Origin of the sequence: Roseinatronobacter alkalisoli (genome assembly GCF_028745735.1) — a bacterium.
In the GTDB taxonomy this organism is placed as follows: domain Bacteria; phylum Pseudomonadota; class Alphaproteobacteria; order Rhodobacterales; family Rhodobacteraceae; genus Roseinatronobacter; species Roseinatronobacter alkalisoli.
The window spans coordinates 57,154-169,253 of sequence record NZ_JAQZSM010000004.1; the positions used below are offsets into that span (position 1 = coordinate 57,154).

Annotated in this window: 109 protein-coding genes and 2 tRNA genes (2 of these 111 only partly in view); 48 read left to right on the plus strand and 63 right to left on the minus strand. The window is 60.6% G+C overall.

Annotation, left to right across the window (positions count from 1 at the left end):
- From phnN to phnG, 7 genes are all read right to left on the minus strand, one after another.
- Positions 1 to 286, minus strand: the 5' portion of a protein-coding gene (gene phnN, locus PUT78_RS06015) for a phosphonate metabolism protein/1,5-bisphosphokinase (PRPP-forming) PhnN (protein WP_274351337.1). It extends 272 nt beyond the left edge of the window; 286 of the gene's 558 nt are visible here — the first part of the coding sequence; its start codon is at positions 284 to 286; its stop codon lies beyond the left edge, outside the window.
- Entirely contained in the window at positions 283 to 972 is a 690-nt protein-coding gene (gene phnL / locus PUT78_RS06020; protein ID WP_274351338.1) for a phosphonate C-P lyase system protein PhnL, read from the minus strand. The genes phnN and phnL overlap by 4 nt, the downstream gene beginning before the upstream one ends.
- A 60-nt stretch (positions 973 to 1,032) precedes the next feature.
- Entirely contained in the window at positions 1,033 to 1,803 is a 771-nt protein-coding gene (phnK, locus tag PUT78_RS06025) for a phosphonate C-P lyase system protein PhnK (RefSeq protein WP_274351339.1), read from the minus strand.
- Positions 1,800 to 2,651 carry an alpha-D-ribose 1-methylphosphonate 5-phosphate C-P-lyase PhnJ gene (locus tag PUT78_RS06030; RefSeq protein WP_274351340.1) on the minus strand — a complete coding sequence of 284 codons (852 nt, stop codon included), beginning with the start codon at positions 2,649 to 2,651 and terminating at the stop codon, positions 1,800 to 1,802. The genes phnK and PUT78_RS06030 overlap by 4 nt, the downstream gene beginning before the upstream one ends.
- Before the next feature lie 76 nt (positions 2,652 to 2,727).
- Positions 2,728 to 3,822 (minus strand): carbon-phosphorus lyase complex subunit, encoded by a 1,095-nt coding sequence (locus PUT78_RS06035; RefSeq protein ID WP_274351341.1) that lies wholly within the window; start codon positions 3,820 to 3,822, stop codon positions 2,728 to 2,730.
- Positions 3,822 to 4,388, minus strand: a complete 567-nt coding sequence (gene phnH, locus PUT78_RS06040) for a phosphonate C-P lyase system protein PhnH (RefSeq protein ID WP_274351342.1) — start codon at positions 4,386 to 4,388, stop codon at positions 3,822 to 3,824. Before phnH ends, PUT78_RS06035 begins: the two co-directional genes overlap by 1 nt.
- Positions 4,385 to 4,825 (minus strand): phosphonate C-P lyase system protein PhnG, encoded by a 441-nt coding sequence (phnG, locus tag PUT78_RS06045; RefSeq protein WP_274351343.1) that lies wholly within the window; start codon positions 4,823 to 4,825, stop codon positions 4,385 to 4,387. The genes phnH and phnG overlap by 4 nt, the downstream gene beginning before the upstream one ends.
- Positions 4,826 to 4,914: 89 nt before the next feature.
- On the opposite strand from phnG, the gene phnF reads away from it, so the two are divergent.
- The 3 genes from phnF to PUT78_RS06060 are packed head-to-tail and all read left to right on the plus strand — an operon-like array spanning position 4,915 to position 7,441.
- The gene (gene phnF / locus PUT78_RS06050; RefSeq protein ID WP_274351344.1) at positions 4,915 to 5,649 is read left to right on the plus strand and encodes a phosphonate metabolism transcriptional regulator PhnF; all 735 of its coding nucleotides are present in this window, start codon (positions 4,915 to 4,917) and stop codon (positions 5,647 to 5,649) included.
- Between the two features lie 51 nt (positions 5,650 to 5,700).
- Positions 5,701 to 6,882, plus strand: a complete 1,182-nt coding sequence (locus PUT78_RS06055) for an alpha-D-ribose 1-methylphosphonate 5-triphosphate diphosphatase (protein WP_274351345.1) — start codon at positions 5,701 to 5,703, stop codon at positions 6,880 to 6,882.
- Positions 6,883 to 6,889: 7 nt separating this feature from the next.
- The gene (locus tag PUT78_RS06060) at positions 6,890 to 7,441 is read left to right on the plus strand and encodes an NUDIX domain-containing protein (RefSeq protein ID WP_274351346.1); all 552 of its coding nucleotides are present in this window, start codon (positions 6,890 to 6,892) and stop codon (positions 7,439 to 7,441) included.
- 15 nt (positions 7,442 to 7,456) lie between these two features.
- Here the strand turns inward: PUT78_RS06060 and PUT78_RS06065 are convergent, their stop codons facing one another.
- From PUT78_RS06065 to PUT78_RS06125, 13 genes are all read right to left on the minus strand, one after another.
- Positions 7,457 to 8,089, minus strand: a complete 633-nt coding sequence (locus PUT78_RS06065) for a DapH/DapD/GlmU-related protein (protein WP_274351347.1) — start codon at positions 8,087 to 8,089, stop codon at positions 7,457 to 7,459.
- Entirely contained in the window at positions 8,089 to 8,736 is a 648-nt protein-coding gene (locus tag PUT78_RS06070; protein ID WP_274351348.1) for an SDR family NAD(P)-dependent oxidoreductase, read from the minus strand. Before PUT78_RS06070 ends, PUT78_RS06065 begins: the two co-directional genes overlap by 1 nt.
- A 73-nt stretch (positions 8,737 to 8,809) precedes the next feature.
- A complete protein-coding gene (phnE, locus tag PUT78_RS06075; protein WP_274351349.1) occupies positions 8,810 to 9,667 on the minus strand; it encodes a phosphonate ABC transporter, permease protein PhnE in 858 nt (285 codons plus the stop codon).
- The gene (gene phnE, locus PUT78_RS06080) at positions 9,664 to 10,584 is read right to left on the minus strand and encodes a phosphonate ABC transporter, permease protein PhnE (RefSeq protein ID WP_274351350.1); all 921 of its coding nucleotides are present in this window, start codon (positions 10,582 to 10,584) and stop codon (positions 9,664 to 9,666) included. Before phnE (PUT78_RS06080) ends, phnE (PUT78_RS06075) begins: the two co-directional genes overlap by 4 nt.
- Before the next feature lies 1 nt (position 10,585).
- The gene (gene phnC / locus PUT78_RS06085; protein WP_274351351.1) at positions 10,586 to 11,410 is read right to left on the minus strand and encodes a phosphonate ABC transporter ATP-binding protein; all 825 of its coding nucleotides are present in this window, start codon (positions 11,408 to 11,410) and stop codon (positions 10,586 to 10,588) included.
- An 84-nt stretch (positions 11,411 to 11,494) separates the two neighbouring features.
- The gene (gene phnD / locus PUT78_RS06090) at positions 11,495 to 12,418 is read right to left on the minus strand and encodes a phosphonate ABC transporter substrate-binding protein (RefSeq protein WP_274351352.1); all 924 of its coding nucleotides are present in this window, start codon (positions 12,416 to 12,418) and stop codon (positions 11,495 to 11,497) included.
- A 102-nt stretch (positions 12,419 to 12,520) separates the two neighbouring features.
- Complete coding sequence (gene phnD, locus PUT78_RS06095; RefSeq protein ID WP_274351353.1) at positions 12,521 to 13,447, minus strand: phosphonate ABC transporter substrate-binding protein; 927 nt, start codon at positions 13,445 to 13,447, stop codon at positions 12,521 to 12,523.
- Positions 13,448 to 13,689: 242 nt separating this feature from the next.
- Positions 13,690 to 14,799, minus strand: a complete 1,110-nt coding sequence (gene modC, locus PUT78_RS06100) for a molybdenum ABC transporter ATP-binding protein (protein ID WP_274351354.1) — start codon at positions 14,797 to 14,799, stop codon at positions 13,690 to 13,692.
- Positions 14,796 to 15,464, minus strand: coding sequence for a molybdate ABC transporter permease subunit (modB, locus tag PUT78_RS06105; RefSeq protein ID WP_274351355.1), 669 nt, complete (start codon positions 15,462 to 15,464; stop codon positions 14,796 to 14,798). Before modB ends, modC begins: the two co-directional genes overlap by 4 nt.
- Before the next feature lie 3 nt (positions 15,465 to 15,467).
- Positions 15,468 to 16,259: a molybdate ABC transporter substrate-binding protein gene (modA, locus tag PUT78_RS06110; protein WP_274351356.1), complete on the minus strand. Its 792-nt coding sequence runs from the start codon at positions 16,257 to 16,259 to the stop codon at positions 15,468 to 15,470.
- A 65-nt stretch (positions 16,260 to 16,324) separates the two neighbouring features.
- Positions 16,325 to 16,738, minus strand: coding sequence for a winged helix-turn-helix domain-containing protein (locus PUT78_RS06115; protein WP_420793466.1), 414 nt, complete (start codon positions 16,736 to 16,738; stop codon positions 16,325 to 16,327).
- Positions 16,716 to 17,594, minus strand: a complete 879-nt coding sequence (locus tag PUT78_RS06120; protein ID WP_274351357.1) for a glutathione S-transferase family protein — start codon at positions 17,592 to 17,594, stop codon at positions 16,716 to 16,718. The genes PUT78_RS06115 and PUT78_RS06120 overlap by 23 nt, the downstream gene beginning before the upstream one ends.
- A gap of 4 nt (positions 17,595 to 17,598) precedes the next feature.
- A complete protein-coding gene (locus PUT78_RS06125; RefSeq protein WP_274351358.1) occupies positions 17,599 to 18,042 on the minus strand; it encodes a cupin domain-containing protein in 444 nt (147 codons plus the stop codon).
- Between the two features lie 66 nt (positions 18,043 to 18,108).
- Between PUT78_RS06125 and PUT78_RS06130 the strand changes: the two genes are divergently transcribed.
- The 7 genes from PUT78_RS06130 (at position 18,109) to PUT78_RS06160 (ending at position 25,832) form a co-directional block, all read left to right on the plus strand.
- A complete protein-coding gene (locus PUT78_RS06130) occupies positions 18,109 to 19,092 on the plus strand; it encodes a LysR family transcriptional regulator (protein ID WP_274351359.1) in 984 nt (327 codons plus the stop codon).
- Positions 19,093 to 19,234: 142 nt separating this feature from the next.
- A complete protein-coding gene (locus PUT78_RS06135; RefSeq protein WP_274351360.1) occupies positions 19,235 to 20,482 on the plus strand; it encodes a sarcosine oxidase subunit beta family protein in 1,248 nt (415 codons plus the stop codon).
- A gap of 384 nt (positions 20,483 to 20,866) precedes the next feature.
- Entirely contained in the window at positions 20,867 to 21,127 is a 261-nt protein-coding gene (locus PUT78_RS06140) for a hypothetical protein (RefSeq protein WP_274351361.1), read from the plus strand.
- A gap of 105 nt (positions 21,128 to 21,232) precedes the next feature.
- On the plus strand, positions 21,233 to 21,556 hold the full coding sequence (locus PUT78_RS06145) for a sarcosine oxidase subunit delta (RefSeq protein ID WP_274351362.1): 324 nt from the start codon (positions 21,233 to 21,235) through the stop codon (positions 21,554 to 21,556).
- A complete protein-coding gene (locus tag PUT78_RS06150) occupies positions 21,553 to 24,567 on the plus strand; it encodes a sarcosine oxidase subunit alpha family protein (RefSeq protein ID WP_274351363.1) in 3,015 nt (1,004 codons plus the stop codon). The genes PUT78_RS06145 and PUT78_RS06150 overlap by 4 nt, the downstream gene beginning before the upstream one ends.
- On the plus strand, positions 24,560 to 25,126 hold the full coding sequence (locus tag PUT78_RS06155; RefSeq protein WP_274351364.1) for a sarcosine oxidase subunit gamma: 567 nt from the start codon (positions 24,560 to 24,562) through the stop codon (positions 25,124 to 25,126). The genes PUT78_RS06150 and PUT78_RS06155 overlap by 8 nt, the downstream gene beginning before the upstream one ends.
- Before the next feature lie 106 nt (positions 25,127 to 25,232).
- On the plus strand, positions 25,233 to 25,832 hold the full coding sequence (locus PUT78_RS06160) for a superoxide dismutase (protein ID WP_274351365.1): 600 nt from the start codon (positions 25,233 to 25,235) through the stop codon (positions 25,830 to 25,832).
- Positions 25,833 to 26,119: 287 nt separating this feature from the next.
- On the opposite strand, the gene PUT78_RS06165 is transcribed toward PUT78_RS06160, so the two are convergent.
- The 8 genes from PUT78_RS06165 to PUT78_RS06200 form a co-directional block, all read right to left on the minus strand.
- Positions 26,120 to 27,049: an AEC family transporter gene (locus PUT78_RS06165; RefSeq protein WP_274351366.1), complete on the minus strand. Its 930-nt coding sequence runs from the start codon at positions 27,047 to 27,049 to the stop codon at positions 26,120 to 26,122.
- The gene (locus PUT78_RS06170; protein ID WP_274351367.1) at positions 27,049 to 27,849 is read right to left on the minus strand and encodes an MBL fold metallo-hydrolase; all 801 of its coding nucleotides are present in this window, start codon (positions 27,847 to 27,849) and stop codon (positions 27,049 to 27,051) included. The genes PUT78_RS06165 and PUT78_RS06170 overlap by 1 nt, the downstream gene beginning before the upstream one ends.
- Complete coding sequence (locus PUT78_RS06175) at positions 27,849 to 28,634, minus strand: TatD family hydrolase (protein ID WP_274351368.1); 786 nt, start codon at positions 28,632 to 28,634, stop codon at positions 27,849 to 27,851. Before PUT78_RS06175 ends, PUT78_RS06170 begins: the two co-directional genes overlap by 1 nt.
- A gap of 19 nt (positions 28,635 to 28,653) precedes the next feature.
- Positions 28,654 to 29,754 carry a DNA polymerase III subunit delta' gene (locus tag PUT78_RS06180; RefSeq protein WP_274351369.1) on the minus strand — a complete coding sequence of 367 codons (1,101 nt, stop codon included), beginning with the start codon at positions 29,752 to 29,754 and terminating at the stop codon, positions 28,654 to 28,656.
- Entirely contained in the window at positions 29,751 to 30,398 is a 648-nt protein-coding gene (tmk, locus tag PUT78_RS06185) for a dTMP kinase (protein ID WP_274351370.1), read from the minus strand. The genes PUT78_RS06180 and tmk overlap by 4 nt, the downstream gene beginning before the upstream one ends.
- Before the next feature lie 2 nt (positions 30,399 to 30,400).
- On the minus strand, positions 30,401 to 31,585 hold the full coding sequence (locus tag PUT78_RS06190) for a D-alanyl-D-alanine carboxypeptidase family protein (protein WP_420793472.1): 1,185 nt from the start codon (positions 31,583 to 31,585) through the stop codon (positions 30,401 to 30,403).
- 87 nt (positions 31,586 to 31,672) lie between these two features.
- Entirely contained in the window at positions 31,673 to 32,662 is a 990-nt protein-coding gene (locus PUT78_RS06195) for an SPOR domain-containing protein (RefSeq protein ID WP_274351372.1), read from the minus strand.
- A 499-nt stretch (positions 32,663 to 33,161) separates the two neighbouring features.
- Positions 33,162 to 34,820: an NAD+ synthase gene (locus PUT78_RS06200; RefSeq protein ID WP_274351373.1), complete on the minus strand. Its 1,659-nt coding sequence runs from the start codon at positions 34,818 to 34,820 to the stop codon at positions 33,162 to 33,164.
- A gap of 213 nt (positions 34,821 to 35,033) precedes the next feature.
- On the opposite strand from PUT78_RS06200, the gene PUT78_RS06205 reads away from it, so the two are divergent.
- Positions 35,034 to 36,377, plus strand: coding sequence for an MORN repeat-containing protein (locus tag PUT78_RS06205; protein WP_476453964.1), 1,344 nt, complete (start codon positions 35,034 to 35,036; stop codon positions 36,375 to 36,377).
- 278 nt (positions 36,378 to 36,655) lie between these two features.
- Here PUT78_RS06205 and PUT78_RS06210 read toward each other — a convergent pair.
- Positions 36,656 to 36,742 (minus strand) — tRNA-Leu (locus tag PUT78_RS06210).
- A 170-nt stretch (positions 36,743 to 36,912) separates the two neighbouring features.
- On the opposite strand from PUT78_RS06210, the gene PUT78_RS06215 reads away from it, so the two are divergent.
- Positions 36,913 to 37,905, plus strand: a complete 993-nt coding sequence (locus PUT78_RS06215; protein ID WP_274351375.1) for a complex I NDUFA9 subunit family protein — start codon at positions 36,913 to 36,915, stop codon at positions 37,903 to 37,905.
- Positions 37,906 to 37,968: 63 nt separating this feature from the next.
- Here PUT78_RS06215 and PUT78_RS06220 read toward each other — a convergent pair whose 3' ends face one another.
- The 7 genes from PUT78_RS06220 to PUT78_RS06250 all read right to left on the minus strand — a co-directional run bounded on the left by PUT78_RS06220 (position 37,969) and on the right by PUT78_RS06250 (position 42,241).
- Positions 37,969 to 38,526, minus strand: coding sequence for a fasciclin domain-containing protein (locus PUT78_RS06220; RefSeq protein WP_274351376.1), 558 nt, complete (start codon positions 38,524 to 38,526; stop codon positions 37,969 to 37,971).
- Between the two features lie 112 nt (positions 38,527 to 38,638).
- Entirely contained in the window at positions 38,639 to 39,304 is a 666-nt protein-coding gene (locus tag PUT78_RS06225) for an anti-sigma factor (protein ID WP_274351377.1), read from the minus strand.
- The gene (locus PUT78_RS06230) at positions 39,301 to 39,870 is read right to left on the minus strand and encodes a sigma-70 family RNA polymerase sigma factor (protein WP_274351378.1); all 570 of its coding nucleotides are present in this window, start codon (positions 39,868 to 39,870) and stop codon (positions 39,301 to 39,303) included. The genes PUT78_RS06225 and PUT78_RS06230 overlap by 4 nt, the downstream gene beginning before the upstream one ends.
- 72 nt (positions 39,871 to 39,942) lie before the next feature.
- Positions 39,943 to 40,383: a MarR family winged helix-turn-helix transcriptional regulator gene (locus PUT78_RS06235; RefSeq protein ID WP_274351379.1), complete on the minus strand. Its 441-nt coding sequence runs from the start codon at positions 40,381 to 40,383 to the stop codon at positions 39,943 to 39,945.
- A complete protein-coding gene (locus PUT78_RS06240; protein WP_274351559.1) occupies positions 40,380 to 41,219 on the minus strand; it encodes a carbon-nitrogen hydrolase family protein in 840 nt (279 codons plus the stop codon). Before PUT78_RS06240 ends, PUT78_RS06235 begins: the two co-directional genes overlap by 4 nt.
- Before the next feature lie 10 nt (positions 41,220 to 41,229).
- A complete protein-coding gene (gene grxC / locus PUT78_RS06245; RefSeq protein ID WP_274351380.1) occupies positions 41,230 to 41,487 on the minus strand; it encodes a glutaredoxin 3 in 258 nt (85 codons plus the stop codon).
- Between the two features lie 43 nt (positions 41,488 to 41,530).
- Entirely contained in the window at positions 41,531 to 42,241 is a 711-nt protein-coding gene (locus PUT78_RS06250; RefSeq protein WP_274351560.1) for a ComF family protein, read from the minus strand.
- A gap of 109 nt (positions 42,242 to 42,350) precedes the next feature.
- Between PUT78_RS06250 and PUT78_RS06255 the strand changes: the two genes are divergently transcribed.
- The gene (locus tag PUT78_RS06255; RefSeq protein WP_274351381.1) at positions 42,351 to 43,202 is read left to right on the plus strand and encodes a methyltransferase domain-containing protein; all 852 of its coding nucleotides are present in this window, start codon (positions 42,351 to 42,353) and stop codon (positions 43,200 to 43,202) included.
- A 57-nt stretch (positions 43,203 to 43,259) separates the two neighbouring features.
- Positions 43,260 to 44,360: a ferrochelatase gene (gene hemH, locus PUT78_RS06260; RefSeq protein WP_420793473.1), complete on the plus strand. Its 1,101-nt coding sequence runs from the start codon at positions 43,260 to 43,262 to the stop codon at positions 44,358 to 44,360.
- 167 nt (positions 44,361 to 44,527) lie between these two features.
- On the opposite strand, the gene PUT78_RS06265 is transcribed toward hemH, so the two are convergent.
- Positions 44,528 to 44,722, minus strand: coding sequence for a hypothetical protein (locus PUT78_RS06265; protein ID WP_274351382.1), 195 nt, complete (start codon positions 44,720 to 44,722; stop codon positions 44,528 to 44,530).
- 318 nt (positions 44,723 to 45,040) lie between these two features.
- On the opposite strand from PUT78_RS06265, the gene dalA reads away from it, so the two are divergent.
- Entirely contained in the window at positions 45,041 to 45,586 is a 546-nt protein-coding gene (gene dalA, locus PUT78_RS06270; protein WP_274351383.1) for a divisome-associated lipoprotein DalA, read from the plus strand.
- Between the two features lie 89 nt (positions 45,587 to 45,675).
- On the opposite strand, the gene trpA is transcribed toward dalA, so the two are convergent.
- From trpA to PUT78_RS06285, 3 genes are all read right to left on the minus strand, one after another.
- Positions 45,676 to 46,467, minus strand: a complete 792-nt coding sequence (trpA, locus tag PUT78_RS06275) for a tryptophan synthase subunit alpha (protein WP_274351384.1) — start codon at positions 46,465 to 46,467, stop codon at positions 45,676 to 45,678.
- Between the two features lie 104 nt (positions 46,468 to 46,571).
- Positions 46,572 to 50,018 (minus strand): pyruvate carboxylase, encoded by a 3,447-nt coding sequence (locus PUT78_RS06280; protein WP_274351385.1) that lies wholly within the window; start codon positions 50,016 to 50,018, stop codon positions 46,572 to 46,574.
- 87 nt (positions 50,019 to 50,105) lie between these two features.
- Complete coding sequence (locus PUT78_RS06285; protein WP_274351386.1) at positions 50,106 to 51,257, minus strand: alpha-hydroxy acid oxidase; 1,152 nt, start codon at positions 51,255 to 51,257, stop codon at positions 50,106 to 50,108.
- 143 nt (positions 51,258 to 51,400) lie between these two features.
- On the opposite strand from PUT78_RS06285, the gene PUT78_RS06290 reads away from it, so the two are divergent.
- Together PUT78_RS06290 and PUT78_RS06295 are read left to right on the plus strand one after the other, a co-directional pair.
- Positions 51,401 to 51,709: a hypothetical protein gene (locus tag PUT78_RS06290; protein ID WP_274351387.1), complete on the plus strand. Its 309-nt coding sequence runs from the start codon at positions 51,401 to 51,403 to the stop codon at positions 51,707 to 51,709.
- Between the two features lie 92 nt (positions 51,710 to 51,801).
- Complete coding sequence (locus PUT78_RS06295) at positions 51,802 to 54,228, plus strand: ATP-dependent helicase (RefSeq protein ID WP_274351388.1); 2,427 nt, start codon at positions 51,802 to 51,804, stop codon at positions 54,226 to 54,228.
- A gap of 344 nt (positions 54,229 to 54,572) precedes the next feature.
- On the opposite strand, the gene PUT78_RS06300 is transcribed toward PUT78_RS06295, so the two are convergent.
- A complete protein-coding gene (locus PUT78_RS06300) occupies positions 54,573 to 54,785 on the minus strand; it encodes a DUF1127 domain-containing protein (protein WP_274351389.1) in 213 nt (70 codons plus the stop codon).
- 217 nt (positions 54,786 to 55,002) lie between these two features.
- Positions 55,003 to 55,437, minus strand: a complete 435-nt coding sequence (locus PUT78_RS06305) for an HIT family protein (RefSeq protein WP_274351390.1) — start codon at positions 55,435 to 55,437, stop codon at positions 55,003 to 55,005.
- A gap of 134 nt (positions 55,438 to 55,571) precedes the next feature.
- Between PUT78_RS06305 and PUT78_RS06310 the strand changes: the two genes are divergently transcribed.
- From PUT78_RS06310 to mraY, 8 genes are all read left to right on the plus strand, one after another.
- Positions 55,572 to 56,642, plus strand: coding sequence for an Mrp/NBP35 family ATP-binding protein (locus PUT78_RS06310; protein ID WP_274351391.1), 1,071 nt, complete (start codon positions 55,572 to 55,574; stop codon positions 56,640 to 56,642).
- An 862-nt stretch (positions 56,643 to 57,504) separates the two neighbouring features.
- Positions 57,505 to 58,017: a division/cell wall cluster transcriptional repressor MraZ gene (mraZ, locus tag PUT78_RS06315; protein ID WP_274351392.1), complete on the plus strand. Its 513-nt coding sequence runs from the start codon at positions 57,505 to 57,507 to the stop codon at positions 58,015 to 58,017.
- Positions 58,014 to 59,003 (plus strand): 16S rRNA (cytosine(1402)-N(4))-methyltransferase RsmH, encoded by a 990-nt coding sequence (gene rsmH / locus PUT78_RS06320; protein WP_420793467.1) that lies wholly within the window; start codon positions 58,014 to 58,016, stop codon positions 59,001 to 59,003. The genes mraZ and rsmH overlap by 4 nt, the downstream gene beginning before the upstream one ends.
- A gap of 6 nt (positions 59,004 to 59,009) precedes the next feature.
- On the plus strand, positions 59,010 to 59,381 hold the full coding sequence (ftsL, locus tag PUT78_RS06325; RefSeq protein WP_274351393.1) for a cell division protein FtsL: 372 nt from the start codon (positions 59,010 to 59,012) through the stop codon (positions 59,379 to 59,381).
- Positions 59,378 to 61,174 (plus strand): peptidoglycan D,D-transpeptidase FtsI family protein, encoded by a 1,797-nt coding sequence (locus PUT78_RS06330; protein WP_274351394.1) that lies wholly within the window; start codon positions 59,378 to 59,380, stop codon positions 61,172 to 61,174. Before ftsL ends, PUT78_RS06330 begins: the two co-directional genes overlap by 4 nt.
- 57 nt (positions 61,175 to 61,231) lie before the next feature.
- The gene (locus tag PUT78_RS06335) at positions 61,232 to 62,716 is read left to right on the plus strand and encodes a UDP-N-acetylmuramoyl-L-alanyl-D-glutamate--2,6-diaminopimelate ligase (protein ID WP_274351395.1); all 1,485 of its coding nucleotides are present in this window, start codon (positions 61,232 to 61,234) and stop codon (positions 62,714 to 62,716) included.
- Entirely contained in the window at positions 62,713 to 64,152 is a 1,440-nt protein-coding gene (locus tag PUT78_RS06340; RefSeq protein WP_274351396.1) for a UDP-N-acetylmuramoyl-tripeptide--D-alanyl-D-alanine ligase, read from the plus strand. The genes PUT78_RS06335 and PUT78_RS06340 overlap by 4 nt, the downstream gene beginning before the upstream one ends.
- 10 nt (positions 64,153 to 64,162) lie before the next feature.
- Positions 64,163 to 65,248 carry a phospho-N-acetylmuramoyl-pentapeptide-transferase gene (gene mraY, locus PUT78_RS06345; protein WP_274351397.1) on the plus strand — a complete coding sequence of 362 codons (1,086 nt, stop codon included), beginning with the start codon at positions 64,163 to 64,165 and terminating at the stop codon, positions 65,246 to 65,248.
- A 370-nt stretch (positions 65,249 to 65,618) separates the two neighbouring features.
- Here mraY and PUT78_RS06350 read toward each other — a convergent pair whose 3' ends face one another.
- Positions 65,619 to 66,965 carry an NAD(P)-binding domain-containing protein gene (locus PUT78_RS06350; protein WP_274351398.1) on the minus strand — a complete coding sequence of 449 codons (1,347 nt, stop codon included), beginning with the start codon at positions 66,963 to 66,965 and terminating at the stop codon, positions 65,619 to 65,621.
- Between the two features lie 167 nt (positions 66,966 to 67,132).
- On the opposite strand from PUT78_RS06350, the gene PUT78_RS06355 reads away from it, so the two are divergent.
- Entirely contained in the window at positions 67,133 to 68,440 is a 1,308-nt protein-coding gene (locus PUT78_RS06355) for an ABC transporter substrate-binding protein (RefSeq protein WP_274351563.1), read from the plus strand.
- Between the two features lie 6 nt (positions 68,441 to 68,446).
- Here the strand turns inward: PUT78_RS06355 and PUT78_RS06360 are convergent, their stop codons facing one another.
- The 3 genes from PUT78_RS06360 to PUT78_RS06370 form a co-directional block, all read right to left on the minus strand.
- Positions 68,447 to 69,166 (minus strand): FadR/GntR family transcriptional regulator, encoded by a 720-nt coding sequence (locus tag PUT78_RS06360; protein WP_274351399.1) that lies wholly within the window; start codon positions 69,164 to 69,166, stop codon positions 68,447 to 68,449.
- 174 nt (positions 69,167 to 69,340) lie between these two features.
- Positions 69,341 to 70,711 carry an ammonium transporter gene (locus tag PUT78_RS06365; RefSeq protein ID WP_274351400.1) on the minus strand — a complete coding sequence of 457 codons (1,371 nt, stop codon included), beginning with the start codon at positions 70,709 to 70,711 and terminating at the stop codon, positions 69,341 to 69,343.
- 308 nt (positions 70,712 to 71,019) lie between these two features.
- Positions 71,020 to 71,223, minus strand: a complete 204-nt coding sequence (locus tag PUT78_RS06370; RefSeq protein ID WP_274351401.1) for a hypothetical protein — start codon at positions 71,221 to 71,223, stop codon at positions 71,020 to 71,022.
- 116 nt (positions 71,224 to 71,339) lie between these two features.
- On the opposite strand from PUT78_RS06370, the gene PUT78_RS06375 reads away from it, so the two are divergent.
- From PUT78_RS06375 to PUT78_RS06390, 4 genes are all read left to right on the plus strand, one after another.
- The gene (locus PUT78_RS06375; RefSeq protein WP_274351402.1) at positions 71,340 to 72,590 is read left to right on the plus strand and encodes a sarcosine oxidase subunit beta family protein; all 1,251 of its coding nucleotides are present in this window, start codon (positions 71,340 to 71,342) and stop codon (positions 72,588 to 72,590) included.
- 82 nt (positions 72,591 to 72,672) lie between these two features.
- Entirely contained in the window at positions 72,673 to 72,960 is a 288-nt protein-coding gene (locus tag PUT78_RS06380) for a sarcosine oxidase subunit delta (RefSeq protein ID WP_274351403.1), read from the plus strand.
- Positions 72,957 to 75,908 (plus strand): sarcosine oxidase subunit alpha family protein, encoded by a 2,952-nt coding sequence (locus PUT78_RS06385; RefSeq protein WP_274351404.1) that lies wholly within the window; start codon positions 72,957 to 72,959, stop codon positions 75,906 to 75,908. Before PUT78_RS06380 ends, PUT78_RS06385 begins: the two co-directional genes overlap by 4 nt.
- Complete coding sequence (locus tag PUT78_RS06390) at positions 75,901 to 76,461, plus strand: sarcosine oxidase subunit gamma (RefSeq protein WP_274351405.1); 561 nt, start codon at positions 75,901 to 75,903, stop codon at positions 76,459 to 76,461. The genes PUT78_RS06385 and PUT78_RS06390 overlap by 8 nt, the downstream gene beginning before the upstream one ends.
- A gap of 7 nt (positions 76,462 to 76,468) precedes the next feature.
- Here PUT78_RS06390 and PUT78_RS06395 read toward each other — a convergent pair whose 3' ends face one another.
- On the minus strand, positions 76,469 to 77,455 hold the full coding sequence (locus PUT78_RS06395; protein ID WP_274351406.1) for a GlxA family transcriptional regulator: 987 nt from the start codon (positions 77,453 to 77,455) through the stop codon (positions 76,469 to 76,471).
- Between the two features lie 109 nt (positions 77,456 to 77,564).
- Between PUT78_RS06395 and PUT78_RS06400 the strand changes: the two genes are divergently transcribed.
- A complete protein-coding gene (locus PUT78_RS06400) occupies positions 77,565 to 78,227 on the plus strand; it encodes a helix-turn-helix domain-containing protein (protein WP_274351407.1) in 663 nt (220 codons plus the stop codon).
- Between the two features lies 1 nt (position 78,228).
- Here the strand turns inward: PUT78_RS06400 and PUT78_RS06405 are convergent, their stop codons facing one another.
- The 4 genes from PUT78_RS06405 to PUT78_RS06420 form a co-directional block, all read right to left on the minus strand.
- Complete coding sequence (locus tag PUT78_RS06405; protein WP_274351408.1) at positions 78,229 to 79,296, minus strand: heme-dependent oxidative N-demethylase family protein; 1,068 nt, start codon at positions 79,294 to 79,296, stop codon at positions 78,229 to 78,231.
- A gap of 15 nt (positions 79,297 to 79,311) precedes the next feature.
- Complete coding sequence (locus PUT78_RS06410; protein WP_274351409.1) at positions 79,312 to 80,277, minus strand: PDR/VanB family oxidoreductase; 966 nt, start codon at positions 80,275 to 80,277, stop codon at positions 79,312 to 79,314.
- Entirely contained in the window at positions 80,274 to 80,882 is a 609-nt protein-coding gene (locus PUT78_RS06415) for a dimethylamine monooxygenase subunit DmmA family protein (protein ID WP_274351410.1), read from the minus strand. The genes PUT78_RS06410 and PUT78_RS06415 overlap by 4 nt, the downstream gene beginning before the upstream one ends.
- A 71-nt stretch (positions 80,883 to 80,953) precedes the next feature.
- Positions 80,954 to 82,090, minus strand: coding sequence for an aminomethyl transferase family protein (locus tag PUT78_RS06420; protein WP_274351411.1), 1,137 nt, complete (start codon positions 82,088 to 82,090; stop codon positions 80,954 to 80,956).
- Between the two features lie 415 nt (positions 82,091 to 82,505).
- On the opposite strand from PUT78_RS06420, the gene PUT78_RS06425 reads away from it, so the two are divergent.
- The 4 genes from PUT78_RS06425 to glnT all read left to right on the plus strand — a co-directional run bounded on the left by PUT78_RS06425 (position 82,506) and on the right by glnT (position 86,851).
- The gene (locus PUT78_RS06425) at positions 82,506 to 83,402 is read left to right on the plus strand and encodes a class II glutamine amidotransferase (RefSeq protein ID WP_274351412.1); all 897 of its coding nucleotides are present in this window, start codon (positions 82,506 to 82,508) and stop codon (positions 83,400 to 83,402) included.
- A gap of 2 nt (positions 83,403 to 83,404) precedes the next feature.
- Positions 83,405 to 84,088, plus strand: coding sequence for a GXGXG domain-containing protein (locus tag PUT78_RS06430; RefSeq protein WP_274351413.1), 684 nt, complete (start codon positions 83,405 to 83,407; stop codon positions 84,086 to 84,088).
- A gap of 5 nt (positions 84,089 to 84,093) precedes the next feature.
- Positions 84,094 to 85,443, plus strand: a complete 1,350-nt coding sequence (locus PUT78_RS06435; RefSeq protein WP_274351414.1) for an FMN-binding glutamate synthase family protein — start codon at positions 84,094 to 84,096, stop codon at positions 85,441 to 85,443.
- Positions 85,444 to 85,519: 76 nt separating this feature from the next.
- On the plus strand, positions 85,520 to 86,851 hold the full coding sequence (glnT, locus tag PUT78_RS06440; protein ID WP_274351415.1) for a type III glutamate--ammonia ligase: 1,332 nt from the start codon (positions 85,520 to 85,522) through the stop codon (positions 86,849 to 86,851).
- A gap of 308 nt (positions 86,852 to 87,159) precedes the next feature.
- Here the strand turns inward: glnT and PUT78_RS06445 are convergent, their stop codons facing one another.
- The 4 genes from PUT78_RS06445 to PUT78_RS06460 form a co-directional block, all read right to left on the minus strand.
- Positions 87,160 to 88,119, minus strand: a complete 960-nt coding sequence (locus PUT78_RS06445) for an acetyl-CoA carboxylase carboxyltransferase subunit alpha (protein WP_274351416.1) — start codon at positions 88,117 to 88,119, stop codon at positions 87,160 to 87,162.
- Between the two features lie 79 nt (positions 88,120 to 88,198).
- Positions 88,199 to 89,989 (minus strand): ABC transporter ATP-binding protein, encoded by a 1,791-nt coding sequence (locus tag PUT78_RS06450; protein ID WP_274351417.1) that lies wholly within the window; start codon positions 89,987 to 89,989, stop codon positions 88,199 to 88,201.
- 149 nt (positions 89,990 to 90,138) lie between these two features.
- Positions 90,139 to 90,858 carry a response regulator gene (locus PUT78_RS06455; RefSeq protein ID WP_274351418.1) on the minus strand — a complete coding sequence of 240 codons (720 nt, stop codon included), beginning with the start codon at positions 90,856 to 90,858 and terminating at the stop codon, positions 90,139 to 90,141.
- Entirely contained in the window at positions 90,855 to 91,364 is a 510-nt protein-coding gene (locus PUT78_RS06460) for a MarR family winged helix-turn-helix transcriptional regulator (RefSeq protein ID WP_274351419.1), read from the minus strand. The genes PUT78_RS06455 and PUT78_RS06460 overlap by 4 nt, the downstream gene beginning before the upstream one ends.
- A gap of 171 nt (positions 91,365 to 91,535) precedes the next feature.
- Between PUT78_RS06460 and PUT78_RS06465 the strand changes: the two genes are divergently transcribed.
- The 4 genes from PUT78_RS06465 to PUT78_RS06480 all read left to right on the plus strand — a co-directional run bounded on the left by PUT78_RS06465 (position 91,536) and on the right by PUT78_RS06480 (position 97,916).
- Positions 91,536 to 92,405: a branched-chain amino acid aminotransferase gene (locus PUT78_RS06465; RefSeq protein ID WP_274351420.1), complete on the plus strand. Its 870-nt coding sequence runs from the start codon at positions 91,536 to 91,538 to the stop codon at positions 92,403 to 92,405.
- Between the two features lie 276 nt (positions 92,406 to 92,681).
- The gene (locus tag PUT78_RS06470) at positions 92,682 to 94,313 is read left to right on the plus strand and encodes an alpha-D-glucose phosphate-specific phosphoglucomutase (RefSeq protein ID WP_274351421.1); all 1,632 of its coding nucleotides are present in this window, start codon (positions 92,682 to 92,684) and stop codon (positions 94,311 to 94,313) included.
- A 384-nt stretch (positions 94,314 to 94,697) separates the two neighbouring features.
- Positions 94,698 to 97,067, plus strand: coding sequence for a trimethylamine N-oxide demethylase (locus tag PUT78_RS06475; RefSeq protein WP_274351422.1), 2,370 nt, complete (start codon positions 94,698 to 94,700; stop codon positions 97,065 to 97,067).
- 291 nt (positions 97,068 to 97,358) lie between these two features.
- On the plus strand, positions 97,359 to 97,916 hold the full coding sequence (locus tag PUT78_RS06480; protein ID WP_274351423.1) for a YcbK family protein: 558 nt from the start codon (positions 97,359 to 97,361) through the stop codon (positions 97,914 to 97,916).
- Between the two features lie 399 nt (positions 97,917 to 98,315).
- Here PUT78_RS06480 and PUT78_RS06485 read toward each other — a convergent pair.
- Positions 98,316 to 98,391, minus strand: a tRNA-Val gene (locus PUT78_RS06485).
- Positions 98,392 to 98,503: 112 nt separating this feature from the next.
- Here PUT78_RS06485 and PUT78_RS06490 point away from each other — a divergent pair.
- Positions 98,504 to 98,797 carry a hypothetical protein gene (locus PUT78_RS06490; RefSeq protein WP_274351424.1) on the plus strand — a complete coding sequence of 98 codons (294 nt, stop codon included), beginning with the start codon at positions 98,504 to 98,506 and terminating at the stop codon, positions 98,795 to 98,797.
- A gap of 120 nt (positions 98,798 to 98,917) precedes the next feature.
- Positions 98,918 to 99,100 carry a CTP synthetase gene (locus tag PUT78_RS06495; RefSeq protein WP_274351425.1) on the plus strand — a complete coding sequence of 61 codons (183 nt, stop codon included), beginning with the start codon at positions 98,918 to 98,920 and terminating at the stop codon, positions 99,098 to 99,100.
- Here the strand turns inward: PUT78_RS06495 and PUT78_RS06500 are convergent, their stop codons facing one another.
- The gene (locus PUT78_RS06500; RefSeq protein WP_274351426.1) at positions 99,101 to 99,865 is read right to left on the minus strand and encodes an alpha/beta fold hydrolase; all 765 of its coding nucleotides are present in this window, start codon (positions 99,863 to 99,865) and stop codon (positions 99,101 to 99,103) included.
- 42 nt (positions 99,866 to 99,907) lie between these two features.
- Complete coding sequence (gene glyA / locus PUT78_RS06505) at positions 99,908 to 101,203, minus strand: serine hydroxymethyltransferase (RefSeq protein WP_274351427.1); 1,296 nt, start codon at positions 101,201 to 101,203, stop codon at positions 99,908 to 99,910.
- 218 nt (positions 101,204 to 101,421) lie between these two features.
- Between glyA and PUT78_RS06510 the strand changes: the two genes are divergently transcribed.
- The 5 genes from PUT78_RS06510 (at position 101,422) to PUT78_RS06530 (ending at position 105,291) form a co-directional block, all read left to right on the plus strand.
- Complete coding sequence (locus PUT78_RS06510; protein ID WP_274351428.1) at positions 101,422 to 102,183, plus strand: NAD kinase; 762 nt, start codon at positions 101,422 to 101,424, stop codon at positions 102,181 to 102,183.
- Between the two features lie 207 nt (positions 102,184 to 102,390).
- Positions 102,391 to 102,807: a thiosulfate oxidation carrier protein SoxY gene (locus PUT78_RS06515; RefSeq protein ID WP_274351429.1), complete on the plus strand. Its 417-nt coding sequence runs from the start codon at positions 102,391 to 102,393 to the stop codon at positions 102,805 to 102,807.
- 86 nt (positions 102,808 to 102,893) lie between these two features.
- Positions 102,894 to 103,226 carry a thiosulfate oxidation carrier complex protein SoxZ gene (gene soxZ, locus PUT78_RS06520; protein ID WP_274351430.1) on the plus strand — a complete coding sequence of 111 codons (333 nt, stop codon included), beginning with the start codon at positions 102,894 to 102,896 and terminating at the stop codon, positions 103,224 to 103,226.
- 33 nt (positions 103,227 to 103,259) lie between these two features.
- Positions 103,260 to 104,000 (plus strand): c-type cytochrome, encoded by a 741-nt coding sequence (locus PUT78_RS06525; RefSeq protein WP_420793474.1) that lies wholly within the window; start codon positions 103,260 to 103,262, stop codon positions 103,998 to 104,000.
- A gap of 25 nt (positions 104,001 to 104,025) precedes the next feature.
- The gene (locus PUT78_RS06530) at positions 104,026 to 105,291 is read left to right on the plus strand and encodes an NAD(P)/FAD-dependent oxidoreductase (protein WP_274351432.1); all 1,266 of its coding nucleotides are present in this window, start codon (positions 104,026 to 104,028) and stop codon (positions 105,289 to 105,291) included.
- A gap of 254 nt (positions 105,292 to 105,545) precedes the next feature.
- Here PUT78_RS06530 and PUT78_RS06535 read toward each other — a convergent pair whose 3' ends face one another.
- The 5 genes from PUT78_RS06535 to PUT78_RS06555 all read right to left on the minus strand — a co-directional run bounded on the left by PUT78_RS06535 (position 105,546) and on the right by PUT78_RS06555 (position 110,289).
- On the minus strand, positions 105,546 to 107,801 hold the full coding sequence (locus PUT78_RS06535) for a hypothetical protein (protein WP_274351433.1): 2,256 nt from the start codon (positions 107,799 to 107,801) through the stop codon (positions 105,546 to 105,548).
- Positions 107,802 to 107,804: 3 nt separating this feature from the next.
- Positions 107,805 to 108,674, minus strand: a complete 870-nt coding sequence (motA, locus tag PUT78_RS06540; protein ID WP_274351434.1) for a flagellar motor stator protein MotA — start codon at positions 108,672 to 108,674, stop codon at positions 107,805 to 107,807.
- 100 nt (positions 108,675 to 108,774) lie between these two features.
- Entirely contained in the window at positions 108,775 to 109,365 is a 591-nt protein-coding gene (locus PUT78_RS06545) for a MotE family protein (protein WP_274351435.1), read from the minus strand.
- Entirely contained in the window at positions 109,362 to 109,793 is a 432-nt protein-coding gene (locus PUT78_RS06550) for a hypothetical protein (RefSeq protein WP_274351436.1), read from the minus strand. The genes PUT78_RS06545 and PUT78_RS06550 overlap by 4 nt, the downstream gene beginning before the upstream one ends.
- 10 nt (positions 109,794 to 109,803) lie before the next feature.
- The gene (locus PUT78_RS06555) at positions 109,804 to 110,289 is read right to left on the minus strand and encodes a flagellar basal body-associated FliL family protein (RefSeq protein WP_274351437.1); all 486 of its coding nucleotides are present in this window, start codon (positions 110,287 to 110,289) and stop codon (positions 109,804 to 109,806) included.
- Between the two features lie 121 nt (positions 110,290 to 110,410).
- Here PUT78_RS06555 and fliF point away from each other — a divergent pair, with 121 nt between their 5' ends.
- Positions 110,411 to 112,012, plus strand: coding sequence for a flagellar basal-body MS-ring/collar protein FliF (gene fliF / locus PUT78_RS06560; protein ID WP_274351438.1), 1,602 nt, complete (start codon positions 110,411 to 110,413; stop codon positions 112,010 to 112,012).
- Positions 112,013 to 112,100, plus strand: the beginning of a protein-coding gene (locus tag PUT78_RS06565) for a FliH/SctL family protein (protein WP_274351439.1). It continues 503 nt past the right edge of the window; only the first 88 of its 591 coding nucleotides appear in the window; it begins with the start codon at positions 112,013 to 112,015; its stop codon lies beyond the right edge, outside the window.

The following is a 112,100-nucleotide window of genomic DNA, read 5'->3' on the forward strand; positions in this document are numbered from 1 at the left end:
CGCGCCCCTGCGCCAGTTCGGCATTGATGCTGGCGGGTATCGCGTAGCGCAGCCCGTGTGCCCCCCAGTGAAACGCGTAGCGCCCCATCGCCAGTTGCGCGTCAAACAGTGCCTCGGACACGGCCAGATGATCCTCGCCGCCCGCATCTGCGGCGCGGGTTATGATGCGCTGCGCAATCACGATATCGGGCCGCGCGCTGGCCAGCGCCGAAATCAGCGTGTCCTTGCCCACGCCGGATGGCCCGACCACTGCAACAAGCTGGCCGCTTTGCGGTTGCCCGGTCATGCCGCGCCCGCCGCCGCCGGGGTAAACTGTGCCATGTCCACTTCGCGGTCGCAGACAGCATCGCGCGCGGCGGCATCATGGAAAATGCCCAGAATTGCCGCTCCGTGGGTTTTTGCTTCCCGTATCAGGTCCAGCACAACCGCGCGATTGACCGCATCAAGACTTGCTGTCGGTTCATCCAGCAACATTACCGGCCAAGGATGGATGAAGCCGCGCGCGATATTGACACGCTGCTGTTCCCCCCCGGAAAATGTTGTTGGCGACAAGGCCCACAGCCGCTGTGGAATATTCAGCCGCGTCAGCAAAGCTGCCGCCTGTGCCCGCGCGTGGTCTTCGTCCACGCCCTGCACGACCAGCGGTTCTGCCACCACATTCAGCGCGGGCACACGCGGGATCACCCGCAGGAACTGGCTGACATAGCCCAGTCTGCTGCGCCGCAGGGCCAGAACGTCACGCGCCTGCGCGCCGCACAGTTCCACGCCCGCCACACGGATCGATCCTTGGTCGCAGCGGTAATTGCCCCAGATCATCCGCATCAGCGTGGATTTCCCGGCCCCCGATGCACCCACCAGCGCTACGCATTCGCCGGCGCGCACGTTCAGACAGGCGGCGTGCATCACATCCAGTATCGCGCCGCCCTGATTGTGCAACACGAAGCGTTTTCCCACATCTGCGATTTCGATCATCGCCTTATCCCTTCATCTTGCCGTAAATACGCAATCTATCGCCCGGAACCCGCACCGCGATCAGACCTGCAGCACCGAACTGACCAGCAATTGCGTATAGGCATGCTGCGGATCGTCCAGCACCTGATCGGTCAGCCCGTCTTCGACCACGCGCCCGTCCTTCATCACCATCAGCCTGTCCGCCAGTAGCCGCACCACAGCCAGATCATGCGTGACAATCACTGCCGACAGTCCCAGCCGCCGCACCAGCCCGCGCATCAGGTCCAGCAGCCGCGCCTGCACACTGACATCAAGCCCGCCGGTGGGTTCGTCCATGAACACCAGCCGCGGCCCGGTTACCAGATTGCGCGCAATCTGCAGGCGTTGCTGCATGCCGCCTGAAAATGCGCGCGGGCGGTCATCAATGCGGCCCGTGTCAATTTCCACCCGGTCCAGCCAGTCGGTCGCCTGGCTGCGGATATTGCCGTAATGGCGCGCGCCCACGGCCATCAGCCGCTCGCCGACATTGCCGCCCGCGCTGACATTCATGCGCAGCCCGTCGCGCGGGTTCTGATGGACAAAGGCCCAGTCGGTGCGCGCCAACCAGCGCCGTTCGGATTCGGCCATTGCCAATGTGTCGCGCAAGCCCTGTTCGCGTGTGTCAAACAGTACGCGGCCTGCATCCGGTGTCAGATGACCGGCCAGACAATTCAGCAGCGTCGATTTGCCCGACCCGCTTTCGCCAACGATGCCCATCACCTCGCCCGGCCACAGGGTGAAGCTGACATCCCCGCAGCCCAGAAAATTGCCGTAATGCTTGCTCAGACCCTCAACCTGCAAAAGGGGCGTCATGCTGCATCCTCCTGTGACTGGGCGGCAACGCGGCTTGCGCAATAATCGGTGTCCGAACACACGAACATCCGCCCGCCCGCATCATCGGTGATCACCTCGTCCAGATAGGAACTGGTTGATCCGCACAGCGCGCAGGCCTGCCCTGCCGCTTTGGTTGCCGTGAAAGGGTAATCCTCGAAATCCAGACTTTCGACACGGGTATAGGGTGGCAGCGCATAAATGCGCCCTTCGCGCCCGGCCCCGAAAAGCTGCAATGCGTGCGAATTATCCAGTTTCGGATTGTCGAATTTCGGAATGGGCGAGGGGTCCATGATATAGCGCCCCTCCACCCGCACCGGATAGGCATAGGCGCGCGCAATCTCGCCATGGCGGGCAATATCTTCATAAAGGCGCACCTGCATCAGCCCGTAATCTTCCAGCGCATGCATCACACGGGTTTCTGTCTCGCGTGGTTCCAGAAAACGCAGAGGTTCGGGAATGGGCACCTGAAACACCAGAATCTGCCCCTCGGTCAGTGGGGTTTCCGGGATCCGGTGGCGGGTCTGGATGATGCTGGCTTCCGCCGTCTGCCCGGTCACCGCCACATCCGCGACACGTTCAAAGAACTTGCGGATGGACACGGCGTTTGTGGTGTCATCCGCGCCCTGATCGATCACCTTCAGCGTGTCTTCGGGTACCAGACAGGCGGCTGTCACCTGCACACCGCCTGTGCCCCAGCCATAAGGCATGGGCATTTCACGGCTGGAAAACGGCACCTGATAGCCGGGAATGGCCACCGCCTTCAGAATGGCGCGGCGCAGCATGCGCTTGGTGGCTTCGTCAAGATAGGCGAAATTATAGGCTGACATCAGGGTTCTCCTGCGCGCCCGCGCAAGCGGGTGGGTGGGTGGGCGACGCGTGGGCGCGCGATGACAACGCCCGCGCTCATTCTGCGGCCTCCTGCATGGCGCAGGCCTCGCGGCGCAACTTGCGGATCAGTTCCAGTTCGGCCTGAAAATCCACGTAATGGGGCAGTTTGATATGCTCCAGAAAACCGCTCGACTGGATATTGTCGCAATGCGACAGCACGAATTCCGCGTCCTGCGCGGGCGCATCGCTCATATCCTCGCCCAGTTCCTGTGCCCGCAATGCCCGGTCCACCAGCGCCATGGAAATCGCCTTGCGTTCCGACTGGCCAAAAACCAGCCCGTATCCGCGCGTGAATTGTGCGGGCTGGGTTTTCGACCCCTGAAACTGGTTCACGCTTTCGCATTCAGTCACCTGGATTTCCGCGAATTCGACGTCAAATCCCAGTTCCGGCAGATGCGCTGCAACCCGCACATGCCCGATACGCAATTCCCCCACGAACGCATGATTGCGCCCATAGCCGCGCTGCGTGGAATAGGCCAGCGACAGCAGGAACCCTTCATCCCCGCGCGTCAACGCTTGCAGCCGCAAGGGGCGGGCGGCCGGGAATTCCAGCGGCGTGCGCGTCAGGTCCGGCACATCATCCGCGCCGCAAGCTTCGGGGGCGTGTTCGGGTTGCATCAGCCCTTCGGCCCCCAGATGCGACAGGATATGCGGCACGGCACTGTGACTGGCCGGTGCTTCGGGTGCTTGCGGCACAGTGTCCCCGTCCGCCAGTCCGAAATCCAGCAAGCGGTGTGTATAATCGAATGTCGGCCCCAGAATCTGCCCGCCCGGCGCATCCTTATAAGTGGCGGAAATCCGGCGGATGATCTGCATCTGGCCGGTATCAACCGGGTGGCTGGTTCCGAAGCGGGGCAATGTCGTGCGAAAGGCGCGGATCAGGAACACAGCTTCAATCGTGTCGCCGCGCGCCTGTTTCAGCGCCAATGCGGCCAGATCGGGGTCATACAGCGACCCTTCTGCCATTACCCGGTCCACCGCCAGTGCCAGTTGCTCGCGGATTTGCGCAAGGGCCAGATCGGGCACTGACGGATCACCGCGTCGCGCTTCCGCCAGCCAGTCATGGGCGTTTCCGATGGCGCGTTCGCCCCCTTTGACAGCGACATACATCAGCAGGCCCTCAATCTGGTTGAGCGGGGCAGGGCGGCAAGGCGATGCCCGCAGGTAAACAGGAAATCCAGCCCCAGCGGAAAACGCGCGGCATTGGCGGTCAATGCGGGCAAGTCGGGCAGGGAAAGCTGCGCTTCGGTTTCAATGCCGGGGCCGGTCAGTATTGCGCCCCCGGTCCGCAGATCGTCCAGTTCCACGATCAGCGTGGCCGAACGGTCGGGGTATTCCGCGTTGCCTTGCGCATAGGCCGACAATGGGCCAAGCGCGTCCCATGTTCCCAGCGCGAAGGTCGCCTCAGACGGGCCGACCAGCGGTGCGCCGGTATGGAACCCCACCCAGTCGCGCAGACCCGCACAATCATGCGCGCCCGCCAGATACAGCGGTGTTGTGCTGTCCACCAGTGTCAGCAGAATGGCGGCTGCCGCAGGCGATGCGGGCGCGGGGGCCTGAAGCCCGTCCAGCGTGGCAATCCGCCCCGGATGGGCCATCGCGTCCAGCACTTGCCGGAAGGCGCGGGCACCATCGCGGGCAGGGTCGGTGAAACCGGCTGTCAGTTGCGTACTCATGCGTCCCCCCGCACCAATGTAAAGAAGTCAACCTTCGTGGCGGCTGCGCGGCGGGCGCGCCCTTCTGCCCGGTCCTGTTCACCCTGTTGCAAGGGTGACAGCACCCGTTTCTGAAGCGCCGCGCCCGCTGCTGTCTGCAACAGCGCATCCAGAAGGGCTGCGCGTTCGGCCTTGCGGGGGCTGCGGCCCTGCACGAGGGCATGCCCCACTGTGCCGCATTCCAGCCGGACGGACGCGCGTGTCACGCTGACCTCGCCCAGGTTGAAGGGGGCACCCACCGCACCGGCGCGGCCCCGCACCATCATCGCCCCGGTTTCCGGCGCGCGCAGCCAGGTGAAGGCGGGTGGGTCATCCGGCCAGAATGCGTCAAGTTGCGACAGGGGCGCACGTGCGATCAGGCCCATCCAGTCACGGCGGGCAAGAGGTTCGGCGGTCATGGTCAGGGCTTCCAGATTGTTCTAGACAACTAGACAAATACAGGATTTACAGGTTTTATTCAAAGGGATTTTTATGAAAGTTTCACGACATGACCAAACCTGCCGCCTTGTGGCAAAATATTTACGAGATATTGCGCGCCGAAATCGCGCAGGGTGCATGGCGTGCAGGCGCGCGCCTGCCGACAGAGGCCGGACTGGCCCAGCGTTTTGATGTCAACCGCCACACCGTCAGGCGGGCATTGCAGGCGCTGGCCGATGACGGGCTGGTGCAGGCGCGTCGTGGTGCCGGTGTTTTCGTGCGCCCCGGTCCAGTTCCCTACAGGATCGGCACGCGCACGCGGTTTCGCCAGAACCTGCTGTCGGCCGGGCGCACCCCGTCGCGCAAAGTGCTGCATTTGGGCCGACAAGCCGCCTCTGTGCCCGAAGCGCAGGCGCTGGGTGTGTCCCCCGGCGCCCCGCTGCATGTGCTGGAATCCATAAGCTTTGCCGATGAATTGCCTATTTCGCTGGCCCGGTCGTGTTTTTGCGCAACGCGCTTCCCTGAAATGGGTGCGGCCCTGCGCGATCAGGGGTCGGTCACCGCGGCGCTGGCACATGTCGGCGTCGGTGATTACACGCGCAGATCCACCCGTCTGACCGGCCATAATGCCGACCCGGTTCAGGCGCGGCATCTGCAGATCAAGACAGGCGATGCGCTGATCCTGTCGGAATCGATCAATATCGACCCTATGGGCCAGCCTGTCGAATTCGGGCGCAGCTATTTTGTCGGCGCGCGGGTCGAACTGGTGCTGGACGGGTCAGAAACCGCGCCCTTTGTCATCTAAGTGCAACATCCCTGCGGTATCTGCCCGACAAAACGCGAAGGATCCCTGTCGATGCCACCACTGAACCTGCGCCTGACCGGCGCGCTTTGCCTGTTGAACAGCACGCTTGAAGATTGTGATCTGGTGATCAATGCCACCACATTCGGCCATGCCGATGGCGCCATGCATGAGATTGACCTGTCTGGCTACTGGCTTTTGCCCGGTATCGTCGATCTGCATGGTGACGGGTTTGAACGCCATATCCGCCCCCGCCCCACAGCCCCCTTTGACAAGCGCCAGGCGCTGCAGGCCGCCGATGCCGAACTGGCCGCGAATGGCGTGACAACCGCGTGGTTCGCGCAAAGCTGGTCATGGGAAGGTGGCTCGCGTTCTGCGGATGAAGCGGTTGCCCTGATGGCGGCCCGCCGCCAGATCGCGCATCGTCTGGGCACCGATATCCGCATTCAGTTGCGTTTTGAAACCCATATGCCGCGTGACCACGCAGCCCTTGTCGCGGTCGTGCGTGACTATCATCTGGATTATATCGTCTTCAACAACCACCTGCCCGAAGCGCTGGAAATGGCCGAAACCAAACCAGCGCGCTTTGCGACATGGGCGGCGCAGAACGGCCATGCGCCTGACGACCTGCTGGCCATCGTCATGGAAGCGAAACGCGCCGATCCGGAGATTCCGGCATTCCTGACCCGCGTGGCCGCAGACCTGCGCGCACTTGGCGTGAAACTTGGCTCGCATGATGACACCGACCCCGAAACCCGCGCCTTCTATCGCGGGATTGGCGCGCATATCTGCGAATTCCCGACCAGCATCGCCGCAGCCCGCGCTGCGCAACAGGCCGGTGAACCCGTGCTTATGGGCGCACCCAATATCGTGCGCGGGGGGTCGCAGGCCGGAAATATCGCAGCGATGGACCTTATCGAGGACGGGCATTGCTGCGCGCTGATCTCGGATTACTACATCCCTGCTCTGATGCAGGCGGCCTGGGTGATCGCCGATGCCCGCGTCCTGAGTTTCGCGCATGCCTGGGAAATGATCTCCACCCGGCCTGCTGAAATCATGGGCCTGACCGACCGTGGCAGGCTGGTGCCGGGGCAGCGCGCTGATCTGGTTGTCCTGAACCCCAATACCCGCCGCATAGAGGCAACGATCGCAGGTGGGCAGATCACCTATGCCAGCGCCAATGTCGCTTGCCGAATTCTGCAGGCGGGCCCCCGGCTGGCGATTGCGGCACAATGAGATAACAATGACCTATGCCCGCCTGATCGACGCAGAATTGCGCCCGATCCACCCTGTTGACCTGCTGGAGCATGACCATGTGCGCCGTGCGCGTGACTGGGTCGCGTCCGGCGTCGAACTTTGCCGCATCAAACCGCCCGCGACCCCGCCCATGCATCTGGTCAGCTATTTTCCCGTGATCGACAGTGGGCATATTCTGCTTGGTGATCACATTTCATCCGGGCTGTGGCTGCCACCGGGCGGGCATGTCGAAGCGGGCGAGCATCCGCGCGATACTGTCAGCCGCGAATGCCTGGAGGAATTGCGCATCACCGCGCGGTTCGCCTGCGCAGCCCCGCTGTTTCTGACCATCGCGCAGACAGTGGGCGCCAATCCGCATGACGACGTGTCGCTATGGTATGCCTTGCAGGGCGATCACGCGCGCATTCCGGATTATGACCCGCGCGAATATCGCGCCATGCGCTGGTTTCGTTTTGACGATGCCCCGTTCGACGATACCGATCCCAATCTGGAACGGTTTCTGGCCAAACTGTCGGGACAGCAACCAGCAAAGCCTTAGCGCCGCGCGCTTTCCTCAATGCAGCGTGACCTGATCATATTTCGCCAGAAACTCCCCGATTTCCAGATTGCGGAAATCGCTTAATGCCATGCGCAGGCGGTCATGGTCCCAGTCCCACCAGGCCAGCTCGGTCAGCCTGCGCGCAATCTGCTTGGGAAAACGCCTGCGCAGTTTTTCTGCGGGAACGCCCACGACAATTGTATAGGGGGCGACATCGCGTGTGACCACGGCACCCGCACCGACAACCGCACCATGGCCAATGCTCACATCCGGCCGGATAATCGCGCCATGCCCGATCCATACGTCATGACCAATGCGCACGCGCCGCGCGGCGCGGCGCTCAAAAAACGCCGCATCGGGTGTTTCGTCAGGCCAGTACATGTCTGACCGGTACAGAAAATGATGCAGGCTGGCGCGATCCATCGGGTGGTCTGTGGGACCAATGCGGACATTGGCAGCAATATTGACGAATTTGCCGATATCAGCATTGGCAATGTCGCAGCCCCGCGCGCAATAGCTATAGGCACCTATCGTGCTGTTCAGCATAACCGAACCCGCGCCGATCTCGGTATATGCCCCCAGCATGCTGTCGCGGATGTTGCAGCCCGGGTGGACCAGCGCCCCTTCGGGCGAAAGTTGTCGGCTCATCAGAAATCGCGCTCCTTGCCGCTCCAGTGCAGGAAACTGCCCGTCCGGGCCATGTCCAGCGTGTCTGCAATATCCAGTATGCCGCCCGCCACATCAGCGGGGTCTTCTTCAGCGTCATCTCCCCCCATGTCAGTGCGCACCCAGCCGGGATCGATCAGCGCCACGGCAATGCCGCGCGGGCGCAGGTCGGTGGCCAGCCCCTGCATCACCTTGTTCACGGCCGCCTTGGACGCGCGATAGGCAATTCGGTCCGATTTCGCATACCCCATCCAGGCCATCTGGCTGGATATCGTCAGTATACGCCCGCCCGCTGCCATCTGCGGCAGCACTGCCTGCGCGATGGCCAGTGGCGCCAGCGTGTTGACCAGCAATGTCTCGGCAAAGCCTTCGAAATCCATCTCCAGCGTCGATTGCTGTCGGGGGCCAATCACGCCCGCATTGTTGATCACGGCATCCAGCGCGCCCACCTGCGCCCCGATGGTGTGCAGGCTGCCCGGATGGCGCATATCGGCAAGTACTCCGCGCACGCCGTCAGGCGCTTCGCCCGCGCGCCGCACTGTGCCTGTCACACGCCAGCCGCGCGCGACGGCCTGCAAGGCCAGTTCACGCCCGATCCCGCGTCCGGCACCTGTAATCAGAATATGCATGCACCTGCTTTCATTCTGGTAAAAATATCCCCGCCGGAGGCACCGACGGGGAATGCGTTCATGCCGGTTGCGGTTAATGCCCGCGCTCGCCGATGAACCGCTTGCGGATCAGCCCGGACCCCCAGTCGATCACTGCGATCACCACCAGCACGTTCAGCACCACGAAGGCCACCTGATCAAACAGTCCCGCACGGAAGCGTTCAATGATGATCATGCCGATCCCGCCTGCACCCACAAGCCCCAGAATCGTCGCCGACCGGGTAGAGGATTCGAAAGAATACAGCGACAGCGAAATAAAGACCGGCAGGATCTGTGGCAGATAGCCGAAGCGGATGATCCGGCTGGTATCGGCCCCTGTTGCGCGTACGCCTTCCACCTGTTTGCGGTCGATATTCTCGATCGCTTCGGAATACAGCTTCGCCAGATTGCCCATGTCCGAAATCCAGATGGCCAGCACCCCGGCCAGCGGTCCCAGTCCGACGGCCCGCACGAATACCAGCCCCCAGACAACCTGATCAATGCCGCGGAATACATCCAGCATACGGCGCACCGCATGGCGGATTACCCCCACCGGCATGGTGTTGCGCGCTGCAAAAAACGCCAGACCCAGCGCAAAGATCGTGCCCAGAAGCGTGCCGACAAAGGCCATTGCAATGGTTTGGGCAATGCCCTTGTAGATGTTGTAATACTGCCATGTGGCCATGTCCTGCCAAACCACCATGCGTGTGATCAGCGCCCAGGCCCGGTCGGATGCGGACAGTAGTTTGCCGATCTCGAAAAAGCCCAGCGACCAGACCAGATAGACCGCGATGAAGGCCCAGCTTGCGGCTTTCAGCGTGGTGGCGAACGGATCGCCAAATGCTTTTGGGTGGCGTTTGCGCGTGGCTGCTATATCCACGTCAGAGATGGCAGCGTAGGTCAATGTGCTCATTTCAGGGACTCCTTGCCAATCAGCGTATGGCGCGCGCGTTCGGACAGCAGATCAATTGCCGTGACTGTCAGCACGACCAGCAACAAAACAGCCGTTACCCGGTCATCGGAATAGAAACTGATCGTATGGCTGAGTTCCGCCCCGATCCCGCCTGCACCAACAAACCCGACCACAGCGGAGGCCCGCACATTGATTTCGAACCGCCACAGCGCATAGGATGTGAAATTGGGCAGCACTTGTGGCAGAATGCCATAGCGCATCTGTTCAAACCATGACCCGCCCACGGCTTTTATCCCGTCAACCGGGCGCATGGATGCGTTTTCGTTCACTTCGGAAAACAGCTTGCCCAACGCGCCGGTGGCGTGAATGGTGATGGCCAGCACCCCGGCAAGGGGGCCGATGCCGACTGCAAACACAAGGATCAGCGCGAACAGGATTTCGGGAACACCCCGGCAGAATTCCAGAAAGCGCCGTGCGGCTGCGCCCATCCACGGATAGGGGGTGCAGTTGCGCGCCGCCAGAAACGACAGTGCGATCGCAAGCCCCGTGCCCAGCAGCGTGGCAGTCAGCGCCATCAGGATGGTTTCCCAGATCAGGCGCAGGTATTTCCAGAAATCATTGTACCAGTATCCGACAGAACCGGCGGGAAAGCGGCCTTCCGCGCTACGGCCTTCAAACAGCATGTCCCATTGCAATGATGGCATGACAGACCCGAAATATTCAAAGATCCGCGGAATGCCAGCGGCCAGCCGGTCGGGCGTGAAGCGCGAAATCCAGATTGACCATGCCAGAAAACCAAGAAACAGCACCGCCAGCGTGATATTGGCCAGCATCCGGTCGCGGATCATCCGGGTGCGGTGGGTTTCGAACAAGGATACCGGATCATGGTCCGGCCCGTTTGTGGTGATGCTGGCCATGTCAGTTCACCACGCGGGCTTCGGGTTGCGCGGGGGCTGACGCACCGGGCCGCAGCGCGGTCGATGTCATGGCTTCGGAGAATGCTTCTTCGGCTTCGGCACCATAGATTTCGCGCGCGGCACGGTCTGTCAGCTCCGTTGGTGTGCCGTCAAAGACGATGACACCATCCTGCATGCCGATGATGCGGTCGCAATACTGCCGTGCAGTGTCCAGCGTGTGCAGGTTGCAGATCACCGTCAGCCCGTCTTGCCTGTTGATCGCGCGCAGCGCGTCCATCACCACTTTGGCGTTTAACGGATCGAGGCTGGCGATGGGTTCATCGGCCAGCATGACGCGGGGTTCCTGCACCAGTGCGCGGGCAATGGCCACACGCTGCATCTGTCCGCCCGACAGCGTGTCGGTCTGTTGCAGCGCCACATGCGCCATGCCCAGCCGGTCCAGCGCGCGGATGGCAAATGCGCGTTCTCTGGCTGTGAATATTCCCAGCATGGAGGACGCGAAATCATGGTGGAACAGCCGTCCCGACATCACATTGGTCAGCACGTTCAGGCGGCCCACAAGGTTGAACTGCTGAAACACCATCGCGCATTCATTGCGCCACTCGCGCAGGGCGCGGCCCTTCAGCGCGGTAATGTCGCGCCCCTGAAACAGCATCTGCCCGCCGGATGGTTCATTCAGACGGTTGATCATGCGCAGCAGCGTGGATTTGCCCGCGCCCGACCGCCCGATAATGCCGACCATCTGGCCGTCGGGAATGGTGAATGTTGCGGGTTTGACGGCGATGGTGCTGTTGAACTGTTTGGTCAGGCCCTTGAATTCGAGCATGGGTTCTCTCCTGTCAGCGGCGGGGAGGGCCGCGAAAATGCACTGACCCCTGCGAAAACGCAGGGGCCAGATGGGGTGTAAGTTTCAGCGCGAGCCAGCGAGTTCAGCTTCGCGCATGGCGACGATGCCTTCGTAAAACGAATGATCGACTTCGGCGTAACCGTTGCCATCGCCGCCCACAGTGTCGGCGTAGCATTCGGGGTCCTGTTCCTTCAGACCCAGCATCGTGCTGACAGCCAGATCGCGGGCGTCTTCGGGCAGGTCATTGCGGAAGATGGTCGGACCGTTCGGGATCAGGTTTGATTCCCACACGATGCGGATGTCGTTCATGTCTAGCAGGCCGTTATCTACCATGCGGCGCAGGTTCCCGCGGGTGTAGCCATCAGATTCCTCGCCCATCAGCGAAGTCCAGGTGACGCCCGCGTCATACTGACCGTTCAGCACGGCGATGACCGCCTGTTCATGCCCGCCACCAAAGCCGGTGCGGCTGAAATAGGTCGTGTCGTCGATCCCGGCGGCGGCCAGTTCGGCGCGCGGAACAAGATAGCCAGAGGTGGAGTTCGGGTCGGCATAGGCCAGCGACATGCCTTCCAGATCGTCCAGGGTCCGGGCGTCGCTGTCGGCGCTGACATAGATGACGGCGTAATACCCAAGGCTGTCATCCACGTTCTTGGTGGTCAGCAGCGGTGAGACGGCTTCGGGGTCTTGCAGATATACGCCCGCATAGGCTGATGCCCCGACACCCGCCTGATGCAGTTGCCCGGCCAGCAGGCCCTGCATCACACCGGCGTAATCCGATGCGGGAAACAGCTCGACCGGGACACCAAGCGCGTCAGACATCAGGTCGGCGAAGCAGTCATAGCGGCGCAGGCGGTCGGCTTCATTCTCGCCGCCCAGAAGGCCGATATTGTAGGTGCCGAAATCCGCGCGCCAGTCAGCGGCGACAGGCATGACAGAGGTCATCAGAACAGCGAGCGTGGCAGCAACGCCAGTGAAGGTCTTGGTCATTGTGGTCTTCCTTTGCATGGATGATCGACAAGCCCCCGCCAAACTCCCCCCAGCGCAGGCAATAGAAAAAGGGCGGCCCGGAATGGGCCGCCCTTCAGAATTTCAGCGGGAACCTGCAAGCTCCTCGCGGCGCATTTCGACCACGCCTTCGAAGAAGCTGTGATCAACCGCGACCCAGCCCTGTCCTTCGCCGAAGGACACGTCGTAATAGCACTGCGGGTCTTGTTCCAGTTGGTTGGCCAGATAATCCTTCAGGATATCCTTGGCTTCCTGCGGAATGTCCTGACGGATCACAACGGGGCCGTTCGGGATGATCGGGCTTTCCCAGATGATGTTCAGATCGGCCATGTCCAGCAGATCATTGTCGATCATGCGGCGCAGGTTGCCACGGGTGTAGCCCTCAGAGGCTTCGCCCTGTCCGGAAGCCCAGGTCACGCCTGCGTCATACTGGCCTTGCAGCACGGCAATGACCGCCTGTTCGTGACCGCCACCAAAGCCGGTGCGGCTGAAATATTCGTCATCATCGATACCGGCGCGCTTCAATTCAAAGCGTGGCACAAGATAGCCCGAGGTGGAATTCGGGTCGGCATAAGCCAGCGATTTGCCTTCCAGTTCCTCCAGCGAGGTGATGCCGCTATCGGCGCGGGTATACATCACGGCGATATAACCGGTGGACCCGTCAGCTTCGGCCGACACGAAAATAGGCTCTACTGAATTGGGGCCTTGCAGGTAGATGCCCGCATAGGCAGATGCACCAAGGGCTGCATATTCCAGCTGGCCCGCCAGAAGCCCTTGCATCACGCCCGCATAATCCGGCGCAGGGAACATTTCGACCGGGACGCCCAGACGCTCTTCCAGGGCTACGCGCAGACAGTCATTGTTGCGCAGACGGTCGGCTTCATTCTCGCCGCCCAGAAGGCCGATGCGGAATGCAGGCATATCAGCGCGCCAATCTGCGCTGGCGGTCATGGGAAGGGTGCTCAGCGCAGTGGAAGCGACAAGCAATGTGGCAAGAGCCTTGGCATTCATATGTGTGATCTCCGGATCAGGTTGGCAGCTTTGGTCCCGTATTCGGGAGTGCCGCCCTGATCGCAGGGATTTGTAACGCCTGTATGAGGGAATTGTGAAATTTCAGGCAGGACTCGGGGATACGCGGGCGCAGCGATGCAGGTTGTGACACGCCGCTGTCATCTTTTGTCGTGGTGCTGTGGTGCTGGGGCGTGTGCTGACGGGCAGCGGAAAACCGGGCAATTGCTGCTTTCGGCCAAGCGTTATGCGCGCGGCGCGGTTTGCTGCGTGACCTGCGCCGGGGCAATATGGTCGCGCGCGACCGACATGGTTTTCAGGATCGCATGAACCGGGTCACCCGGTTGCAAGGCCATCTGGTCGGCGGCACGGCGGCTGATGCGGGCAAGGATTTCATGCGGGCCGACCATGACATGCACCATGACCCCCGGTCCGGCACCCGGCACAATCTGTGCCACATGCCCGGCAAGGATGTTCTGCGCCGACAATCCTTCGGGGCGCGCGCGCGACAGGATCACATCATGCGCCATGATGCGCACCTGCACACGCATGCCGGGCGGGCCGTCAATCATCGGCAGGTAAAGCGGGCCGGTCGCAGCGTCCAACTCGGTCAGGCCATCGGCAAGCTGTTCCCTGATGGTTGCGGGCAGCATTGCGGCCACATCGCGGATGCCCAATGCGCGCAGCGCGCCCGCATCTGCCATCACCTGTGCAGTGGTGCCGGAATGCACGACCTGCCCCTTTTCGATCACCACCATCCGGTCCGCAAGAAGCTGCGCCTCGTTCACGTCATGGGTGACCAGCACAACCGGCATTTTCAGATGGGCGCGCAGCGCGATGATTTCGCTATAAAGTTTCGTGCGGGTTTCCCGGTCCACGGCTGAAAAGGGTTCATCCAGCAGCAATGCCTGCGGTTGACGGGCCAACGCGCGGGCAACCGCCACGCGCTGTTGCTGGCCGCCCGAAAGCTGCGCGGGCCTGCGTCCGGCCAGCCCGTGCATATTCACCAGATCAAGGATGCGCGCGGCCTCGTGCCGGTCGGGCTGGTCCATCGCGGCCATGACATTCTGCATGGCGGTCATATGGGGGAAAAGCGCGTAATTCTGGAATACCAGACCAACACGGCGGCGATGCGGTGCAAGGTTCACCCGCGCGTCCGTATCCAGCCATGTCGTGCCGTTCACCCGCACCCGTGCCACATCCGGCCGCCACAGCCCTGCGATGGTGCGCAGCAGCGTGGTTTTGCCCGACCCGGAATGCCCCACCAGCGCCAGCAACTCGCCCGGGTTCACCCGGAAAGACACATCAAGCGGGATGGGCGTCGCAGCCTTTGCCATTACATCCAGTGCCATCATGACAACCTTCTGCCGATGCGCGACGACAGCCAGTATGTCACACTGATCGTGAACAGCGATATCGCCACAAGCACGGCTGACATGACCGCCGCGCCCCTGTCATCAAACCCTTGCACGCGGTCATAGATGGCGATGGCGATGGTTTTCGTTTCGCCGGGGATTGACCCGCCGACCATCAGCACGATACCGAATTCACCCAGCGTATGCGCGAAGGTCAGCACCATCGCCGTCAGCACACCGGGCCAGGCCAGCGGCAATTCCACGTTCCACAGGCTGCGCAAGGGGGACATGCCGCAGCAGGCCGCCGCCTCGCGCACTTCGGGTGCGATGGCTTCGAACCCGCGCTGGGCGGGCTGGATGGCAAAGGGCAGGTTGAAGATGACTGATGCCACCACCAACCCCTGAAACGTGAACACAAGCTGATGGCCGAACAGGTTTTGCCACAGATCGCCGAGCGGCGAATTTCGACCGAACGCCACCAGCAGGTAAAAGCCGAAGACCGTGGGCGGCAGCACCAGCGGCAGCATCACCAGCGCCTCGACCAGCCCCTTGCCCCGGAAATCGTGATAGGCAAGGAACCGGCCCATCAGCACCGAGACCGGCAGCAGGATGATCACGGTCCAGCATGCCAGCCGCAATGACAGGAAAAGCGCGGTCCAGTCCATGCGTCATTCACCTTCAGGCAGGGCGAAACCGTAGCGGTCCATGATGTCACGCGCCGCCGGTTCGTTCATATAGGCATAGAATGCCCTGGCCACGTCGCCCGCATTGTTCAGCAGCACCATGCGCTGGCGCAACGGGCTGTGCCAGTCATCGGGGATCAGGACATAGGTCCCGCGCGGGGCAATTTCGGGGGCAAGGGCCAGCGCATAGGCGATGATGCCGCCTTCGGCATTGCCTGACAGCGCGAATTGTGCCGCCTGACTGACGTTTTCACCCAGTACCAGCACTGATTGCAGATCATCCCAGATACCCCTGGTGATCAGGGCCTCTCTCGCGCGCATCCCATAGGGCGCGTGATCGGGATTGGCGATGGCGAAGCGGCTGATCTGCCCCGCGGCCAGCATTTCGGCCAGATGGTCAAGTTCAGCGTCGGGCGTCAGGGTTGACCCGCCCGGCACCATGATCACCACGCGGCCAAGGGCATATAGGTCGCCATTATCGCGGCTGAACCCGTCGGCATGCAGTTCGGCGATGAATCGTTCATCGGCAGCCATGAATATCTGGAAAGGTGCCCCTTCGCGGATCTGGCGTGCGAAATTGCCGGTGGACCCGAAGGACAGCCGCACGTCCATGCCTGTATCGGCGTGGAATGCCGCTGCAATTTCGGTCAAGGCGAATTGCAGGTCGGAAGCCGCGGCAATGACCGGGGCAGTGTTCTGCGCGGATGCGGGGCTGGTGATGAACGCAAAGGCGGCTGCGGCCGCAAGCATCGTGCGGCGGACAATGGCTGCGGACATCGGCGGACTCCATATCGATATATCTTGTGGAATATATCGTAGCAGCAAAGCCACGCGGTCAAGCGTTATTTTTCGTCGGGAATATCGCGTAACAGCGCGCGCAGCGCATCCAGCCGCTGCGTTCCGGCCTCGGCGGCGTCGCGTTCAAAACCCCGGTAAAGCGACAGAACGTTCCGCCCGTTCGCGGTCAGAATGGCGCCGCCGCCACCCGGTCCCCCGCGCGTGCTTTCGACCAGGGGCGTGCGGAACATCGCGTTCAGAAGGCTGACCAGTTCCCATGCGCGCTTATAGCTCATCCCCATTTCCCGCCCCGCCGCCGCGATAGAGCCGGTTTTGTCGATCCGTTCCAGCAATTCAGCCTTGCCGGGGCCGATCATTCCGGCCTCGTCAAAAATTATCCGGATGCGTAACCGGGGGTGCTGTGTGTCCGTCGCCATACCCGCAATCTCTGGCGTTTCATGCAGAAGTGCAAGCGGCATCAGGGGTGCTGGAGGATGATCGGTCAGCCATCTGTTCACCACCGGTGCCGGGACCATCAGTGACAAGTCCCAGTGCCGCGTCGCTTGCCGTGCCCGCATATTTGTCGCGCGGCGGCCAGGGCCGATCCTGCCAATGCGGCGTGAACACGAAGCTTGATATTTTCCGCCCATCGACCAGCGCCCCGTTGCCAGCGCCCAGGGCGTAGTCGTAATAAAGCTTTACGATCTGTTCGTGCGTTACCTGATTTGTGGCCGGGTGTGCCATACAGGCATCTTGCCAGACCCGCACACGGTCATAGTCCGGCCCATGCGGCAACGTGAAACCCTCATAATATTCGAGGAACCAGAAACGTTTGAAAACCGGCGCAAAGACAGCTTCCGCATAGCCGAAATCATCGAACAGCCAAGGGCCGCTGCGGCTGAAGTCGCGCAGAAAGCCATTGATATCCCGATAGATGGATAACAGCGTTTCAGCGTATTCGGCACGGCACGCGCGTTTCTGGTTCATGACGAACAGATAGCCCGCCATTGTGATGGCCCCCTCAAGGGCGACAAGCATCGATTCTACCGCATGTTGTACCGGGTCGCTGCGGCGTAACCTTGGCCCATCCAGCGTTTCATCCAGATAGCGCAGGATGACGCGGCTTTCCTTCAGGACCGTTCCATCAGGGACCAGCAAGACGGGCAGTGCGGTTGTCCCGCGTGTCATTGCCAGCAGGGCTGGTTCCCGTGGTTTGCTGATGTCGACGGTCCGGAATTCAACAGCGCCTTCCTGCCCCCGCAGCGCCAGCAGAATTTCCAGCCGCTGCGAGAACGGACAGACGGGAATGTGGTACACAACATGTCCTGCGGTCATGAAATCAGTCAATCGGCGGCCCGGTAAAGGTCAGGTTGTGGCGTCGTGCAGATTCCGCGATTTCCGGCATGTCTTCCGGTATCCTGAATTGCCCCGCTGCCATATCGGCAAAGAAACCCTCAAAACCACCGGGCGTCAGGATCACCAGATGCCGCGAGGGTTCGTCCCCGACAACCCTGAAGCTGTGGTTTCTGCCACGCGGGATGAAGGCGCTTTCGCCGGGGCCGCGCAGAAACTCCGTACCCTCCAGCCAGATTTTGCAGATTCCGGTAATCACGACGAATGTTTCGTCTTCATTTTCATGGATGTGCCGCGGCGGCCCGCTGTTGACCGGGGACAAGCTGTCCACAATGGACATGGTGCCACCGGTCTGTTCGGGTGTGAGAATGGTTTTGTATTTGACACCCAGCCATTCGATGGCGCCGGGGTCGTCGGTCAGGTCTTTCATCGTTTCACTCCTTATGGCGGGACTGAAACGAAAGCGCTTTCGTTGACATGAATATACCCTGACGCCATGATATCAGCCAAACTGTATTTCCTGATAGCGGGTATCGGCGGGATGAATTTCGCGACATTCGACCTGAACCTGCTGCGTGTGCTCGACGCATTGTTTCGCGAAGGGTCAACTGTGAAGGCTGCCGAAAGGCTGGGCTTGTCGCAATCGGCTGTGTCAGGTGCCTTGTCGCGCCTGCGTCGCGCCCTCGGTGACCCGCTTTTTGTCCGACATGGCAACCGGTTGGTAACGAGTGACTATGCAGAGGCCCTCCGGATCCCTTTGCACGAAGAACTGCAGCGACTTGAATCCCTGCTGTCACCGCCGGCCGCATTTGACCCGGAAACAGCTACGGGAACCTTCCGGATTGCCGCAAGCGATTTCTTCGCCGAGCTTCTGATGCCACCGCTGGGCGACATGCTGCATCAGACGGCACCGGGTATCCGCGCCCAGCTCGTTGATCTGGTGCCCTATAACTATGTCGAGAGTCTGGAGCGCCGCAATGCCGATATTGCGCTGATCCCCGATACCGCGCTGCCACACTGGATCAGGCGCATGCCGTTGTTTCACGCCCCGTTTCGCGTGATCGCCAGATCAGAAAACCCTGCAATTGCGGGGATGGCCGCCGGTCAGACCATGCCTATTGACACATTCTGCGCGCTTCATCACGTCCTCTTTTCGCCCGAAGGGAACCTGGCAGCCATGGGGGATGCGGCGCTGGAACATGTGGGACGGCGCAGGCAGGTGGCCATGACGGTTCCTGTCTTCTCCGGTGTGTGCCGCGCCGTCAGTGAAAGTGATCTGATCGCTCTGGTCCCGGCCCAGCTGGCGGACAAGGTTGCCCCGGACTTCAACCTCCGGGTCTTCGTGCCGCCTGTGGAAATCGTTCCCGTCCTGATCATTGGCATCTGGCACAAGCGATCCGACAAGACGCCCCTGGCATCCTGGATGCGGGACAGGGTCTTTCATCTCATGAAAGCGCTGGAAACCGGCAGCCCTGCATAACGGTCATTTCTGCAAAATGACAAACAGTCGCGGCCTGATTTCGGTTTTCGCCCTAATCATGACGCTTCTGGATTACCGGGGCGAACTGCACTAGTCCAGAAGGCAAGTCAGCGCATCCCACCACCCTCAGGAGCATCCGCGCATGAAACGCTATTCCGCCTTTGCCATCGCCCGCGAGGCCCTTCGCCAACATAAAGGCTGGTCCCATGCCTGGACCAGTCCGGAACCGCGAAATTCCTATGATGTTGTCATTGTGGGGGCAGGGGGGCACGGTCTGGCCACGGCCTATTATCTGGGTCGCAATTTCGGCATCACCAATGTGGCGGTCATTGAAAAAGGCTGGCTTGGCGGCGGCAATACCGGGCGCAACACCACCATCATCCGTTCGAATTACCTGCAGGACCCGTCTGCCGCGCTATATGAAAAGGCGCGGTCGCTGTTTGAAAACCTGTCGCAGGATCTGAACTACAACATCATGTTCAGCCCGCGCGGTGTCATGATGCTGGCGCAGACAGAGCATGAAAAACGCGGTTATCTGCGTACCGAACGCGCCAATGCCCTGCAAGGCGTGCAGACGCGCTTCATCCAGCCCGCCGAGGTCAAGAAACTGGTGCCGATCATCAATCTTGACGGGCCGCGCTATCCGGTGCTGGGGGCGCTGTGGCAACCGCGCGGCGGCACAGCACGCCATGATGCAGTGGCCTGGGGCTATGCGCGCGCCTGCTCCGACATGGGCATGCATATCATTGAACAATGCGCGGTTACCGGGGTCGAATCCGCGGGCGGGCAGGTGACTGCTGTCAACACCACCAAAGGCACGATTACCTGCAAGAAGCTGGGCATTGTCGTCGCCGGCCATTCCGGTGCGCTGGCCGATATGGCGGGCTTCCGTCTGCCGGTCGAATCCGTGGCACTTCAGGCGCTGGTGTCAGAACCCATCAAACCCTGCATGGATGTGGTGGTCATGGCCAACACAGTGCATGGCTATATGTCGCAATCCGACAAGGGTGAAATGGTCATTGGCGGTGGCGCGGACGGGTTCAACAACTACACCCAGCGCGGCTCATGGCACCATGTCGAGGAAACCGTGCGCGCGCTGGTCGAAACCTTCCCGATGATTTCGCGCCTGAAAATGCTGCGCCAATGGGGGGGCATCGTGGATATGACAGGCGACCGCTCGCCCATCATCTCGAAAACCCCGCTTGGCAATTGCTTCATCAATTGCGGCTGGGGTACGGGCGGGTTCAAGGCCACGCCGGGGTCGGGCTGGGCCATGGCCGAACTCATCGCCAAGGGGGAGCCGGGACCACTGGCGCGCGAATTCTCCATGACGCGCTTCCGCGAAGGGCGGTTCATCGACGAGTCCGTGGCCGCAGGGGTGGCGCATTGATGCCTGCGTCTTCCGCGCCCCTCATTCATTCTGGTGAAAATATCCCGGGGGTCCGGGGGCAGCGCCCCCGGCCGTCCCTGAAGGAGGCAACATGCCGGCTCTGACCCGCCCTTGCTGCGACGTGACCGCCAAGGCGCATCTGATGCGCCCGCGTCCGCATTCGTCGTTTTCACGGCGTGACGGGCAGCTTTGCAGGAACCAAACTGCCCATTCCGGGGTTTCTTACCTGAGTGCACTTTATCAGGAGAAACGCACATGGCCGACAAAATCGATTCACACGTCCCCCCCCGCGGCTACGGGACAGGCCCAGGCCCAGGCCCAGGCAACGAGACACATGTCTACCAGGGCGCGACACCGCCCCCTGCGAAACGCAGCAGCAACACGATGGCATTCATTGTCGGCGGCGTTGTTGTGGGCCTCATCCTGCTATACTTGTTGTTCGGTGGCTTTGGCAGCAGCACTCCGACCTCAACAAGCACGGCACCTGCCGGAAGCTCTACCATCATCAACAACGATGCGGGGACAGGGGCCGCAGGGACAGGGGCTGAAGGCACAGCGCCCGCAGGCGATGGTGCGACTGCACCAGCCGCGCCCGAACCTGCAACTGGTGCCGAAACCGCACCAGCGCCTCTCCCGGCGGACTGACACAGGCCCATCCGGCCAGATTCATGAACCCGCCAAAGCCGGGCGTCGTCAGACGTCCGGCTTTGGCATGCCCGGTGCCTGCGCCGGGTCGCGAAAGGTTTGCCCATGCTAACACTCACCTGCCCTTGCTGCGGCGTGACTGCCGAAGAAACCGAATTCAGCCCCGGCGGCGAGGCGCATCTGAAGCGCTTTGGCCCCGGATCATCGGATCAGGAATACGAAGCCTATATGTTCAACCGCAAGAACCCGCGCGGGGTGCATTTTGAACGCTGGCGCCACGCCTATGGTTGCGGCAAGTGGTTTCTGGCCGCGCGCTGCACCATGACGCTGGAAGTCTTTGGCACCTATGCTGCCCAGACGCTTGAGCCGCCTGCCGAAATCGTCGCGAAAATCAAAGACAGACATCCCGGATGGGAGGGGTATTCATGAGCCATCGCCTGCCCCATGGCGGCCGGTTGATCGACCGCGCGCAGCCACAGAATTTCACCTTCAACGGCAAATCCCTGACAGGATTTCGCGGCGACACTGTGGCCGCGGGTCTGCTGGCCAATGACCAGATGTTGCTGGGCCGCTCGTTCAAATATCACCGCCCGCGCGGGGTTGTGGCAGCAGGGGCGGAAGAACCCAATGCCATGCTGGGCCTTGGGCAGGGCAACCGGTATGAACCGAACCAATGCGCCACCACGACCGAAATGTTCGACGGGCTGCAGGCCCAAAGCCAGAACCACTGGCCCAGTCTGGAATTCGACCTGTTATCGGTCAACAGCCTTATGCCGCAATTCCTGACGGCCGGGTTTTACTACAAGACCTTCATGCGTCCGCGCGCCTTCTGGAAACATGTCTATGAACCCATCATCCGCCGCTCTGCCGGGCTGGGCAAGGCACCGGACAAGGACGCGCGTGACCCCGACCGCTATGAACAGGTTTACGCCTTCTGCGATATTCTGGTCCTTGGTGGCGGGATCGCGGGGCTTCAGGCCGCGCTGAGTGCGGCGCAGACCGGGGCAAAGGTCACGCTGTGGGAACAGACTGCCCATTGGGGCGGGCGCGCGCCTGTGGATGGCATGCAGATCAACGGCCAGCCCGCACAGGACTGGATTGACGCCACAGTGGCGGCGCTGCAGGCGATGGAGAATGTTCAACTGCGCACCCGCTGCATGGGCGCGGGCGTGCATGATCATGGCTATGTGCTGGGCTACGAACGTATCGCCGACCACATGCCCGGTACAGATGCGCCCCGCCACCGGTTGTGGCGCATGCGCGCGCGCCAGATCATTACGGCCACCGGTGCTATTGAACGCCCGCTGTCATTTGCGGGAAATGATGTGCCCGGCGTGATGCTGGCATCCGGCCTGCGTGACTATATCGTCAATTACGCCGTGGCACCGGGCCAGCGCATTGTCGTTGTCACCAATAATGACGATGCCTATCGCAGTGCCATCGTTGCGGTTGAAGCAGGGCTGGACGTCCCCGCCATCATCGACCCGCGCCCGGTGGTGGACGGCGATTTGCCCGCCCGTGCCCGTGCGCTGGGAATCACCGTTCTGGAAGGCCGCGCCATTCGCAAGGTGAAGGGCGGCAAGCGCGTCACCTCCGTCGAAATCTGCCGTCAGGACAGCAGCGGCGGCGTGGTGGAACGCAGCATTGACTGCGACGCGGTTGCCATGTCCGGCGGCTGGTCGCCGGTGGTGCATCTGTGGTCGCATTGCGGTGGAAAATTGCTGTGGGATGACGCGGGCAGCTTCTTCCGCCCCGACCCCGCGCGCCCGCCGCTGGGCGCGGATGGCGCGGGTTTCGTGCGCGCCTGCGGGGCGGCTAACGGGCATCTGCAGGATGTGCTGGCTGACGCGCATGGCTGCGCACAGGCATGCGCACAGGCCACGCAAGCGCCGGGCCAGCCCGATGCGCCCGCGCAGATGGAAACACCTGCTGAGGCACCGATGCAGGCGGTCTGGATGATGCCGGCGCAGGCCAGCTATGATCTGCGCATGAAAATGTGGCTGGATTATCAGAATGATGTGAAAGTGTCCGACGTGCAACTGGCTGCGCGCGAAGGGTATCAGTCTGTTGAACACACCAAACGCTACACCACATTGGGCATGGCGACGGATCAAGGGAAGCTAAGCAATATCAACGGTTTGGCAATCCTGTCTGATGCGCTGGGCCAGCCTATTCCGGCGACCGGCACAACCACCTTCCGCCCGCCCTATACCCCGATTTCCATTGGTGCCATCGCGGGCGAAGCGCGCGGGCCGATTTTCCAGCCCCTGCGGCGTAGTCCGGTGCATGACTGGCATTCGGCCAATGGTGCGGATTGGGAACCCGTCGGTCAGTGGCGGCGGCCCTTTGCCTATCTGCGGGCAGGTGAAACACGTCATGATGCCGTCAACCGTGAAGTGAAAAACACGCGCGAAAATGTCGGGCTTCTGGATGCCTCCACGCTTGGGAAAATTCTGGTGCGCGGGCCGGATGCAGGCCGTTTTCTGGACATGATGTATACCAACATGATGAGCACGCTGAAGCCCGGCAAATGCCGTTACGGGCTGATGTGCAACGAAAACGGTTTCCTGATGGACGACGGTGTCGTGGCGCGGCTGGATGAGGACAGTTTCCTTGTCCATACCACCAGTGGCGGTGCGGATCACATTCATGGCTGGATGGAAGACTGGCTGCAATGCGAATGGTGGGACTGGCAGGTTCACACGGTCAACCTGACCGAACAATTCGCGCAATTCGCGGTTGTCGGCCCCAAAGCGCGCACGCTTCTGGAACGCCTTGGCGGCATGGATGTCAGCCGCGATACGCTGCCTTTCATGGAATGGTGCGAAGGCACGCTTGGCGGGTTTGACGCGCGGGTGTTCCGCATCAGTTTCTCGGGCGAGTTGTCCTTTGAAATTGCGGTGCCCGCCGGGCAGGGCCGCGCCTTCTGGGACAGGTTGATGGCGGAAGGGGCCGATCTGGGCATCATGCCATATGGCACCGAAACCCTGCATATTCTGCGCGCTGAAAAAGGCTTCATCATGATCGGCGATGAAACCGATGGCACGGTCATCCCGCAGGATCTGGGGCTGAACTGGGCGATCAGCAAGAAGAAGGCGGATTTCCTTGGCAAACGCGGCATGGAACGCGAAGCCATGGTCAACCCTGATCGCTGGAAACTGGTGGGCGTGGAAACGCTTGACGGGTCGGTATTGCCGCATGCGGCGCTGGCGGTGACGGGCGGCAAGAACGCCAACGGGCAGGCGCAGACCGAAGGGCGGGTTACATCGACCTATTATTCCGCCAATCTGGGGCGTGGCATTGCCATGGCACTGGTGCGCAATGGTCCCGACCGCATGGGCGAGGTGCTGAATTTCGCAGGTGATGCGGGCAAGGACATCAAGGCGCGGATCATTGATCCGGTATTGATTGACAAGGACGGAGCGAAGCAAAATGTCTGACATGTTGAACAGCGCGCTGCCGGGGGCAGGTTTTGCAGGTTTCGTCACGGTGAATGAGGCGGGCCTGCGCGGGATGATCACCCTGCGCGGGGACCTGTCATCACCAGTGCTTGCGGGCGTATTGAAGGATGCGATGGGGCTGGACATGCCCGCACAGCGCCGCGTGACACAAGCCGGTACCGCGTTCGCGGCCTGGATGTCACCGGATGAATTGTTGCTGATGCTGCCCTATGATCAGGCGGGCGCGATGGCGCAGAAACTGGCCGGCGCGCTGGCGGGTGAATTTGCGACTGTGGCCAACGTGTCCGATGCGCGGGCGGTATTCACGCTTCAGGGCGCGGCTGTCTTTGATGCGCTGGCCAAAATCTGCCCGGTGGATTTCAGCGATTTTGCCGAAGGCGATATTCGCCGCACCCGCGCGGCGCAGGTGGCCGCAGCGCTCTGGGTATCGGGCGCTGATCAGGTGACGCTGGTGTGTTTCCGGTCGGTCGCGCAATATATGTTCGACCTGCTATGCGCAGCAGCGGCACCCGGTTCGGAACCCGCGCTTTATGCCTGACAAATCAAGGTGGTTGGCAGGAATCCGCCCCGCGCCCCTTGACGTTCCGGTATTCAGGGCTCTTATTCAGGGCAGTCGCGAACCAATAACCGAAAAGAGGTAGACCATGGCTTTCGAACTTCCTGACCTTCCGTATTCGCATGATGCGCTGGCCGATCTGGGCATGAGCCGCGAAACACTGGAATTCCACCATGACATCCACCACAAGGCCTATGTTGACAATGGCAACAAGCTGATTTCCGGCACCGAATGGGAAGGCAAATCGGTTGAAGACATCATCACCGGCACCCATCAGTCCGGCGCTGTGGCGCAGACCGGCATTTTCAACAATGCCAGCCAGCACTGGAACCATGTGCAGTTCTGGGAAATGATGGGGCCGGGCACAGGCGGCATTCCGGGCGAACTGGAAAAGGCACTGACCGAAAGCTTCGGGTCCGTTGACAAGTTCAAGGAAGAATTTGCCGCTGCAGGGGCCGGTCAGTTCGGGTCGGGCTGGTGCTGGCTGGTCAAGGACAGCGACGGGTCACTGAAAGTCACCAAGACTGAAAACGGCGTGAACCCGCTGTGCTTTGGCCAGACAGCACTTCTGGGCTGCGATGTGTGGGAGCACAGCTATTACATCGACTTCCGCAACAAGCGTCCTGCTTACCTGACCAACTTCCTTGAAAAGCTGGTCAACTGGGAGAATGTTGCATCGCGCATGTGATTGCGGCTTAAGACGGATAGAAAAGGGGCACCCATTCGGGTGCCCCTTTTTTGTTGGTACCCCCGCGTGGGGCAGTGTCATATCAGCAGGTAGCGCAGGGCTGGATGAATATGGCCGTTTGCGGACCCCCATAGCGCCAGCGACATGCCAAGCCTTGAATGCCGGAATATGCCGCCTGCATAAAGTGAGCTTCTACAACGCCGGGCCGGTAGTCCCCGGCCCACCGATGGCGCGGGCTTCATGCAGGCCCCTTCCTTCAGGCCACGAACCACCCATAGCGCCCGCAATCAGGGCAATATCTGCAACCAGACCCACCCTGTGACAATAACCCCCGCAGTGCCGATCAGCACCGCCGATGCCGCCACACGTTTTGCCCGCCCGTAAAGATTGGCAAAGACATAGGCATTCACCCCCGGTGCCATCGCCGCCGTGACCACGGCGGACCGCATGCCCTGGGTGCCTACACCCAGCAGATGCGCCAGCCCGAAGGTGATGGCGGGATGCACCACCAGCGACAGCGTGACAACAAAGCCGATGGTGCGCAGATCCCCTTCGGGACGGTAGCGGTACAGCACCCCCCCCAGCCCGAACAGCGCCGCAGGCAGGGCCGCACGCACCATCATGTCCAGCGCCTGATCCATGACACCGGGAATGGGCAGGCCGGAAAAGTTGACGATGAACCCAAGCGCGATGCCGATGACCAGCGCGTTGCGGAACATCGCTTTCAGCACCCGCAAGCCGGTGTCGCGCAGCCGCCCGCCACGGTTGCGTACCAGTTCCATCGCGGTGATGCCGATCCCGTAACAAATGGGCGAATGCACTGCGATGATGGCGAAATTCGCGGCCAGCGCATCACTGCCGTAGGCGCGTTCGGTTATCGGTAACCCCAGCAACAGCGAATTGGAAAACAGCGCGACAAAACCGATGACAACGCAATCTTCCCAGTCGCGTTTGAACAGCAGCCGCGCCCCGCCAAACCCAAGCCCGAAACAGATGATCGCGCCGGCATAGAAGCTGGCCAGCAGCCGCAGGTCGAAATCCTGCCCCAGATCCAGCCGCGCGATGGCCACGAACAACAGGCAGGGGATGGCGAAATTCTGCGTGAACAGCACCACGCCGTCCACATGGGAATCCGTGATCAACTGGCGCCAGCGCGCGATATAGCCAAAACCGATAATCAGAAAAACCGGAAGAATGACATTCGCCAGCGCCTGCATCAGATATCCAGCCGCAGTATCATGCCATCAAAGGCAGGGGTTACATTATCCGGGGTTTCCGTGTCTACTGTCACATAGTCCAGATCAAGATGCATATTCGTCAGCACCGCCTGTCTGGGGGCCGCACGGGCGATCCAGTCCAGCGTCATGTCCAGATGTGCATGGGTCGGGTGGGGTCTGCGGCGCAACGCATCCACAATCCAGATATCGAGGCCCTGCAGCAGCGTCCAGCTTTCGGGGTAAATCTCGACCACATCAGGGCAATAGGCCAGCCCGCCCACCCGGAAACCAAGCGCGTCAATGGTGCCGTGATTCAGCCGCATCGGGTGCAGCACCAACGCGCCGCCCGCCCCATCGATGGTAACTGCGCCATCAATCGTATGCATGTCCAGAATGGGCGGATAGGGGGAACCCACCGGCTGCGTGAACGCATAGCCAAAGCGTGAATACAATGCGTCCTGTGTCGCCCCATCGGCCCAGACAGCCAGCCGCTGGCCGGTGTTGAACACAATCTGTCGCAAATCATCTATGCCATGGACATGATCGGCATGCGCGTGGGTGAACACTACGGCATCCAGCCGCGCCACACCCGCATCCAGCAATTGCGCGCGCATATCGGGCGATGTGTCGATCAGCACCTGCGTGCGCCCCCCCGCATCGCTGATACGTTCCAGCAGCAGTGAACAGCGGCGGCGGTTATTGCGCGGGTTTTCCGGGTCGCAATCGCCCCAATGCCCACCCAGACGCGGCACCCCGCCCGATGACCCGCAGCCCAGAATGGTGACGCGCAGTTCCGCCATTACGCAGCCTTCCAGAACAGGCGGTCAAAATTCTTCGATGTCGCGGCGGCAAAATCAGCGTAGGTCATGCCGAAAGCCTTCGCCGCGACTTCTGCAGTATGAACAGTATATGCCGGTTCATTGCGCCTGCCGCGATGGGGGGGCGGGGCCAGATAGGGCGCGTCGGTTTCTACAAGAATCCGGTCCAGCGGCGCGGCGGTGAAAATCTCGCGCAGCGCCCCGCTTCTGGGAAAGGCCGCAATCCCCGACATGGACAGATAGAACCCCAGCTCCAGCGCTGCCTGCGCCAGCCCCTCGCCGGATGAAAAACAATGCATCACGCAGGTATAGGGACCGGCGCGATATTCATCGCTCAGAATGCGGGCCATGTCGTCATCCGCATCGCGGGCGTGAATGATCAGTGGCAGGCGCGTCTGGCGTGCCGCTTCAATATGGGTGCGCAGGCTTTCTTGCTGACTGTCCTTGCTGTCGGCGGTGTAGTGATAATCAAGACCCGTTTCGCCGATGCCCACCATTTTCGGGTGTTCGGCCAGTGCCACCAGTTCCGCGACACTTGCCATGGGTTCATCGGCCACGCTCATCGGGTGGGTGCCCGCGGCGAAAAACACGCCGTCATAGGTTTCCGCAATTGTCTGAACCTGCGGCAGGTTGCGCAATTTGGTGCAGATTGTCACCATGCGCGTAACACCGGCGGCGCGCGCGCGGTCAATCACGGCATCCAGTTCCGCCGAGAGTTCGGGGAAATCAAGGTGGCAATGGCTGTCAACGATCCGGGGTTGGGGCATGAACACTCCGCGCGTGTGATCAAAGGAACCTGCGTGCCTCTGTTTCGGTCTGCAAGACCATATCAAGCACCAGCGCGGCAGGGTCAAGGTTGACTGCGCGCCCATGCCTTGCGCGTGCCCCCAACCGCTGGGCCAGTTCGGCATAGGCGCGCGCGGCTGCATCATGGGGCGCAAGGCGGGCCAGCAATGCGGCTTCGCCTGCAACGGCTTCAGGCCCCGGACCCAGAATGCCCGCCCGCGCCAGCCGCGCCAGAAACAGATCATAGAGCGTCAGCAGCAGGTCAAACCGCGCGTCATTGCCTTTGCCTGTGGTCATGTCGGCCAGGGCAAGTGCGGCCTGCCGGTCCAGCCGTGGCAGCCCGGAAAACAGCGTGACAAGCCGCTGATAAATGTCCGCACCACCGCCCTGCGCCAGCGCAATCGCAGCGCCTACCGACCCGCCTGACAATTCCGCAAGGGCCGGGGGTGCATCGCTGATGCCCGCCTGTTCAAGTGCCGCTTGAAAGTCCTGCCCCTGCAACGGGTGCGTGCGCAATTCGCGGCAGCGCGACCGGATCGTGGGCAACAGCCGCGACGGCTGATGCGCGACCAGTAGCAGGGTTGCATTCGCGGGCGGTTCTTCCAGTGCCTTCAGCAGCGCATTGGCCGCGTTGGGGTTCATGTCATCGGCGGCATCGACTATCACCACGCGCCTCCCGCCATCTGCGGCTGAAAGCCCGAAAAAGCCGTGCAGTTTGCGCATCACATCCACAGTAATGTCGCGGCGCAGATTTCCCTTGTCGTCACGTCCGCGCCGGATGACCAGCAACCCGCCATCCGCGCCCGCGCGCAGTCGCCTGACTGTAGGGTGGTCTTCGGGCATGTCCAGCGTGTCGGGGGCGAACATGCTGCCGCCGTCCAGCGGACTGGCCAGAAGGAAGCGCGCCAGTTTCCACGCCAGCGTGGCCTTGCCCACCCCGCGCGGGCCGCAAATCAGCCAGCCATGATGCAATCTGCCGGAATTGCAGGCCTGCAAAAAGGCGCGTTCTGCGGCCTGCTGGCCAAACAGAACCGGGGTCTGGCGGGGATGCGGTGCGCCGTCCAGCTGGTCGGGCAGGGGCAGCTCGGCGGTATCACTCATCCTGCGCGCCCGTCGATGAAACGGCGTGCAATGGCCAGCACATCGGCGCTGATTGCGGCCATGTCGCGGGCGCCGTCAATCACCTGCACGCGGTCAGGGGCCATGCGCGCCAGGTCCAGAAACCCCGCGCGCAGCGCTTGCTGGAAATCCGCGCCCATATCCTCGAACCGGTCCTCGCCTGAATTGCGCGCCAGCCCGCGCGACAATGCGGCCTTGGCGTCCATGTCGATGACAAATGTCATGTCCGGTTCAAACCCGATGACCAGATCATGCAACTGGTCCACCAGGGGCCGCAGGCTGGCGCGTGCGGCCCCCTGATAAACGCGGGTGGAATCGGCGAACCGGTCGGAAATGACGATCGCCCCGCGCGACAATGCGGGCAGGACGGTTTTTTCCAGATGGTCGCGGCGCGCCGCATTGAACAGCAGGATTTCGGTTTCAGGAGACCAGCGGTCTGCGGTCCCTTCGACCAGCAGGCGGCGGATGGCTTCGGCTCCGGTGGACCCGCCGGGTTCGCGTGTCAGCACGACATCGCGCCCGTCCTGTTGCAGGGCCGTTGCCAAGGCGCGGGCCTGCGTGGATTTGCCCGACCCGTCAATGCCTTCGAATGTCAGGAAAATGCCGGTTCCGGGGCGTTGCAGCATGCCTAATTCAGGGCCTCTTGTCCGGCGCCGCGAATTTTGGTGAACAGCCGTGACGCTGCCGCCTGCGCCCGCACGGTGAACCCGCCTTCGGCCACATCCGCGCCCGCGACCAGCGGAATACGCATCTGTGCCATGTCGGGAATATCCACGACCAGTTCGCCAAGCTGCGTCCCTGCCGCGACAGGCGCAGGAACCGGCCCATCATAGACAACGCGCGCGTCCAGATTGCGTGCGCCGATTGCAGGCACCAGAATGCGCGCTTCTTTTGCGACCACAAGCGGGACGCTGTTTTCCGCACCCAGCCATACGGGTGCCCGCGCGATCACTTCGTCTTCGCGGGCGATGGTGACCTGTGCGAACTGGCGAAAGGCCCAGTTGATGATGGCTTCAGCTTCCTGCACGCGGGCGCGCTCGCTTTCCAGCCCGCCAAAGGCAAAGATGATGCGCCGCTCCCCTTGCTGCACCGACCCGGTCAGGGAATATCCCGCCGCAGAGGTGTAGCCGGTTTTCAGCCCGTCCAGCCCGACACCGGCCCCCAGAAGCGGCACGCGGTTGGGTTGTGTAATGCCATTCCAGGTGAATTCCGGTTCCGACAGATAGGGGTAGTATTGCGGATAGGTGTTGATGATATGCTCTGCCAGAATAGCAAGGTCGCGCTTGGACATCAGGTGGTTGGGGTCCGGCCAGCCGGAGGCATTGGCGATAGAGGTGTTGCGCATTCCCAGTTCGCGGGCACGGCGCGTGGCCATCTGGGCGAAGGCATCTTCGGTGCCCGCCAGCCCTTCGGCGACGACCACTGTTGCGTCATTGCCTGACAGCACCGCGATTCCGCGGATCAGGTCTTCGGCAGTGGGGCGGTCGGTCGGTTCCAGAAACATGCGTGATCCGCCCATCTGATAGGCGCGCGGCGATACAGTGAAGGTCGTGTCCAGCGACAGGCGTTCATCTTCCAGTGCTTCGAACAGCATCAGCAATGTCATCAGTTTTGACATCGAGGCCGGTGGCAGGGGCACATCCGCCGATTTTTCCAGCAGCACGGTTCCCGTGGTCAGATCGCGCACATAGGCCGATGTCGCGCTGGTTTCAAACCCCGCGACGGTTTGCGCCACGGCCTGCATACCGTGACCTGTCAGACCAAGCCCTGCGCAGGCAAGGCCAAGAAGATGGGTGCGAAGGAAGTTGCGCATCATGTCGTTCCTGCTTGCTGTCAATCTGTCTTGTCCATGTCTGCACAGGCGCAAGGCAGGCTGTTCGTCATTATCATCATGCCCGGTTTAGCGGCGCACGGCGTATGCGTCATTGAACCCCAAGCCTTTGACTTGTTCAAGTAGCTGTTGGCGTTCCTGCGATGTGGCTGCCGGGCCAGCCGTGACCCGCCAGAACGCATTGCCCTGCGTGCTTCCGGCGTGGACGCGCGCGGACAGTCCGGCTGCGCTGGCCATTTCCTGTGCGCGCCGGGCATTGGCCTCGACACTGAAAATGCCAAGCTGGATATAGGGACGGTCCAGCGCGGATTGTGCTGGTGGCGCCTGTGGGGCTGGCATGACCGGCGCTGCACTGACCGGCGCAGGCATGGGCGCGCTGTCGGCAAGGGCAGTGGTGTCCACACCGTCTGTCACTGTGTCTGGCTGGGCATCGCGCCTGAAAATGCGCGAGAACAGCCCACGGCGCGGCTGCGCCACATCTTCGGGGGGCAACGCGATAGGCGTGCCTGTGTCAGCGATGTCCGGTGCGACCGCGGCTGTGGCCATTGGTTCCGGGGTGCTTGCCGGGGCAGGGGGGGGCGGTCCGGGTGCGGCATCTGCGGCTTGCATTGCGTCAGTGCTGCCTGCGGTTACGGCGATTTCCTCGCTGCGCAGTGCGATAACTTCAATCCGTGTGGGCGCACCGGCCAGCATGGCCACGGCTGCGGCTGCATCGGCAGAGACCTGAAACACAGGCCCCGGATTCATGCGTTCGCGCCGGAACAGCGCGCCGATGGTTTCCTGCCCGTTTTCGGTATTGCGGATGATCACGCGCTCGGGGTCGCGCACATCGGGATGGGCAACCCAGACCCCGCCAAGCGACGGGCGGCCATCCCAAAGCCCTGCATCGCGTTTTGAAAAGACATTGGGCGCCTCGATATCGCGTTCCGCGGTTTGGGCCGTCCGGCCAGCACCGCCATCGCTGCGGGCGTTGTCGCCACCAGTGCCATCCAGACAGGCCGCAAGGCCGACAGTCAGAACCACACCCATACCAAACCGAAATAAACGACTGCTTCGCATTCTGCCCTCTTTGCCATTGTTCCGGCCTGATCTTGTGTCAGGTTACCGGGATGCGCCTGTTTGGCGACATGGCGCATCTATACACCATGGCGTGTGATTTCCACAGTCCAAAACCTGCACCCCGGTGACATCCTGCGCATTTTACCGGCTGCATGTGGCAAGGGAAAGCTACAGTTGCGTGAACGCCGGGGCGGGTCAGGTCGACAGGGCGTGTTTTCCGGGGGCTGGCGTGAAACAGGCGTTGGGGCAGATCAAGGCGCGGGACAACGGCCGCAGGCTGGCCCACGCCACAGGTCTGGCCGTCCCGCGGCCTGCCGGTTTTGCTGGCGCTGATTTAGTCCCTGCATGTCAGGATTGTGCCGCCTGCATAAAGTGAACTTCTATAACGCTGGACCCGCAGACCCCGGCCAGACCTGTGGCGCGGGCTTGGTGCGCGGGCTTGGTGCGCGAATATCCGTCTCACTCCAGAAAGAATCTTACCCCTGATCTGATCACCACCCTAGCTGTTGTCACGCCAGCGATTGACCATCGGATAGCGCCGGTCCAGCCACAAGGCGCGGTTGCCAAGCCGGGGGCCGGGGGCGGCCTGATACCGCTTCCATTCCGAGATATAGATCAGGTGTTCCACCCGCTTGACCGTGTCGCGATCAAACCCCTGCGCCACCAGATCGGCCACAGGCAGGTCATTGTCGATCAGCCCCTCCAGAATGGCATCCAGCACATCATAGGGCGGCAAGCTGTCATCATCGCGCTGATCCTCGCGCAGTTCCGCTGACGGGGGTTTGTCGATGATGCGCGCCGGAATGGCCTGCCCCTCGGGCCCTTTCATCCAGTCGCGGAAATTGGCGTTGCGCCAGCGGCAGGTGTCAAAGACGCGGGATTTATACATGTCCTTGATCGGGTTATAGCCGCCATTCATGTCGCCATAGATCGTGGCATAGCCGACGGCCAGTTCGGATTTGTTGCCAGTTGTTAGCAACAGCGCCCCGGTCTTGTTGGACACCGCCATCAGAATTGTTCCGCGCAAGCGCGATTGCAGGTTTTCTTCCGTAACGTCGGGGTCACGGCCCGCAAAAAGCGGCGCAAGGGCGGCTGTCAGCGCGGCGCGCGGGCCTTCTATGCCCACCTCGTCCAGATGTGCCCCAAGGCTGCGCGCCAGTTCGGCGGCATCTTCCAGCGAATGCCCGGATGTGTATTCCGATGGCAGCATGATGCAATGCACGTTCTGCGCGCCGATCGCGTCTGCGGCGATGGTCGTGACCAGCGCCGAATCAATGCCACCCGACAGGCCCAGAACCACCTTCGCAAACCCCGATTTACCCAGATAGTCGCGCAGCCCCACGACCATGGTGCGGTAGTCCTGTTCCAGCGCATCAGGCAGATGCGCCAGCGGACCGGGTTCCGCGCGCCACCCGTCGGGGGTGCGGGTGAAATCCAGCGTGGCGATGGCTTCGTCATGTGCGGGCAGTTGCAGCGCCAGTTTCCCGCCCGGATTCAGGACAAAACTGGCCCCGTCAAAGACCTGATCATCCTGTCCGCCCACAAGGTTCAGATAGATCAGCGGCAGGCCGGTTTCCGTGACACGCGCCACCATATGGGCCAGCCGTGTGTCATAGCGGTCCCGCGCATAGGGCGACCCGTTGGGCACCAGCAACAGCTCCGCCCCTGATTCTGCCAGCGCCTCTGCCACGTCATCAAACCACGCATCTTCGCAGATGGGTGTGCCGATGCGCAGCGGTCCCGCAACATAGGGGCCGGAAATGTCGCCCGATGCGAACAGGCGCTTTTCGTCGAATACGCTTGTATTGGGCAGATGGTGCTTACGGATCGTGGCACGGATTGCCCCGCCGCCAAGGACCGCCCAGCAATTGTACAGCGCCCGGTCCTGAACCAGCGGCACGCCGATTCCCATCAGCGGACCATCAGCGCAATCCTGCGCCAGCTTGTCCAGTGCGGCACGCAGATCAGCCTGAAAAGCCGGTCGCCAGACCAGATCTTGGGTCTGATAGCCCGACAGGAACATTTCCGGCAGCGCCAGCATATCCGCGCCTGCATCGCGTGCCTGTTCCCATGCGTTACGCGCACGCGCGGCGTTCCCGGCAATATCCCCTAGAACCGGGTTCAGTTGCCCAAGCGTCAGGCGAAAGCGGTCTGTCATGAAATCGTCCCGGAAGCTGATATTTGGCATCACATACCATGTTGTTCGCCCAAGGAAAGGGGGGCAAGGGCAAAGGAAAGCTCTTGCCAGCCTGAATGCCCCTGACTAGGCTCTGGCACAATGAACAGACAGGGAGAATGCGTTATGGCCTTCAGAATGGTTACTGTGCCCGCTTTTGCAGTTGCCTGTGGATTGGCCCTTGCACTTCCCGCCATGGCCCAGGTGGATGGGGTCATGACCCGCCAGTATGAAGATGGCGGCATATATGAAGGCGAATTCCGCGACGGGCTGCAGCATGGGCAGGGCACTTACCGCCTGCCCAACGGGTTTGAATACAGCGGCGACTGGGTTGACGGCGAAATCAGTGGTCAGGGCGTCGCGCGCTACCCCTCTGGTGCGGTCTATGAAGGGGAATTCAGCGCGGGCCGCCCGCATGGCACTGGCAAAATGACATTCGCGGACGGGTCCACCTATGAAGGGAACTGGCTGGACGGTGCCATCGAAGGGCAGGGAACCCGCGTATTCGCCAATGCCTCGGTCTATGAAGGCGAATTCGTGGCGGGCCAGCCGCATGGCACAGGCGTTCTGAACCGGCCTGATGGTTACCGCTATGACGGGGACTGGGCAGACGGGCAACGGCAGGGTCAGGGGCGCATCACCTATCCCGACGGGGCCACCTATGAGGGGGGCATGCTGTCGGATCAGCGCCATGGCACCGGAACGCTGACACGCCCTGACGGGCTGGTTTACACCGGGGGCTGGTCCGAAGGGCAGCTTGCGGGCGACGGGGTGCTGACCCAGCCCGGCGGCGATGTGCATACCGGCGAATTCCGCGACGGTTTGCGCCATGGCGCAGCGCGTGTTGAACAGGCGGACGGGCTGGTGTTTGAAGGGCAGTTCGTCAATGACCAGCGCGAAGGCGAAGGGCGGCTGACAGGGCCTGACGGTTATTTATACGAAGGCACCTGGGTCGCGGGCCGGATCGAAGGGACTGGCCGGCTGGCGCAGCCCGACGGGTCTGTCTATGAAGGGCAGTTCCGCAACGGACTGCCGGACGGGCAGGGGGAAATCACCTATGGCGACGGCTCCAGCTATGACGGCGAATGGTCCGAAGGATTGTTCCATGGTCAGGGGCGTGCGGTGTTTGCTGACGGGTCCGAATATGAAGGCCAGTTCCAGCGCGGCCTGTCCGAGGGGGAGGGGGTGATGACCTTCGCCGACGGGCGTGTCTATCGCGGGCGTTTTGCGGGCGGCGAATTGCACGGTCAGGGTGAAATGACCTATCCTGACGGTTCTGTCTATGTCGGCAGTTTTTCGGAAGGCGCGCGCGACGGGCAGGGCCGAATCGAACTGGCTGACGGTTTCAGCTATGAAGGGGACTGGTCCGCAGGCCGGATCGAGGGGCAGGGCATTGCCACCTATGACACCGGCGATGTCTATGAAGGAGAATTCCGCGATGGCCAGCGTCACGGTCAGGGAACCTTGCGCTATGCCACAGGTGAAATTTTGTCCGGCGACTGGGAGGACGGTCGTATGACTGTGCGCGACGCGGAGTAATCCCGCCGCGCACGCCGGACAACGCAGGCCGCCTTCGGGCGGCCTGATGCTTTTGGGCATGTGCGGGTTTTCGGATGCCCGCCCGATACTATGACTCAACCTGAATATGCGCGACAGTGATGCGCCATAAATCGTTTTATATCAGACAGATGTAGCGCTACCTGCATGTCATGCGCAAGCGGGCGGCCAATGCGCCAGTGCAGAATCCAGACTTGATGCAGCGCATTAAAAAAGCCGTGCAAGTCATTGACTTAACACGGCTTTTTTGCAGTTCCGCATGGTGCCCAGGAGAGGACTCGAACCTCCACGCCCTTACGGGCACTAGCACCTGAAGCTAGCGCGTCTACCAGTTCCGCCACCTGGGCAGGTTGCGTGAGGGGGTGTTTATGGCGCGGCGCTTTCGCTGTCAACGGGGGAAATGCAGGAAATGTGCCGCACATGAAAAAAACCGTTCGGGCTTGTCGTGCGCACGGTGCAGGGCTATTGATGCGGGCATGAAACCCACGGGTATTGAACCGCAGGCGGAGGGCGCAGTATGACGCAGCTTGTTACCATTTTTGGCGGGTCCGGCTTTGTCGGGCGATATATTGCGCGGCGCATGGCGAAGGCGGGCTGGCGCGTGCGCGTGGCAGTGCGCAGGCCAAATCAGGCGTTGCATGTCAGACCTTACGGTGCCGTGGGGCAGGTGGAACCGGTCTTCTGCAATATACGCGATGACGCATCAGTGCGCGCGGTCATGCAGGGCGCGGATGCTGTGGTGAATTGCGTGGGCATTCTGGGCGAATACGGGCGCAACCGTTTTGACGCGGTTCAGGCCGAAGGTGCGGGACGGGTGGCGCGTATCGCGGCGGAACTGCAGGTTGCGCGGCTGGTGCATATTTCTGCTATCGGGGCGGATGCGCAGTCAGACAGCCAGTATCAACGCAGCAAGGCCGAAGGCGAAGCGCAGGTTATCCAGCATTTCCCCGATGCCGTCATCCTGCGCCCATCGATCATTTTCGGCGTAGAGGACCAGTTCTTCAACCGTTTCGCGGCCATGACCCGGTTTTCGCCCTTCCTGCCTGTTGTCGGGGCGGATACCCGCTTTCAGCCGGTTTTCGTCGATGATGTCGCCAAGGCCGCCGAAACCGCATTGACCAGCGATATTGCGCCCGGCGTGTATGAACTGGGCGGCCCGGACAGCGCAACATTCCGCGACTTGATGCAGGCCATGCTGGCAGAAATCCGGCGGAACCGGATTATCGTGAATGTGCCGTTTTTTGTGGGCAGAATGATGGGGGCGGTGTTGGATTTTGCGCAGATCGCGTCGCTGGGGCTGTTCAGAAACACAGTTCTGACGCGCGATCAGGTGCGCAGTCTGCAGCGCGACAATCTGGTTGATGATGCGGCACAGGGCTTGGATGCACTTGGTATAACACCCACGCCGATGGACGCGATTTTGCCGTCCTATCTGTGGGTTCACCGCCCCGGCGGGCAATACAAGGCGATCCATGAATCGGCGTCGCGCCTGCGCAAATCAGGGCATTGAAAACTATTGAATAACAAGGAAGGGCGGCCCATGAAGGCAAGCCGCCCTTCCCCTTCAGGGTGGTCAGCGCGGCAGCAGGACCGTGTCGACGACATGGATCACGCCGTTCGACTGGTTGACGTCGGAAATCGTTATCCGCCCTGCATTACCGGACTGGTCATAAACCCATAGGGTTCGCCCCCGAAGCTGTGCGCTGAGGGGTGCCCCTGACAGCGTTTCCATATGAACAAACCCATCGCTGCTGGCGCGTGCGCGCCGCATCAGTTCGGCCCCCCCAAGGTTTCCCGCCACAACATGCGATGTCAGCACGCGCTGCAATGTTTCCTTGTTTTCGGGCTGCAGCAGGGTGTCCACGGTCCCTGCCGGAAGCGCATCAAATGCAGCGTTCACAGGGGCAAATACCGTAAAGGGACCGGGGCCTTGCAGCGCATCGGCCAGGTCTGCGGCCTGCACCGCGGCGACCAGTGTCGTGTGATCCGCAGAATTCACTGCATTTTCAACGATGTTGCGCGTTGTCAGCATCGGCGCGCCGCCGACCATGGGATTGTCTGACGCCATGGCAGGTGACATCGCGACAGGGGCGGTAAGGGCCATCAGGGCCAGTATTGCAAACTTCTTCATGATTCACTCCCGGTTGATACGCGGGACAGCGCCTTGTTGCGCGTGTCCCATGTACAGTGAACGGGTGGTCGGGAATGAAAGTTTCAGCGCCGGGTAATGAAATTCGGACGGGTCAGCTTTCGGTCAGTTCCGCAACGGCCAGCACATCACCTGTAGGCAAACCTGTGGGCGAACCGCCTGCAGGTTCCAGACTGAGGGCAAGAACCTGCCCCTGCGCCAGTTCGGCAGGAATGGTCAGTTCCCCATCGCGCAATACTCCGAGCGAGCGCGGAATTTCCGTTTCATCGATGACCCATAATTCATAATCCAGATCTGCACCTGCACCCTGCCCACGCAGGGACACGCGCAATTCTGCGCTGGCCATGTCAAAGCGCGCCTGCAACACCAGTTCGCGGTCCTCTGCGACCAGTTCTGCCTGCAGCGTGGGGCCGGATGGCGGGGCGGCAATGTCCCAGACCAGAAGCGCCACACCGAATGCTGCCGCAACTGCGGTGCCCGACAGCAGGCCCCACAGCCATGATCTGCGTTTGCGCCCGGGTGCGGCCGGGAAAAGCTGCGCTTCGATCTGCGGCATCAGGTCGGGGGCCGGGGCATCGTCATACAGGTCATTCAGGGGGGCCAGGCGGGTTTCCCATGCCTGGACGCGCGCCGCAAACGCGCCGTCAATGGCGGCGCGGTCCTTGGCGGCCTGCCAGTCATCGCCTTCCAGCAGGCCAAGGACATATTCAGCGGCCAGCACGTCATCAGGGGGCGGGGTGTCGTCGGTCTGTTGGCTCATTTGTCCAGACACTCCTTCAGGCTGATCAGGGCCCGCCGCAACCATGTGCGCATGGTGTTCAGCGGCACATCGAACCTGCTTGCAAGCTCCTGATAACTTAGCCCCTGCAGATACGCCCCTTGCACTGCACTGGCGCGGTCTGCGGGCAGTTCCTTGATGCAGGTAACCACGCGCATCATTTCTGCACGGGCGAGTGTCCGGGTGGCGGCGTCGGGGGACGGGTCCGGCAGGCGGGCGATGGGATCGTCATGTTCATCGCCACCATGGCCCGCAGGCTGCATCCGCAACCGTGCGGGGCGCGCGGACCGCAGGCGGTCAAGCGCATGATTTCGTGCAATGGCACCTATCCAGCCCATTCCGGTTCCTTTTTCAGGATCAAAGGCCGACGCGCGGTTCCATATCTTTATCATGACATCCTGCAGCGCATCTTCAGCATCTGGCCTGTTGCCCAACATACGCATGAAAATGCCCATCAGTTTCGGCGCGGTCTGTTGATACAGGGTCCGCAGCGCGTTTTTGTCCTGCTGCGCGATGCGGTTCAGCAGATGCGCGATGTCGTCAGCCACGATACAAAGACCCTTTTTCCTGCGCATCAGCATAGCGCGCCGGGCGGTGAAGCATTGCTGCCTGCTGCACAATCATGATTCAAGCCGCAATCGCAATTCGCGCAGGACCGGGACGGTCTGGCGGACGCGGTCTTCGCCCAATGTTCTGGCGATATCGTCAATCAGCGGGGTGATCGCGGCAAGGGCTGCATCGCGCGCCGCCCGCCCTGCGGGGCTGATGGCAACCATCTTGCGCCGCGCGTCGTCCCAGTCTGGCCGGATATGCACATAGCCCGCCCATTCAAGTTTGCTCAATGTGTTGGTCATGGCACCGCGTGTGACATGAAACGCGCGCGCCAGTTCTGCTGGGCTGCGTTCTGCCTGTTGCCGGGCCAGCAGGTTCAGTACCCCGAAATGGGACAATTCCATTCCCTTTGGCAATACTTTGGACAGGCGGTTGCGCGCCAGCTGGTCGGCCATCAGCAATTCGCTGATCAGGGCATTGGCCAGATCGGGACGCGGTGTGGTGCTCATGGCTGGGTGTGCTTTTCAAAGGGGCGGTCATGAAACAGTGATGGGATGCGGTTGCGTGCGGCCAGGATCCGGTCAAGGTCGATGGTGACAAATCCGACGCCCGGTCCGGTGCCCATATCCAGCAGCACCTCCCCCCAGGGGGCGATGGCCATGGAATGCCCGTAAGTCCGGCGCGGCTGGCCATGATCGGCCGGATGCTGTCCTGTCTGCGCCGGGGCCAGCACGAAACAGCCGGTCTCAATAGCCCGCGCCCGCAGCAATATTTCCCAATGCGCCGCACCCGTCACCGGACTGAAGGCCGCAGGCACCGTCAGAATTTCCGCGCCGGCCTGTGCCAGCGCCCGGTAAAGATAGGCAAACCGCAGATCATAGCAAACACTCAGCCCGATACAGGCAAGGTCCGTATTTGCCGTAACCAATGCTGAACCGGGGCGAAAGCCTGCTGACTCGCGGTAGGATTCGGTTTCCGATACCTGCACATCGAACATATGTATCTTGTCATAACGCGCGATGATTGCCCCGTCGGGACCAATCATGAAAGACCGGTTCGCGAAGCGCCCGTCCTTGTCCTGCGTTTTCAGCGCCAGAGATCCGACATGCACCCAGATCCCCAGGTTGCGCGCCGCATCGCGCAGGGCGGCAAGGGTCTGGTCGCTGTCCTCATGCTGTAACACGCGGTCCTGTTGCGCGCGCGAAGATGACACGCAATTTGTCACTTCCGGTGTCAGGGCGAGACGCGCGCCCCCTGCGGCGGCTTCGCGCAGATATTGCAGCGTCACTGGCAGATTCGCAGCAGGGTCGTCGCTGGAATTCAGTTGCAGAAGTGCCGCGCGCAGTCCCATGCTGTTAGTCCTTCAACAGGGAATCAAGTTTGCCCGCACGATCCAGCGCATATAACTCATCGCAACCGCCGACATGGGTTGTCCCGATGAAGATTTGCGGCACAGTATGGCGCCCGCCTGCACGTTTCAGCATTTCTGCGCGGCGGTCGGGTGTGCGGCTCAGGTCGATTTCTGTAAAGCTGGCACCTTTGGCACCCAGCAAGCGTTTTGCAGAATGGCAAAATCCGCAAAGCGGCGTGGTATAGATTTCAATCGGTTGCATTGCTGGCGTCCTGCGTTTCCGGGTTGCGCCGCACTATAGCCGATCATTCCGCATGTGCAACGCGCGCCAATGCGATGACACGAACAGACGTAGCACCGCATGCAAGCAGTGTATCGGTTGCAGCGGCAAATGTCGCCCCTGCTGTCATCACATCATCGACCAGCAGGATATGACGCCCGGAAATGCGCCGGGCCTGCCGTGGGTTTGGGCGGAATGCCCCTTCGACATTGGCGAACCGCCCCATGCGCCCGCGCCCGTCCTGCGTGCCGGTATAGCGCGCGCGGTTCAGCAGGTCCGGGCAATGCTCAAGCCGCAGGTTTCCCGCCAGCGCAGATGACAGAACCGCGGCCTGATTGTAGCGCCGCTTCAGCAGGCGCAACCAGTGCAGGGGAACAGGGGCCACCAGCATGTCGGGTTGCAACAGCGGTTGCGCGGCCCGCGACATCCATTTTGCCGCAACCGGCGCATGGTCCAGCCGGTCATGATATTTCAGGCCAAGCAGTATCTGCCTTGCCTTGTCACCGTAAACCATGACGGCGCGCCCCTGCTCCCATGGGCGGGCAATTGTCAGGCAGTCATCGCAGATGGCGCTTATCTGGTCGGTCACATCGCCGGGCAGGGGGGTGCCGCACAGGTCGCAGCATGATCCGAAAATGAAACCGGTTTCGCGCCAGCAGACGGGGCATAGCGCGCCCGGTTCCTCGACCAGGGTGTCGCATGTCATGCATTGTGGCGGATAGATCGCGTGCAGGATGCGCCTGCCAAGGGTTCTGCCGGTGGCGCGCACGCGCTGCAAGGTGTTTTGCCTTTCCAAGCGAACTCTCCTACATGAAGGGGCGTAGATATGACCAGAAAGCCCTTGCATGACCCGCACCCCGCCAGAGCTGACCGACCGCGCCGCGCTGCTTCGCAATCGTGCGCGCGTGAATGACACCCGGCAGCCCCCCTTTCTGCACCAGATCGCGCAGGAGGAGTTTCAGTTTCGCCTGAGTATGGTTAACAGATCGTTTAATTCGCCGGCCATCGTGACAGGTTTACCGCAGCTTTGGGCGGATTTCCTGCCAGATGCGCGCGTGGTTGCCGATGATCCCGTGCTGGACCTGCAGGAAGGGGCACATGATCTGGTAGTTCATGTCATGGCGCTGCACTGGTCATCGGACCCGGTGGGCCAGTTGGTGCAGGCGCGGCGTGCCTTGCGGCCCGACGGGTTGTTTCTGGGGGTTCTGCTTGGTGGTCAGACCCTGAAGGAATTGCGCAGCGCCCTTGCGCAGGCAGAATCGGACCTGACAGGCGGGTTGTCGCCGCGGGTGTTGCCTATGGCCGAAATCCGTGACCTTGGCGCATTGTTACAGCGCGCGGGACTGGCCTTGCCTGTGGCAGATTCGCTGACCCAGTCGGTGGCATACGGGACGATACAGCGCTTGTTTGATGACCTGCGCGCGATGGGTGAACGCAACGCGCTGGCCGCGCGCCGCCGCAGCTTCACCCCTCCTGCGCTGTTTCGACGCACGGAGCAAACCTATGCCGCGCATTACAGTGACAATGCTGGGCGGATCATGGCCACGTTTGAACTTATTTTCCTGACAGGATGGGCGCCGGATGCCAGCCAGCCGCGCCCCTTGCGGCCGGGTTCCGCCAAGGTTGCGCTGGCAGATGCGCTTGGTAGTGTGGAAACGCCGCTGCCCGATCAGGTGAAAATCCCCGGCAATGATTGATTCCCAAAGAAAAACAGCTATGTCACGCGGGGACATAGCGGAATGAAAGACCCTGCCATGCTTGATGCAAAGCCACAGTCAACAGCGGGCGGCTGCCCCGTTCATATGGACCATCCCGGGCAGGGGCGTCTGGCCCATGCCGATGCAGACCATCCCCCTGTGGCGCAGGCCAGAATCGGTGTGTTGCTGGCCAATCTGGGAACGCCGGATAATTATGATTACTGGTCTATGCGGCGTTACCTGAATGAATTCCTGTCCGATAAGCGTGTGATCGATTACCCGGCATGGAAATGGCAGCCGCTTCTGCAACTGATCATCCTGACGAAGCGGCCTTTTACGTCGGGGGCGAATTACAAATCCATCTGGAACCACGACAAGGGCGAAAGCCCGTTGATGACCATCACCAAGGACCAGACAGCGGGCATTGCAAAGGCAATCGCCGCGCAGTTTGGCGACACTGTCATGGTGGATTTCTGCATGCGCTATGGCAACCCGTCCACCCGGTCCAAAGTTGAAGAAATGGTCAGGGCGGGCTGCGAGAAGATTTTGTTCTTCCCGCTTTACCCCCAATATGCGGGCGCGACATCGGGCACGGCCTGTGACCAGTTCTTTCGCGCCCTGATGGATCAGAAATGGCAACCGGCGGCGCGCACGGTTGCGCCCTATTTCGACCATCCCGCCTATATTGATGCTTTGGCGCAGTCTGTGCAGCGCAGCTATGATGCGATGGATGAAAAGCCGGAAGTGCTGGTGGCGTCCTATCATGGCATGCCAAAGCGCTATCTGATGGAAGGCGATCCCTATCATTGCCAGTGCCAGAAAACCACGCGCCTGCTGCGCGAGGCGCTGGGCTGGGAGAAGGACAAGATACAGACATCATTCCAGTCGGTTTTCGGCACCGAAGAATGGTTGCGCCCCTACACGGTGGAACATGTTGCTGAACTGGCGCGACAGGGCGTCAGGCGGCTGGCAGTGGTGGCGCCTGCATTTTCGGCGGATTGCATCGAAACGCTGGAAGAAATCAACGAGGAAATCCGCGAGAGTTTTGAGCATGCGGGCGGTGAGCAGTTTACCTATATTCCCTGTCTGAATGATGATGCTGCGCATATTGATGCATTGGTTCAGGTAATTGCCGCCAATCTGTCTGGCTGGACCTGACAATCACGGCGCATTGCCATTGTTTTCCGGGCGGAAATGCAAAACCGGGAGTCCGGTTTTTCCGGCATCTTTCACATTTTGCGGCGGAACCGTGCCGCGCGTGTCTTCAGAAAAGAAAAATGGCGGGCACAAGGCCCGCCATTTCCACGAAACCGGAGTTTCGTATATTATTTTGCGGCAACAGCAGCAGCCACAACCAGAAGCAGCATCAGCGGAACGATGATGCCAGCCGAAGAAGACTTGGTGTCTTCAACGATAACTGCCGGTTCAACAACCGGTTCGGCGTATTTGCCGCCCATGCCACCGGCAAAAGCCGAAGTGGCAGCCATGGACAATGCTGCTGCGAGTGCGATCTTTTTCATAGTAACCTCCAGTATTTACCTGCAACCCATTCATCAGGCGCAGGCACCCAAGACGAAATGTCGTAGCTGTGGTAAAATCACTTTCTAGCGACGAACGCAACGCAGAGATGTCATGTCCTGTGCAGGAATTTGCAAAAATCGTCAAATTCGCAACACTTTCGGGCCGCATTTCACTTCTGCTATCGCGTAGCATATACATGTCCCGACGCTGATAGTTGCATAACTGCCAAAGTCCGGGTGATCACGCCGAGTTGTGTTTGAAAACCCAAGGCGTAAGGGATATGGAGACAGCCTGTCGCGATAAGGATGAATCTGGATATGTTTCGGTCAATTGCTATTTCCCTGCTTGGTGCGTTGTTTCTTGCAGCCTGTGATGTTTCGCCTGTCGCCATGCGTATGGGACCGGACGGCAAGCCGGTTCCGGCTGTCTACAGGATCAGTTCCAATGACGCGCCGCGCGTGCGACAGCGCATGCAGGACGGTCTGAATACAATGCGTGCGCAACATGGTCTGGCGCCGCTTCAGGGCAATGCCGAACTGGCCAGCGCCGCAGCGACCCATGCGCAGGATATGTCGTTCCAAAGCCGCCCCTGGCATTGGGGCTCGGACGGATCCAGCCCGATGCAGCGCGCACAGCGCGCCGGGTATAGGGGGTCTTTCGTCGGTGAGATGGTTTCAGAAACCTTCGAGACGGAGATAGAAACCGTCACTGCATGGATGTCGGAAGCCGAAACCCGCGCCGTGATTCTGGACCGTCGCGCCCGTGATGTCGGTGTGGGCTGGCATCAGGACGGTAATGGCAAGCTGTGGTGGGTGGTTGTTCTGGGGGAACCTGCAGCAGGTATGCAGATCGCGGCGCGGTAATTCAGGGCTTCAAGCTGTGAAAAGACATAAGCCGCGCCCGAAAGGACGCGGCTTTTTGTATTGGAAATCGCCGGGTCGGAAGGCGCTGCTTATCCCTGATGCGCCCCGTCTGCCAGCGCGCGCACATAATCCAGCACATCCGCCACTGGTTTGCCGGATGCAATTTCCTTGACGATCGCGGACCCCACGACGCAGCCATCGGCCACGCTGGCGATGTCCTGTGCAGTCTGCGGGGTTGATATGCCGAAACCGACGATCACGGGCAGGTCTGTCTGCGCCTTGATGCGCGCAACCTCTGGTCCGACCTGCGCGGCCTGTGCCGCCGCCGCACCGGTGATCCCGGTGATGGACACGTAATAAACGAAACCGGATGTGTTCTGCAAAACCTTGGGCAGGCGGCGGTCATCGGTTGTGGGGGTGGCAAGGCGTATGAAATTCAGCCCTGCCGCCTGTGCAGGCAGGCATAATTCGCTGTCTTCTTCCGGGGGCAGGTCAACCACGATCAGCCCGTCAATGCCAGCATCCGTGGCCTTTTCCAGAAAATGCGCGACACCCATGCTGTAGATCGGGTTGTAATAGCCCATCAGCACAATCGGGGTGGTGTCATTTCCGGCCCTGAAACGCCGCACCATGTCCAGCGTCTTGTCCAGGGTCTGCCCGCCATCAAGCGCGCGCTGCCCTGCAAGCTGGATGGTGGGACCGTCCGCCATAGGGTCAGTGAAGGGCACGCCCAGTTCAATGACATCGACCCCGGCACCGGGAAGCCCCTGCATAATGGAAAGCGAGGTTTCAAGGTCGGGGTCACCCGCCATGATATAGGCGACAAAGGCCTTGCGGCGCTCGGATTTCAGGGCGGCGAAGGTGGTATCGATTCTGGTCATCTGATCCTGTCCCGAAGCTTTTGCAACGGTTTGGGGGAAATCGGCGCGGGAATCAACTGCTCCCGCGCCGTCCGTGGCCTTTTGCGCCGCTCTTGTGCAGGCGCTCAGTCCTCAAACTCGATCAGCAGATCCTTCGCTTCGATCTGGGTGCCTGCCTGAACATGCACGGATTTGACCACCGCATCGCGGTCTGCATGCATGCCGGTTTCCATTTTCATGGCCTCGATTGTCAGCAGCAGATCGCCCGCCTTCACCTTCTGGCCCGGATTGACCGCAACAGATGCGACCGCGCCGGGCATGGGGGCGCCCACATGGGCGGGGTTGGCGATATCTGCCTTGGCGCGCTGCGCGGTCTTGGCCTTCACTTCGCGGTTGGCCACGCGAATGGTGCGCGGTTGGCCGTTCAGTTCGAAAAACACCTTCACATCGCCATCATCGCCGGTTTCACCCACAGCAACAACGCGGATTTCAAGCGTCTTGCCCGGTGCAATTTCCGCTGAAATCTCTTCGCCCGGTTCCATACCGTAGAAGAAGGTCTGCGTGGGCAGGGTGCGCACGGGCCCGTAAATGCGGTGGCGGCCCATGTAATCCAGAAACACCTTCGGATACATCAGATAGCCGTTCAGATCCTCGTCATCGACGGTAAACCCTTCCAGTTCCTTGCTGAGGTCCGCGCGGGTGGCTTCCAGATCAACAGGGGGCAGGCGCGCACCCGGCCGTTCAGTCAGAGGGGATTCGTCCTTCAGAACCTTGCGCAGTATCCCTTCCGGCCAGCCACCGGGCGGTTGGCCCAGATTGCCGCGCAGCATGTCGATGACCGATTCGGGGAAACTGACATCGCGTTCGGGGTTTTCGACATCGGCGCGCGTCAGCCCTTGTGACACCATCATCAGCGCCATGTCGCCCACCACCTTGGACGAGGGGGTAACCTTGACGATATCGCCGAACATCATGTTCACATCGGCATAGGTGCGCGCGACTTCCGGCCAGCGGTCTTCCAGCCCCATGGACCGGGCCTGCGCTTTCAGGTTGGTGAACTGCCCGCCGGGCATTTCGTGCAGATACACTTCCGAACTGGGGGCCTGCTGCGCGGATTCGAACGCGGCGTAATGCGTGCGCACTTCCTCCCAGTAATCGGAAATCTTGCGGATCGCGCCCATATCAAGGCCAGTGTCGCGATCGGTGAAACGCAGCGCCTCGACAATGGACCCCAGTGTTGGTTGGCTGGTATTGCCTGAAAACGCATCCATCGCGGCATCTGCGGCATCAACCCCCGCTTCGGCGGCAGCCAGAATCGTGGCCCCGGCAATGCCGCCCGTGTCATGGGTATGGAAATGGATGGGCAGGCCCACGTCTTCCTTCAGTGCCTTGATCAGTACCCGCGCCGACGCAGGTTTCAGCAACCCGGCCATGTCCTTCAGGCCCAGAACATGCGCGCCTGCCGCCTTCAGATCCTGCCCCATGCGGACATAATATTTCAGGTCATATTTCGCGCGGTCGGGGTTCAGAATGTCACCGGTATAGCAAAGTGTCCCTTCGCAAAGCTTGTTTGCCTCCAACACGGCATCCATGGCGACGCGCATGTTTTCAACCCAGTTCAGGCTGTCAAATACGCGGAACACATCAACCCCGGTTTCGGCGGCCTGTTTCACAAAGAACTGCACAACATTGTCGGGATAGTTGGTGTAACCCACCCCGTTAGAGGCCCGCAGCAACATTTGCGTCATCAGGTTGGGCATGCGCGCGCGCAGATCGCGCAGGCGCTGCCATGGGCATTCCTGCAAGAAGCGGTAGGCCACATCGAACGTGGCCCCGCCCCAGCATTCCATGCTGAACAATTGCGGCAGCATATGCGCATAGGCAGGTGCCACGCGGATCATGTCGATGGACCGCATGCGTGTGGCCAGAAGCGACTGGTGCGCATCGCGCATGGTTGTGTCGGTCAGCAATAGCCGCTTTTCAGCGGCCATCCAGTCCGCCACGGCCTGCGGTCCCTGTTCATCCAGAATTTGTTTCGCGCCGCGCGGGGGCTGCTGGACGGACACCTTTGGCGCGGTCGGGGTCTTGATCCCGGCTGGCGGGGTGGCGCGCCCGGCGGTTTCGGGGTGACCGTTCACGGTGATATCGGCAATATAGGTCAGAATCTTCGTCGCGCGGTCCTGCCGTTTGCGGAACTGGAACAGGTCATCCGTCGTGTCGATGAATTTCGTCGTATAGCTGTAATCCAGAAATGTCTGATGTTTCAGCAGGTTGATGACAAAATCGATATTGGTGCTGACGCCGCGAATGCGGAATTCGCGCAGGGCGCGGTCCATCCGCGCAATCGATTCCTCTGGCGTTGCGGCCCATGCTGTCACCTTGACCAGAAGCGAATCATAGTAGCGCGTAATCACGCCCCCCGCATAGGCGGTGCCCCCGTCCAGACGAATGCCCATGCCTGTGGCGCTGCGGTAAGCAGTCAGGCGGCCGTAATCGGGGATGAAATTGTTCAGCGGATCTTCGGTCGTGATGCGGCATTGCAGGGCGTGGCCCGACAAGGTGACATCGCCCTGGCTGGGCGTGCCGGTGGCATCTGACAGGGTTGCCCCTTCGGCCACGCGGATCTGCGCCTTTACGATGTCAATGCCGGTGACTTCTTCGGTGACGGTATGTTCTACCTGCACGCGGGGGTTCACTTCGATGAAGTAGAACTTGCCCTCGTCCATATCCATCAGGAATTCGACAGTGCCCGCGTTCTGATAGCCCACGGCACGCCCGATCTTCAGGCCCAGTTCGCAAATCTCGGCGCGCTGTTCCGGTGTCAGATAGGGCGCAGGGGCACGTTCAACCACTTTCTGGTTGCGGCGCTGCACAGTGCAGTCGCGTTCATACAGGTGATACAGATTGCCATGCGTGTCGCCCAGAAGCTGCACTTCGACATGGCGCGCGCGCTGGATCATCTTTTCCAGATACCCTTCGCCATTGCCGAACGCGGCCTCTGCCTCTCGCCGGCCTTCGCGCACCTTGCTTTCCAGCTCATCAGGTCCGGTGATCGCGCGCATGCCGCGCCCGCCGCCGCCATGGCTGGCCTTGAGCATCAGCGGATAGCCGACTTCATCCGCCATCTTGCGTACCGCGTCCATATCATCGCCCAGAAGTTCGGTCGCGGGAATGACCGGAACGCCCGCTTCGATTGCGACGCGCCGCGCGCTGGCCTTGTCGCCAAGCGCGCGCATGGTTTCTGCCTTCGGGCCAATAAAGGTGATGCCGTTTTCCACGCAGGCATCAATAAGATCCGGGTTTTCCGACAGCAGCCCATAGCCCGGATGAATGGCATCTGCGCCAGACAGTTTGGCCACGCGGATGATTTCGTCAATCGACAGATAGGCCGCAACCGGCCCCATCCCTTCGCCAATGCGGTAGGCTTCATCCGCCTTGAACCGGTGCAGGCCCAGTTTGTCCTCTTCTGCGTAAACGGCAACAGTGCGTTTGCCCAACTCATTGGCGGCACGCATGATGCGGATAGCAATTTCACCACGGTTGGCGATCAGGATCTTCTGAAATTCGGCCATGACGGTCCTTTCTGCGAGTGCAAACCTGTCTTTGGTCCACGGAATAGACCAGTTTTCACAGTTTCGTAAAGGGATTGTAAGGTTTCGTTAGAATTCGGGCACCGGCGCAAGCCGCGCTGCGGCATCCTGCGCGCGGGATATGCCCAGCTGCACCATGCAGCTTTTCATATCTTCGGTCAGAATATTGTACAGATGCGTCGGTCCCTGTGCGCCTAGCGCCCCCAAAGCGTAATGCCAGCCCCGCCCCAGCATGGCAAAATCCGCGCCAAGGGCCAGCACACGCAGGATATCCAGCCCCGTTTCCAGTCCCGAATCGCAGATCAGCGGGAAATCCGGCCCGACAGCGGCGCGAATGGCGGGCAGGCAATGTATTGCCGCAGGCGCCCCGTCGAACTGGCGTCCTGCATGGTTCGAGACCCAGATGGCCTGCATGCCCGCATCGCGCAGGCGCGCAGCGTCGTCCGGCTCCAGCACTCCCTTGATGATCAGCGGCCCCTGCCATTCATCGCGAACTGCGCGCAGATAATCCCAGTCGGGCGCGGCGCGCAGCAGATATCCCGCATGGGCAGTGGACGGGGCGTTTCCGTCCAGTTTCAGATATTCCTCCATCAGGCGCAGGCGGGGGGTGCCATGCCGCAAGGTGCCAAGCGCCCAGACAGGGCGCAGGGCGATCTGGGCCAGAATCGACGGTGTAATCCGTGGCGGAATCGCAAGCTGTGCGCGCAATTGCCGTTCCCGGCGTGACGGGCCGGGCACATCAACCGTCAGCACCAGTGTTTCAAAGCCCGATTTGCGCGCGCGGGTCAGCAGATCACGGCGGATTTCAGGGTCTTTGGGCGGGTAAAGCTGAAACCAGCCCATATCGCCCGCAACCGGGCCTATATCTTCGGGCAGGCGCGTGGCCACAGTGCTGAGCGCATAGGGGATGCGACTGTTTCGCGCCATTGTCGCAAGGGCCGCTTCCGCCCCCGGCCAGATCAGGCCCGACATGCCAACGGGCGCGATACCTATCGGGCAGGAATAATCGCGCCCCAGAAAACGGGTGCGCAGATCGGGCGTGATCGGGCCGCGCAGGATTGCGGGGGTGAACAGAACCTGATCCAGTGCGGTGCGGTTGCGCTGTTTGACGGATTCCGTGCCCGTGGCGCTGTCGACATATTCCCACACGAAATGCGGCACCCGTTTGCGGCAGGCCGATTTCAGGTCTGAAAGGGCGGGATACTGCTGATCTGGATGCATTACATCGCTCATATTCCGAGGCTGCCATGCAGGTGATCATGTGAATGCGGAATTGGCAAGCGTGTCGTTCCGCGCCCGGCCTATACCAGATGTTAAGGAACGGCCCATATGATGATCAGAACTATTCCCATGGGACGGATACGATGCACAGAATCATCAATCACAGTTCGTCGAATGACGTGTTGCAGTGCAGTTCGCATGATACGTGGCATTCCGGCCAGTTGGCGCTGGCGGGTGCCGACGTGGAACAGTGCGCTTTCCCGTGTTGGAAAATGGCGTTTATCGCCAGACCCGAACTGACGGAAATTCTGGAAAAGGCGGTTATTTTGGAAAAAGCGGTGGTTCCGTTGACGGAAATTGCGCGACGGGCAACCAGCCAGACCGGCGACCGGCGCGGGAATAAACTATTCAGATGGGTCATTGGCAGCTTTCGGAATCCGGCGGCCATCTGAACGCTGCGACAATCACGATTTTCCGGCAAGCTGGCGGGAACGTTGGGCGAACATGGCTTTCCCTTTGCAGTGCGTTTCGTTATTGTCGCGCCATGAGCGATTTCAACACTGACCTGCCCCTCTCCGCCCGCGCCATGGCCGCGCGTCCTGCCCCATATCTGGAAGGGTTGAACCCCGCGCAGCGCCAGGCGGTCGAAGCGCTGGATGGTCCTGTCCTTATGCTGGCCGGCGCCGGAACCGGCAAAACCAAGGCGCTGACTGCGCGTATTGCGCATTTGCTGAATTCCGGCCGCGCCTTTCCATCGCAAATTCTGGCTGTGACCTTTACCAACAAGGCCGCGCGCGAAATGAAGCTGCGGGTGGGTGGCTATCTGGGCGAAGCCGTGGAAGGTATGCCCTGGCTGGGCACATTCCATTCCATCAGCGCGAAATTGCTGCGCCGCCATGCCGAACTTGTGGGCCTGAAGTCCAGCTTCACCATTCTGGACAGCGATGACCAGTTGCGCCTGCTGAAGCAGTTGATTGCGGCGACCAATATTGACGAAAAACGCTGGCCTGCGCGGTTATTGGCGGGAATCATCGACCAATGGAAAAACCACGCATGGACGCCCGAACAGGTACCCGCGCGCGAAGCCAGTGCGTTCAACAATCGCGGGACAGAAATCTACGCCGCCTATCAGGACCGGCTGAAAACCCTCAATGCCTGTGATTTCGGGGATCTGCTGTTGCATTGCATCCGGATTTTTCAGGTGCATCCGGATGTGCTGGAAACGTATCAGACACGGTTTCGCTATATTCTGGTGGACGAATATCAGGATACCAATATCGCGCAATATCTGTGGCTGCGGCTGCTGGCGGGCGGGCATAAGAATATCTGCTGCGTGGGCGATGACGATCAGTCGATCTATGGCTGGCGCGGGGCCGAAGTGGGTAATATCCTGCGGTTTGAACGCGATTTTCCGGGCGCAACTGTCGTGCGGCTGGAACAGAATTACCGCTCCACCCCGCATATTCTGGCTGCCGCAGGTCAGGTGATTGCCGGCAATGAAGGGCGTCTTGGCAAAACCCTGTGGACCGAAGCGGAAACCGGCGAAAAGGTGCGCTTGATCGGGCATTGGGATGGTGAGGAAGAAGCGCGCTGGATCGGCGAACAGATAGAGGATTTGCAACGCGGCACGCGCGGGCTTGCCCCGTTCGCGTTGAACCAAATGGCCATTCTGGTGCGCGCCAGCCACCAGATGCGCGCGTTTGAAGACCGTTTTCTGACAATCGGCCTGCCGTATCGCGTGATCGGTGGCCCGCGATTTTATGAACGCATGGAAATCCGTGACGCGATGGCCTATTTCCGGCTGGCGGTCAGTCCCGGTGACGATCTGGCCTTTGAACGGGTCGTCAATACCCCCAAGCGGGGCTTGGGAAGCGAGACCCAGAAGAAGATTCAACGAATTGCCCGTGTAAACGGTGTGCCTTTGGTGCAGGGTGCCGCAATGGCGATCGAGGCGGGCGAGATCAAGGGCAAGGGCGCGGCGCAATTGCGCAGGCTGATTGAAAACATTGCTCGCTGGAATCATTCAGTTTCTGGGACATTTACCCCTTCCACAGTTTCAAACGATGAATTGATCATTGACGACGAAGATGTAGGGGTAGCGGCCCGTGTTTTCGAAAGTGGGGCAAGCGCAGAGTCACATATCGAACTAGCCGAACAGATACTGGAAGAATCCGGCTATACAGAAATGTGGCTGAATGACAAAACGCCCGAAGCGCCGGGGCGGCTGGACAACCTGAAAGAACTGGTCAAGGCGTTGGAATCATTTGAAAACATACAAGGGTTTCTGGAACATATTGCGCTGGTCATGGATAATGACAGCGATGGTTCCGTCGACAAGGTCAGCATCATGACCCTGCATGGCTCCAAGGGGCTGGAATTTCCCGTGGTGTTTTTGCCGGGCTGGGAAGACGGGTTGTTTCCGTCGCAGCGTTCCATGGACGAAACCGGATCGAAAGGTCTGGAGGAGGAACGCCGCCTTGCCTATGTCGGAATCACCCGCGCAGAGCAGCTTTGCACCATCAGTTTTGCCGCGAATCGCAGGGTGTATGGGCAATGGCAGGCACAGATGCCGTCGCGCTTCGTGGATGAACTGCCCGCGGATCATGTTGATATCCTGACGCCGCCGGGCCTGTATGGTGGTGGGGGTATGGCTGCGACAATGGCGCAAAGCAGTGTTGAAGACCGCGCAATGCGGGCCGATGCCTATAATTCACCGGGTTGGCGGCGCTTTCAGGCCGCGCAATCACGCCCGGCCGCGCAGCCGCGCCAAGCGTCGAAGATGGTAATTGACGGGACCGCATTGCCGGTGTTCGAAGAAGGCGCGCGCGTTTTCCACACCAAATTCGGCTATGGGCGCGTGGCGTCCGTTGACGGTGACAAGCTGTTCGTTGAATTCGAAAAATCCGGCCCGCGCCATATCGTGGCAAGATTCGTAGTTCCCGCAGATCAGGCAGATGATCTGCCGTTCTGACGGAAACGCAAACCGGCGCACCAATACTGTTTTAAGAATCAAAAAGGCGGCAGTCCCAGGGAGGAGGAGGGGACTGCCGCCGATTTGCCATGACCCCAGGGAGGAGGAGGGGGCCCGTTGCAATGTTCGGGTCCGTGACCCGATATTCTAGGGATAGAGCAGCCAGGGAGGAGGAGGGCTGCGGTATCCCAACGACCACCACCCAGGGAGGAGGAGAGGGGGTGTTCGTTTCGTGACCGGCTTCTGGCTTTCTGCCATGACCGGAATAGGGTGACGGTGATTGGGGAGGAGGATCAATCACCGTCGCTCTCGGACCCCAGGGAGGAGGAGGGGGTCCAAAACCATTAATTCTCGTATGCGGCCTCGTATGCCAGGCGCGTGATCATGGAGCGGCTGATGCCGAGATCTTCCAGTTCACGGCTGCTCAGGCTGCTCAGCTCATCATGGGTTCGTTTGTAAACCCGGTAGCGCGACATCGAATCTGCTACGCTTTCAACCCAACCCATCAGGTAGGCAACCGGGCGAAAGGAACCTGCATTTGCGGTTATATGTGCCATGTTTTGCCTTCTCTTCTCACTGTGCTGCGGCGAGTGCCGCGTCTTCTTGTGATTGAAGATAGCGATTTGCTGCGCTCGCACAATAGACGATGCTGCAATGCGGCTATGCGCTAGCGACATGTTTACGCTAGGGAAATTTAAAAAATGCCTGAAAATTGGACCATCCGGTCCGGAATTCCGGCGTGCATTGGCGCGAAAGTTGACTTCGCAATGCAGATTAATTGATCAAATGTTCAGAAATAATGGTAGCGGTATCAGTAAGTTCGCGTGCATCCCCTTGCGGGGGCGTGCTGAATGCCGTGGCGCCGTCGTGCAGGTATGCGGATGAGGTCACATCATGCATGTGATGCATGGGAACGACATGGGCATGCGCGTGGGGGACGTGAATTCCGGTATAGAACATGGAAACACGCGGAACTTTGTATATTGCCTTCTGCGCGCGGGCAATTTTCTGGGCGCATGTCGTTATGCGCGTGGCCAGATGTTCGGGCAGATCTTCGAACCAGACATGGTGTGTCTTGGGAATCACCAGGCTGTGGCCTGCGCGGATCGGATGCAGGTCCAGAAATGCAAGGATATGGTCATCCTCATATATCTTGTGGGCAGGCAAGGCCCCCGACGCAATCTTGCAGAACAGACAGTCATGTTGCATCTGGCCCTCCAGCCCTGTGAGATTGTGAATTTTTGCATGGAACAGGGTGCATGACAATTTGCAAACAGCCATGTAAGCCTTGCCGCCATGGCGCGCAAAGCCCATCTCTTCGCGCAAACCCGGAAGGAATTATCATGAGTGTGACACGCGAAACGGTCCTTGATGCCCTGAAACAGATTGATGTGCCCGATGGCGGCGATCTGGTATCGCGCGATCTGGTGCGCGCACTTGTCATTGAGGGGGGCGCGATCCGCTTTGTGCTGGAGGCTGAAAGCGCCGAAATGGCCCAGCGGCTGGCCCCCGCGCGGCAGGCGGCGGAAGCTGCGGTCAAGGCGCTGGACGGGGTGACGCGGGTTTCGGTGGCGTTGACCGCGCATGGCCCCGCGCCAAAGGCAAAAGGTGCCGCGCCGTCGTTGAAAATTGGTGGCCACCCGCGTCCCCAAGGGGACAAGCAGGCGGTGCCCGGCGTGCAACATATTGTGGCCGTGGGGTCCGGCAAGGGCGGGGTGGGCAAGTCCACGGTTGCGTCCAATCTGGCCGTTGCGCTGGCCCGTCTGGGTGTGCGTGTGGGCCTGCTGGACGCCGATATATACGGGCCAAGCCAGCCCAAGATGATGGGGGTGGACCGCAGGCCTGCCTCGCCCGATGGCAAGAAGATCATTCCGCTTCAGGCGCATGGGGTCACGATGATTTCCATTGGCCTGATGCTGAAGGCCGATGATGCCGTGATCTGGCGCGGGCCGATGCTGATGGGGGCGTTGCAGCAACTTCTGACGCAAGTGGAATGGGGTGAGCTGGATGTGCTGATTGTGGACATGCCACCGGGGACGGGCGACATTCAACTGACACTATGCCAGAAATTCGATGTGCGCGGCGCGGTCATCGTGTCCACGCCGCAGGACGTGGCACTGCTGGACGCGCGCAAGGCGCTGCGCGCCTTTCAGACCCTGAAAACCCCGATTCTGGGACTGATTGAAAACATGTCCACCTATATATGCCCCAATTGCGGGCATGAGGATCATATCTTTGGCGAAGGCGGCGTCCGTGTTGAGGCCGAAAAACAAGGCCTGCCCTTTCTGGGGGAATTGCCGCTGAGTGTCGAAGTGCGTCTGGCTGGGGATGGGGGTATTCCTGTCGCTGCGACAGACAGCCCGGTTGCACGCGCGTATGAGCGTATGGCGCAACGCCTGATCGAGGTGATCTAGCGTATTGTCATACCGCGCGGAAACGGGGAGCAGATTGAACCCGGCCTGAAACAGTTGTGGATGTGGGCCACGTTGCGGTCTTTGCGTTGCATCTTGGAAACTCCGACGCGCGTTTCGGGCCGCAAACTGCGCAAGCCGTCACCCCGGGTTGATTGCGCCCCCGGGTCCGCAGATTCAGGGATTGGCCGGGATTGCATGGGACGCATGGAATTTCATGGGAATGGCGCATTTTCCGGCCGGAAAATTCCGTCCCGCACTGCGCCTTCTGATCGCGGACGAATCAACCGCACGTGATTCGGCGTGATTTCAGGTGTTTTCCGGCAGCAATACCTGATGGTCAGCTGCGGTAGGCGCATTTGATTGTTGCTTATGTGCAACGATGAAGTCTTTTCAGAACAGTTTTTCATATTTTATCATCCCTGTTCGCGCATGAGGTGGGATGCCATGGGTGCGCGGCATTTGGGGCGGTTCCTGAAATGTTCACACTATATGTAGTGAATTTTAGAAAATAATCACAGAATGCAGTAGGGTGTAATCCGCCTGCCTATATGTCATGCCCGTATTTTTCAGTTGATTACCATGCAATCCCATGTCATCCCTTTATCCAAGATGAACGGGCAATAAAGGGGCGACCAAAGACCCCGAACGAGGCAAACGGTTTCATACAGGCACCCGCTTTATCTTGAAACAAAACAGATCCGGCGCGCTTGCAGGCAGCATCCCCTCCCCCAAGGACGCACGCGCAAACCGGGCACCCAGCGATGGGACAGTCGGCGGATCGGGCAGTGGCAGCAGCTCGATCCGCCGTTTCCATTTTCAGACCCCATGACGGGGTCCAGAACAAAAAAAGGACCGCCGGGCAGTGGCACGCAGGTTCAGAGGCTCCTTCCACCAGAAGGTGGACAGCAAAGGAAGGGTTTCCATCCCCGCCTCTTTCCGTCGTGTCGTCGAAACCGGCGACCCGGACTGGACAGACGGGCTGCGCCCCAATCTGGTTATTGTCTACGGGCTGGATGACCAGAACTGGCTGGATTGCTATACCGTCAACGCCATCGAGGATATCGAAGAACGCATCGACCAGATGCAACCGGGCAGCGATGACCGCGAAGCGCTGGAATTGCTGTTTCACGGTCTGGCTCAGGATATGCAGATCGACGAGGACGGGCGCATTGTCCTGCCACAGAAACTACGCGACAAGATCGGTCTGGACGGCGACGAAAAGGCGCTGTTCATCGCACTTGGCGACCGGTTCCAGATATGGCGCGAAGACACGTTCGAAGCGACCAAGACCGCCGCAACCCGCGCCTATCTGGCCGATCAGGGACCACGCTTCAACCCGCTGACAAAATTGCCATCGCGTCCAAGTTCACCATGATGGCGCAAGATCAAGCCCCGCATATTCCGGTTCTGATACGCCCCATTCTGGCCCATCTGGCCCCTGTTGCAGGGATCTGGCTGGACGGCACATTCGGGGCCGGTGGCTATGCGCGCGCACTTCTGGACGCGGGCGCTGATCAGGTTATCGGGGTGGACCGTGACCCGCTGGCACTGGATATGGCGCGCGACTGGGCGGACAGCTATGGCGACAAGTTGCGGCTGGTGCAGGGCAATTTTGCGCAGCTTGACACCCATGCAGACGGGCTGTTGGACGGGATTGTCCTGGATCTGGGTGTGTCATCGATGCAGCTTGATCAGGCCGAACGCGGGTTTTCCTTTGGCAAGGACGGGCCGCTGGACATGCGCATGTCGCAATCGGGGCCAAGTGCCGCCGATCTGGTGAACACAGCGCCCGAATCCGTGCTGGCCGATATTCTGTATCATTACGGCGAAGAACGCGCATCGCGCCGGATTTCCCGCGCCATCCTGCGCGCGCGAACCGACGCGCCAGTGACCCGGACCCTGCAACTTGCGGAAATCGTCGCAAGCTGCTTGCCACGCCCCAAACCAGGCCAGAGTCATCCGGCCACCCGCAGTTTTCAGGCGTTGCGCATTGCCGTGAACACTGAATTCGAATCCCTTGTGCAGGGGTTGGAAGCGGCGGAACGCGCGCTGCGTCCGGGCGGCAAGCTGGCGATTGTCAGCTTTCATTCGCTGGAGGACCGCATCGTCAAGCGCTTCCTGCAACTGCGCGCCGGGCAGGGCGGGCGTGCCAACAGATATGCGCCGGAAACCCACACGGAAGCGCCGCGCTTCACCCTGATTGAAAAGCGCGGAATCAGCGCTGATGCCGATGAACTTGCGCAGAACCCGCGCGCGCGATCAGCGCGGCTGCGCATGGCGCTGCGCACTGATGCCCCCGCAGCAAAAGCCGATCGCGCAGCCCTTGGGTTGCCGGGGCTTGCCCTTGAAAATCTGGAATAGGACGCCATGCGAAGTTTTCTGTATTTCCTGACCGCTTTGGCCGTGATTGGCCTTGCCGCCTGGGCCTACCGTGAAAACCACCTGACCCAGCAAGCGATGAATGAACACCGCGCCCTTGAACGAGAGGTCGCAAGCCTTGGCAATGCGATCACCATTCAGCGCACGGAATGGGCGTATCTGAACCGTCCCGACCGGCTGCGCGAATTGGTGGATGTCAATTTTGAACGTTTGCTGCTGGTGCCGATGACCGCCGATCATTTTGGTGAGATAGGGCAGGTGGCGTATCCGTTGCCGGTGCTGCGCAGCGACTATTCCACCGCCGTTGAAGTGTTCGGCACACTTGATGAAGATGCCGTTTCAGAGGAGCGCGAACCATGATTCGCACCCCGCTACGCCCCCTGGCCCGGGTTTTGAAGGCCCGGGAAACCGGTGAAAACCCCGACCATATCGAACAGGAAAACCGCCGGTTGCGGCTGGAATCCATGCGCGACGCGGCACGCAGTCAGGCCGAAGGGCGCTTGCTGACGCTGGCCTTGCTGTTTGTGTGCGGATTTGTGCTTCTGGGGGCCAGAATGGGCCTGTTGGCGGCCACCGAGCCGCTGGAAATGAGCGTGGGCATGGTCGAGGATATTTCCAGCGCGCGCGCTGATATTGTTGACCGCGAAGGGCGTGTTCTGGCCACCAACTTGCCGACGCACGCACTTTATGCCGAAACCCGCCGCATGGTGGACCCGGTGCGCGCCGCGCGTGAACTGGCGCGCATTTTCCCCGATATAGATGCTGATCGGATGGCCGCGCGCTTCACGGACCCGCAGCGGCGTTTCATCTGGATCCGCACCCAGCTTTCGCCCGAACAACAGCAGGCCGTGCATGACATTGGTGAACCGGGGTTGTTGTTCGGCCCGCGTGACATGCGCGTCTATCCCAACGGGCGCATGGCTGCGCATGTCCTTGGTGGGGCGCGCTTTGGTCAGCAAGGTGTGCGCGCTGCGGAAATTCTGGGTGTGGCCGGGACTGAACTGTATTTTGACAGCCGCCTGCGCGACCCCGGACAGTTGCGCGCGCCGTTGCATCTGTCGCTGGACCTGACAGTGCAGGCCACCGTGACAGAGGTTCTGGAAGGTGGCATGCATATGCTGAACGCCAAGGGTGCATCGGCGGTGCTGATGGATGTCTATACGGGCGAAGTGATCAGCCTTGTTTCGCTGCCGGATTTCGACCCGAACCTGCGCCCCGCCCCCCCGACCGAAGGCGAACCAGCCGACAGCCCGTTGTTCAACCGTGCGGTGCAGGGCTATTACGAACTTGGGTCGGTGATGAAAAGTTTCGCTGTGGCGCAAGCGCTGGATGCGGGCACGGTCACCCCCCGGACCATGATCGATACGCGCGGCCCGCTGACTTGGGGACGGTTCCGGATCAATGATTTCCGCAATTATGGCGCGCAATTGTCGGTTACGGATGTGATGGTTAAATCCTCGAATATCGGCACCGCGCGGATCATGCAGGCCCTTGGCGCAGAGGCACAGCAAACATTCCTGCGCAAATTCGGGTTTCTGGACCCCGCGCCGATAGAACTGGCTGAAGCCGCGCGGTCGCGCCCGCTGCTGCCTGACCGCTGGTCGGATCTGTCAGTCATGACCATTTCCTACGGGCATGGCCTGTCCACCAGTCCGTTGGCGCTGGCCGCAGGCTATGCCAGCCTGGTCAATGGTGGCCGCAAGATTCAGCCCACCTTACTGCGTCAGGACAATGTGCAGGCGGGCGAGCAGGTTATTTCATCGCAGACATCGCAGCAGATGCGCCTGTTGCTGCATCAGGTCGTGCAGCAAGGAACGGCCTCTTTCGCGCGCATTTCCGGCTATCCGGTAGGCGGCAAGACCGGATCGGCGGACAAGCCGGGGCCGCGCGGCGGTTATATGAAGGATGCGGTTCTGGCCACATTCGCCAGTGTGTTCCCGTCACATGACCCGCGCTATGTATTGATTGTCACACTGGACGAAGGGGCAGATACAACCGGCCCGGAACCGCGCCGCACCGCTGGCTGGACGGCTGTTCCCGTGTCCGCCGAAATTACGCGCCGCGTGGCACCGCTGCTGGATATCCGGCCCATGCGGCTGGAAGCCGTCAATGCCGCATTTGCCGCCACATCCCTGACGCCTGCGGGGCATTGAACAGCGGTCAGGTTTCAGGCTAACAGGCAGCACTTCCCCCGCAAGGAGTCAACGCGCGTGTCCGATCATCCCCCCCGCCCGCTTTCCGCGCTTGGCCTTAGCCCGACCCGCGGGTCGAATGTGACCGTCAGCGGGCTGGCGCTGGACAGTCGGCAGGTGCGGCAAGGCGCGCTGTTCGCAGCGCTGCCCGGCAGCCGCGTGCATGGGGGTGAATTCATTTCCTATGCGCTGCGCATGGGGGCCGGAGCCATACTGACGGACCGCGAAGGCGCGGCAATTGCGCAGGATGCGTTGGCGGGTTCCGACGTGGCGCTGGTTCTGGCCGAAGACCCGCGCGCGGCCTTTGCGCTGGCCTGTGCGCTGTGGTTCGGTTCCCAGCCCGTGGAAATGGTTGCCGTGACGGGCACGAACGGAAAGACCTCTGTCGCCAGTTTCACCCGCCAGATCTGGGCGCTTCTGGGACATGAGGCAGTGAATCTGGGCACGACAGGGGTTGAAGGCAGTTATTCCGCCCCCCTTGCCCATACCACACCGGACCCGATTACGCTGCACCGCCTGCTGGCGGAAATGGCGCAGGCGGGGGTCACCCACGCCGCAATGGAAGCATCGTCGCACGGGCTGGACCAGCGCCGCCTTGACGGGGTGCGTTTGCGGGCGGCGGCATTTACCAACCTGACGCAGGACCATCTGGATTATCATGGCACGATGGATGCCTATTTCGCCGCCAAGGCGCAGCTTTTCGACCGGTTGCTGCCCGATGACGGCGTGGCCGTCATCAATATGGATGACCCGCGCGGCGCTGAAATTCTGGCCATTGCCGAAGCGCGCGGGCAGGGCACGCTGACGGTTGGGCGCAGCCGGGATGCGGATATCGTGCTGCTTGGTCAGCGTTTTGAGGCAGCGGGCCAGACAATGCGCTACAGCTATGCTGGCCAGACCTATCAGGAACATCTGCCGCTGATCGGCGGGTTTCAGGCTGAAAATGTGCTGGCCGCTGTCGGGTTGGTGCTGGCCTGTGGTGATGACCCTGACGAAGTGGCGATGCGCCTGTCGCGTCTGGACGGGGTGCGCGGGCGGATGCAGCTTGCGGGCACGCGCGCGAATGGTGCCCCTGTTTTTGTCGATTACTCCCATACGCCCGCTGCGCTGGAAGTTGCGCTGCAAGCGCTACGCCCGCATGTCATGGGGCGCCTGATCGTGGTCTTCGGTGCTGGCGGTGACCGCGACAAGGGAAAGCGGCCATTGATGGGCAAGGCAGCGGCGGAAAACGCTGATATCGTATATGTGACAGACGACAACCCGAGATCCGAAAACCCCGCCCAGATCCGTGCCGAAGTTCTGCATGGATGCCCGGACGCACATGAGGTACCGGACCGCGCAGAGGCCATCTTGCGTGCTGTTGATGCGCTGGGACCGGGGGACGCGCTTCTGGTTGCGGGCAAGGGGCATGAAACCGGGCAGATCGTTGGTGACACGGTCTATCCCTTCGATGATGTGGAACAGGCGAGTGTGGCCATCGCCGCCCTGGAGGCCCGCGCATGACCCTTTGGACAGCATCCGACGCCGTGCGCGCGACAGGTGGACAGGCCAGCACTGACTGGCAGGCCAGTGGTATTTCGATTGACACGCGCAGTCTGAAAGAAGGGGATCTGTTCATCGCGCTGAAAGCCGCGCGCGACGGGCATGACTTTGTGGCACAGGCCCTGAACAAGGGTGCCGCGGCTGCCATGGTTGACCATATTCCCGAAGGCGTGCCGGATGATGCGCCACTACTGGTCGTGCCCGATGTGATGGCCGCGCTGACTGCGCTGGGTGCGGCCGGGCGCGCGCGCAGCAGGGCACGGGTTATCGCAGTGACCGGGTCTGTGGGCAAGACATCGACCAAGGAAATGCTGCGCGACATGCTGTCCGGTTTTGGCAAGACCCATGCCGCAGAAGCGAGTTTCAACAATCATTGGGGGGTTCCCGTCACGCTGGCCCGGCTGGCCCCGGACGCGGATTTCGCTGTGATCGAGATCGGCATGAACCAGCCGGGCGAAATTGCGCCATTGGCGCAACTGACCCGCCCGCATGTCGCCATGATCACCACAATCGCCCCCGCCCATCTGGAAGCGTTTGAGAATATCGACGGCATTGCCCATGAAAAGGCAAGCATTTTCAATGCCCTTGGCGCAGAAGGTCATGCAGTTTTTCCCTGCGACCTGCCGACAAGTCCGATCCTGCGCGATGCGGCCATGCAGTCGGGGGCGACGATCTGGTCTTTCGGCTATGGGTCTGATCGCGTGCGCCCGGCAGATATGACCCAGACCGAAGCCGCATTGGTATTGCGCGCGCATGTCGGGGATATGCGCGTTTCGGTCCGGCTGGCCAATGCGGGGGCGCATTTCGGCATGAACGGGCTGGGTTGTCTGGCTGTTGCGCAGGCATTGGGGCTTGATCTGGCGCGCGCCGCCCTTGGCCTTGGGCATTGGCAGCCCCCCGCCGGGCGCGGGTTGCGCCAGACCATTGTTCTGGATTCGGTCGAGGAACTGGGTTTCACCCTGATTGACGATGCCTTCAATGCGAACCCCGCATCACTGGAAGCCGCGCTGGAGATGCTGGCGAAAATCACCCCTGCCCAGACCCAGACCGGTCGTCGTGGCCGTCGCATCGCCATTCTGGGCGATATGCTGGAACTTGGCCCGGACGAGCAGTCCCTGCATGAAGCGATTGCGCAATACCCTGCCATCGCCGCAGTTGATCTGGTGCATTGTGTCGGCCCGCGCATGGCGGCCTTGTCGCGCAGGTTGCCACTGCGTCAGCGTGGGCGTCAGGTGGCGCAGGCCGATGATCTGACAGGCCTGGTGCATTTGCTGGTCGCGCCGGGGGATGTCGTTCTTGTAAAGGGGTCCAAGGGAAGCCTTGTGTCCCGCGTCGTCGACGCATTGCGCAATCTTGCCGTGGCAGAGCCGGGCAGCCGCGCACACCGGAAAAGCTGAAGGAAGCACCATGTTCTATTTCTTGACTGAATTTGCGGGCACATTGCCGGGGTTCAACCTGTTCCGGTTTATTACGGTGCGCGCGGGTGCGGCCTTTTTTACGGCGCTGATTTTCGGGTTTGTCTTTGGCAAGCCGTTGATCGACATGCTGAAGCGGCGCCAGTCCAACGGCCAGCCCATCCGCGAAGATGGCCCCGAAAGCCATTTGTTGACCAAGACCGGCACACCGACAATGGGCGGGCTGCTGATCCTGTCTGCGCTGACAGTCTCAACCCTGCTTTGGGCGCGGCTGGACAACCCCTATGTGTGGATCGTGCTGCTGGTGACGGTTGCGTTCGGTGCTATCGGTTTTGCCGATGATCTGGCCAAAGTGTCCAAGGGCAATGTCAAAGGCGTGCCGGGCCGCGTGCGGCTGGGGCTTGGCGTGCTGATCGGCGTGCTGGCCAGTGCGGCGGCGATGTATGTTCATCCCGAAGACCTGCAAGGCCATCTGGCAGTTCCGGTGTTCAAGGAAGTGCTGCTGTCGCTGGGGTGGTTCTTTATTCCTTTCGGGGCGTTTGTCATTGTGGGGGCTGCGAATTCGGTCAACCTGACGGACGGGCTGGACGGGCTTGCCATCATGCCGGTGATGATTGCTGCGACCACGCTGGGGGTGATTGCCTATGCGGTCGGTCGGGTGGATTTCACGGCCTATCTGGATGTGCATTATGTGCCGGGCGTCGGCGAATTGCTGGTATTCACGGCAGCGCTCGCCGGTGGGGGGCTGGGGTTCCTGTGGTATAATGCACCACCCGCTGCGGTATTCATGGGTGATACCGGGTCACTGGCGCTGGGCGGCGCGCTGGGGGCGATTGCGGTTGCGATAAAACATGAAATCGTTCTGGCAATTGTCGGTGGTATTTTCGTGGTTGAAACGCTGTCGGTCATCATTCAGGTGCTGTATTTCAAACGCACCGGAAAACGGGTTTTCCTGATGGCACCCATTCACCACCATTTCGAAAAGAAAGGCTGGGCAGAGCCGCAGATTGTCATCCGCTTCTGGATCATTGCGCTTGTGCTGGCGCTGATCGGGCTGGCGACACTGAAAGTGCGCTGAATGGGTTAGGGTTGCCTGCATCGGGGAACACGGCGGCTGAAGTCTGTCGCGAAAACCTGAGAGCAGCAAGGTCGGGCAGTTCCGAGCTGAAACGGGTGCTGGATCGCAAAGGCGCGGAGAAAGAGCCGCAGGTGGCCTGAAGCGGACGTTGGTTCTCGGATCAAGCCCGCGCCAGCGGTGGGCCGGGGACTGCCGGTCCGGCGTTCAAAGAATGCAGTTTATGCAGGCGGCATACTCCGGCATCAAAGGCTTGAATTGACGCTGGCGGTATCGGCAGGCCGCGGGACGGCCCGCCGATGGTGCGGCGGCCTTACGGCCTTTGCTCCGCACCTTTGTGTATCCCCTTCAGGCCAAGAAAAGTTCCTGACGTTCAACTACGCAGATAGGCTTCCATGCTGTCGTCCAGCGCGTCTTTCCACGGTGTGTGGTGGACAGGGGCCATTGTGCCGGTGATGACGGATTTGTAGCTGTTGTTGCGAAAGCCCATGATGTCCTTGGCCTTGTGCTTTTTCCATTCAAAGAACGCATCACAGGCCCCGTCAATATCGAAGGACGGGTAGTCGGTTTCGGCCACCAGTTCCTTCACGTAATCCGCCTGATAGCGGATTGCATATTTGGTGTCCTCTCCTGCGTCCTCAAGGGTTTCGCGGTTGCGCACATCGTCCAGAAGGGCCTGTTTGTCGGCGGGAATCGCGATTTTACCCATGATGGCGTCGCGCACCCACCAGGCCTGAGCGTCGAACATGTTGAAGGTGAACCACTGGTCCTGCATGCCAAGGTAGAACAGTTTGGGGTTATGCACCCAGACCACCCCTTTATACAGATCCGCGGTTGCCAGCCGGTTGGCAGTTTTCAGGCGCAGGTCATCGGGCAGGAAGCTGAAGAAATGCTTGTAGCCGGTGCACAGAATGATCGCATCTATCTGTTTCGTGCTGCCATCCTTGAAATAGGCTGTGTTGCCGTCCACGCGGTCCAATGCGGGCTTTTCTTCCCAGTTTTCGGGCCAGTTAAACCCCATCGGCGCGGATCGGTAGCAGGAAGTAATTGATTTCGCGCCATATTTCCAGCATTGTGACCCGATGTCTTCGGCGGAATAGGACGCGCCCATAACCAGAATGTCCTTATCCGCGAATTCGCGTGCATCGCGGAAATCATGGGCATGCAACACCCGGCCGTTGAACGTTTCAAACCCCGGATAATGTGGGACATTCGGCACTGAAAAATGCCCCGATGCGACGATCACATGATCGAAGGTTTCGGAATAGACGTGATCGGTGGAATGGTCATGGACCGTCACGGTAAACAGGCCGGTGGCGTCGTCATAGGCGACCCAGCGTACCGCGGTGTTGAAGCGCACCCAGTCGCGCACGCCCGCTTTATTCACGCGCCCTTCGATATAGTCGAACAGCACCGCACGCGGCGGGTAGGACGCGATCTGTTTGCCGAAATGTTCTTCAAAGGAATAATCCGCGAATTCCAACCCTTCTTTCGGGCCGTTGGACCACAGGTAGCGATACATCGAACAATGGACCGGTTCGCCGTTTTCATCCAGCCCCGTGCGCCAGGTGTAATTCCACAACCCACCCCAGTTATCCTGTTTCTCAAAGCAGGTGATTTCGGGGATATTTTCGCCTTTCGCTGCTGCGGACTGAAAGGCGCGCAGCTGTGCAAGGCCCGAAGGGCCAGCACCGATAATGGCAATACGTTTTGTGGTCATGACATGCTCCATGTTGGCGGGGAACCAATTATAAGTCTGGTTTGAACCAAATTTGTGCCAGATAGAACCAATCTGTCAACCAAATTTCACCACAGGGATAAATATTTTACCCAAAATCCCGAAACTTCAGGTCGCGGCGGGTAGTTTTCATGCTATATCATATCGCCATGACAGGACCGAGCTTCGCACAAGGAATGGCTATCCGCAGTCTGCTGCCGACCTATCGGGTCGGTATGGCGCAGGAGGTCAGAATCGGCATGCTTGTGCCGTTGTCCGGGCCTGCAATGTCCTGGGGCCTGCCGGGGCTGAATGGCTGCCGCATATGGGAAGACTGGCTGAACGCGGCAGGGGGCGTGCTGATACAGGGAAACCGCTATCCTGTGCGCATCATCGCCCGCGACTGCGGCACAGATGCAGTTCAGGCCTTTGAAGGCGCGCGTCATCTTGTGCTGTCCGAAAAGGTTGCCCTGCTGATGATGCTGGGCGGGGACAGTTTCACCCCTGTCCGGGGGTTCCTAAGCCAGAACAAGGTGTTGACATCAACGCTACTGCCCAGTGACCTGTCGCCGGATACGCGCTATCTTATTGCGCCATCCGAAACGCACCCGGTCTATAATGTCACCGGCGTTGACTGGCTTGCGCGTAACCGCCCGGAATTGCGCAGGGTCGCGCTATGCAGCCAGAGTGATGCATTCGGCCTGCCGTCGCTTGCCACCTACCGCGTTGCATTCAGGGCGGCGGGCCATACGATCTGCCGCGAAATCCGCTATGACGCGCAGGATACCGATGTTGCAGCCATTGTGCAGCCCATGCTGGATTCAGACCCTGATATCCTGTGCTGGTGTACCAGTTACACGCCCATGGTGCATGCCATGACCGAATACGCCCATGCGCACGGCTTCAAGGGAACGATCCTGTCCTGCACGATGGACCAATATGACCAACTGGTTGCGCGTACATCGGTTGAGTTCATGGAAGGAACCGTGTTCCAGTTCCCTGATTTCGACGACCCGCTGCTGTCAGAGAAGGCGTTTTTCTTCAACCAGCCGAACACGTTCTACACCGAATATAACCGCCGCTTCCCGGATAGCTGGAGTGCGGTAAGCTGGGAATATGCGGCCATTCTGGATATTTGGCTTGCCGCCGTGGAAAAGGTCGGCACACTTGCGACCGCATCCGTGATGGCCGCCATGAAACAGATGGACAAGGTTAACCACGCTTTTGGCCCGGCGAAATGGTGGGGGAAATCCCTGTTCGGTATCGACAATGCGCTGATCGGCGACTGGCCGGTTGTCACCATTCAGGACGGCAAGGCCCGCATTGTGGGGTTCGGGTCCGTGCCGGACTGGCTGGCCCAACATGAAACGGCGTTGCACAGCGAAATGTCGACACTCGGGCAGCTTTGGGCGCAACGGCAGGAAGGGGGGCTGGCCTTGCAGACACTGGCCCCACGGCAGGCATATCCGGCGGCATAGGGCCGTTCAGGTGTCGTGCAGCAGCAGTTTCTGTTCTTCTATCAGATGCAGCTTGATAAATTCGACCGCCGCTTCCACATCGCGCGATGCGATGGCGTTGAACAATGTATTGTAGCGGCTTTGATAATCCTGAATGCGGTCCGGGGTCAGGTGGCGGCGCATCAGGGCTGACCGGAAACTCTGGCGGCAGACCTGAATCGTCAGTTCATAGCATGAGTCCAGAAGCGGGTTGCGCGTGCCCCGGGCAATCTTGCGATAGAAATCTTCTTCGCATTGCGTGAATTCATCCGCGTCATTGCGGACCTGTTCGATCCGGGTCAGGATATCGTCCAGTTCCTCTATTTCGCGCGGACTCATGTTGATCGTGGCAAGGCGCACCATTTCCGGCTCGATGATGGAACGCACGACCAGATGATCCAGCGGACTGGTGCGTTCAGCCACAGTGCTTGTCCCGGTTTCGGTCGCGGTCTTGGCGCGGTAGGTCACAAAACTGCCGCTGCCAGCGCGCCTGCGGATGATTTTCTTTGTTTCCAGCACATCCAGCGCTTCGCGCACAGTGTTGCGCGACACACCCAGTTCGGCGGCCAGTGAACGCTCGCTGGGCAGGCGGGTATCGACGGGGTATTCGCGGCTTTTGATTTTCTGAAACAGGGTGTCGATGACAACCTGCACAGTTCCCCCGACAGAATGCATGGAGAGGGTGTCTGCATCCAGTCTGGTGGTCATCCGCATCCCCGATCTTGTTCAACGTCCAGCGTATTAACGCGCGCCGCGCGCCGGACATGATGCCGTCCGGCCAGACGCGATTTGCAGCGCCTTCCATAAGCGGGAAAATGGGAAATTGCCAGTACATTTGGATCGCGCGCTGCCCCGGTATTGCACGGGACAGCGCGTGTTCACCTATTCTGCGGGGGACAACACGACAGACTCGCCGTCATGTTCAATTCCCCAGTTCAGTTTATCAAGCCCCGCTGCCTGATCTTCTTCGGGCACGCGCAGGCCAATGGTTTTTTCAAGGATTGTGCCCACAACCAGCGCGGTCACCGCCCCGGCTGCGATACAGGCAATGATACCCACCAATTGCATCACGATCCCGATTTCACCATGCTGGAACGCATAGGCCCCTTCTTCGATACCCAGATACCCGCCGCGCGGTGTGCCTGCCTTGAACAGGCCCAGCATGATCAGGCCATAGCTGCCCGCGCCCAGAAACAGCGGAAACAGCTTATGTTCATCAATCCCGCGTTTCAGCGTGAATTCATAAACGGCCCATGCGACAAACGGGGCACCCAGCGACACAATGAACATCTGCCAGGGCAGATACACATCAAACCCCGATGCCCCGGCAACATAGCCCGCCAGCGGCCCCAGCAGCGTATAGGCATAGTTTCGTGTCTTATAGGCGATCAGCAGCCCGGAAATGCCCCCGCCAGCCCATGCCAGCCCGTAATTGTTGAACGCAATGCCCACACTGGTATTCGCCATTGTCACGCTGACGGCCAGTGCTTCGGGGTCAAAGAAAAACAGGCAGGACAGAATGACCATCGGCAAACCGGCAAATATGGTCACCAGCCCGGTCGCGGCCAGCCCGATACTGGGCGCATTATAGCTTTGCACCAGCGGATGCGGGGTAAACATGCCCGGACGCGCACCCAGACGTGGCACCAGCACAAGTGCCATGCCGGCAGGAAACAGATAGACAAACCCCACGCCAAAGAAGTCATGAAAACCGGGATTGGTCAGCGGCCCGACCGACCCCCATGTGGCCCAGCTTAGCGCGGATGATACCAGAGTGGCCGCAATGCACAGAATGAAATAGGCAGCGGCTTTTATCCGTTCCGCCACGGCGAAATGCAGCAACACATTGATGATGCCCGCGAAACACGCAAGGAAGAACACGAATATCTGGAAGTTATTCAACCCCGGAAAGATATCAGGGGATATTTCATGCGCGCGGGCATTCACCATGCCGCCCCCCAGCCACCAATCCGCAATGGAATCGCCAAGCGTCGCATCTTCGATAATATAGTATTGCGCCGCCCAAAGTGCGAAACCGATCACGAAATACACGGTAAAGCCGATGAAGAAGCCCATCAGCTTTTCAATGGTGGATGTCAGCAAATTCTTGCTGCGCGTGGTGCCTGCATCGATCATCAGCAGGCCCACGACAACCATGATCGCGCCGACCGTGCCGGATGCATAGACGAGGTTCTGAACAAGAGAGTTCAGGCTGATCTGATCAGCGTGAACGGTGGCTAGGTCAAGTGACATCGGAAGCTCCCTGTCCCGGTTATGTTCCATGAAGGGGCGTATCAGCCCGGTAACTGACACCAGGCAAAGCGGGATCCGCCCGCGCTGGAACCAGTTTCATTTGTGGCCCTGTCTGGTTCTTATCTGGTTCTGACCAGTTGCTTCGGGTAAGCAAAGCGTGCCGCATGTTTTGCAATTCACAAAGCAAAAAGTTAACTGTTGGGAAAATAAATTTCGCAAATATGAAATATTTTGCATAATTTGGCACTTTTGGCGGAACCAATATGTCGTATTGGTTGGAAAATTGACTGCCCGGTTGCGCAAACTGGTCAGCGAATCATATCAGGCGCAGCCGTGCCCTGAATGGACCTTTCACAGGCCAAAGGTTGCGACCCGGCCCCGCGCCATTGCCCGCCGCGCCGGAAACGAGGCGTGCCCGCCGCACCCGAAAAACGCAGCATGCGCGGCGATACCGCAAGATCAAAAGCAAGCCAGATCAGCGCGATAACCCGTTTTCGGTCGCGCGCCGCCATGGCGTGGCTTCAGCAGCTTTTCACCGCCGGAGTCGCATTTGACAACGCCTCTGTCCGATTCCACGACATGAACGCCCGCGCCATCCGCTATCAAGGTGCGGCAAGGAGTGTTTCACATGCGCTATTCCGCTTTCAGACTGCTGAAAGAAGCCCTGAGCGGCCATAAGGGCTGGACGCCCGCATGGCGCAACCCGGCCCCGAAGCCGCATTATGACATTGTCATTGTCGGTGGGGGCGGTCATGGCCTTGCAACGGCCTATTATCTGGCCAGAAAATTCCGCCAGCATAATATTGCCGTCATCGAAAAAGGCTGGATCGGCGGCGGCAATGTCGGGCGCAATACAACAATCATCCGCTCCAACTATCTGCTGGACGGGAATGAACCGTTCTATGAATTCTCGCTGAAATTATGGGAAGGGCTGGAGCAGGACCTGAACTATAACGCCATGGTCAGCCAGCGCGGCATTCTGAACCTTATCCACACAGACGCGCAGCGCGACGCCTTCACCCGCCGCGGCAATGGCATGATCCTGCATGGCGCCGATGCGGAATTGTTAAGTGCTGAACAGGTGCGGCGTGAATACCCGTTCCTGAATTTCGACAATGCGCGCTTTCCCATCAAGGGGGGGCTGGCCCAGCGGCGCGGTGGCACTGTGCGCCATGATGCGGTGGCCTGGGGCTATGCGCGCGGGGCCGACACGCACGGGGTTGATATCATCCAGAATTGCGAAGTCACCGGGTTCCGCATTGAAAACGGCGCATGTCTGGGCGTGGAAACATCGCGCGGTTTCATCGGCGCGGGTAAGGTCGGTGTGGCGGTGGCGGGCAATTCCTCGCGAATCATGGCCCATGCGGGCATGCGCCTGCCCATTGAATCGCATGTATTGCAGGCTTTTGTCAGCGAGGGGCTGAAACCGGTTCTGCCCGGTGTCATCACATTCGGCGCGGGGCATTTTTATTGCAGCCAGTCCGACAAGGGCGGGCTGGTCTTTGGCGGCGATATTGACGGCTATAATTCCTATGCGCAGCGCGGCAACCTGCCGGTCATCGAAGATGTGGCCGAAGGCGGCATGGCGCTTTTCCCCGGCCTTGGCCGGGTGCGGTTGCTGCGTATGTGGGGCGGCATCATGGACATGAGCATGGACGGATCGCCCATCATTGACCGCACGCATATTCAGGGCCTCTATTTCAACGGCGGCTGGTGCTACGGGGGCTTCAAGGCCACGCCCGCATCGGGCTGGTGCTTCGCGCATCTGCTGGCCACCGACGCGCCGCACCCGACCGCCGCCGCCTATCGTTTCGACAGGTTCCGGAAGGGCCGCATGATCGACGAAAAAGGCATGGGCGCGCAGCCCAACCTGCATTGAGTGCCGCCATGCAGATTTCATCTTGCCCAAAATACTCAACTACTCCGGTCCAGCTTCGGGCCATCCGCCGAAGGGGGCGCGCATGATCATCAATCACCCGCTGCTTGGCCCCTGTGACGCGCAGGAATTCACCTATCTGGGCGATGCGCGCCTGATTGAACGCCCCGATGGCATGGCAGACGGCGCAGCGGCTGCGTTTTTCGATTATGCCTATCTGCGTGAAAACCCGGCAGGCGAACATCGTGAACTATGGTTTCATGAACAAGGTGACCGCAGCTGGCTGGTTGTGACGCGCAACACACTGACCCATGACATCATATCCGTTGAACTGGCGCGCGATGTGGCACGCAGACAGGGGCGCAGCGCATGAACAGGCTATCCACCGGCGGGCAGATCGACCGCGCAAAAACCTTTCGCTTCACCTTTGACGGGGTGCCATATGACGGGCATCCGGGTGACACGCTGGCATCTGCCCTGCTGGCAAATGGTGTGCGGCTGATGGGGCGGTCGTTCAAATACCACCGCCCGCGCGGCGTACTGACTGCGGGCAGCGAAGAACCCAATGCCCTTGTGCAATTGCGCAATGGTGGGCGGCAGGAACCCAATACCCGCGCCACAACAGCGGAATTGTTCAACGGGCTGACAGCGGTATCGCAAAATGCCTGGCCCAGCCTGAAATTCGACGCGCTGGCCATCAATGACCGGCTGTCGAATTTTCTGACAGCGGGATTTTACTATAAGACCTTCATGTGGCCCGCGGCGTTCTGGGAAAAACTATATGAACCGATCATCCGGCGCGCGGCGGGGCTGGGGTCCATTACAACCGAACCCGACCCTGACAGCTATGACAAGGGGTTCCTGCATTGTGACCTGCTGATCATCGGCGCAGGGCCTGCCGGTCTGGCTGCGGCCCTGACGGCGGGGCGCGCGGGTGCGCGTGTCATTCTGGCGGATGAGGATTTTCGCATGGGCGGGCGGCTGAATGCCGAAACCCATGCACTGGGCGAACAGTCCGGCGCGGATTGGGCGGCGGCAATTGTCGCAGAACTGGCCAGCATGCCCAATATCCGGCTGCTGACGCGCACAACCATTCTGGGCGCGTTCGATCATGGCATTTATGGCGCGGTCGAACGTGTGGCCGATCATCTGCCCGAACCCGCACCGGGCAAACCACGCCAGATCCTATGGCGAATCTATTCCAAAGCTGCGGTTCTGTGCGCCGGTGCGATTGAACGCCCCATAGCATTCGCCAATAACGACCGTCCCGGTATCATGATGGCGGGCGCGTTGCGCACCTATGTCAACCGCTGGGCGGTAACGCCTGCGCAAACCGTGGCGGTTTTCACCAATAACGACGATGGCCACCGCACAGCCCGCGATCTGCTGGCGCGCGGGCTTGATGTGGCCGCGATTATTGACACCCGCGCTGATGCGCCTGCCTGCGACGGCGCACAAGTTATGGCCGGTGCGCAGGTCATCGACAGCGCGGGGCGGCTGGGTCTGAAATCCGTCACCGTGCGGCAGGCGGACGGGCGGGAACATCAGCTGAAACTCGGCGCGCTGGGCATGTCGGGCGGCTGGAACCCGAATGTCGCGCTGAGCAGCCACCAGCGCGGGCGGCCCCAGTGGAATGACGAAATCGCGGCCTTCCTGCCGGGGGCGGACCTGCCGCAAGGCATGCAGGTTGCGGGCGCTGCCGCAGGCCGGTTCAGCACGCAGGCCGCGCTGGCATCGGGGGCAGATGCCGCCATGCAGGTCTTGTCCGACATGGGCAAGACCGGCCACGCGCCCGATCTGCCCATGGCCGAAGACGGGAAAACCCGCATCACCCCGTTCTGGCATGTCGGCGGGACCAAGGCGCGCGCATGGCTGGACTTTCAGAATGATGTCACCGTCAAGGATGTCACACTCGCCCATCAGGAAGGGTTCCGGTCCGTCGAGCACCTGAAACGCTACACCACTTTGGGCATGGCCACGGATCAGGGCAAGACCGCGAATATGGGGGGGCTTGCGGTGATGGCCGAATTGACGGGCCAAAGCATTGCGCAGACCGGCACCACCATGTTCCGCCCGCCCTATACGCCCGTTGCCATGGGTGCGCTGGCGGGCCGGTCGGTGGGGCGTGATTTCCGCCCCTTCCGCCTGACACCCAGCCATAAATGGGCGGTTGAGCAGGGCGCAACATTTGTCGAGGTTGGCATGTGGCTGCGCGCGCAATGGTTTCCACAGCCCGGGGAGTCTGACTGGCGCCAGTCCGTGGACCGCGAAGTGCGCGCCACCCGCAGCAGCGTTGGTGTGTGCGATGTGACCACGCTGGGCAAGATCGATGTGCAGGGCCGTGACGCGGCCGCGTTCCTGAACCGCATCTATTGCAACGGCTTTGCCAAGCTGGCCGTGGGGCGTGTGCGTTATGGCCTGATGCTGCGCGAGGATGGTATCGCCATGGATGATGGCACCGCTGCGCGGCTGGCTGATGATCATTTCGTGGTGACCACCACGACCGCCAATGCGGTCGCAGTGTTTCGCCATATGGAATTTGCCCGCCAGTGCCTGTGGCCGGATATGGATGTGCAACTGATTTCCACCACCGAAGCCTGGGCGCAATTTGCTGTCGCCGGGCCGAATTCACGGGCCTTGTTGCAAAAGATCGTGGACCCGGAATTCGACTTGTCGAATGACGGGTTTCCCTTCATGGCCTGCGGCGAAATCACGGTTTGCGGGGGGTGTCCTGCGCGGCTGTTCCGCATTTCATTCTCGGGCGAGCTGGCTTTTGAGATTGCGGTTCCCACGCGTTATGGCGATGCGCTGATACGCCGCTTGATGGCGGCAGGCCACGAATTTGGTGTCACCCCCTATGGGACTGAAGCACTGGGCGTCATGCGCATTGAAAAGGGTCATGCCGCAGGCAATGAACTGAACGGCCAGACAACTGCGCTGAATCTTGGCATGGGGCGGATGGTCAGCGACAAGAAAGACAGCATCGGCGCTGTGCTGTCACGCCGCGAAGGGTTACAGGACGAAAAGGGCCTGCGGCTCGTCGGGTTTATGCCCAGGAACCCGCAAGACCGTGTGATCGCAGGCGCGCATCTGCTGGAAACGGGCGCGGAACTGCGCGCGGCCAATGATCTGGGCTATGTGACATCGGCATGCTATTCGCCCACGCTCAATTCCTATATCGCCATCGGTTTTCTGAAAGCGGGGGATGCGCGGCTGGGCGATGTGCTGCGCGCGGCGTCGCCGCTGACCGGACATGATACCGAAGTGACAGTTGTGTCGCCCCATTTCATCGACCCAGAGGGAGAACGCCTTCGTGCATGACCTTACCCCCCTGACCGCGCTGGGATCCGGCGCCCCGCAGACCGACACAATCGGCCCGGTCACGATTTCTGAGAACCCCGACAGTGCGTTGGTATCCGTCGCCGCGCGTCTGGGGCAGGAAGCGGCCTGTGCCAGGGTATTGGCGGCGATCCTCGGTGTGCCTGCCCCTGATGTTGCGCAATTCGTTCAGGGCGCCACCCTTGGCGCATTCTGGACCGCGCAACATTGCTGGATGGTGGATGGCCCTGATGACCCGCAGGCCGGTCTGTCCGCCCGCCTGAAGGCGGAACTGGGGGATATGGCCAGCGTTACCGACCAAAGCGTGGGCTGGGTCCGGTTCGATCTGCAGGGCGACGGGCTGGGCGTACTGTTTGAACGGCTGTGCAATCTGGACATGGCGCGCATGCCGACTGGCAGCGCACGGCGCAGCGTGATCGAACATCTGGGCTGTTTCGTGCTGCACCGCGACGGCGGATACACTGTCTATGGCCCGCGATCATCGGCGCAAAGCCTGCATCATGCGCTTGTCACCGCGGCGCGGTCGGTATTCTGAATGCGCGTCAGGCGGATGGGACAGACCGGTTATCCTGCACGCGGAAGACATTGATCTTGCGGCGTTCTTCTTCCGGGGGCAGGCCGTAGGTTTCCTGATAGCGCTGGCGAAACGGGCTGGCAGAGGAATATCCGATAGCCAGCGCAATTTCACGCATGGATCTGTTGGAATACATCACCAGTTGCCGCGCCGCCGCCAGACGCAGATTGCGGTAATAGGCCAGCGGGCTTTTATCCGTCAGTTTCTTGAACAGCCGTTCCAGATGGCGCGGCGACACATCAATCTGGTCGCAGATATCGGCAATGCAGATCGGGTCTTCCAGATTTTCCGACATGATCCGCACTGCGCTGGCAACCGGTTCGGGCATCATGTCGGCTGTGGCTGCGGCGCGCAGGGCGGGGATGCGCTGCCGTGTCCCTTCGCGCCGCCCCGGCTGGTGCTGGAACCAGCACGCCACTTCTGTCATGATTTCCGGCCCGAGGCGTGCTTCAATCAGCATCAGCGACAAATCGAACGCCGCCGCTGCGCCCGACACCGTGACCCGCCGCCCGTCGGTCATGATCACATCATCTGTGGTCGCGTGGTCGGGGAATTCATCTGCGAATGCGGCGGCATAGCACCAATGAACCGAACAGGTGCGCTGTGCCATAAGCCCTGCGCGCGCCAGCGGAAACACCCCCCCGCTGACCGCGCCCAGAACCGCGCCGTGCCGTTCCAATGTGCGCAGCACGGCGTTGGCGTGTCGCGGATTGTCAAATTGCGCATTGGGCGGGCTTAGCAGGATCAGGTAATCAAGCGCCCCGGTTTCCGACAGGCTGGCAGCGGGATGGAATGCAACCTGTGCGCTGCTTTCGACTGCTGTTCCCTGTTCTGACAGCAAGGTCCAACGAAACGCAGGCTGGCCCGCAATTTCATTCGCGGCGCGCAATGGTTCAATCAATGACGTCAGGCAGGCCATCGGAAACCCCGGAAAGATCAGGAAGCCCAGATGCATATTTTCATTTCCGTTTGCAAAATATATACTCTGATGAAACATGCCGCTATGTCCTGATCCCGATATGGGGCGTTTGCGCAAGGCCCCGCCCCGCAGTCAAGGAGAAGTCATGCCCAAAGACAAGCAAGACCTTACGCAAAAGGACGCCAAATCCCGGTTGTCGCAAGATCCGCATCTGGTGCGCGAAGAACGCGAGAAGGTTCTGGAAGTTGCCATCGGGCGTGAAGTCCGTGGGTTTCGCCGTCAGAAAGGTATGACAGTTGCCGATCTGGCGCAAGCGACGGGTCTGTCCATTGGCATGCTGTCGAAGATTGAAAACGGCAACACGTCGCCGTCGCTGACCACGTTGCAGACGCTGGCCAATGCGCTGAGCGTGCCGCTGACATCGTTTTTCCGCCGTTTTGAGGAACACCGCGAAGCCGTGCATACCAAAGCTGGCAAAGGGGTGGAGATTGAACGCGCGGGCACGCGGGCAGGGCATCAGTATAATCTGCTTGGGCATATCGGGGTGAATGCCAGCGGGGTTATGGTCGAACCCTATCTGATAACGCTGAGCACCAGCGCTGATATTTTTCCAACATTTCAGCATGGCGGGATTGAAACGATTTATATGCTGGAAGGGGAATTGCTGTATCGTCACAGCGACCAGCTGTACCACTTGCGCCCCGGTGACACGCTGTTTTTCGACGCAGACGCGCCCCATGGCCCCGAAGGGTTGGAAAAATTGCCCGCGCGCTATCTGTCGATCATCGCCTATCCGCAAAACGGCTGACCTATTTTTCCAGCGGCGGCTCGCGGTCCGGATCAGGCCAGATACCGGGCGAGGTGGGCTTGCCGTCATCATATTGCGCCAGATAGTCCAGAATCAGCGGGCGGTTATTGATGAAGCCCTTATAGGTGGCCAACTCATCCGGCAGGTCGCGGATAACGCGGTGCAACCGGCGGCCCCATTTCGGCATGGTGACCAGATCATCCAGCGCGATCAGATAGCAGCGGATGGGGAATACCAGCGCGTTTGAACGCGGCAGGCGGTAGAAGGTCTGCAATTCCACCCGCAGATGCTGCTTGCGACCGATATTCTCGGGCGTCAGTGTCGTTTTCTGCACCCCCCATTTATGGTAGTTCTCGGGGCTGGTATCGAGCAGCGGGTTGACTGTCATCGTCCAGTTCAGCCGCCGTGCCGGGCCGCCTTGCTGGATGTTCAGCAGGAATTTCAGCGCGCGTTTGAACACGCCCATTTCATGCGCCAGCGGCACCGGCGCGTGCCATTCAAAGAAATTCATGCCGATGTCGAAATCCAGCGACCAGTCGGCCTGGGTGGTGACCATGCCCGCATCCATCCACAGGTTGTTTTCGCGCTGGTCCAGCACCGCGAAATCCCCCTGCGCCTGGCGGGTGATGTATTCCATTGGCCCATAGGGCAGGCTGGCGTCATCCATGAAGGTGAATGTGTCATCCATGCCCAGCGGCTTGTTCACCCAGCGCCATTTATCGCCCTTGCGGTGCAGTTCAAACAGGTCGGGGTAATCTTCGGATTTGCTGACCATGATCAGTTCCAGCAAGTCCCAGCCCGCCAGATTCATATGCGGCAGGGACTGGCAGCGCAGCGGATCTTCGGCCAGCACCAGCGCCCGGTCGCGCATTTCGGATATATAATGTTCATCCACATCGAAGCGCTTTTCAAACACTGACCCCGCAGGCCCGCCGCGATGCTGTTCCATGTTGACAGAATACATGTAGCTGTCTTCGTGAAACGGAAACGGAAAGCGCCGGATCGCCCAGTCCGAATTGCGGAACGTGTAATCATCGCGGAAGGTTTCGTCATTGAACTGAATGGTCATGGTTGCATTCCCCCGTTAGCGGTCCAGAACCAGTGTCTTGCCGTCAAACCGGCTGACACAGGGCATGATCTTTTCACCGCTGGCGTGCTCTTCTTCTTCCAGCCAGTGGTCATTGTGCAAAATCGTACCGTCATGGCGGATGACGCGGGTTTCGCACTGCCCGCAGGCCCCGCCCCGGCACATATAGGGTGCATCCACCCCCGCGCGTTCAATCGCTTCCAGCAGGCTTTCATGTTCACCGACCGTGACGGTCTTGCCTGATGCAGCGAGTTCCACCACAAACGGGGTGCCGGATTGTGGCGCCAGGAATTCCTCGTAATGCAGCGCAGTGGCGGGCCAACCCAGTTCCGTTGCCGTGCCCAGAACCCAGTCAATCATGCCACGCGGGCCGCAGACATAGATATGGGTGCCAAGGGGTTGCCCCCTGAGCAGGGTTTCCAGCGCGATGCGTTCCCCCTGATCATCATGATAGACATGCACCTGCAACGGGTGGCGCGTGCGCAGGTCATCGGCGTAGCTGGCCAGCGCGGCACTGCGCACCGCATAATGCAATTCGAACCGCGCGGGCAGGCGTTCAAGCTGCCGGATTTGCGACATGAACGGCGTGATGCCGATGCCGCCCGCGATCATCAGGTGTTTTTTCGCGGTCAGGTCCAGCGGAAACAGGTTCACAGGATAGCTGACTACCATCCGGTCACCGACCTGCACCTTGTCATGCATGAAGACCGAGCCGCCGCGCCCCTGATCATCGCGCCGCACCGAAATGGCATAGTGGTGCGGGTCCATCGGGTCGGACATCAGGGAATAGGGGTTCAGGCGGGTTTTGTCCCCGTCCCGCATTTCGACAACGATATGCGCGCCGCCTGAAAAATGCGGCAGGTCATGCCCGTCCGCGTGCCGGAATTCAAACCGGGTGACAAGATCGTTCAGTTTCACCCTTGCGGTGACGATCACGGGAATTTTCTGCGTGCCGGAACTCATGAATACAACTCCACCGGTGGGGGAACATTGCCGGGGTCTTCGGCATCGATGCACACGCCCTGAAATGCGGCCAGCCTGCGGGAATAATGGTCGCGCACAAACAGGTTCAGCCCGCAATGGCTGCAGGTGAAAGGGTCGGTCGTCACATCCTCGGTGATGCCTTTGCAATGCACGCATTGCACCCGCCGCGCGACGGACCCGCGGTGTTCCGTCTGGATGGCGGCCAACGGGATGCCCGCGTTCAGCGCTTCATTCATGGCCTGCCCGATCAGCCCTTCGGTGCCCGCCAGATAGATTTGCGCACCCATCACGGTGTCGGCCAGCACCCTGCGAATGCGCGGAACGCTTGCATCATAACTGGCCCCGATATGCAGCACTGCCGGGGCTGCGGCCTGAAGCTGCGTGACATACCGATTACCCGTGTCGCGGGGAATGAAGATGACATGCGCGCTGGCCATCAGGGCCGCATCGGCGCGCGCCAGACCCAGCAGCGCCTCTGCCCCTTCGGCGTCGGCGATCATCAGGTGCCCGCTGCCCTTGCGCGGCGACAGGGTGCCGTAAACGGGGCGGCTATGGATGGACGGGGGGAAGGTGAACCTGCTCATCTGGGGTCATCACTCCTGATAATAATCGTGAAACGGGCGCGGCGCCCATGGCTGCCGCGCCCTGTCATCGCTCAGCCCTTGGCGGTCCGGCGCTTCTTGTCGGGGTCATAGAAGGGCATGGAATGGGCCACGCAGGGAATTTCGCCATCTGCGTTCTGCACGACCAATGGCGTGCCATCCACCGCGCAATCCACCGGCATGCGCGCAATGCCCACATTATGCTTGTTTAGTGACGAATACATGCCGATGGTGACAACACCCACCTGCTTGCCGTCTTTCAGCAGGGGCGCGCCTTCGTCGGCGGGGGCGGTGCCGTCCAGTTTCACACCATAAATCCGGAAACGTTCCTTGCCCTTCAGGCGGTAATGTTCTTCCGCACCGCGAAAGCCGGTCTTGCCTTTGGACACAGTGAAATCAAGGCCAAGTTCCCACAGGGTGTCACCACATTTTTCATCCGCGAATGGGTGTTTTTCTGAATTATCATAAGGAAAGAACAGCAGATAGCTTTCGGCGCGCAACAGATCCAGCGTGGTGAAGCGCGTGGGGATAATGCCCATGGCCGCGCCTTTGTCTACCAGCGCATCCCAGATTTCCGCCGCATCCTGCGCACGGCAGAAAATTTCATAGCCGCGTTCACCCGTATAGCCGGTGCGCGAAATCATCACCGGCTTGTCCCACAGCATGGTCTGGGTATGGGCGAAATAGGGCAGGTCACGAATGCCCGGCACGCCTTGTGCGTCCAGAAAATCCACGGCCAGCGGTCCCTGTAGCGAGATGTCATGCAGATTGTCGTCAAAGCGGATGTCCACATCGCGCCCCGTCGCGGCCATGGTCAGTTGTTCATGCCCCTGACCGGACCCATGCACGACCATGTAGGCGTTGGGACCAGTGCGGTAGATCACGCAATCATCAATGAACTTGCCGTCGTCATTCAGCATGGTGGCATAGGAACTGCGCCCCGGCTTGATCTTGTCGGCATAGCGTGTGGTGGCGCGGTCGATGACATGAAAGGCGTGTGGCCCCACGACATGCACCTTCTTCAGGCCCGAAACATCCATGAACCCGGCCTTGGTGCGGATGGCCAGATATTCCTGTTCCTGATCCTTGTCATAGCTCCATGCCGTGCCCATGCCGGACCAGTCTTCCAGTTCCGACCCAAGTGCGCGGTGACGGCTGGCAAGCGCCGAGAATCGCCAAGATGTCGTCATTCTGATCTCCCTTGTGTGGTTCAACTGGTATTTATTGGTCTTATTTGGTCAATACGCAGTGTTCTTGCGGCTGCTGTTGTTGAGCAGTTGGCCAAAACGTGGCCGTAAAATCAACATAAAAAGAAAAATATTTTACTGGTGTGCAATATATTTGCCTTAGGCGCTGTTTCGCTGAGCATATTTTTCAGGGAATCGCTGTAAGAAAAGTACCAATTTGCGGGAATTTGGTAATTCTGGTCCGAATCGTCGGTTGTCCAGGGCCATGTGCCATGGTGGCCGCATGTTGTGTAGACCGAAGAAATGCGTGAAATTTAAGCATGCTTATGACTGAAAGGAAAAATATATTCTTACCAGTTGATTCCGGATCATCTGCTTGATAGCGTCTGCTCAAGCGCAATTTGCAAGGAAATGGGTGATGTGCGGAATAGTTGGGCTGTTTCTGAAGGATCCTTCGCTGAAACCACAGCTTGGGGCGATGCTGACAGATATGCTGGTAACAATGACGGATCGTGGCCCCGACAGTGCGGGAATAGCGATCTATGGGTCGGGGCAGGCGGGGCAAGCCAAGCTGACGGTCCAGTCAGATGATGCCGATGCGGATTTTGCCACTTTGGCCGATGATCTGGGGCAGGCGTTGGGCGCTGCGGTGTCATTGCGCCGGGCCGATACGCATGCGGTGCTGACACTGCCTGCGGAACAGGCAGATGCGGCGCGCGACGCACTTGGCACCCTGCGCCCCGGCCTGCGCATCATGAGCGATGGACAAAATATTGAAATATACAAGGAAGTTGGCCTGCCGCGCGATGTGGCGGCGCGGTTTGATGTCGCGTCCATGTCGGGCAGTCACGGTATCGGGCATACGCGCATGGCCACGGAATCTGCTGTGACGACGCAGGGCGCGCACCCGTTTTCGACCGGGGCCGACCAGTGCCTTGTGCATAACGGGTCGCTGTCGAACCACAACAATCTGCGCCGCAGCCTGAAACGCGCCGGCGTGCGGATCGACAGCCAGAATGATACCGAAGTCGGCGCGGCCTATGTGACGTGGAAAATGCAGCAGGGGGCAACCCTGGGGCAAGCGCTGGAAGGCGCGTTGACGGACCTTGACGGGTTCTTCACATTCGTTGTGGGCACGAAGGACGGTTTTGGCGTGGTCCGCGACCCGATCGCGTGCAAACCTGCGGTCATGGCCGAAACCGACCAGTATGTGGCCTTCGGGTCGGAATATCGCGCGCTGGTCAACCTGCCGGGCATCGACACCGCGCGCGTCTGGGAACCCGAACCCGCCACTGTTTATTTCTGGAGTCACTGATCATGCAAAGTATTGATCTTGCTACCCAACCCCTGCGCGAACTCAACAGCACGCTTCAGGCGCAATCCGCGCAGACCAATGCAACTGCATGGGAAATTCTGAACCCGCGCGGCGCACATGCCATTGCCGTAGGGCTTGATGCGCCCATCGAGGTCACTGTTCGCGGTGTGACGGGCTATTACTGCGCGGGCATGAACAAGCAGGCGCATATTCATGTCACCGGGTCCGTCGGGCCGGGCGTGGCCGAAAACATGATGTCGGGCGCTGTCATTATTGACGGGGATGCCAGCCAATATGCGGGCGCAACCGGGCGCGGGGGGCTGCTGGTCATCAAGGGCAATGCATCGTCACGCTGCGGGATTTCCATGAAGGGGATCGACATCGTGGTGCATGGGAATGTGGGCCATATGTCGGCCTTCATGGCACAGGCGGGTAATCTGGTGGTCTGCGGTGACGCGGGCGATGCGCTGGGCGATTCCATTTATGAAGCGCGGCTTTTCGTGCGCGGGTCGGTCAGAAGCCTTGGCGCGGATTGCGTGGAAAAGGAAATGCGCCCGGAGCATCTGGAAATCCTGCGCGATCTGCTGGACCGCGCGGGCGCGGATGCGAAGCCAGAAGAATTCCGGCGCTACGGGTCCGCGCGCAAATTGTATAATTTCGACATCGACAATGCGGCGGCATATTGAAGGATATGACAATGAAAGATCATGACACCCGCATTCCGCAGACAGTGCCGATTCAGTCGGCTACGTTTTCAAACCCCATCAATGCCGAAATCCGGCGGGCTGCGGCAACCGGCATCTATGACATTCGCGGCGGCGGCGCAAAACGCAAGGTTCCGCATTTCGACGATCTGCTGTTTCTGGGCGCCTCTATCAGCCGCTACCCGCTGGAAGGCTACCGCGAGAAATGCGACACGCGCGTCACGCTTGGCACGCGCTTTGCAAAGAAACCGATTGAACTGGACATCCCCGTCACCATCGCAGGGATGAGTTTCGGCGCGCTGTCGGCGCAGGCCAAGGAAGCGCTGGGGCGTGGCGCATCTGCGGCGGGCACATCGACCACCACCGGCGATGGCGGCATGACGCCGGAAGAACGCGGGCATTCCAGCAAGCTGGTCTATCAATACCTGCCATCGCGCTACGGGATGAACCCCGATGATCTGCGCCGCGCAGATGCGATTGAAATTGTCGTGGGGCAGGGCGCAAAACCGGGCGGCGGTGGTATGCTGCTGGGCCAGAAGATTTCCGACCGCGTGGCCGAAATGCGCACCCTGCCCAAGGGCATTGACCAGCGGTCTGCCTGTCGGCACCCGGACTGGACCGGGCCGGATGATCTGGAAATCAAGATCCTGGAGTTGCGCGAAATCACCGGCTGGCAGGTGCCGATCTATGTCAAGGTCGGTGGCACGCGCCCCTATTATGACACGGCGCTGGCGGTGAAGGCAGGCGCGGATGTTGTGGTGCTGGACGGCATGCAGGGCGGCACCGCCGCCACGCAGGATGTGTTCATCGAACATGTGGGCCTGCCGACACTGGCCTGTATCCGGCCCGCCGTGCGCGCGTTGCAGGATCTTGGCATGCACCGCGAAGTGCAGCTTGTCGTATCGGGGGGCATCCGCACGGGTGCAGATGTGGCCAAGGCATTGGCACTGGGCGCGGATGCAGTGGCAATCGGCACAGCCGCGCTGATTGCGCTGGGCGACAATGACCCCAGATGGGAATCCGAATACCAGAAGCTGGGCACGACGACAGGGGCCTATGATGACTGGCATGAAGGGCGCGACCCGGCTGGCATTACCACGCAAGACCCCGACCTTGCCGCGCGTCTGGACCCTGTGGAAGCAGGGCGGCGCTTGCGCAACTATCTGAAGGTGATGACGCTGGAAGCGCAGACCATCGCGCGCGCCTGCGGGCATAACCACCTGCACAATCTGGAACCCGAAGACCTGTGCGCGCTGACAATGGAAGCCGCCGCCATGGCGCAGGTGCCGCTTGCGGGCACGGACTGGTATCCGGGCAAACCGGGTTCAGGGTATTAAGGCATATGGCGCGGGTCGGGCAGGGGTCCGGTCCGCGCAGCCATTTTGAAAACACGCGACCAACAGGGACAAGAAAATGACACTCGATCTGGCAAGTTTTGCAGCTGAACGCGGCATCAGATACTTCATGATCTCCTTCACCGATCTTTTTGGCGGACAGCGCGCGAAACTGGTGCCCGCGCAGGCCATCGCCGATATGCAGCGGGCGGGCGCGGGGTTTGCCGGTTTCGCCACTTGGCTGGACCTGACGCCTGCGCATCCTGACATGCTGGCCGTGCCGGACCCGTCATCGGTCATTCAGTTGCCATGGCAGCCGGATGTGGCCTGGGTGGCAGGCAATTGCGTCATGGAAGGGCAGGATGTCGCGCAGGCCCCGCGCAATGTGCTGCGTCGCCTGATTGATGAAGCCGCCGCCGAAGGGCTGCATGTCAAGACCGGGATTGAGGCCGAATTCTTCCTGCTGACCCCCGCGGGTGACCAGATATCGGACCCGTTCGATACGGCGGCCAAACCCTGCTATGACCAGCAGGCGGTGATGCGCCGCTATGACGTGGTGCGCGAAATCTGCGATTATATGCTGGATCTGGGCTGGGGCCCGTATCAGACTGACCATGAAGATGCGAATGGCCAGTTTGAAATGAACTGGGAATTTGACGATGTGCTGGTGACTGCCGACAAGCACAGCTTTTTCAAGTTCATGACCAAATCCGTGGCCGAAAAGCACGGCTTCCGCGCCACCTTCATGCCCAAACCCATCGAAGGGCTGACCGGCAACGGGTGTCACGTGCATATTTCGGTCTGGGATGGCAAGGGTAAGGATGCGAAAGCCAATGTCTTTGCCAGCGACAAGGGGCAGGGCCAGACGGGTGAGGTCGGCCTGTCCGACAAGGGGCGCGCGTTTCTGGGCGGCATCATGAAACATGCCTCGGCCCTGGCGGCGATCACCAACCCCACAGTGAACAGCTACAAGCGCATCAACGCGCCGCGCACCATTTCGGGGGCCACATGGGCACCCAATTCCGTGACATGGACCGGCAATAACCGCACTCATATGGTGCGCGTACCCGGACCGGGGCGGTTTGAACTGCGCCTGCCGGACGGTGCGGCAAACCCCTATCTGTTGCAGGCAGTCATCATCGCGGCGGGGCTTAGCGGCATGCGCAGCAATGCCGATCCCGGCAAGCGCTGGGATATCGACATGTATGCCGAAGGTCACAAGGTCGAAGGCGCGCCAAAACTGCCGCTGAACATGCTTGATGCGCTGCGCGCCTATGAAGCGGATGGCGAATTGATGCAGATGATGGGGGTGGAATTCTCCAAAGCCTATCTGAAGCTGAAGAAACAGGAATGGAATTCCTTCGTGTCGCATTTCAGCCGCTGGGAACGTGAAAACACACTGGATATCTGAACAGGAGCCGCCGGGGTAAATTCCGGCGGCTTTGTCTGGTGAGCTCGCCTGCTATTGTGTGGATGGAATGTGTCAGAAACGAGGATAAGCGCGCGCCAGCGATGGGCCGGGGTCTGCCGGTCCGGCATGGGCGAAGTTCACTTTATGCAGGCGGCATAATCCTGAGTTCATAGGCTTGGCATGACATCAGCGAAACCGGCAGGCCGCGGGACGGCCCACCGGTGGCGCGGCGGGCTGCGCCCTTTGCTCCGCGCCTATGCAGAGGCTGGCATCCGCTTCAGCTTGGTTCCACCCGCCACGATCCTTATCTAGGCCGACAGACCTTTTGCGCCCATGTTCAGGAATTTCTGGCGGCGTTCCTGTTTCAGGGTGGCGGGATCCTTGCCGTCAAGTTCTTCCAGCATCGCATTCAGTGCCGCGCCGACACCCTTGATCATGGCGTCCCGGTCACGTTGCGCACCGCCCAGTGGTTCGGGGATAATGCGGTCAATCACGGCCAGTTTTTTCAGATCCTGCGCGGTCAGGCGCAGCGCTTCGGCGGCTTCGCGCATCTTCTCGGAATCTTTCCACAGGATCGATGCGCAACCTTCCGGGCTGATGACCGAATAGACCGAATGTTCCAGCATGGCGATGCGGTTTGCCGTGGCAAAGGCCACAGCACCGCCGGACCCGCCTTCGCCAATGATCACCGACACCAGCGGAACGCCAAGATTCAGGCATTTCTGCGTGCAGCGCGCGATGGCTTCGGCCTGACCGCGTTCTTCGGCCCCTTTGCCCGGATAGGCACCGGGCGTATCGACCAGCGTGATGACCGGCAGGCCGAAACGATGCGCGATATCCATCAGGCGCATGGCCTTGCGGTAGCCTTCGGGACGGGCCATGCCGAAATTGCGCCGTAGCCTGCTTTGGGTGTCGTGGCCCTTTTCCTGACCGATCACCACAACCGCGCGCCCCTTCAGCCGCGCCAGTCCGCCAATGACCGCTTCATCTTCGGCAAAACCACGATCACCGGCAAGCGAGGTGAATTCGTCAAACAGCGTGTCGACATATTCCTTGCAATGCGGCCTGTCGGGATGGCGTGCCACCTGGCATTTCCGCCATGGTGACAGGTTTTTATACAGGTCAACAAGCAGTTTCTGCGCTTTCTGGTCCAGCGCTGCTGCTTCTTTGGCAACATCGGTTTCGGGACTGGCCGCAGCCATCGCCCGCAATTCGGCCGCCTTGCCTTCGATCTCGGCCAGCGGTTTTTCGAATTCCAGATAATTCATCAACCATTCCACTCGCAGTTTCGGGGGTTATGCTTCAGCAGGGCGTGATTTGCAATCTGGAAGCGCAGGATTCCGCGCGTCATTGCTCGGGCTGATTTCCGAACTGGATAGCATATAGCCGCGCATAAGCCCCGCCAAGGGCCAGCAATTCCGCATGGTTGCCCTGTTCAACCACACGCCCACGGTCCATGACCACGATCCGGTCTGCATTGCGGACCGTGGACAGCCGGTGCGCAATGACAATTGTTGTGCGCCCTGCGGACAGCTTGTCCAGCGCTTCCTGTACGAAGGCTTCGGATTTTGCGTCCAGCGCGCTTGTCGCTTCATCCAGCAGCAAAACCGGCGCATTGCGCAGCAAGGCCCGCGCGATCGCCACCCGCTGACGCTGCCCACCTGACAGCGACGATCCGCGCGGCCCGGCCGGTGTATCCACGCCATTGGGCAGAAGTGGCAGGAAATCATCCACATGTGCTGCGCGCAGGGCTGCGGTCAGGGCCGCTTCGGTCACCCCTTCGGCGCCCATGGTCACGTTGTCACGGATGGATTCGTCAAACAGCGCCGTATCCTGACTGACCACGGCAAAACACTGGCGCAACGCGGCCAGATCCATTTTCCGAATGTCCTGCCCGCCCAGCAACACCTGCCCGGAGGTGACATCGGCCAGTCGGGTCAGCAAGGAAAACACCGTGGATTTCCCGGCCCCCGATGGCCCCACGATTGCCGTTGTCCTGCCCGCCGCTGCCGTGAAGGACAAGCCGCGCAACACGGGTTCATCATCATAGGCAAATTCCACATCGTGGAAGGTAACAGCGGCCTGCGCGCGCGCGGGCACAGGTACATGGGGCGGGGGCGGGTTGGTTACTTTGGGCTGGACCTGCAACAAGGCATGGGTGCGTTCCAGCGAGGCCAGCAATGTCTGCCATTCCGCCGTCAGTGCGGAAAACCGGCGCATCGGGTCAAACAGCAGCCCCAGAGCCGTGAAAAAGGACATGAACTGCCCCACAGTGCGGGTGCCGTCAATGATCTGCAACCCGCCATAGACCAGCACCATCGCGAAACCGATGGCCGCGCCGAAATCCATGACAGTGGGCACAGTCGCGTGGCCGATCACCGCGCGCACGGCCTTGCGCACATATTCGCGCATGACAGTGCGGAAACGCGACAGCTCGCGGTCCTCTGTGCCGGTCAACTGAATGGTGGAAATCCCGTGAAAGGCTTCGTCCAGGCGGTTTGAGCTGTCAGCGGCGGCCACGCGCGATTCCGCGCTGCGCCGCCGGATCAGCCGTTGCAGCCACAAGAGCGGCAGCACAAGAAGCGGAATGCCGACCACCGCAACCAGCGTCCATTGCCAGTCGGTCCATAGTGCAACACCAAACAGCACCACCACTGCGGCCCCGTCACGGCCGAACCCGGTGATCAAGCCCTGAAACACCCGCGCAAGCGCTGCCGAATCCCCGCGCACACGCTCAATCAGAATACCGGGGGCGTTCAGCTTGAAAAAGCTCATATCCAGCCGCATCAGATGCGCCAGAAGCATGGTCTGCAATTCTGCCGTGGCCCCTTCGGCCTGCAGGGCCATGACGGATTTATGCGCAAGCCGCGCAAGGCCGCGCCCGAAAAACACCGCAGCCATGGCCAGCGCGACCCAGTAAACGCTGCTGCGTTCCCCCGCGATCAGCACGTCATCGAACATGGGCCGGATCAGATAGCTGAATGCCCCCAGCATCAGGGCTTCGACGACCATCAGCGCGACAGCGGCGAGGATGAACCATATCCGGTGACGCACGAAGCTGTGCCACAGCCACAGGGCAATCACCCTGTCATTGCGACGCTGGGTTTCACGTTTGCTGGTGTCAGTCAGGCTTGCCACGATATGTCGGTTTCCGTCTGCTTTGACCGGCAGCCATACTTGCTTTCGGCAGGCTTAGAAACCCTGCTTTTCATCCGCGCCTGCGCGCATGCTGCAACCTGCCCGCCGGATGCGGATGAATATCGCGCCCCCTGGCCTGCGACAAGTATCTAGTCCGCGACAAGCATATAGCCCGCACCCCGCACGGTTTGCAGATGGCGCGGGGCCTTTGGGTCATGTTCGATCTTGCGGCGCAGTCGGGTGATCTGCACATCGACGGCACGATCCTGCCCCATTACCGCACCATGCCCCGCCCGGTCGCGCCCCAGATGGTCAACCAGCGCTTCGCGCCGTATCACCTCGCCGGGGCGTTCGCAGAAAAAGCGCATGATTGTGGCTTCGGTCTGGGTCAGGCGGATAATGTTGTCGCCGCGCTTCAACTCGCCGCGTTCCAGATCATAGCGCAGCGGCCCCATGATCAACACCTGCGGCAGCACTTCGGTCGGGGCGGGTTGCGGGCGCCTTCGCAGAATAGCATTGATGCGCAGCAACAACTCGCGCGGCTCAAAGGGTTTGGGCAGGTAGTCATCGGCCCCTGCCTCGAATCCGGAAATCCTGTCCTCTGCCTCGCCCCTGGCGGTCAGCAACAAGACGGGAATCGCAGTGTCGTCACAGATATACCGGGTCAGGCTGATTCCGTCTTCGCCCGGCATCATCACATCCAGCACCACCAGATCGAAGCTAAGCCCCGCCAGAAGCCTGCGCGCATGTGCCGCATCGCGTGCCGCGGTCACCATGAACCCGTTGCGGATAAGGTATTTCTGCAACAGTGACCGGATGCGCGCGTCATCATCCACAATCAACAGATGCGCTGCGGTTTCCATGGTCATGTGCGGCGCTCCTTCAGGGCGATATACTGGCGGAAAATCTCGTCATCCATCATCGATTCCAGCACTTGCCGGAACCCCGCCACAGCCTGCGGCCCCGCCGCGCGATAGGCCGCGCGCATCCGGTCGCGCTGCGCTTCTGACAGCTTGCGTTCCAGTTCGCGCCCCGGTTCCGTCAGGTACAGGTTGCGTTCGCGCCGGTCCGTGCGCCCGATCCGGCTTTCAACCAACCCATCCGCGATAAGGGTGCGCAGCACGCGGTTCAGCGATTGCTTGGTCACACCCAGAACATTCAGCAGGTTATTTACTGTGGTGCCATGGGTCCGCTTGATGAAATGCAGCGCGCGGTGATGGGCGCGGCCATAGCCATGTTCAGCCAATATGCGGTCAGGGTCGGCGGTGAAGCCGCGATAGGCGAAAAACATCGCCTCGATGCCTTTGCGCAATTGTTCATCCGTCAGGAACAGAAGATTCTCGCCGCCGAGTGTTCCGGATCCGCCTTGTCCCATGCCGTTCCTGCCCTGATTATCACTCTGATCAATCTTTGGGCTATTTTATGTCAGCGTTGTTGACATTCCAAGATCGAATTGCTAGCGATTCGTCAGTTTTCGCGCAAGATTATGTCCGATCCGGACCAGACTTGCGTAACTTTTGCAAATTTGCCAGATGAGGAGGCACATATGGCCGGGGCGTATGACGACAAGGACGGCTTGATCTGGATGGATGGGACGATGGTGCCCTGGCGTGATGCCAATGTGCATATCCTGACCCATGCGATGCACTACGCCTCTTCCGTGTTTGAAGGGGAGCGTTGCTATAGCGGCAAGATTTTCAAAAGCCGCGAACATTCCGCGCGGCTGCTGGAATCGGGGCGTCTGCTGGACATGAAAATCCCCTACAGCGTTGATCAGCTGGAAGAGGCGAAGGCAGAAGTGCTGCGCGCCAACAACCTGACGGATGCTTATGTGCGCGCGCTGGCATGGCGCGGTGTCGGCGAAGATATGGGTGTAGCGGCACGTCGCAACCCTGTGCGTGTGGCGATCGCCGCTTGGGAATGGGGTGCCTATTACGGCGATGCCAAAATGCAGGGCGCGAAGCTGGACATTGCCAAATGGCGCCGCCCGTCGCCCGAAACCATCCCGACTGCGGCCAAGGCCGCGGGCCTTTACATGATCTGCACCATGTCCAAACACGCAGCCGAGGAAAAAGGCTGCTCGGACGCGCTGTTCTATGATTATCGCGGCTATGTGGCCGAAGCGACCGGGGCAAATGTGTTTTTCGTCAAGGATGGCGAAGTGCATACCCCTATCGCAGATGCCATCCTGAACGGGATCACGCGCCAGACTGTTATCGCCATGCTGGGCGACATGGGCATAAAGGTGCATGAACGCCATATCATGCCCGAAGAACTGGCCGATTTTTCGGAATGCTGGCTGACGGGCACTGCCGCCGAAGTGACCCCGGTGGGCCAGATCGGCCCGCATCATTTCCAGGTCGGCCAGATGACCCGCAAGGTTGCCGAAACCTATGAGGCGCTGGTGCGCGCCTGATCTGCAGGACGCATTTGTCAGAGTATCAGCACGCGGCGGGGCCATTCCCTGCCGCGTGTTTTCGTTGCGGCGGGCGCTGCCGCGCAAAGGCCGGTTTCATGCCATGTTTCTGGCCGGTCCTTATGCGAATGAAGCCTGGTCAGGCTATTTGACGCTTTGAAACGACCCCGCCACCGCCCCGCCCTTGACCTTGGATGATCCGAACGCCTACCAGTTCAGTGTCAAAATAGAATTCCAGGAACCATTGGCCAAAAATGACATGAGGAACCGTGCAGCATGACAGTCAGGACCATTCCGACCACGCCCATTGATGACCAGAGGCCCGGCACATCGGGCTTGCGCAAGAAAACGCCCGTTTTCATGGCCAGCCCATATCTGGAAAACTATGTGCAGGCCATTTTCGACGGGATCGGTGGTGTGGCGGGCCAGACGCTGGTTGTGGGCGGTGACGGGCGGTTCTTCAATGACCGCGCGATTGATGTGATCCTGCGCATGGCTGCCGCGAATGGGGCGGCTGCCTGCATCGTGGGGCAGGGCGGGCTTTTGTCCACGCCCGCCGCATCGCATCTTATCCGCAAGTGCAAGGCCGATGGCGGGCTTATCCTGTCGGCCAGCCATAACCCCGGCGGCCCGGATGCCGATTTCGGCCTGAAATATAACGGCCCGAATGGTGGCCCCGCGACTGAAGCTGTCACCGAAAAGATATTCACCTGCACCCGCACCATCACGCAATACCGCATCCTTGACGCGGATGGCGTGAATATCGGCATTCCGGGGCAGTATGATCTTGCGGGAATGCGCGTCGATGTCATTGACCCGATTGCGGATTACGCCGATCTGATGGAAACCCTGTTCGACTTTGACGCCATCCGCGCCCTGTTCGTAGGCGGGTTTCGTATGCGTTTTGATGCGATGCATGCGGTCACTGGTCCCTATGCCCATGAAATTCTTGAAAACCGGCTGGGCGCGGCGGCAGGCAGTGTGGTGAATGGCACGCCTTCGCCGGATTTTGGCGGTGGTCATCCCGACCCGAACCCGATCTGGGCCAAAGACCTGATGCAGACCATGTATGGCACTGACGCGCCAGATTTTGGCGCGGCGTCTGACGGGGATGGCGACCGCAACATGATTGTGGGCCGGAACTGCTATGTCAGCCCGTCTGATTCACTTGCCGTGCTGGCCGATCTGGCCCATCTGGCACCGGGATATGCGGGCGGGCTGGCAGGCGTTGCACGGTCCATGCCCACATCCTGCGCTGTGGACAGGGTGGCCAAGGCCAAGGGTATTGCCTGTTTCGAAACCCCCACAGGGTGGAAATTCTTCGGTAACCTGCTGGATGCAGGCAAGGTTACCCTGTGCGGCGAGGAATCGGCGGGCACCGGATCAAGCCATGTGCGCGAAAAGGACGGGCTTTGGGCGGTGTTGCTCTGGCTGAACATTCTGGCACAAACCGGCAAATCCGTGGCGGCGCTGATGGCCGACCACTGGGCGCGCTACGGGCGCAACTACTATTCCCGGCATGATTATGAAGAAGTGGACACCGACCCCGCAAATGCGTTGATGGAACAGTTGCGCGCAGCGTTGCCCGCGCTGCCCGGTCAGGAGTTTGCGGGCTTGACCGTCGAGCGCGCGGATGAATTTTCCTATGATGACCCTGTTGATGGCAGTTCATCCACGCAACAGGGCATACGCATCTTCTTTACCAATGGCGCGCGGGTTGTGTTCCGTCTGTCGGGGACCGGCACAGCGGGCGCCACGTTGCGCGTCTATCTGGAACGGCTGGAAACCGCAGCCGATGCGCTGGCGCAGGATGCGCAGGAAGCGCTGGCCGATGTGATTGCCGCGGCAGACCAGATCGCGGGTATCCGCCGACTGACAGGGCGTGACGCGCCCGATGTGATTACCTGAGCTGCGCTGAAGGGCACGCCCCGATCACGGGTATCGGGCGTTTGGGGGGTCCAAAGGCGCGGAGCAAAGGCCGGTAGGCCGCCGCGCCACCGGTGGGCCGTCCTGCGGCCTGCCGGTTTCGTTGGCGTTGTTTCAGTCGTTGGAAGGCAGGATTGTGGAGCCTGCATAAAGTGAATTCTTCCAACGTAGAACCGGCAGACCCCGGCCCACCTATGGCGCGGGCTTTATGCATACCCGGTGCCTGCCTGAACACGCCGCGCACATCCATCCGGCGCGATCACGCCGTGGCAGACAGCCGATAGAACGCTTGCCATATGCCATTGCGGGCTATATTCTGCTGGTTAAATTTTATTCCGGTAAGGCAACTACGCTGAAAGGTGCAACATGCTGGACAATCCCTATCCGCGCGTCAAACCCGGCCCGCCGCGCCCCAGCACCATCATCACGCCCAGGGCGTTTTCGCTGCCACCGGGTATGGAACGCTATACAGTCGCGGGCGGGGGGGCAGCACTTATCCCTGTCCGGGTCGGCGACCGGCTGAGCCTGCATAATGACGAAGGCGGGCAGGTTTGTGAAATTCTGGCCGCTGATAACAAGGGCCGGATTGATGCGGGCATCATCGGGACCAGCGCGAATTCGGATGGCGCGGGGCTGAAGGCACTTCTGGCCAGCGACCAGTCGTCACTTCGGGGCCTGCGCATGGGGCTGGACGCGCGCAATATAGACCTTGCGCTGGCCGGTGCGGTACGGTTCTTCGACAGTCAGACCCCCGCAGGCACCCAGCAGGAATTCCTCGTCAGCCGCGACGGTGTGGTCATCATTGCGGCCCCCGGCGGCGCGATGGCCCCTGATGCACAGGACACCGCCACCCCGCTGACGGTTTCAGTGCAGCGCGCAACCCTGACCCCTCATATCCGCTTTGAACTGCCCACACCGCTGGCCGACCCGCTGGCAGAGGTTCGCGTGCATTCCGCCACCGCCGAGGCGTATTTCGTCAAGGCGGGTGACTATATCCAGATCCTTGATGTTGATGGCCGCCAATGCACGGATTTCCAGTGTTTTTCTGCGCGCAAACTGGACCGCGGCATACAGCATCCGCTGGATGTGACGACCACGCGCACATTGATGGGACATGCCTATCCCATGCCGGGGCTGCACGCGAAATATTATGATCAGGACATGGAACCACTGGTCGAAGTGGTGCAGGATACATGCGGGCGCCATGACGCCTTTGCGATGGCCTGTGCGGCCAAATATTATGATGATATCGGCTATCCGGGCCATGTAAACTGCACCGATAATTTCAATGCGGCCCTTGCCCCCTTTGGTGCGGAACCGCGCCCCGGCTGGATGGCGATCAATTTCTTCTTCAACACCGGGCTTGATGAACACGGGGTTCTGTATGCCGATGAACCGTGGTCGCGCCCCGGCGATTATGTATTGCTGCGCGCGCTGACTGATCTGGTCTGTGTCAGTTCCGCCTGCCCCGATGACACCACGCCCGCGAATGGCTGGAACCCGACCGATATTCACATCCGCACCTATAGCGGCAAGGAAACCTTCAAGCGCGCGATCGCCATCCGCGCGACCCCCGATTCGGAGCCACAGATGACCAAGGAAACCGGCTTCCATGCCAGCTTTGCCAGACATACAGGTAATTTTATCGAATATAACGGCTACTGGCTGGCCAGTTCCTTTGCCGCGACCGGCGCAATCGGGGAATACTGGGCCTGCCGCGAGAAGGCGGTCATCATGGACCTGTCGCCCCTGCGCAAGTTCGAGATTACCGGCCCGGATGCGGAAGCGCTGTGTCAGTATATCTTTACCCGCGATGTCAGGAAACTGTCGGAAGGGGGCGTTGTCTATACCGCCATGTGTTACCCCCATGGCGGCATGATCGATGATGGCACGCTGTTCCGGCTGGGGCGCGATAATTTCCGCTGGATTGGCGGCAATGACTACGGCGGCGAATGGATCCGCGAACAGGCGGAAAAACTGGGACTGAAAGTGCTGGTGCGGTCCTCCACTGATCAGTTGCATAATGTGGCTGTGCAAGGCCCCGAAAGCCGCGACCTGCTGGGCAAGATCATCTGGACAGCGCCGCACCGCCCGACATTCGGGCAACTGGATTGGTTCCGTTTCACGCCCGCACGGCTGCATGGGCCGGACGGGGTGCCGCTGGTGGTGTCGCGCACCGGCTATACGGGCGAGCTGGGCTATGAAGTCATGTGCCACCCGAAGGATTGCGCGACTGTGTTCGATGCCATCTGGGATGCAGGGCAGGACCACGGCCTGCAACCCTGCGGGCTGGACGCGCTGGATATGGTCCGTATTGAAGCGGGGCTGATTTTCGCGGGCTATGATTTCAGCGATCAAACAGACCCGTTTGAGGCAGGCATCGGATTCACAGTGCCGCTGAAATCAAAACCGGATGATTTCATTGGCCGCGATGCGCTGATCCGGCGCAAGGAAAACCCCATGCGCAAGCTGGTGGGGCTGGAGATTGACAGCAATGTGGCGGTCGGCCATGGCGACCCTGTGCATCTGGGCCGCGCGCAGGTGGGCGAGGTGACGTCGTCCATGCGCTCGCCCCTTCTGGGCCGGAATATTGCGCTGGCACGGCTGGATGTGGCGCATGCGGAACTCGGCACCGGGGTTGAAATCGGCAAGCTGGACGGGCAGCAAAAACGCTTGCCCGCCCGCATTGTGCCCTTCGCGCATTATGACCCGAAAAAGGAACGCCCGCGGTCCTGATGCATGTTTCAGGAAAGCGGGAAGCATACTGCGCGTCGTGAATGCGCAGGCGCGCGGGAACGTGGTCATCGAAAGCTGGCGCCGGGAAGGGGGGAACCCGCGGCAAATCGGCTCTACGTGTCGTAGAGAGGCATTGGGAATGAATGTGGGCAGAGCGATTGACTTCAGCGGCCTCAGCTTGCCCCACTTGGTCAGAATCCGCCGACACAAGGATGTGAACGTTCACCCTACTGGGATGATCCAAGCGGGCAGCGTAAAGCGCCAGCCGATAGTAACAAGCCTGGAACCCTCATGCAGACCCTCACTCAACCAACGGCATTCAGCAGGCGCAGCTTTCTCTTCGGTGCTTCTGCGGCGCTCAGCGGCTTGTCAGCGGCACCTGCTTCTGCCTTTCCATTCCTACGAAAAGCGCAACAGACTGACGCTGCGGAAACGCGTAGCCTGCTCATGATCAATCAGCAGACCGAAGAGGTGTTCCACGAAGTGTATTTTGATGGCCGCGTCTATATTGCGGATTCACTCGCACGATTTGCGCTTTTTGCCCGTGACCTGCGCACAGGTGAGTTGGGCGAGATGGACCCACACCTTCTCGATCTGGCGTTTGAAGTCCAGCAACGTGCTGGCGCTGATGAACCACTGATCCTGACTCACGGCTTTCGATCATCTTCACGAAGCGTGCGTGGCGGTGCTGCCAATTCGCACCACTTGTATGGTCAGGCGCTCGACATCACTCATCACAGGCTCGGTCCACGTGGGTTGCATGAAATTGCAGCATCGATCGGCCGTGGCGGGCTTTCACGATATTCAAGCTTCATCCACATCGATACGGGTGCGACACGGACTTGGTAGCGCACTGAAGCTGACGGTAAACGAGGTAGGCTGCGGGAGTTGCTGGATAGCACGTGATCGCTGGGCGGGGAAAAAGTCATCCTTTTCCAATTTCCGGAATGCGGAAGCTGGTAAGCAATGTCGTGGCGCGGGGTCAGGTGGTCTGGTCCCGCGCCATGTCGCGCAATTGGCGCACCCCAGCTTCCGGAAAATCCGCGCAGTTCACGTTCAAATCTCCGAGTGGGATGGTGCGCCGGATGGGGAAAGTCAGCCGGTTCCTAGAATCACTGCGCCGAAAATCTGGGCCGAGCAATCGTCGGACGAGATTCGAACTGGGAGTTTGCTACACGAGCATGAACGCGAAGTGCTACACGCCAGTCATGCAGGCGCAAGTTAAGACATTGAAATAATTTATGCATATGGTGGGTGATGAGAGACTCGAACTCCCGACATCTTCGGTGTAAACGAAGCGCTCTACCAACTGAGCTAATCACCCGCTGGGCATGCATCTAGTCAGATTCGCGCACGGCTGCAATATCGGAACTGCATTGTTTTGCGCAAGATTGCGGTTAATTTTATATTAACCCGGCTGCGGCATGCTGCAATCCATGTTCAGACTGCTTTTCAGCCTTGTCCTGTTTCTTACTGCCTGCGATTCACCGTCGCCATGGCTGGCCCATGGCACGGCCACACCTGTGACCGCAGCCGGGTATAATATGACCATATGGCAGGCGGGCGACAATGTGGAGGTGATACGCCATGGCTACGCCCCCCGCCGCGACCAGCCCCGCCTGCGTCCGGCAATGGCGCGCGCAATTGTCGATGTGACGGGCTGCGAAATTCGCCCGGACACATTGGAAGGCGATAGTGGCGTGTTGCGCGCGAAGCTGGATTGCGGCTGATTTGGCGCGCCTCGGTTTTTGCGACCTGTGTTCCGGATTCCGGCAGTCCTTGCGCCAAATCAAGGTGCGCTGCGGAAAATTATGCTTGGTTGCAGGGCATCACATGAACATGAGGGCATTATGATCAGAATGTTTCCGCTGATTTTCAGTATTGTCGGGGTAACCTGCGCCGGTATCGGCGTTGTGGTCGCGCTGAGCATCGGGCAGGACACGCTTCAGCCGATCCTTGCATGGGCGGCAGGCGGCGCGGTTGTCGGTGTGGCTGCAAGCTGGATCATCGCGCGCAGGCTGATCAACGATTGATCAGTCGAACCACATGCGGACACTCGCTTCAAACGGGCGCGGGGCTTCGGCATGCAGCCAATGGCCTGCGCCCGGTAATTTGGCAAATTTCGCGTCCGGAAACAGCGCCTTGATGGCGGGGCGGTGACCGGGCAGCACATAGTCCGACTTTGCCCCGCTCAGGAACAGGACCGGGCGGTCATAACTGCCCTGCACATCATCGGGCCAGCCGGTGATGCGGTCCATCTCGCGTTCCAGCACGTCCAGATTCAGGCGCCAGCGCGGCGGATCTGCGCGCAGGTCCAGCGATTGCAGCAAAAACGCCCGCACGCCGGGATCCGCGACATCGGCGCTTAGCGCGGCATCTGCATCGGCGCGGGTTTTCAGCGCCGATATGTCCAGTGCGCGCATCGCCGCGATCAGGTGGGTCTGGCTGTGCTCATAGGCGACGGGCGCAATGTCGGCGACCAGCAGGCGGTTCACCAGTTCGGGTCGGGTTAGCGCCAGCATCATCGCCGCCTTGCCGCCCATGGAATGGCCCAGCACATCCATTGGTTCGTTTTGGGACGTGATGACCTGCGCCAGATCAGCGGCCAGATCGTCATATCCATGGCTGTCCGCCCAAGGGCTGTCGCCATGGTTGCGCATATCCACGCTGATCACCTCGCGGCTGTCGGACAGCCGTTTGGCGATAGCCCCCCAATTGCGCGCGGACCCGAACAGACCATGCACAATCAGCAGGGGGGGCAGTTCGGACCGGGTGCCGTTTCGCAATATGTTTAGCATGGGTGTATGGCCCGCGCCCGTATCCGGCGCAGGCCCCTTATATTACAACTGCGGATAGATGGGGAAGCGGGCGCAAAGTTCCGCCACTTCGGCCTTGACGCGGGCTTCCACTTCAGAATTTCCGTCTTCACCATTGGCGGCCAGCCCGTCAACCACGGCCACGATCCAGTCGGCGATCTGGCGGAATTCGGTTTCGGTGAACCCGCGCGTTGTGCCGGCGGGTGACCCCAGACGAATGCCGCTGGTGACAGTCGGGCTTTCGGTGTCAAACGGAATGCCGTTCTTGTTGCAGGTGATATGCGCGCGCCCCAGTGCCTTTTCGGTGGCGTTGCCCTTCACGCCTTTGGGGCGCAGGTCCACCAGCAGCAGGTGCGAATCGGTGCCGCCGGTCACAATGTCCAGCCCCCCCTTGACCAGTTGATCGGCCAGCGCCTGCGCGTTCTTGATCACCTGTTTCTGGTAATCGACGAAGCCGGGTTGCAGCGCTTCGCCAAAGGCCACGGCCTTGGCCGCGATCACATGCATCAGCGGGCCGCCCTGAATGCCAGGGAAAATGGCGGAATTGACCTTCTTGGCGATGGTTTCGTCATTGGTGACGATCATGCCGCCGCGCGGGCCACGCAGGGTTTTATGGGTGGTGGTGGTGGCCACATGTGCATGCGGAAACGGGCTGGGGTAAAGCCCCGCCGCGACCAGCCCGGCAAAATGCGCCATATCGACCAGCAGATAAGCCCCCACGCTGTCGGCAATCTTGCGCATGCGCGCGAAATCGATGATGCGCGGAATGGCAGAACCGCCGGCGATCAGCATCTTTGGCTGGTGTTCCTGGGCCAGCGCTTCGATCTGGTCATAATCGATGCCGTAGTCGCCCTGACGCACGCCATATTGCACGGCGTTGAACCATTTGCCCGACTGGTTGGGTTTCGCGCCATGGGTCAGGTGCCCGCCTGCGTCCAGCGACATGCCCAGAATGGTGTCGCCCGGTTTCAGAAGCGCGGTGAACACGCCCTGATTGGCCTGTGATCCGGAATTGGGCTGCACATTGGCAAACTGGCAATCAAACAGCTTGCAGGCGCGTTCGATGGCCAGATTCTCTGCAATATCGACATACTGGCACCCGCCGTAATAGCGCCGACCCGGATAACCTTCGGCGTATTTATTGGTCAGAACGGACCCTTGAGCGTCCATGACTGCCCGGGATACGATGTTTTCCGATGCGATCAGTTCGATCTCATCGCGTTGACGGCCCAGTTCGGCCTGCATGGCAGCAAAAAGTTCAGGATCGCGGCTTTCCACAGTGTCGGTGAAAAATCCTGTATTGCGTGGGGTGGTGTCCATTGGGCAGCCTCCGGAAGGGTATGGTCAGGGTTCGCGTCCAGTTAACGCATGAACGCCGGTGGGGGAAGGCTTGATTGCGGCGTGAAGATGCCGGTAGGCGACCAATTTGCGCGCGGGCGTTTCCTATTGGCGCGCAAGGGCTGGCATGGGAACCACCCCTTGCCAAAGGGCGCGGATACAGGTCACATGGCGCTGATCCCACGAGTCCCGAGGATGGAATGCAAGCAAATATCGCCTTTCTGGCCAGCCCGGCCCCGGAAGCACAGACCGCGCTTGCGGAACTGACCGCGCAATACGGCAATTGCCCGCTCGAAGATGCAAAGGTGATTGTCGCGCTGGGCGGGGACGGGTTCATGTTGCAGGCACTGCATTCCACGCAGGAACTGGACACGCCGGTCTATGGCATGAATCGCGGCACGGTCGGGTTCATGATGAACGCCTATCGTGTAGACGGGCTGCTGGCGCGGCTGGAACAGGCGGAAATGGCGGTACTGAACCCGCTGCGCATGACCGCAACCCGGATCGACGGCACCAAGGCCGATGCGTTGGCCATCAATGAAGTGTCGCTGCTGCGTCAGGGCGCGCAGGCGGCGAAACTGCGGATTGTGGTGGACGGGCGGCAGCGGCTGGATGAACTGGTCTGCGATGGTGTGATCCTCAGCACGCCGGCGGGTTCGACTGCTTACAACTATTCCGCGCATGGGCCGATCCTGCCCATCGGGTCGGATGTGCTGGCGCTGACACCGGTTGCGGCCTTTCGTCCAAGACGCTGGCGCGGGGCGTTGCTGCCGAAGGGCAGCCATGTCCGGTTTGAAGTTATAGACCCCGCCAAGCGCCCGGTCATGGCGGATGCCGACAGCCGATCGGTGCGCAATGTGCTGCGTGTCGATGTCGCGTCCGACAGCCGGGTGGCGCACAAGCTTCTGTTCGATCCGGGCCACGGGCTGGAAGAACGCCTGATCCGCGAACAATTCGTCTGAGGCGGCGCGTTTTCGGGTGGTCTTGGCCGCTTTGCCTTTTGCGCCGTGCCTAGGGAAATTCCCGAACAGATGCGTCAGGCAGGAATGCTCCGCCTTCTGGAAACACACATTCGGGAAATGTAATTTTATTGCGGCACCATGCCTGATCGCGCTACTGTGGAACAGATGACGCAGACCGGACTACGGAACATGACGGGAGTAAGACAGATGCAATTTTCGCGACGACGCACCCTTGCGATGGGTCTTGGCGGATTTGCCGTGACCCTGATTCCGATCCCTGTTTCAGCCGATATGCAGGCGCTGATTACGGATTTTACCGGGGGGGCCGACCTGGCAGAGGGGCCGCTGCAGATTACCGCGCCTGACATTGCGGAAAACGGAAGTGCCGTGCCGGTCAGCGTGACCTGCCCCGGTGCGAAATCGATCCGCATTCTGGCACCCGCCAACCCCAACCCCGAAGTCTGCACTGTTCATTTCGGCCCACTGGCGGCGCGGGGGATGGCCTCGACCCGCATTCGCATGGCTGAAACCATGGATATCATCGCATTGGCCGAAATGCCGGATGGCAGCTTTGTGCAGGCTGCGGTGAATGTGCAGGTAGTGGTGGGTGGTTGCACTGGCTGAAGCCCGCCGCGCGATACCCCTGAACTCGGTGGTGCGCGGCAATGCCGGAAACCTGCCGCTGATATGAAATGCAAGGAGTGCCCGATATGTCCAGTTCTGATATCCGCCCGCGCGTCCGTGTTCCCCGGTCTGCGTCAGTAAATGAGGTGGTTCTGCTGCGCACATTGATCACGCATCCGATGGAAACCGGCAACCGTGTCGATCCTGATGGCACGGTCGTTCCGCGTCATATCATCAACCGGTTCACCTGTCGCTTTAACGGGGAAATGGTTCTGGATATGGAAATCGAACCCAGCCTGTCGGCAAATCCGTTCATTGAATTTGAAGCCAGCGTGCCGGAATCGGGTGAATTCGCCTTCACATGGATTGATGATGACGGGTCAGTTTATGAAGAAAGCGCAAGTATTTCCGTAAGCTGAGGCTGGTGCCTGTGATGGTCTGGGGGCGGTATGATGGGAAATAATGTCTTCAGAACACTGCTGGGGGCAGGGGCCATCCTTGCGGGGCTGGGCGCTGCGCCATTGGCTGCGCAAACCGGCAGCGGCGCGGTGCCATTGGGCGATGCCGCGCGCGGGGCCGGGCTGTGGGAACAGGAATGCGCGGCCTGCCATGAGATGGGGCGCGGGGCCGAAAACGGGATCGGCCCGCATCTGAACCGCATTTTCAGCAGGCGGGCGGCTGGACTGGATGATTTTGTCTATTCCGGTTCAATTACGCGGATGGGGCGCGACGGGCTGCGCTGGACATACCGGACATTGGACGCCTATATCGAAAACCCCTATGCGTTGGTATCGGGCACCCGCATGAGCTATGCAGGACTGCCCGATGCGCAGGACCGTGCCGATCTTCTGGGGTATATCCGGCAGTTTTCCGACATGCCGGAAGATATTCCCGAAGCCGAACCGACGGCGCGCCGCGTTGAGATTGACCTGCCACCAGAGGTGCTGGCCATTCGCGGGGACCGTGAATGGGGCGAGTACCTTGCCAGTGAATGCCTGACCTGTCATCAACGTGATGGCGCGGCCATGGGCATACCATCCATAACCCATTGGCCAGAGGACCGTTTTGTGGCCGCCATGCATGCCTACAAGGAAGGGCTGCGGCCGCATTCCGTCATGCAGAATGTTGCGCGGCGGCTGGATAACGAGGAAATCGCGGCCCTTGCCGCATATTTCGCAACAATAGATGATTAAGCATATCCGTATGGGAGGACACCTGATGGAACTGAAACGACGCACTATTCTGGGCAGCATGGCCGCAGGGGCCGCAATCCTGTCAGCGCCCGCGGTGCTGGGCCAGACACGCCCGCGCGTTGTGGTGATTGGCGGGGGATCGGGTGGGGCCACGGCCGCGCGCTATATCGCGCGCGACAGCCAGGGTGCCATCGATGTGACGCTGGTTGAACCGACGCGCATGTATTACACCTGCTACTTCTCCAACCTGTATATTGGCGGGTTCTGGGAACTGGCGGATATGGGCCATTCCTATGGTACGCTTGCCGCGCGCCACGGCATCAATGTGGTGCATGACTGGGCCGTTGGCGTGGACCGCGATGCGCAGACTGTCACCCTGGCCGGGGGCGACACGCTGCCCTATGACCGGCTGGTCATTTCACCGGGCATCGATTTTCGTGAAGACAGCGTGCCGGGCTGGTCGGTCGCGGCACAAAACCGGATGCCGCATGCCTATAAGGCCGGCAGCCAGTCGGAATTGCTGAAAGCGCAGATGGAAAACATGCGCGAAGGCGGCACCTATTGCATGGTGGCCCCGCCCAACCCTTATCGCTGCCCCCCCGGCCCCTATGAACGGATTTCGATGGTGGCGCATGTGCTGTCAGAGCGTAACCCGACCGCGAAAATCCTGATCGTGGACCCGAAGGAGAATTTCTCGAAACAGGGTCTGTTCGAAGATGGCTGGGCGCGGCACTACCCCGGCATGATCGAACGTGTCGGCCCCGATTTCGGGGCGGACAACGTTTCCGTTGACCCCGAGGCAATGACCGTTTCCATCGATGGTGTCATTGAACAGGTCGATGTCTGCAATGTCATTCCGGGCCAGAAGGCCGGGCGCATTGCCGAACTTGCAGGCATTACTGATGACAGCGGCTGGGCGCCCGCTGTTCCCGCCAATATGAAAAGCCGGATGGATGACAAGGTTTATATCCTTGGCGATGCCGCCGCGCAGGGGGATATGCCGAAATCCGGTTTCTCGGCCAATAGTCAGGCAAAGGTCGCGGCGAATTCGATCCGGCATGAACTGACGGATGCGCGGCTGTTCCCCGCGCGCTATGCCAATACCTGCTGGTCGCTTATCGGCACGGATGATGGCGTGAAAGTCGGCGCATCTTATGAAGCCACCGAGGAAAAAATCGCCAGCGTCGAAGGGTTTATCAGCCAGGTGGGCGAAGATGCCGATCTGCGCCGCCAAACTTATGAAGAAAGCATCGGCTGGTATAACGGCATCGTCGCGGACATGTTCAGCTGATGCAGGGTGCGGCAGAAACCGGGTGCCGGTTTCTGCGTCGCGGACATGCGGTAGTATAAGATCAGATCGTGTCCGCGTGAATGCATATGACTGCGGTGGGGGGCAGGTGAAGGCCTGCCCCCCCCCACCGCAGTTCTGTCATATTGCTTATGTGTGTCCGGGTCGCGTGAAACGGGTTCCCGTGTTTGCGCAACGGGGCAGGCTCATGCCCATGTCGTGCAGAACCGGTTCCGGCGCAGCATGCCCCTTGGCCGCTATGGGGTCTGGTCCAGTAAATCCGCCAGCCGTTCCCGCAGCTGTGCGCTGTCGCGAACTGTATTCCTGCCCGCATGCAGCAGGCCGATTGCATCATCCACTGCGGCCCCCGCTGCAGACGATGCGTTTTGCGCAGCATCCATACCATCTGACTGCAAGGTCTGCGGGTCGGGGCCGTCAGCGACGTCACCGCCCGGTGATGCTGTTTCAGCGGTCGCGGTCCTGCCCGCAACAACAGCGGGTGGCCGGGCGTCAACCGGGGGCAATGTCAGGGGGGCGGGCCAGAACGGCCCGATCTGTTCCTGCCTTGACGTTGCAGGCGGTGCTGGCGAAATTGCATCAGCGCTGTCCGGTGCCGCAGTGGTTCCGGGCGTCGTGGCCATTAATTCCGCCTGAGCAGTGAACCCCAGCGATGACAGTCTTGCCGCCAGGTCCTGCGCCACATCCCTGGGCAGGGGTAATTGCCACGGCGCATAGGCGAAGGCCAGCGTCACGAATGTCACGTCATCGGCGTCGCGCGATAATTCATGCAGCAATTGTGCGAACAAGCTTTCTGCATCGGCGGGGGCAAAACCCGCTTCATCGCCATGCGCAAGTGACAGCGCATCTGCGAAGCGGCCTGTTCGTGACAACCCTTTTGCCAGAAAACGCGCGATCCTGTGCCCTTCGGCTGAACCGCGCAGCGGCAGCAGAATCGCGCGCGCCTCATCCACCAGATCGTCGGACAGCGGAAGGTTCATGTCCTGTTGGCGGGTCAGCAGCAGCGTCAGCGATTCGACGCTTGGATCTGACAGCAGGTCGTGTTCAAGACGTTCCGCCACCTGCACGGAGACCCGCGGCAGGTCAAGCGCGGCCTGCGCAATCCGAAGCGGGTCGGATTGCCCTTCGGCCACGCGGTCCAGACTGTCCCGGATGGCATGCGCATGGGACACGTGACCTTGCACGACAAGATGCCGGACAAGATGCGGACCAAGATGTAACCTCAAATGGGGGGGCAGGCCCTGAATTGCCTGCACCAGCGCGGGAAATGCAAAGTTTTCAGGCAGATCATCCGGCAGAATTGCCAGCGCCTGCCAAAGCGGTGCCATTCCGTCGCAATTCTCAAGATAGGTAGGAAGAAGGTCCGGAGGAAGAGGCGCAAGATCAACAAGGTGACCAAGGATTTCCAGAATCCTGTCTTCCTGCCGCAAGGGGTGCAGCAGTGACAGGATCACGCGCGCTTCCGCGCCGAAACCCAGATACAGATGATGTTTGACCAGATTTCGGGTAATTTCGGCATCAAGGCTGTCAATCTCGGTGAACAGCAGCCCCGGAATATGGGGCACAAGCGCGGTGGTGGCGGGATCGGCCCATGCTGCAGGGTCGATCAGGTCGGATGGCGGGCATGATGCAAAGAGATCATCCTGCAATCTGCGTGCTATGGCCCCGCGCGCGGCGGACACGCTGTCCGTTACCGAAAATTGCCCGGCTGCGCGGAGATCTTGCGCCGTGGTTCCGGACGGAACCGGCGCATCCGGGCTATGTGCGCGGGATATACCGGCAGGGGGGCTGTAGGGGGCGGGGGTCAGAAGCCCCTGACCGGTTGCTTCAGACAAGACCCGCCCAAGTTCCCGCGTCATGCCTGGCATCGCGAACTCCGGTTTGTCGCTGACCGTGTCGTCCTGCGCGGGTTCCATAACGGGTGTATGCGCGCCAAGCACCTGCCGCAACAGCAGCGAGGGGCCTTGCGGAAGGGGTTGCGCGCGCCCTGCAAGCATGGACGCAAGGGATTGCCCGGCCGCCAGTGCGTAGCTCCCGCCGCCCTCTGCTGGGTGTGGCAATGCGGGCTGCGGGTGGGGGGCGCGCGTCGGTGGGCGACGGGTATCAACTGTGGCGCGCGTGATCGGGATGTTCACCCTGGCTATGTCGATGACAAGGTTCCGCGGCAGATCTTCGGCCGCGTGCAGGCGGCAATCGCAGGCCAGCGTCAGTTCAAGTCCCGCATCGGTTTGCGTCAGCGTCGCAAGTCGCGTGCGCGGAATACGGGCGAATGTCTGGGACAGATCGAATGCCAGCGCAGGACCGGAAATGGTCAGATCGGCCTTGCGGCCCTGCTGGGTCAGGCGCCAGTCGTTTTCATCAGGCATCTGGATGACAAGCCGGGTAAAGGCCGCATGCTCCCCGGCGCGGACGGGAATGGTGGTGACTTGCGCCACCGCCCCGGTGCCGACGAAACAGATTCCGATGATCGCGATGATTTGTCCGGCTGTCCACATGCTTCAGGCCGCATTTTTCTTGAGATCGCGCATGGCATTTTCGAGTTCGTTGAAACCCGGTCGCTGGTGGTGGGGTGTGTTCTGGCGCCCGACCTCAATGCAGATATTGGCCGGATGGGAATGCAGGTTTGCAATCAGGACTTCGCGGATCAACTGGAGGAAATGGTCGTCTTCCTCGACAATATCGCGCATGCGCGCCGCGATCGGACCAACGAAACCATATGCCATGAAAACACCCAGAAATGTGCCGGTAAGTGCGCCGCCAATCATTTTTCCGAGTATTTCAGGGGGTTCCGCAATTGCACCCATGGTCTTGATAATGCCCAGCACCGCCGCAACGATTCCCAGTGCAGGTAGCGCGTCTGCCACGATCTGCACGGCATGGCTTGTGTGGAGTGCGTGATGTTTATGCGCTTCCAGCCGTTTATCCAGGACTTCCTCGACCTGATGCGGATCGTCATAATTCATCGAGGCCGCGCGCAACGTATCGCAGATCAGGTCCACAACGTCATGATCTGCCTGAATTTTCGGGTATTTTGAGAAGATGGCCGACTCAGTCGGTGCCTCGATCTGTTCTTCGATGGCGACCGGGTTCTGGCGCGACAGCCAGATCAGTTCGAACAGCAGGCACAGAAGATCACGGTAGTCATCCGGCAGCCATTTCGGCCCCTTGAACACGCGCGATATATCCCGCCCGGTGCTTCTGAGGGTGCCACTGTTATTGCCAAGAATGAATGCACCTGCCGCTGCGCCGCCGATGATCATCAGTTCGAAGGGCAATGCCTTCAGAATAATGCCCATCGTTCCGCCCGCCGCAAGATAGCCGCCGAAAACCATGACGAAGATGATGACGATGCCGAAGATTGCGATCACGATAAGCCTCTGACTTTGGGGTGCGAGTGCTGGCCCGCCCCATGATTATCGCGCAACTTTGTTAAGAAGGCGCTTCGCGTTTGCATGAAATCCTGTCGCGTTATTCCCTGGGCGTGTTGGCATTGCGCCCCGCCATGACGGCGCTGATCGCATAGGCCGTCACCGGATCAAGCGCCGCCATGACGGCACCGGCAAAATCCGGACGCAGCCTTGCAAAAAAACCGGCGGCGAACTGAACATCCATCTGGCTGAACAATTCCGCGGCCTGCTGGGGTTTCATATGTTCATATACAGTGGTCAGGCGCGCGACATCGTCTTCTGCGGAGGATTCGGTCAGCGCCACGGTTTGTAGCAGGCGCTGTTCCGCAAGGGCGAGCTGTTCGATCTGCTGGCGGATTTCTGCTTCTGCCTGCTGCAAATCCTGCGCGCGTTGTGTCAGGTTGTCTTCCATCTGCTGCAAGCGGGCTTCGCGCGCCCGCAGGCTTTGAAACAGATCGCCCGGGTCGGCAGGATTCACCTGCGCAGCAGTGGTTGTTTCTGCGGCTATGGGAGTGTTTTCCGCAGCAATGACTTCGGCGACCCCCAGACCCAGACGGGACATCCCGGCGAGGAAAAACATCCCCGCAAGCACCAGCAACGCGGATGACGCCCCGCGCCTGCCAGGTGTTTTGGCTTTGGCGGTGTGTTTCATTTGCGCTGCCCCGCTGTTTCACGTTGTCGCAAAATACGCGGTTTGTTGCCCCTGCCATGCGCCAGAGGCGTGAAGGTAATGTCGCCCTCGCTGCTGGTTTCGTCCTTTGCGGAAATGTCTGCATCCGCCATGTTGCGTGCGCCCGGCGGTCTTGGTTTCGCGGCTGCGAGCAGCAGTTCAAGGTTGCGCGTCGCGGTCTGCGCGCGCGCAATTGTCAGGTTGAGGTTGCTTTCCGCCCTGGTGCTGGATTGCGACGCGGTGTCCAACGCCTGTGTCAGTGCGTCCACCTGTTGTGACAGGATCGCAATAGCGGAGCCCACATCCCCGTCAAGCCGGGTCAGCGCTCGCAATCTGCGCGATAGCAGCATGCAATAGGCCGCGGCCAGCAGGGCACCGAGCGCAAATGCGATATCAACAAGAAATGCCATGATAAACCCCCTAGCTAAGTACAAATTCCGTGATCAGGAAATCGCGGATATGCCCCTGACCCGCGACAGTTTGTAACCGCCGCAGGATCTGGGCGCGCAGCCGGATCAGGGATGCGGGTTCCGCCAGATCCCTGGGGTCCACCGCGCGAAGATACATGTTGATGACGTCGATAAAGCGCGGTTGCAGGCGTTCCAGTTCCACGCGCGATGCAGCCGCCACCTCCAGCTGGCCGGAGAACAGCAGATGGCGTGAACCGGAACCGGGCGCCAGACTTACGGTGATTCGCTCAACCGGAATGAAAGCAAAATCCTGCGCATGTGGCGCGAGCCTGCCGGTAGAGTCCGGCGGGGCGAGTATCAGGCCCGAATAGACCGCGTAAAAACCCCCGCCGCCCAACAGGGTCGCACCCAGAATGCCCATCAATACCGGCAGAATGCGCGCCTTCCTGCGGGGGGCGACCCCGGTGTCGGGTGGTGTGTCAGTGGCTGCGTTCATCGGTCTGTTCCTGAAAAGCGAATTTTCTTTGGTATGCCACAAGGTCACTAACCGATTGTTAAGCGAGAGCGGCGAAACTGCGATCAGTTCAAGGGCAGAAGCCCGCACAAGGAGATTCGCAGTGCAGAAGATTCAGCCGCTCTGGGCCGCACTGGACACTAGCAGACGGGTCATGCTTATCGGGGCCGTCATTCTGATGTTCGCCGCGGTCATGGGGCTGGCCCGGCTGGCGTCCAGTCCCGGAATGTCATTGCTATATGCCGGACTGGAAGATTCCGCCGCAGGCGAGGTTCTTCAGACGCTCGATGCCAGGGGCATACGCTATGATGTGCGCGGGGACGCAGTATTCGTGCCGTCGGCGCAGCGCGATGAAACCCGTCTGATGCTGGCCGCAGCCGGTCTGCCCGCGAATTCACATTCGGGTTATGAACTGCTTGATTCGCTGTCGGGTTTCGGCACCACATCGCAGATGTTCGACGCGGCCTATTGGCGTGCGCGTGAAGGGGAACTTGCGCGCACCATCACGGCCAGCCCGCATATCCGTTCGGCGCGGGTCCATATATCGCAGGGGTCGAGCACGGCGTTCCGGCGCGAGATATCGCCCGGTGCATCGGTCACGGTCAGCACGACATCGGGTATGCTGAACCCCGCGCAGGCACGCGCGATCCGCTATCTTGTCGCCTCGGCCATCGCAGGCATGCAGCCGGAGGGCGTGTCGGTCATCGATGGCACCGGGGGCCTTGTCTATGGTCCCGAAACCGAGGCGCTGGCCAATGGCACGGCCAGCGACCGCGAAGCAGATATCCGCCGCCGGGTCGAACGCCTGCTGGAAGCGCATGTCGGTCACGGGCGCGCGGTGGTCGAACTCAGCATGGAAACCGTAACTGACCGTGAGACGATACAGGAACGACTGGTCGACCCCGATACCCGCGTGGCCATCAGCACCGAAACCGAAGAAAGCGAGAGTAACAGCACTGATTCGCGCGGGCAGGGGGTGACAGTTGCCAGCAATCTGCCAGACGGGGATGCCGCCGGGGCGGATGGCAGCGCGCAGAACCGTGAAAGTCAGAACCGCCAGCGAACCAATTTCGATATGTCGGAAACGAGGCGCGAAATCGAACGTCTGCCCGGCGCGATCCGGCGGTTGACGGTCGCGGTGCTGATTGACGGCATCTATGACACTGGCGCTGATGGTACGGTAACATGGCGACCGCGCAATGCCGAGGAACTGGAAAGCCTGCATGAGCTTGTCGCCTCTGCTGTGGGCTATGACGAAACCCGCGGAGATGTGATCACGCTGCGCTCCTTGCCGTTCGAGCCCGTTGCCGCGCTGGGAACCGAGGCGGGTTCCGGTCTTCTGTCGGCGTCTGGACTGGATATCATGACGCTGCTGCAATGGGTTTTCGCCCTTCTGGCGTTGGTGTTTCTGGCCGTGTTCGTGCTGCGCCCCATCCTGCGGGCCGCCATGCAGCAGAACACTGGGCAGGGGCTTGACCGGCTGGAAAATACCTTGCCGGCCGGTCTGCCGGAGGATGACGGGTTTCCTGACATGGCAAGCCCGCTGGCGCTGGATTTTTCCAGCATTGGCGGCGGTGGCGGGCCCGGTCAGCATGATGATCCGGTCGCCCGGTTGCGCCAGCTGATTGCGGAGCGTCAGCAGGAATCTGTCGAAGTCCTGCGCCACTGGATGGACGATGCGAACACCCCTTCGAAAGGCACTTAGATGCGAAATGCGATGCTGAAGCTGGAGGTGTTCGAGACATCTTCGCCGGATGCGGAACCCGTGCTGAACGCGGCCGCCGCCGAGGAAT

Excerpts from the sequence above, each read along its gene's own strand:
- phnL (WP_274351338.1), bottom strand. The coding sequence starts at position 972 with ATGATCGAAATCGCAGATGTGGGAAAACGCTTCGTGTTGCACAATCAG.
- phnK (WP_274351339.1), bottom strand. The coding sequence starts at position 1,803 with ATGACGCCCCTTTTGCAGGTTGAGGGTCTGAGCAAGCATTACGGCAAT.
- PUT78_RS06030 (WP_274351340.1), bottom strand. The coding sequence starts at position 2,651 with ATGTCAGCCTATAATTTCGCCTATCTTGACGAAGCCACCAAGCGCATG.
- PUT78_RS06035 (WP_274351341.1), bottom strand. The coding sequence starts at position 3,822 with ATGTATGTCGCTGTCAAAGGGGGCGAACGCGCCATCGGAAACGCCCAT.
- phnH (WP_274351342.1), bottom strand. The coding sequence starts at position 4,388 with ATGAGTACGCAACTGACAGCCGGTTTCACCGACCCTGCCCGCGATGGT.
- phnG (WP_274351343.1), bottom strand. The coding sequence starts at position 4,825 with ATGACCGCCGAACCTCTTGCCCGCCGTGACTGGATGGGCCTGATCGCA.
- phnF (WP_274351344.1), top strand. The coding sequence starts at position 4,915 with ATGACCAAACCTGCCGCCTTGTGGCAAAATATTTACGAGATATTGCGC.
- PUT78_RS06055 (WP_274351345.1), top strand. The coding sequence starts at position 5,701 with ATGCCACCACTGAACCTGCGCCTGACCGGCGCGCTTTGCCTGTTGAAC.
- PUT78_RS06060 (WP_274351346.1), top strand. The coding sequence starts at position 6,890 with ATGACCTATGCCCGCCTGATCGACGCAGAATTGCGCCCGATCCACCCT.
- PUT78_RS06065 (WP_274351347.1), bottom strand. The coding sequence starts at position 8,089 with ATGAGCCGACAACTTTCGCCCGAAGGGGCGCTGGTCCACCCGGGCTGC.
- PUT78_RS06070 (WP_274351348.1), bottom strand. The coding sequence starts at position 8,736 with ATGCATATTCTGATTACAGGTGCCGGACGCGGGATCGGGCGTGAACTG.
- phnE (WP_274351349.1), bottom strand. The coding sequence starts at position 9,667 with ATGAGCACATTGACCTACGCTGCCATCTCTGACGTGGATATAGCAGCC.
- phnE (WP_274351350.1), bottom strand. The coding sequence starts at position 10,584 with ATGGCCAGCATCACCACAAACGGGCCGGACCATGATCCGGTATCCTTG.
- phnC (WP_274351351.1), bottom strand. The coding sequence starts at position 11,410 with ATGCTCGAATTCAAGGGCCTGACCAAACAGTTCAACAGCACCATCGCC.
- phnD (WP_274351352.1), bottom strand. The coding sequence starts at position 12,418 with ATGACCAAGACCTTCACTGGCGTTGCTGCCACGCTCGCTGTTCTGATG.
- phnD (WP_274351353.1), bottom strand. The coding sequence starts at position 13,447 with ATGAATGCCAAGGCTCTTGCCACATTGCTTGTCGCTTCCACTGCGCTG.
- modC (WP_274351354.1), bottom strand. The coding sequence starts at position 14,799 with ATGATGGCACTGGATGTAATGGCAAAGGCTGCGACGCCCATCCCGCTT.
- modB (WP_274351355.1), bottom strand. The coding sequence starts at position 15,464 with ATGGACTGGACCGCGCTTTTCCTGTCATTGCGGCTGGCATGCTGGACC.
- modA (WP_274351356.1), bottom strand. The coding sequence starts at position 16,259 with ATGTCCGCAGCCATTGTCCGCCGCACGATGCTTGCGGCCGCAGCCGCC.
- PUT78_RS06115 (WP_420793466.1), bottom strand. The coding sequence starts at position 16,738 with ATGCCGCTTGCACTTCTGCATGAAACGCCAGAGATTGCGGGTATGGCG.
- PUT78_RS06120 (WP_274351357.1), bottom strand. The coding sequence starts at position 17,594 with ATGACCGCAGGACATGTTGTGTACCACATTCCCGTCTGTCCGTTCTCG.
- PUT78_RS06125 (WP_274351358.1), bottom strand. The coding sequence starts at position 18,042 with ATGAAAGACCTGACCGACGACCCCGGCGCCATCGAATGGCTGGGTGTC.
- PUT78_RS06130 (WP_274351359.1), top strand. The coding sequence starts at position 18,109 with ATGATATCAGCCAAACTGTATTTCCTGATAGCGGGTATCGGCGGGATG.
- PUT78_RS06135 (WP_274351360.1), top strand. The coding sequence starts at position 19,235 with ATGAAACGCTATTCCGCCTTTGCCATCGCCCGCGAGGCCCTTCGCCAA.
- PUT78_RS06140 (WP_274351361.1), top strand. The coding sequence starts at position 20,867 with ATGGCATTCATTGTCGGCGGCGTTGTTGTGGGCCTCATCCTGCTATAC.
- PUT78_RS06145 (WP_274351362.1), top strand. The coding sequence starts at position 21,233 with ATGCTAACACTCACCTGCCCTTGCTGCGGCGTGACTGCCGAAGAAACC.
- PUT78_RS06150 (WP_274351363.1), top strand. The coding sequence starts at position 21,553 with ATGAGCCATCGCCTGCCCCATGGCGGCCGGTTGATCGACCGCGCGCAG.
- PUT78_RS06155 (WP_274351364.1), top strand. The coding sequence starts at position 24,560 with ATGTCTGACATGTTGAACAGCGCGCTGCCGGGGGCAGGTTTTGCAGGT.
- PUT78_RS06160 (WP_274351365.1), top strand. The coding sequence starts at position 25,233 with ATGGCTTTCGAACTTCCTGACCTTCCGTATTCGCATGATGCGCTGGCC.
- PUT78_RS06165 (WP_274351366.1), bottom strand. The coding sequence starts at position 27,049 with ATGCAGGCGCTGGCGAATGTCATTCTTCCGGTTTTTCTGATTATCGGT.
- PUT78_RS06170 (WP_274351367.1), bottom strand. The coding sequence starts at position 27,849 with ATGGCGGAACTGCGCGTCACCATTCTGGGCTGCGGGTCATCGGGCGGG.
- PUT78_RS06175 (WP_274351368.1), bottom strand. The coding sequence starts at position 28,634 with ATGCCCCAACCCCGGATCGTTGACAGCCATTGCCACCTTGATTTCCCC.
- PUT78_RS06180 (WP_274351369.1), bottom strand. The coding sequence starts at position 29,754 with ATGAGTGATACCGCCGAGCTGCCCCTGCCCGACCAGCTGGACGGCGCA.
- tmk (WP_274351370.1), bottom strand. The coding sequence starts at position 30,398 with ATGCTGCAACGCCCCGGAACCGGCATTTTCCTGACATTCGAAGGCATT.
- PUT78_RS06190 (WP_420793472.1), bottom strand. The coding sequence starts at position 31,585 with ATGCGCAACTTCCTTCGCACCCATCTTCTTGGCCTTGCCTGCGCAGGG.
- PUT78_RS06195 (WP_274351372.1), bottom strand. The coding sequence starts at position 32,662 with ATGCGAAGCAGTCGTTTATTTCGGTTTGGTATGGGTGTGGTTCTGACT.
- PUT78_RS06200 (WP_274351373.1), bottom strand. The coding sequence starts at position 34,820 with ATGACAGACCGCTTTCGCCTGACGCTTGGGCAACTGAACCCGGTTCTA.
- PUT78_RS06205 (WP_476453964.1), top strand. The coding sequence starts at position 35,034 with ATGGCCCAGGTGGATGGGGTCATGACCCGCCAGTATGAAGATGGCGGC.
- PUT78_RS06215 (WP_274351375.1), top strand. The coding sequence starts at position 36,913 with ATGACGCAGCTTGTTACCATTTTTGGCGGGTCCGGCTTTGTCGGGCGA.
- PUT78_RS06220 (WP_274351376.1), bottom strand. The coding sequence starts at position 38,526 with ATGAAGAAGTTTGCAATACTGGCCCTGATGGCCCTTACCGCCCCTGTC.
- PUT78_RS06225 (WP_274351377.1), bottom strand. The coding sequence starts at position 39,304 with ATGAGCCAACAGACCGACGACACCCCGCCCCCTGATGACGTGCTGGCC.
- PUT78_RS06235 (WP_274351379.1), bottom strand. The coding sequence starts at position 40,383 with ATGAGCACCACACCGCGTCCCGATCTGGCCAATGCCCTGATCAGCGAA.
- grxC (WP_274351380.1), bottom strand. The coding sequence starts at position 41,487 with ATGCAACCGATTGAAATCTATACCACGCCGCTTTGCGGATTTTGCCAT.
- PUT78_RS06255 (WP_274351381.1), top strand. The coding sequence starts at position 42,351 with ATGACCCGCACCCCGCCAGAGCTGACCGACCGCGCCGCGCTGCTTCGC.
- hemH (WP_420793473.1), top strand. The coding sequence starts at position 43,260 with ATGCTTGATGCAAAGCCACAGTCAACAGCGGGCGGCTGCCCCGTTCAT.
- PUT78_RS06265 (WP_274351382.1), bottom strand. The coding sequence starts at position 44,722 with ATGAAAAAGATCGCACTCGCAGCAGCATTGTCCATGGCTGCCACTTCG.
- dalA (WP_274351383.1), top strand. The coding sequence starts at position 45,041 with ATGTTTCGGTCAATTGCTATTTCCCTGCTTGGTGCGTTGTTTCTTGCA.
- trpA (WP_274351384.1), bottom strand. The coding sequence starts at position 46,467 with ATGACCAGAATCGATACCACCTTCGCCGCCCTGAAATCCGAGCGCCGC.
- PUT78_RS06280 (WP_274351385.1), bottom strand. The coding sequence starts at position 50,018 with ATGGCCGAATTTCAGAAGATCCTGATCGCCAACCGTGGTGAAATTGCT.
- PUT78_RS06285 (WP_274351386.1), bottom strand. The coding sequence starts at position 51,257 with ATGCATCCAGATCAGCAGTATCCCGCCCTTTCAGACCTGAAATCGGCC.
- PUT78_RS06290 (WP_274351387.1), top strand. The coding sequence starts at position 51,401 with ATGCACAGAATCATCAATCACAGTTCGTCGAATGACGTGTTGCAGTGC.
- PUT78_RS06295 (WP_274351388.1), top strand. The coding sequence starts at position 51,802 with ATGAGCGATTTCAACACTGACCTGCCCCTCTCCGCCCGCGCCATGGCC.
- PUT78_RS06300 (WP_274351389.1), bottom strand. The coding sequence starts at position 54,785 with ATGGCACATATAACCGCAAATGCAGGTTCCTTTCGCCCGGTTGCCTAC.
- PUT78_RS06305 (WP_274351390.1), bottom strand. The coding sequence starts at position 55,437 with ATGCAACATGACTGTCTGTTCTGCAAGATTGCGTCGGGGGCCTTGCCT.
- PUT78_RS06310 (WP_274351391.1), top strand. The coding sequence starts at position 55,572 with ATGAGTGTGACACGCGAAACGGTCCTTGATGCCCTGAAACAGATTGAT.
- rsmH (WP_420793467.1), top strand. The coding sequence starts at position 58,014 with ATGATGGCGCAAGATCAAGCCCCGCATATTCCGGTTCTGATACGCCCC.
- ftsL (WP_274351393.1), top strand. The coding sequence starts at position 59,010 with ATGCGAAGTTTTCTGTATTTCCTGACCGCTTTGGCCGTGATTGGCCTT.
- PUT78_RS06330 (WP_274351394.1), top strand. The coding sequence starts at position 59,378 with ATGATTCGCACCCCGCTACGCCCCCTGGCCCGGGTTTTGAAGGCCCGG.
- PUT78_RS06340 (WP_274351396.1), top strand. The coding sequence starts at position 62,713 with ATGACCCTTTGGACAGCATCCGACGCCGTGCGCGCGACAGGTGGACAG.
- mraY (WP_274351397.1), top strand. The coding sequence starts at position 64,163 with ATGTTCTATTTCTTGACTGAATTTGCGGGCACATTGCCGGGGTTCAAC.
- PUT78_RS06350 (WP_274351398.1), bottom strand. The coding sequence starts at position 66,965 with ATGACCACAAAACGTATTGCCATTATCGGTGCTGGCCCTTCGGGCCTT.
- PUT78_RS06355 (WP_274351563.1), top strand. The coding sequence starts at position 67,133 with ATGACAGGACCGAGCTTCGCACAAGGAATGGCTATCCGCAGTCTGCTG.
- PUT78_RS06360 (WP_274351399.1), bottom strand. The coding sequence starts at position 69,166 with ATGACCACCAGACTGGATGCAGACACCCTCTCCATGCATTCTGTCGGG.
- PUT78_RS06365 (WP_274351400.1), bottom strand. The coding sequence starts at position 70,711 with ATGTCACTTGACCTAGCCACCGTTCACGCTGATCAGATCAGCCTGAAC.
- PUT78_RS06370 (WP_274351401.1), bottom strand. The coding sequence starts at position 71,223 with ATGGCGGCGCGCGACCGAAAACGGGTTATCGCGCTGATCTGGCTTGCT.
- PUT78_RS06375 (WP_274351402.1), top strand. The coding sequence starts at position 71,340 with ATGCGCTATTCCGCTTTCAGACTGCTGAAAGAAGCCCTGAGCGGCCAT.
- PUT78_RS06380 (WP_274351403.1), top strand. The coding sequence starts at position 72,673 with ATGATCATCAATCACCCGCTGCTTGGCCCCTGTGACGCGCAGGAATTC.
- PUT78_RS06385 (WP_274351404.1), top strand. The coding sequence starts at position 72,957 with ATGAACAGGCTATCCACCGGCGGGCAGATCGACCGCGCAAAAACCTTT.
- PUT78_RS06395 (WP_274351406.1), bottom strand. The coding sequence starts at position 77,455 with ATGCATCTGGGCTTCCTGATCTTTCCGGGGTTTCCGATGGCCTGCCTG.
- PUT78_RS06400 (WP_274351407.1), top strand. The coding sequence starts at position 77,565 with ATGCCCAAAGACAAGCAAGACCTTACGCAAAAGGACGCCAAATCCCGG.
- PUT78_RS06405 (WP_274351408.1), bottom strand. The coding sequence starts at position 79,296 with ATGACCATTCAGTTCAATGACGAAACCTTCCGCGATGATTACACGTTC.
- PUT78_RS06410 (WP_274351409.1), bottom strand. The coding sequence starts at position 80,277 with ATGAGTTCCGGCACGCAGAAAATTCCCGTGATCGTCACCGCAAGGGTG.
- PUT78_RS06415 (WP_274351410.1), bottom strand. The coding sequence starts at position 80,882 with ATGAGCAGGTTCACCTTCCCCCCGTCCATCCATAGCCGCCCCGTTTAC.
- PUT78_RS06420 (WP_274351411.1), bottom strand. The coding sequence starts at position 82,090 with ATGACGACATCTTGGCGATTCTCGGCGCTTGCCAGCCGTCACCGCGCA.
- PUT78_RS06425 (WP_274351412.1), top strand. The coding sequence starts at position 82,506 with ATGTGCGGAATAGTTGGGCTGTTTCTGAAGGATCCTTCGCTGAAACCA.
- PUT78_RS06430 (WP_274351413.1), top strand. The coding sequence starts at position 83,405 with ATGCAAAGTATTGATCTTGCTACCCAACCCCTGCGCGAACTCAACAGC.
- PUT78_RS06435 (WP_274351414.1), top strand. The coding sequence starts at position 84,094 with ATGACAATGAAAGATCATGACACCCGCATTCCGCAGACAGTGCCGATT.
- glnT (WP_274351415.1), top strand. The coding sequence starts at position 85,520 with ATGACACTCGATCTGGCAAGTTTTGCAGCTGAACGCGGCATCAGATAC.
- PUT78_RS06445 (WP_274351416.1), bottom strand. The coding sequence starts at position 88,119 with ATGAATTATCTGGAATTCGAAAAACCGCTGGCCGAGATCGAAGGCAAG.
- PUT78_RS06455 (WP_274351418.1), bottom strand. The coding sequence starts at position 90,858 with ATGACCATGGAAACCGCAGCGCATCTGTTGATTGTGGATGATGACGCG.
- PUT78_RS06460 (WP_274351419.1), bottom strand. The coding sequence starts at position 91,364 with ATGGGACAAGGCGGATCCGGAACACTCGGCGGCGAGAATCTTCTGTTC.
- PUT78_RS06465 (WP_274351420.1), top strand. The coding sequence starts at position 91,536 with ATGGCCGGGGCGTATGACGACAAGGACGGCTTGATCTGGATGGATGGG.
- PUT78_RS06470 (WP_274351421.1), top strand. The coding sequence starts at position 92,682 with ATGACAGTCAGGACCATTCCGACCACGCCCATTGATGACCAGAGGCCC.
- PUT78_RS06475 (WP_274351422.1), top strand. The coding sequence starts at position 94,698 with ATGCTGGACAATCCCTATCCGCGCGTCAAACCCGGCCCGCCGCGCCCC.
- PUT78_RS06480 (WP_274351423.1), top strand. The coding sequence starts at position 97,359 with ATGCAGACCCTCACTCAACCAACGGCATTCAGCAGGCGCAGCTTTCTC.
- PUT78_RS06490 (WP_274351424.1), top strand. The coding sequence starts at position 98,504 with ATGTTCAGACTGCTTTTCAGCCTTGTCCTGTTTCTTACTGCCTGCGAT.
- PUT78_RS06495 (WP_274351425.1), top strand. The coding sequence starts at position 98,918 with ATGATCAGAATGTTTCCGCTGATTTTCAGTATTGTCGGGGTAACCTGC.
- PUT78_RS06500 (WP_274351426.1), bottom strand. The coding sequence starts at position 99,865 with ATGCTAAACATATTGCGAAACGGCACCCGGTCCGAACTGCCCCCCCTG.
- glyA (WP_274351427.1), bottom strand. The coding sequence starts at position 101,203 with ATGGACACCACCCCACGCAATACAGGATTTTTCACCGACACTGTGGAA.
- PUT78_RS06510 (WP_274351428.1), top strand. The coding sequence starts at position 101,422 with ATGCAAGCAAATATCGCCTTTCTGGCCAGCCCGGCCCCGGAAGCACAG.
- PUT78_RS06515 (WP_274351429.1), top strand. The coding sequence starts at position 102,391 with ATGCAATTTTCGCGACGACGCACCCTTGCGATGGGTCTTGGCGGATTT.
- soxZ (WP_274351430.1), top strand. The coding sequence starts at position 102,894 with ATGTCCAGTTCTGATATCCGCCCGCGCGTCCGTGTTCCCCGGTCTGCG.
- PUT78_RS06525 (WP_420793474.1), top strand. The coding sequence starts at position 103,260 with ATGGGAAATAATGTCTTCAGAACACTGCTGGGGGCAGGGGCCATCCTT.
- PUT78_RS06530 (WP_274351432.1), top strand. The coding sequence starts at position 104,026 with ATGGAACTGAAACGACGCACTATTCTGGGCAGCATGGCCGCAGGGGCC.
- PUT78_RS06535 (WP_274351433.1), bottom strand. The coding sequence starts at position 107,801 with ATGTGGACAGCCGGACAAATCATCGCGATCATCGGAATCTGTTTCGTC.
- PUT78_RS06545 (WP_274351435.1), bottom strand. The coding sequence starts at position 109,365 with ATGAAACACACCGCCAAAGCCAAAACACCTGGCAGGCGCGGGGCGTCA.
- PUT78_RS06550 (WP_274351436.1), bottom strand. The coding sequence starts at position 109,793 with ATGGCATTTCTTGTTGATATCGCATTTGCGCTCGGTGCCCTGCTGGCC.
- PUT78_RS06555 (WP_274351437.1), bottom strand. The coding sequence starts at position 110,289 with ATGAACGCAGCCACTGACACACCACCCGACACCGGGGTCGCCCCCCGC.